We start from the raw sequence: 115,343 nt of genomic DNA on the forward strand, positions 1-115,343 counted from the left end.
TCGCCGCTTTCGTCGCCGGCACAATCCCGAACACGAGTCCTACCGCGACCGAGACGCCGAATGCGACGGCCACCGACATGGGCGACACGATCGTGTGGATCTTCGCGAGTCGCTCGATGCCGACCGCGGCGAGCCCGCCGCAGATGATGCCGGCGATTCCGCCCGCGAGGCTGATCATCACGGCTTCGCTCAGGAACTGCGCGCGAACGTCGCCCTGCGTCGCGCCCACCGCGCGACGTACGCCGATCTCTTTGATGCGCTCGAGGATCGACGCGAGCATGATGTTCATGATGCCGATGCCGCCGACGATGAGTGAGATCGACGCGATCGCGCCGAGCACCACGTTGAAGATCGTCTTCGTGCGCTGCTCCTGCTTGAGCAGCAGCTCGGGCACGGTGATCTCGAAATCGACGACGTCATTGTGGCGGCGCTTGAGCAGACGCTGAACGATCTCCGCGACGGGCGATACGGCGGCGGCGCGGTTCACCTGGACGACGACCTTGTCGAGCTGGTTGTAGTTGCGTTTCTCCGCGCGCTGATCGTCCGTCTCCGACGAATCCGGCAGACTGAACTCCCGCGCCGCAAGCTCCATCTCCTCCTGCGTCACCTCGCCGCGATTGCGGAATCGAAGCAGCATCGTCGGCAGCGGAACATAGACGTCCATGTTGACGTCGCGGATGCCTAACCGCTGCGATACGTCAGCGGAGACCTTTCGGTCTTCGAGCACGCCGACCACGGTCAACCACTGGTTGCCGACCTTGATCGTGCGGCCAACCGGTTCTTCGGTAGTGAAGAAGCGCGACTTCACACCTTGCCCGATGATCGCGACCGCCGACGCGGCGTCGTAGTGCGGGCGAGAGAAGAGGGTCCCCTGCACGAGGCCCATGTTCATGAGCCGAAAGTACGACGAATCGACGCCAACGACCTTGCCGGAGCGGTGCAGTCCCTCGCGCGTGAGCACGGTGTTCACGACGACCTCGCTGCTCGTCGCGTTGACGTCGGGAATCACCTCGGCGATGCTCTCGGCGTCGCGATAGGTGAGGCCAGGCGTGAAGCGCTTGGAGTCCTTCTTGTCGTCCTTGTCGACCTTGCCTTCCTTCTGCTCGACGAGCGGCGTGATGACGATGTTGTTGGCGCCGAGTAAGCGCATCTGCTCGAGGATCTCCTGCTCGGCGCCATTCCCGATGGCGAGCATCGCGATCACCGACGCGACGCCGAAGAGGATGCCTAACGACGTAAGCCCCGCGCGCAGCTTGTTGTGCCCGACCGCCTCGGCGGCGGTACGGGCACTGAAGGCAACGTGCGTCGCGATCTCGCGCGCTCGATCAGCGCGGTTTGGCATTCGCTCGCGGAGCAGGCGCCGAGAGCATGACACTCTTCGCGGTATCGGAACCGCCCGTCGCTGGCGCCACGGGCTTGAGCCCCGGAATGAGCGCGACCTTCAGGCTCGCGCGATCTGGCGGCGGCGCGAGGAGCACCTTGTCGCCTTTCTCGAGACCTCGCCGTACGACGATCTCGTTGTCGTTCATCACGCCCGGATCGATCTGCTGCTTGATGACGTGGCTCCCGTCGCGCTTGTACACAAAGGAAAGACCGCCATCGCTCGTCACCGCCTCGAGCGGCACCGATAGCACATGGTCGACCGATGCAGTCTCGATCGCGTTCGAGGTCGTCATGCCGGGACGGAGCGTTGTATCCGATGCGGCGATGTCGATCTTCACCTCGAAGACTTTCGAGTCCTGATTCGGCCGCTGCTCGCCGACATTGGCGACAGACGTCACCGTGCCGTGGAGCTTCTTCGTTGGATCGGCGTCCAGCGAGATGAGAACCTTCTGACCGGCGGCGATCTTGCGAACATCGACTTCGTTCACGTAGGTGTCGGATTCCATCTGCGAGAGATCAGGCAACGTCGCCACCGTTGGATCCCACGGACTCCACTGCGAGCCGACGCCCTTCTTCTTGCCATTCCATTCACGGACATAGATCACCATGCCCGACGACGGCGCCTTGATCGTGAAGCTCGACATCACGTCCTGAATGATCTTGAGCTGGTTCGCTTGACGATCACGATCGGCGCCGACCTCCGCCATCTTCGCCACGGCCTGCTTGAGTTTCGTCTGGTAGCTCACCTTCGACTGATCGAACGCTCGCTGCGCCTTCTCGAAATCGATCTCCGCTTGGCGCTTGATCGTCGGTGCCTCGTACTGCGCCTGCTCCTTGGCGAGCTTCTTCTCCTCGAGCGTGTATTCCGCGGTACGAATGTCCTCGCGCGCCGTGGCCAGGTTGAGCGCCGAGTCGAGCTGCGCACTCGTGTACTGTGCCTCGGCTTTCTGGAGGTTGAGCGTAACATCGGCGAGCTTCGCGGCAACGGGGCCCTTATCCAGCTCGGCGATCACGTCGTTTTCCTTTACGACCTGCCCCTCGGGCACGATCGACGCGATCTTGGTCTGGTAGACGTTGATCGCCTGGGCATTCCCAGGCCCCGTAACCTGGACGAACTTGCGCGCCCGCAACTCGCCGGTCGTGGTCACCGTCACGTGGAAGCTGCCTTCCTTTACAGTGGCGATGACGGCGGCTTCGTCTGCGGCGCTCGAAGGGCCAGACCACTTGTACCACGCGATCGGCCCGGCAACGAAGAGAGCGAGGACGAGCAACAGCACCCAGGGTTTGCGAAGCTGTTCCATATGGATTCGCCGGAGAAAAGAAGAACGTCGCGCCCGACTCGGGGCACGACCAGCATTTCCAGCCTAGCGTTGGGACGTCGTCACCGCAACCAGCCGAACATTAGAATTGGCTAATGAACACCGAGCCCGGCCTGCAGAGATCGTGCTCGTACCGCTCGACGGCCCCTATTGGACACGCCGTCCGGACAAATCGTTGACAGGCGATTGGTGGCCTCACCCATCGCCTCGCAAGGCCGTCGGGGGATCCGTGCGGGCGGCCTGGCGAGCGGGCAGGTACGTGGCAACCAGAGCCGCGCCTATCAGAACGAGCGAAACGGCGCCAAGCGTCAGCGGATCCGACGGTTGCACGCCGTACAGGAAGCTCGCCATCGATCGCGTCAGGAGCAACGCGCTTGCTACGCCGGCCGCCGCGCCGATGAGCGCAACGACCATTCCCTCCCGAACGACCATCCTCACCACGGCGCCAGGCGCGGCACCTAACGCGAGCCGGATGCCGATCTCGTGTGTACGTCTGGCAACGGCGTAGCTCATCACGCCGTAAATGCCCACGCCTGCGAGCAGCAGCGCGACACCTGCAAAGACGGCGAGAAGCACGAGCGTGAAACGCGGGCGTGCGTTCGCCATCTGCACGACTGCGTCCATCGTCCTGACTTCCGATACGGGAAGGTTGCGGTCGAACGACCAGACCGTATTTCGAATCTCAGGCACAAGCGGCGCCGCGTCACACGCGAGTGGCGCTCCGCACCGCGCGCGCACGACTAGCGTCATGTACCCGACGTGCGGTGCCATGTTTGTTAGAAAATTCTCCTCTTGCAGCCATGGCACGAAGATCTCCCCCTCCGGCGGCGCCGCCCAATCGGAGCGCACCATGTTCTTGACGATCCCGACCACCGTGAACCACGTCGAGTTCGCGCTGGGTCGGTCGAGCGTGATGCGCTTGCCAATCGGGTCGTCACCGGGCCAGAGGCGGCGCGCCATGAAATCGTTGATGATTACGACGGCTGGCATGCCAAGGCGATCGGTCGCGGCCACGTCGCGTCCGCGCAGAATTGGAACGCCCATCGTCGCGAAGTATCCTGGCAGCACGACTCGATAGGTGGCAGTCGGTGCGTCGCCCGGCTTCGGAACGCTTCGCCCCTCGACGAAGTATGGCATCCCCCAATTGTCACCGATGATCGGCACGTGATTGATCGCGCTCGCGTTGTCGACGCCCGGTAGCGATCGAACGCGCGCGAGCAACTGTTCGATGAAGGGCACACGACGTCCGGGCGATGCCTCGGCGGATCCAGTGAACGACACTACCATCGTGACGACGCCACGCGGATCGAACCCGGGATCAATGTTGTGGAGCGCAATGAAGCTGCGAATTGCCAGGCCCGCGCCGGTGAGGAGAATGAGGGCAAGCGCAAACTCCGACGCTACCAACAGATCGCGCAGACGGTGTTGTCGCTTCCCCGTCCCAGCTCGCCCACCTTCGCGCAGCGAATCGGTGAGTTGCGCGCGCGACGAGCGCAGTGCCGGAGCCATGCCGAAGAGGAGACCCGTGGCGAGCGACACGCCGAGGGTGAACACGACCACGCGCGCATTGAGGCCGATTTCGCCGGCGCGCGGCAGGCCGGCGCCACCTAACGCAACGAGTGCGTGAACGCCATAGGAAGCGAGCACGAGGCCGATGACTCCGCCGATACCGCCAAGCAGCAAGCTCTCGGTAAGCAATTGCCTGACGAGTCGGGTACGACCCGCGCCCAGCGCCGCGCGCACCGTAATTTCCCGCTCGCGCGCAGCGCCGCGAGCAAGCAGCATGTGCGCGACGTTCGCACACGAAAGCAGGAGGACAAATCCGACTGCGCCGAGAAGCACCAACAACGCGGGCCGGACGTCGCCGACGACGAGATCGCGCAACGGATAGACGTGGACATCGCGATTGGTCCCCGGATATGTCCGCTCGAGTCCGGCGGTGACCTTCGCGATTTCGGCGCGCGCAACCGCGAGCGAAACGCCCGTTCGGAGCTTGGCGAGCACGCGAAGCGAACTGCCTTCTCGGCTCGCCGATTGCGTGCCTAACGCGAGCGGCGCCCAGAGATGGACGTCGTGCGCCCAGAACATCGGAAAGTCGAAGCCGGGCGGCATCACACCAACCACCGTGTAGGCGTTGGCGTCGAGTGTGATCGTCCGGCCGAGGATGCTCCGATCGGCGCCGAAGCGCCGTTGCCAGAAGCCCCAGGACAGGACGGCCTCGTGTTCACGTCCCGGCTCGTCCTCGCCCGCGACGAAGAGCCGGCCAAGCGCGGGTTGTATGCCGGCGAGCTGCAGGGCGTCCGTCGTGAGACGGAGCGCCTGGACCTTCTCGGGATTGCCGCCGCCTGTCACGTTAGGTGTCCAGTACTCGGCGGCGCCGACACGCTCGAACGCGGTGCTCTGCCTCCGCCAGTCGAGAAAGTTCGCGGGGGCGACGGGATTGCTGCGATGGTGCAGGATCGCAACGAGCCGGTCCGGATCGCCTAACGGGAGCGGCCGAAGGAGCACGGCATCGACGACGCTGAAGATCGCGGTCGTCCCGCCAATTCCCAAGGCGAGCGCGACCAAGGCGGTGCTGGTGAAGGCGCGGGCGCGCATCAACGAACGCCAGCCAAAGCGCACGTCGCGCAGTATGGTCGATTCGATCATGCCACTGGGACACAAGCTGCGGACAAAGGGTTGGGCACGAGCGCCGGACTACCCCTCCCCGCGGGCTGATCGGAATGGGGGCTAGGGACATAGGGGCTAGCGGAAAGCGCGCACCGCGCACTATGCCCTAGCCCCTAGTCTCTAGCCCCTAATCTCTAGCCCCTAATCTCTAGCCCTAACCCCTCTTCATTCACCTGTCAGTCGCGGTCTTTGCGCTCCGGCCCGCGTCGAGATCATTCCAGTTGAGAATCGCGTTGAAGCCCATGGCGAACGTGCCCTGTGTCTGCCACCGCCAGAAGGGTCGAATCGCGAACATCACGACGTGGCCCTGACCGATCGACTCATCGACGAGTTGCGCGCGGTCGCTGAGTGTCGAGCCCCCCTCGAGGGTGCCGGACAGGAGCATGTCCTCGGCATTGGCCGGGAACTGGATAACGACACGCGTCTTGCTCGACGGATCAGCCGTTAGGCCAGCCACCGGACGCGCCGTCGTCGGACCGCCGAAGCCTCCGCCTCCTCCACTGCCGCGGCCAGCGCGGCCAGTCGCGGGGCCGGAATCGATCGCCGACGCGGGCAACACGCCGTATGCCTGGCCGGAGTGATCCGGATCCCACGCCGAGAGTTTGAGCTGCGTCGCCATCGGTGTGGTGTTCTGTCCCTGCGGACGCGCGGCACTGCGGCCGCCGGGCGCCGCGTTAGGCGCTGCCGAAGCGGCGGCCACCTCGACTGGCGGCGGAGCACCGGCGCCCGCATTCAGGACGGGACCCGAGTTGAAGTACACCGGGACTTCGCCATGATCGTAGCCGTACACGAGCGGGCTGTGGCGGTCGCTGATGATGCCACGAAGGATCGTCCCACGCGCGAAGAGCGTCGGTGGATTTTCGACCGTGACGCCAGGCACGAGCTTCATCTCGGGCAGGATCGCTGCCGTGCTGCCTTCGGTGATCAGCGTGCCGCCCTGTTGCACGAACTCGTACAACGCCTTGTAGCCTTCCGGTCCAACGCCGCCACGAATGTCGTCGGTCGAGTCGGGGTAGCCTAACGCCTGGAATTCCGCCGTGCGCTTGTAGGGGATCGGCACGTTAGGCGCCGGGCGACCGGAGTCAGCGGCGGCGCCGCCGCGACCACCGCCGAATGCCTGGCCAGGCAGCGGCCCGCCGATCGGCGTTCCACCATGCGGCCAGATGATGACGTCGTATTTGGCGCGGAGATTTCCTTCCTTGAGCTTCGGCTCGCCAAAATAGGCGTAGGGCACGCCGTAGTGATCGAGCGCGGCGCGGACCCAACCTTCGTCCTGCGTGCGCGTCCAGCTATGGACGTAGCCGATGCGCGGGATGTCGAGGTCGTGCGACTTCACCGCAGGGGCGGACGCCATCGCGTAGCCGGAGAGGCCGAGCTGCTCGAGCACCGGCTCGAGCTGCGCCCGATTCGCGTCGGCGATGACGAACGCGCCCGGCACGAAGTGATGCCCGTTCGCGTCGAACTCCTCCTCGGCCGCCTGCATTTTTACATTGGCAAGCTTGAAACGGAACGTGACGAGGTTGTTGTCGCTCGTGTTGTCGACGACGACGACGCTGCCCGTGCCGGTGATTCCGCCGGGTGCGGTGACATCGCCCGTCACCTTCTTCATCGGTTCGGCGAGCAAACTCTTATCGGTGACATCGAAGACCGTGAGGTTCCGCATCAGCGGGAACGTCCAGCCGGTGTCGTCATACGGCGCCGGGTTCGCCGGCGAGAAGTTCTGCAGCGCGAAGTACATGTCGGCGATCGTGCGATAGGGCTGATCGCCGCGAATAATGTAGTCACCCGGCTGAACATGGACCTTGCCGGCCGTGAAGGCGCTCGTCGCAACGTCGAACTCGAGGCCCTGGCGGCGCAAGTCGTTTACAGCCTCCGCCGCGTTCTCCTTTGCATGCTGATTCGCGGGGATGACCCAGCCGAACAGCGGGCCATCCTTGCCCTTCGCGACGGCACGCTTGTTCTTGATCCAGTAATTGTCGAGGTACATCGCCTTGTTCTTCGCGACATAATTGAGCGCGAAGAGAATCGCCGACTCCTGAATGTTCGTGTTGTTGCGTGCGCCCCACTTGATGTATGGAAGGGGCGGATTCGGCCGGAACCATTCTCGGCTCGTCGTCGTTGCGGGCGGGCGGACCTCGTAGTTGTCCGGCCCATAGCTCTGCACCTCGTAGAAGCGACCGACGGCGTTGTGGGTGTGGGCGATGAAGAACAAGTAGTTAGGCACCCACCCGTCGTAGAACCCGTACGTCCACACGCCAGGGACGCCACGCTTCGTCATCTCGTCGATGTCGTTCTTCGCGAGCATCCACCACTCGTCGATCGTGATCGGATCGATCTGCTCGTTGTACGGGCCGGTGCCTGTCGATGCATAGAGATAGGTCACGGCTTCGTGCAGGTCGTGGAGGATCGTCGGCGTCCAGTCGAGCGTGACCTTTGTGATGTTCTTGGTGAGGTCGAGATACTGACCCATTCCGTCGCGGTTGTTGTCGTGCTGTACGTACTTGCCCCAGTACATCAGCGGCAATGTGCCGACGGTCTGGCGGTATTTCTTGTTCCAGTAATACGTGTCGACCGCTTTCTCGCGCCCGTCGACTTCGACAACCGGAGTAATGAGGGTGATCACGTTGTTACGAATATTCTGAATCAGCGGCGTCTCTTCGACGACGAGCCGGTACGCGAGCTCCATCAGCATCTCCGGACCACCGAACTCCGGCGAGTGAATGCCGCTCGTGATGTAGTAGACCGGCTTGGCGGTGTGCAGAATGCGCTGAGCCTCCGCCTCGGTCGTCTTGCGAGGGTCGGTGAGGGCTTTGAGCATGCCCTTGTAGCGATCGAGCTGCTTGATGGTCTGCTCGTCGGCGATGGCGAGGAGCACCATGTCGCGGCCTTCCTCGGTCTTGCCGATCGTCCAGAACTTCGCGCGCGGCGATGCCTTGGCGATCGCCTCCATGTATCGATGGATGTCCCGGGCGTGGGTCAGCTCGCCTGGCGTCCCCACGATTTTGCCGAGGAACTTGAGCGGCGTCGGGACGGTGTTCGAGGCTGGGAGGTGGTCGACCAGTTCCGTCGTGATCCGAGGATCCTGGAGATACTCGTGGATTTTCGCGGTGTAGGCCGAATCCATCCGCTGGGGCGCGGCCTTGGTTGCCGTCTGGGCGCCGGCGAAGGAGGGAATGGCGAACGCGAGGAGGGGGAGAAGAAGGCCGATCCGAATCATCCTGCGAGACATGTCAGTTGTCCTTTCCGACAGTTGTGGGGTGGTCGGGAGAGTGGAGCACGTGGGCAGTACGCGCCAGGGTGGACTTTCGCTGATGTCACCATCGCCGGCGCGCATTCGAGCAGATGGCCGCCTGTTGTTGACCCATTGCCGGGGGTGACCCATTGCCGCCGATTCGTGCGTTGAGAAGAATTGTGGACATGACCGATCGCACCGCAACCGACCATCGCGAGATACTCCAGGCGCTACCCACGCGCGGGCTCGCCGACCTCCTCGGAATCGAAATCGTCGAGCTCACGCCGCAGCGCGTCGTCGCGACGATGCCCGTGGACGAGCGCACACGCCAGCCGTTCGGAATTCTCCACGGCGGCGCCTCTGTAGCACTGGCCGAGACCGTTGCGTCGTTAGGCGCGGCGATGAACGTCGACCTCGAGCGGCAGAGCGCCGTTGGGCTCGAGATCAACGCGAATCACATCCGGGCCAAGCGGGAGGGGCTCGTGCGAGCGACGGCGACGCCGTTTCACGTTGGGCGATCCACACAGGTGTGGGACGTCCGGATCGTGGACGAGCAGGACAAACCCGTCTGCATATCGCGCTGCACGCTCGCCGTTGTCCCACGCTGACCGCGTGTCCCGATTTCGTCTCCCTCCGCGTATTAGCTGACAGCGGAGCGAGGGACAACTCGGCGCCGTGGATCGGGGGGCGGTTGGCTCGGGAAAGCGTTATGATCCGTGCCCCCGACAGCCGGCCGAATCCCCGCTCCACGCGTCGCGCCTTTGCGCTTCGACACTGCAGTCCTCTTTGCACCACTGGAGGTAGGCTTATGGGTGTTGGAATCCAGATACTCAGCGGCGGCGAGGTCGTTTTGCCTGACGACGTCATCGAACGGCTGCGAACATCTCTTCACGGGCGGCTGATCACGCGCGACGTTCCTGATTTTGACGATGCGCGGACGATCTGGAATGCGATGGTCGATCGCCGGCCCGCGCTCATCGCGCAGTGCGCCGACGCGAACGACGTCGTCCAGGCGGTGCGCTTCGCGCGCGAGCACTCGCTCCTCACGTCAGTCCGCGGGGGCGGGCACAACATTGCCGGCAATGCAGTGGCCGACGATGGCTTCATGATCGATCTCTCGCCAATGCGGTCGGTGATCGTCGATCCCACGACGCGCACGGCTCGCGTCGGCGGCGGCGCCACGTTAGGCGCGATCGACAAGGCGACACTGGAGCACGGTCTCGCAACGCCGCTGGGCGTCAACTCGACCACGGGCGTCGCAGGCCTGACCCTCGGCGGCGGCTTCGGCTGGCTGAGTCGACGGCTTGGCTTGTCGAGTGATAACCTACGGGGAGCAGAGGTCATCACCGCCGATGGCGAGACCGTTCGCGCGAGTGCTACCGAGAACGCAGACCTCTTTTGGGGGCTTCGGGGCGGCGGCGGCAACTTCGGCATCGTGACGTCGTTCGAGTTCGCGTTGCACTCGGTCGGCCCAACGGTTCTTGCCGGCCTGATCGTGCATCCGCTCGAGGACGCGAAGGACGTGATGCGCTTCTATCGGTCGTTCGCGCCAGAAACGCCCGATGAATTGGCACTGTGGCTGGTCATGCGAAAGGCGCCTCCCCTTCCCTTTCTGCCTGCGGAATGGCATGGGAGAGACGTCCTCGTACTTGCGGCGTGCTATTCGGGAGATCTCGCCGATGGTGAGCGCATTCTCAAGCCGCTGCGCCAGTTCGGGCATCCGATCGCCGATGTCATCGGTCCGCAGCCCTTCGCGGCGTGGCAGCGGATCCTCGATCCACTTCTTACACCAGGGATGCGCAACTACTGGAAATCCCACGACTTCCTAAATCTCGACGACGGCTTGATCGAGGTGCTGACGGATTTCGCGCGGCGCATCCCCGATCCGAATAGCGAGATCCTCTTCGCGCAGCTTGGCGGCGCGATCAACCGCCTAACGAACGCCGACTCGGCGTACGCGCGGCGCGACGCGCAGTATCTCATGAACGTCCACGGACGCTGGGCCGATCGGTCGAGTGACGAGACGGGCATTGGTTGGGCACGAGCGCTCTTCAACGCCGCGGCCCCGTATTCGACTGGAAGCGTGTACGTGAACTTCCTCTCGGGCGACGACGAGAACCGAGTTCGCGCAGCATATGGCGCGAACTACGAGCGGCTGGTCGAGCTCAAGAAGCAATACGATCCGACGAACCTGTTCCGAGTCAATCAGAACATTCGTCCGGCGACGTTCTCGCTGCCGACGGCCGTGACGATGGAGCAGAGGCCGGCGACGTAGTGGCTGGTGGTTGGTGATTGGTCGTTGGTGAATCGGACTAGCCGGCGAGCTTGCTCGCCGGCATTCTTATGGACCACATCAGCAGCAGCCAACCACCAACCAACGATCACAATGCAGCGTCGCGAGTTATTGAAGGTCATCGGCGCGGCCGCCGCGCTGCCGTTCATCCCCTCGCCCGCCAGCGCCGCGGTTCGAATCGCCGAGTCGGTGCACAGACGCCTCGGTCCCGAACGTCCCGCACCGAACGCTGCGTTAAGAGTTCTCTCATCCGAACAGAACGAGCTCGTGACGACGATCGCCGAGATGATTCTCCCGGAGACCGACACGCCGGGTGCAACGACGGCCCGCGTCAACGAGTTCGTGGACCTCTTGCTCGCGGAATGGTCGAGCGATGCCGAGCGCGCGAAGTTCCTGGCGGGGCTGGACGCCATCGATCATGAAGCACGCGCATCCTATCGCCGTCGTTTCGTGGAGCTCGGGCCGCCGGAACGCACGTTGACGCTCGCCGCGCTCGACGGCGCGCGCGAGAGCAACGAGGGCGCTGGGTACGCCTTCGGCCACCTCAAGCGCTTAACGGTGTACGGCTACTTCACGTCGGAAATCGTGCAGAAGAACGTGTTGAAGACCGATATCTGGCCCGGCCGTTACGACGCATGCGCCAGCGTCGTGCTGCAAGGCACCAGCGGACCACGGGGAGACCGACAATGAGACGAGCGACGCAATACGACGCGATCGTCGTCGGCTCGGGAATGACTGGTGGCTGGGCCGCGAAAGAGCTGTGTGAGCATGGACTCAACACGCTCGTGCTCGAGGCGGGACGGCCGATCGATCCGAACAAGGATTACGTCGAGCACGTACCGGAGTATCAGGTCCATTTCCGCGGCTATGGAGACCGAAAGGCGCTCGAGCGCGATCAGCCGATGCAGAAGGACTGCTATGCGTGCGACGAATGGAGCGGCAAGTTCTTCGTGAACGATCGCGAGAATCCATACACGTTCCCCGACGACAAGCCGTTCCGCTGGATCCGCGGCCGACAGGTCGGCGGCCGCTCGATCATGTGGGGTCGCCAGGTGTACCGGTGGAGCGACCTCGATTTCGAGGCGAATGCGAAGGAAGCCATCGGCATCGAGTGGCCGATTCGTTATGCCGACATCGCGCCGTGGTACGATCACGTCGAGCGGTTCATCGGCGTCAGCGGCCAGGCCGAGGGACTGCCGCAGCTCCCCGATGGGCAATTTCTGCCGCCGATGGCGATGAGCTGCGTCGAGCAGAGGGCGCGTGAGAACATACTAAAGGCGTTCGGTGGCGAGCGCGTGATGACGATCGGGCGCGCCGCGATTTTGACTCAAAATCACAATGGCCGCGCCGCGTGTCATTATTGCGGGCACTGTGAGCGGGGATGTATCACGCTGTCTTACTTCAGCAGCATCAACGCCACGCTGCCCGCCGCGCAGAAAACGGGAAAGCTCACGCTGCGGCCGTTCAGCGTCGTCGAAAGCGTATTATACGATCCGAAGGGCGACCGCGCTCGCGGCGTTCGGGTCATCGACGCGAACACGAACGAGTCGCTCGAGTTCGAAGGACGCGTGGTGTTCTTATGCGCTTCGGCGATCGAATCGGCACGGCTGCTGCTGAACTCGAAGTCGGATCGGTTCCCGAACGGGATGGCGAACGACAGCGATCAGGTCGGCCGCAATGTCATGGATCATCCCTTCTTCGCCGGCGCGCACGGAGAGATGCCCGGTTTCCTCGACAAGACGACTTTCGGGAACCGGCCTAACGGGATTTATGTCGCGCGGTTTCGCAATGTGAAAACGAAACATCCAGACTTTGTTCGTGGCTACGGCTTTCAGGGCGGCGCGGGACGTTCGGGCTGGGATCGCGGCGAATGGACTCCCGGCTTCGGCGCGGATTTCAAGCGCTCGCTCATCTCGGATCTCGGTCCCTGGGGATTGGGAATCAACGCCTGGGGTGAGATGTTGCCGAATCCGGAGAATCGGGTGACGCTCGATTCCCAGGTGAAGGACAAGTGGGGGATTCCCGCCGCGCACATCGTCTGCTCGCTTGGCGAGAACGAGCTGGCGATGCACCGCGACATGCAGATCACCGCCGCCGAGCTACTCGCCGCAGCGGGAGCGAAGGATATTCAGACCTACACGTCGCCGATCCTGCCTGGCTTATGCATCCACGAGATGGGCACGGCGCGCATGGGACACGATCCGAAGACGTCGGTGCTGAATGCGCACAATCAGGCCCACAGCGTTAAGAACTTGTTCATCACTGACGGCGCCTGCATGGCGTCATCTGCGAATCAGAATCCGTCGATCACATACATGGCGTTGACGGCACGGGCGGCGAGTTACGCCGTCGAGCGGCTGAAGAAACGAGAGATCTGACAACCCCTCCGGAATTGTCGGAGTCGTATTAACGATCCGTGCCGCTCGGCAGATGCTCGATCGGTTCGCCGATGATCCGGGTCAGCTCATCTCGCTCGTCGTCGGTGAAGTGGTACACGCGCCGTGCAACCGCGAAGGCACGATCGAACGCCGCGCGATAGCGAATCGCCCGTCGGCGCTGCCGAAAAGCCGTCGCCCAGCCCACAACGCCGAGCACGGCAACGGTGACCAATCCAAAAGCGCACCAACCCATGTCTGTTCATGTCTCCAACGACAACTCGGGGCAGGAGAATGCCAAGAAACCGACCGGCCGACGCACAGTGCGAGCGTCCGCGGGTCTCGTGCAGTGACTCTCGCCACAAGTGTCGGTCGCTACTGTAACTGTTGTGAGCTATCGCTGGGCGGATCGTTGATCGTCAGGCCCTGCGGCAAGACGGGAAGATCCGGCAACGCCGACGTCGGCGGAACGAGTCGATCGGCGACGCGCGTCTCATCAACCGCCGACGGCCGAGCGACGCGCTTCACGGGTACTGGCGGCCAGCGCTTCTTACCCATTTCCGCAAATGCTTCGGCGGCGGCGCCCGGCGTCGGCTCTCCAACTGCCTGACGAGCGATCCAGCCGAATAACACGCCCACACCCGCAACTAAATAGTATAGAACATCCAGCGGGACACTCACGGCGGCAAATCCAAAGCCGCGCTCTCGGGCAAAGAACGCGAGCTGCGCGGCGTTGTTCACAAGCACCAGGCCGAGGCAAGAGAGCGCCGCAAGGGACAACCAAAGACTGTGTCCCGACCACGCCAGAATTCCGCAGATGGCGCCGATCCAACTGACGACGATGTTCACGTTCTTCGCGGCGCGCTTCCCATGTGGTCCACGACGATCACGAGTCAACTGACGCTGTACGAGCCGCATCCATGGAATCGTTCGATCAAAGATCTCGGTCGCGATCATCCGTCGTACGGTCCATTCTCTGAGATGTGCGGCGCGGATGTCGGTGTGCACGACGATGCGTTCACCCAAAGCGCGAATACGCTGGCCGAGCTCGAGATCCTCGATCTGGCGCCGTGAGAAATGCCACTCGTCATACCCGCCAGCTCGCTCGAACACGGAGCTGCGTATGATCCCGCAGGCCGACGAAAAAGTGAATGCGTTCTCCGCGTCTCGTCGATGGTAGTATCGCTGCACCAGGCTGCGGTACTCCGAAAGGATTCCCGTCGCCATCGGCGAGGCATCGCACGATCCGAAGACGGCGCCGACGCCCGGATGCTCCGTCAGGACCTTCGCGCCGTTGCGCAGCGTATCCGTCTCCACCATGACGTCGGCATTGATGAAGGCGATGCACTCTCCAAGCGTCAACTCGAAACCGCGATTTCGCGCGTAGCCCGGGCCGCGGGCCTCGGGTCGCAGCCTCAGGAGTTTATCCGCGTACTGCGCCGCGACCGTGGCAGTCTCGTCCGTACTCGCGTCATCGACAACGACGAGCTCCCAGGATTGACGCGGCAGATTGCTCAGTGCAAGTGCCTGCAACGCCAACGGAAATCTGGATCCACCGTTATGGACTGGCATAACAACGGAGAGATACGGATATGGCGACGACAGCTCGGCGCCGCAGGTCGGCGCGTTGATGACACGGCCGCCAGCGTCCGTCCAAGCCCGCCAGTTCCGACAGAGGCTCGCGGCCCATTCGTGTCGCTCGACCTCGCGATCCGCGAGAAACAGAACGATTTCTCGGCGGCTTCTCTCTAACCCGACGCGTCGGAGGAGCTCGCTCTCCGGCGTGCCCGAGTCAACGCCAACCCAGGTAATGATTGTGGCGCTTGCGAACTCTTGAGCGAGTGACGCGAGCTCGCCGCGCGCACTCGCGCGCACGACAATCACCTCCGCCTGGGCGTCCGCCCAACAGGACAAGAAGCGATCGAGGCAACGACGCAAGTGCATCGGATCGCCGCTCGATGTGAGTACGATGCCGATCCCTGGCAGCGGCCGCGCGTCTTTTGGAAGCATTGTGGGCCACATCGGCGGACCGAGCGCAGTCATGGCCACGGACCGAGTGCAAAGCCGGGACCGCTGGTCCTGCAGCGCGGCAAGTGCCGGTTGTGGCCGCTTCACGACTGGCGTACGGCGATGGCAGTTCGAGAGGCGATAGCAACGAAGGATTTTTCCCCTTAGCGTCTGGTCTTCCAAGCGCACTTGTTAGGCGTAATCATCGGCGTTGGACTAGGCATATCCTGCTTTCTTGCTTCACGCCGACTCTTGGCGCGCTTCTGGCACACGGCGTACCCAAAAATCGATCGGAATAACCCCTCGATGTGGAGGCGTTGCGCATGAAGACTCTCGATGCATCCGAAACCGCATCCGAAACCGGAGCGGCAGCCCTGGAGCATCCATGTGCACGCGCGCGACTCGTCGCGGCAACAGCCGCGGAGTACGCAGTCGAAGTTGACCGAGATGCGCGATTTCCATTCGAGACATTCGCCGCGGCGCGCCAGCATCGCCTCTTGAGCATGTTGGTGCCGGTGGAGCTGGGCGGCGACGGCGCGTCGGTCGCCGATGTCGTCGACATCTGCTACATGCTCGGTGCGTCCTGTAGCTCCTCGGCGATGATTTTCGCAATGCATCAGATCCAGGTCGTCATCCTCTTGCGTCACGCCCGCGAGAGTGCCTGGCACCAGCAGCTGCTGCGCCGGCTCTGTGATGAGCAGTTGCTCTTCGCATCGTCGACGACGGAGAATCAGATGGGAGGCGCCGTGCGCTCGAGCGCCTGCGCCGTCGAGCGGCAAGGGTCCCGCTTTTCATTAATAAAGAACGCAACCGTCATGTCCTACGGCGCTGAAGCAGACGGGGTGCTCGTCACCGCTCGGCGCGCACCGGACGCGCAGTCCTCCGATCAGGTGCTCGTGGCCTTGCTCAAGGGCGACTACGAGCTGGAGAAGATCAAGGAGTGGGACACGATGGGGATGCGCGGGACCTGCAGCACAGGCTTTACGCTGCGGGGTCGCGCCGACGTCGAGCAGATCGTGCCGGAATCCTATGAGAGAATCCATCCCCAGAGCATGGTGCCCATCGCGCACCTCACATGGAGTGGGGTGTGGGCTGGTACCGCCGCGGGTGCGGTGGCGCATGCAAGACGGTTCGTGCGAAAAGGCGCGGCTCAAGGGGGCAACGGCCAAGCCGCACCAGGGGCGTCGCATCTCACGCGCGCGATGATGTCGTTGCGTGCACTGCGGGGGACGATCGCGTCCGCGGTGACGAGCTACGAGAGCGCTGCGCGGGAGCCCGAGCGCCTCGAGGCGATGGACTTCCAGACGGGCATGAACCTGTTGAAGGTCAACTCATCGGAGATGTCGATCGGGACCGTCCTCAGCGCGCTGCAAGCTTGCGGGCTTTCCGGCTATCGCAACGATGGGGAGTTCAGCGTCGCGCGGCAGCTGCGCGACGTGCTGTCGTCATCGATCATGATCAACAACGAACGCATTCTCGCCAGCGCGGCCGGCTCGCTGTTGCTCTTCGACGTGCCCGCGCGAGTGAGGGATTGAGATGGCTGCGATGTCGACATCTCACGTCTCCGCGGAGCGCCTCGAGGCAATCACGTCGACGATTCTGCAGCCGACGGCGGCGAATGGCGTGCAGGGACGAACGGCGGTCTTCGAGAAGGTCATTGGTGGCCTAACGGGGCTGATCACACACCACCGCCCTGCCGGTGCCGAAGTGTTGCGCTTTCCACCGGTCATGAGCCGCGCGCTTCTCGAGAAGTCCGGTTACCTGAAGAGCTTTCCGCACCTGTTGGGGTGTGTGTGTTCTCTCACTGGAACAGAATCGAGCATTCGGGCACTGGTCGAGGGCCGAGCCCAGGGACAGGAGTGGGTGGACGGGCTGGCGGCGACGGATCTGGTCCTCACCCCAGCGGCTTGCTACCAGGTCTATCCAATCATTGCGGCGCGCGGCGACGTGCCGCAGAGCGGCGCTATCGTCGACGTCGAGTCGTATTGCTTTCGCCGTGAAGAGTCGTCTGAGCTCGGGCGAATGCAAGCGTTCCGGATGCGTGAGTACGTCTGCATCGGCGCGCCCGAGACCGCGCTCGCATTCCGCGAAAATTGGAAAGCCCGCGCGGAGCAACTCGCCACCGCGCTCGGTGTTCCGTTCAATCTGATGCCGGCAAGCGACCCATTCTTCGGCCGCGCCGGCAAGCTCATGGCCGTGAACCAGGTTGAGCAAGCACTCAAGTTCGAACTGCTCATCCCGGTGAACTCCGAAGAGGCGCCGACGGCGTGCATGAGCTTCAACTACCACCAGGATCATTTCGGCACCACGTGGGGCCTTCGCACCGATGACGGAGCGGTCGCGCACACCGCCTGCGCCGCGTTTGGCCTCGATCGCTTGACCATCGCGCTCTTCGCGACGCATGGTCTCGACGTCGACGCGTGGCCCCGGGACGTGCGCGAGGTACTCTGCATCTGATGCATCGCGAGACCATCGCGCTCCACTACGGCTACACCGCCGACGAATCCGCGCCCACGACCGCGGTCCCGATCTACCAGTCGGCTGCGTACGAATTCGAGAGCGCCGAGCATGCGGCGGCGCTCTTCAATCTCGAGGTCGATGGCTTTCGCTACTCGCGCATCAGCAATCCGACGACGAACGTGCTCGAGCGGCGCGTCGCCGCGATGGAGGGTGGCCTCGAAGCGCTCTGCGTGAGCTCCGGCCAGGCGGCGATGCATTTCGCCACGCTCAACGTGACGGCGCCCGGCACCAATATCGTGTCCGTGCCCCAGCTCTACGGAACCACGTACACGCTCTTCGCGCATCTGCTTCCGAAGATGGGTGTCACCGTGCGTTTCGCGGCCAACGACACGTCGGCCGCGATCGACGAACTCATCGACGACGACACCCGCGCCGTCTACTGCGAGAGCGTGGGCAATCCGGCGGGGAATGTTTGCGACATCGACGCACTCGCGAAGGTCGCGCATGCGCATGGCGTGCCGCTCATCGTCGACAACACCGTGCCGACGCCGATCCTGCTGCGGCCGATCGAGTTCGGTGCCGACATCGTCGTGCACTCGCTCACGAAGTTCATGGGGGGCCACGGCACGACGATGGGCGGGATCATCGTCGACAGCGGGCAATTCCCATGGGTGAAGCATGCGAGCCGCTTTCCGATGTTCACGGAGCCGGACGTGTCCTATCACGACCTCGTGTACACGGAGCAGTTCGGTGCGGTGGCATATATCGGCCGCTGCCGAAGTGTGTACCAGCGCACGCTCGGCTCCGTGCTCTCCCCGTTCAATGCATTCTTGCTGCTACAAGGGATCGAATCGGTCGCGCTACGCATGGAGCGGCACGTCGAGAATGCGCGGCGGGTGGCGGAGTTTCTTCGCGACGATGTGCGCGTCGAGTGGCTGAATTACGCCGGCTTCCCGGAGAGTCCGTACTATGCGCTCGCGCAGAGGTACCTCGGCGGCCGCGCCTCTAGCATCATGACCTTCGGCATTCGGGGCGGCCTGACGGCGGGCACACGCTTTTACAATGCGCTCGGCCTCATCAAGCGCGTTGTCAATCTCGGCGACTCGAAGTCGCTCGCCTGCCATCCGGCCTCGACGACACATCGGCAGATGACGCCCGCCGAGCAAGTCAAAGCGGGCGTCTCGCCGGAGATGATCCGGCTCAGCATCGGAATCGAGCACATCGACGACATTCTTGCGGATCTCGACCAGGCGCTCGAAGCTGCCGCCCCGATCCGACCGAGTGCGCAGCCGCCGACCACCGCGCCCAGTCGCGACTTTGTTTCGCAAGCATCCACACAATGAGCAACGCGCCCTTCGACTCGCCGGGTGAAGCGATGCAGACGCGTCGATGTGCGCGCGAGCCGATCGTGATTGGCCTCGTGAACAACATGCCCGACGCGGCGCTGCAGACGACGGAGGAGCAGTTCAGCGCCTTGCTCCGCGTCGCCGGTATCGACGACGACGTGCGACTCCGGCTGTTCTCGTTCCCCGAGCTCATTCGCGGTGAAATTGGCCGCGCGTACGTCGCTGAACACTACGAACCGATCGACGCGCTGTGGAGTGGTGAGTTCGACGGCCTGATTGTGACCGGCGCCGAGCCTCGGACAGCGAGTCTGCCTGACGAAGTCTATTGGCAGTCACTCACGCGTCTCGTCGACATCGCAAACGAGAGCCACACGCCGACGGTTTGGTCGTGCCTCGCCGCGCACGCCGCTGTGCGGTACCTCGACGGAATCGAGCGGCAACGACTTCCGAAAAAGATCTCCGGGCTCTTTCGCTGCACCAAAATTGCCGATCATCCGTTGGTCGCTGGTCTGCCGTTCAGTTGGCGGATTCCACACTCGCGGCTCAACACGCTCGATCCGGAGCAGCTTCGTGCGGCAGGATACGAGATCCTGTCGTTCTCGGATGAAGCAGGCGTCGACGCATTCATTCAGCGACGCCAGGCGTTGTTCCTGTTCTATCAAGGACATCCAGAGTACCACGCGGACACACTGCTCCGTGAGTATCGCCGCGACGTTGGGCGATTTCTCGACGGAACGATGACGAAATATCCAGAGATGCCGCGCGGTTACTTCGCGGCCGACAGGGCCCGCGAATTCGCCGGCTTTCGGGCGCGCGCGCAACGAAGTCGCACGCCCAGGCTCTTGGAGGAATTTCCGAGCATCGATGGCAGCGAAAAGACGCCGCACGTCTGGCGAGACATCGGCGTTCGGTTGTATGCCAATTGGCTCGCGGTTCTCGCCGAGCATCGGCACGCGGCGGCAGCGCACGCGCACGCTACCTCACGATAGTCGGCATGAGCGCGTCCGCCGTGAAGGACCCGATACCGCCTGTTGTGGCTCTTTTCCCGTCGTCCGACGAGCGCATGCGACTCGACGACTATCTCACGCGGGAGCTGCTGTGGGCAAACGAGCGCGTGGCGCGCGGCTCCGTGGTGCCAACCTTGGATATCGACGGGCTGCGCTCCGAGCTCGCACATTTCGATTTTCGGACACCGGTTGAGCTCGAGGAGCTGTTACCGTGGACGATTGCACAGCTCGAGAAAGGCGTCGTCCACCTGACGAATCCGCGCTACTTCGGCTTGTTCAACCCGTCGCCGAGTTTCCCGGCGCTCTGTGGTGATCGCCTAACGGGAGCGTTCAATCCGCAGCTCGCGACCGCTACGACGTCGCCGGCTGCCGTGGAGATCGAGTCACATGTGATTCGTGCGATCGCGCGACGCGCGGGACTGCCGCCGGCGTCGAGAGGTCACTTCACCTCGGGCGGATCCGAAGCGAATTACACCGCGGTCCTCTGCGCGTTGACACGTGCGAACGATCGGTTCGCTCTGGAGGGCGCGCGCTCCTTCAGCGGACAGCCGGTGTTCTACATCTCGCGCGAGAGTCACCTGGCTTGGGTCAAGATCGCGCACCAGGCAGGCATCGGCCGCCGCGGTGTTAGGCAGGTCCCGACGGACGGGCGCGGTCGCATGGATGCGAACGCGCTCGCCCGGATGTTGAACGACGATGCTGCGAGCGGCTGCGTACCTGTCCTGATCGTCGCCACCGCCGGCACGACCAACGCCGGAATGATCGATCCGATCGGCAAATGCGCGGACCTCGCGCGCGATCGCGGGCTCTGGCTGCACGTCGACGCGGCGTGGGGCGGCGCGGTACTCGCCTCCGAACGGTTGCGCGACGCGCTCTCGGGCATCGAGCGCGCGACCTCCATCACTATCGATGCGCACAAGTGGCTCGCGACGACGATGGGTTGCGGCATGTTCATCACGCGCGATCCCGAGATCTTGGCGTCGACCTTTCAGGTATCGACGGGGTTCATGCCGTCCAACACCGCCATGGTCGACCCGTACGTCACCACGGCGCAATGGTCGCGGCGATTCCTCGGCCTTCGGCTGTTCCTGTCGCTCGGCGCCGCGGGCTGGCCTGGCTACGCACAGCACGTGGAGCGGTCCGTCGACCTCATTGCGAGCCTCCGCGAGTCATTGAAGGCTCGACGGTGGCGTATCGCGAACGACTCGTCGCTCGCGGTGCTCTGCGTCGAGCCGCCGCTCGGCGCGCCCGACGCGCGCACGCTCGCGAAGCGTGTGCTGGCCTCCGGACGCGCCTGGGTGGCGGTCGCGACCTACGAGGGACGGGACGTGATCAGAATCTGCTTAACGCATGGCGAGGCAACGATAGCGGACATTCACGAGCTCGTCGCCGCGCTGACCGATGCATGTTCGGCGGTACCTAACGACGGAACCGCCACTGACGTGAACGTTGTTGCACCGCGCTTTCTCACTCCTAGCTCTCGAGGGCACGATGGCTGACAGCATCCGAACAACGATCGTTTCTCACTTCGAGCAGATCGCCACCGAGCAAAGGCACAAGCTGGCCGACCTCACGGACGATCGACCGCTCATGGAATCCGGTCTCGATTCGCTCGCCTTCGCGGTGCTCGTCGCTCGGCTCGAGGACGCACTCGGAGTCGACCCCTTTGGCGCCTCGCAAAGCGGCGAGTTTCCCGTCACGTTCGGCGACTTCGTACAGATGTACGAGAAACTGAACGAGAACGTCGCTACGTAGCACATCGTCCGATGGATACCGAGACTTTTCGTCGGCTTCTGAGTCGCTTCGCGTCCGGGATCGCCATCATTACTGCCCGCGCTGGTGAACGCGACGTCGGCATGACGGTGAGCGCTTTTTGCTCAGTGAGTCTATCGCCGCCACTCGTGCTGGTCTGCGTCGACCGCAACGCGTCCATGCATGATCTCCTGCTGCGTCATCCTCAAATGGGTATCAGCATTGTGGCGTGCGAGAACGAGCAGCATTGTCGGCGCTTTGCCGACAAGAACGAGACGCAGCGCTTCGAGGGCGTTCCTCTTAGGCGCGGCAAAAGCGCGGTCGCGCTGCTCGAGGATGCGATGGCGCACCTCGAGTGTCGGCTAGTGCATCACTGCGAGGCGGGCGACCACACGATCTTCATTGCCGAAGTTGAGGATGGTGCAATGCGAGACGGCCAGCCGCTGCTGTACTATCGAGGCCACTACGCTCAGCTCGCGACGTCGCGAGGGGAGCAGCACCGGCCAAGGCGAGGACTGCGTACGCTGTCGCCGCGTCGCTCATGAACTTGCCGACGTTACTCGCCGGGTTGCGCTCTTTGTTCAGTGATGAGGCATGCCACATTCCTGTTGCGGGATCCTGGTGCTGCGCGAGCCACGCCAGCGCCCGCGACAGGTGTGGCTCGCTCGGCGCACTTCCCGCGCGCTCCAGTGCGTAGGCGACGAGCCCTGTCGCCACTCCGTCTCCTGCCGAGTCGGAGGGCGCACTCGGCGCGGCACGCCAATGCCCGAGTGACGTCAACCGCCAGGCGCCATCGGGCTCCTGTGCCTGCCACAGCGCAGCGATAATCGAATGCTGCTCGTCCTTCGAGAGCAGGGATGGCAATTTCGCCGAGGCCCACAGCAACATCGCGCGGTTGAACAACCGTGGATCATCCCTTCGCAAGAGTCGACGCCAGACGGATTGGTCAACGTGCTCTCGAAGGTACGTCCGCAGCCGCTCCACGTTAGGCTGGATTTCACTGCTCTGGGCAAAGTTCTGCGGCTCCGTTCCGATCGCGAGGGCCGCGAGCGCAGCGCCGAAGTACACGGCGGTCTTCGACTCCCACGGTCGTAGCGCGAAATTCAACCATTGCCAGGCGCCGGCGTCTTCACCCGTCGTCTGCTGCAGGGCAAACATGTTTGCGAATGCTTCACGTGCCTCCGCGCTCACCACGCCCGAGCGCTCGTCTCGCGACGCAAGCACGAGCGCATTGAGCACGGATTCGGTGCCTCTCGACTCGATCGCTTTGATGCGACCGTTCGGCGTCGTGTCTCCGTAGTATGGCTTCATGTCACTCCACGAGCGGACGCGCGTCGTGACATCGGCAACAAGCTTTCGCTCCATCGGCGTGGGCTCATTGTCGTGCAGAATGCCGCTGAGCGCCGGCCTTGCCAGTGCGTACGGGAGCGCTGTGTGACAGGAGACGCACACCGTACCATGATCGCGAGCGGACTTCGGCCAGGTCTGCCACCAATTCACGCGCTGGTCGAGGTGTGCGGCAGCCGACTGCGGATTCCAGGTCGAAGGCGCAACGGGTAGCGCTGCCGCGCCAGGCCGCGATGCCGCCTCACCGCCAATCAGAATGGCCGAGGCCGCGGCGAGAGCAACCGCCGCGAATGCAATCGTCTTCGCTTTTCTCATGAAAGGCTCCTTCGCCTCTGGGAGTGCATTTGAAAACTTGGTAACGTGCCCTTGCGACGTCAACGATCCAACTCAGGATGGGCAGCGGCCCACGCCAGCATGTCGCGGCGCTTCCAGACAACGAGACCGATTGTGGGTTTGAAGCGGCCCTCGTCGAAGGCACGTTGTCGTTCAACACTCCGTGTGAACACGCCAGAATCAGGCGCCGCCCGACCCGTTGTCGCCATCACGGCACCATGGTCGGCGAATACTTTGTTCAACCACGCCAGATGCGGCGAGACCTCGAATGTCGCGGGTGAATGCAGCCACGCAGAGGCAATCAGACCTTTTACTTCAGGCTGCAATTCCATCGATCGCGCCATTCGGTAATACGATTTGAGCGCCTCGCCCTCGAAGAGCGCATGCACTGGATGGGTGACGGGCATGTGGACGAAAAAGGCCGGACCCAAGCCGCGCCATTGGAAAGCAACGACCGACAGCAGGCGGCCCAAAGCCGGTAGCGGACGAACTCGGTGAAACCATGAACGCGGGAAACCAGAGCGCTCCCAGTCGAACTGGCCCGCGGCAAACCGTCGCAGCGTCGCCATTTTGCAGAGCGATACAAATCGGCTGTCTGCTACGTTGAGCACCGTACGACTGTTGGCGAATCGCACCAGCCCCTCGCAGGTGATGCGCTTCACGGTGGGCGAAACGAGCGACGAACGGAGTTTGTCCCGGTAGGACAGCACCGCGTGGCCAAGAACAAATCGCTCGAAGGCGCCCGGCGCGACATCGGTTGCGGCGTGCACGACTTTCTGAATGGCCTCGAGGCGGCGCCGGGTTGGCGGCAGCTCGCTGATCGTCGCCGCTTCACGCACGCATTCGCCGACATCGATCGCCGCTGCCTCGAGAGCGCACGCGACCGCTCGCAGCTCCGGTGACGCGAGAACGCTCGACCACGTGTCCTGCACCGTCGCGAAATGGTCGACGCAGTCGGACATGGCGGCCACGTCAAACATGCAACCGTCCATAACTGCGCCGGCCCGGCAATAATGCGGCGGCGCCGCTGAGCCATCCGTCGAACTTCGCGTCCGACACGAGCTGAGTATCCACGAAGCGCGGCAAGAGCAGCCGCGAGCTTCGGGAGCTGACGAGGCCAGGATCGCAGGTGGTCGCGCTCTCCACCTGCTCGCTCTCGAGAGACGGCAGCAGCGCGCGGTCGTAGAGCCCGGATGGATAGCAGAAATGACGCGCCGGCTGATTCGTTAGGCGCTCGATTCGCACGCGGTTGTCGCGGATCTCGCGGCGGACCGACTCCGCGTCGTCAACGATCCGGTGACGATGCGTGTGTAACTGGAAGTCAACGCCCTGAGCCGCAAGCTCGGTGACTTCCTCGGTGTTCATCAGGTGCAGGATCCGCTTCGCGCGGAGCTCATCGTAGTCGACTCCGATGAGTTGCGCTAACCGGCCGGCCATCTCGTCTTTCTCGCGAGCGGTCATATGATCGCGCGCGGCCGCGTCGAGCATCGCCTGCACGACGGAATCTCGGCTGCCGGCACTTGCCAGCGGGAAAGAGCGGTCCGCACCAGTCAGAGCACGGACGTTCAGCGAACCGATATGCCGCGCCTTCCAGAGCATGTACGAGCAGGCTGGCCCGAACACCGGTCGGTTGTACTCGCAGTAATAGGTGGTGAGGTAGACAGTTGCCGGGAAGCCGTGCGCCTTCAACGCGGGAAAGACCCGGGCAGAGAAATCGAAGGAGCCGTCGTCGAAGGTCAAGGCAACACTGCGGGGAGGGAGACGAGACTGATCGAGCGCAACGAGTGCGTCGGCGAGCGGCAGCACGGTGTAGCTGCCCCGTTCGAGCGCAGCGAGCCGCGACTCGAACTTCGATGGCGACATGTAGAGCTCGGGATTCCATTGATGCTCGTCATCGAGGGATACACCGTGGTACGCGAGGATCAGGAGACGCTGCTGGCGCCAACGGCTGTCGCGGACGCGATCGAGCACGCCGGTGCGATGCACCGCACTAAGAAGGACCGATTTCGCCGCCCGGAGGACCTGACGCACTAGTGGCTTTTCCATCTCCGTCTCGCCGGACCAAGGTGCAAGCCCGGGACCGCAAGGCGTCATGTGCAAGAGCAGTGTGGCCCGATTGTCGCATCCGAGAGGGCTGCCCACGCGCTCCGCGGCGGGGCTTCGAGATCAATCCATGTCCGTCACCAACGTCGGTGATGCCTCGACTCCTCGAGCGCGTACGCAGGATAAAAAGCGCATCGTTACCCGAGCTACAGGTCCGATGCGCGCAAGCGGCCCGGGCTCGTCTCGAGCGAATCGGACTCTCTCCGGATAGTCGTCTCCCGAGTGACAAAGGGTTCGCACGGTTGTGCGATGGCGCTGGCGACGGGTTCGGACTATTGGAGCGTTTTCGCCAACGGGCTCGAGCCGCTGGAGATTTTCTTCCCGCTCTGATCGATCCGGAGCTCACGGCGCGTGAGTTCGAGCGCCGCTACCCCCACGCCGCTCTTTCCACGATCCGAGCCGCGGAGCGGATTGCCATTGGCCAGATCGACCTCGGCGATCACCTCGTTTCGATAGGTCCGCGTCCCGACTGGACGCTGGAACCGCTATCCGGTAAGCGCGCTCCGGCGGTCCACTGGAGCCGCATCGCCTTCCTCGACCCGCGCGTCGCCGGAGACTGCAAGCTGACATGGGAATTGAATCGGCATCAGTACTTCGTGACGCTCGGTCGCGCGTACCTGCTGACGCACGATGATCGTTTCGCATCGCTCATCGCCGAGCACGTCTCTTCGTGGATCGACGAGAATCCCCCGCAGGTCGGAATCAACTGGACGAGCAGTCTCGAATTGGCGTTTCGCGCCATTTCCTGGATCTGGGCGCTGTATCTGGTGCGGGACTCTCGACAGCTCGACGGCTCTCTTTTTCTTCACGTGTTGAAGTCCTTGTACCTCCACGCGCGACACATCGAGTGCAACCTCTCGACGTACTTCAGCCCCAACACCCACATCACCGGCGAGGCACTCGGGCTGCTGTACATCGGATCCGCCTTTCCCGAATTCACGCGCGCCGCTCACTGGCGCGCGTTAGGCAGGCAGATCCTCGCTGAGCAGCTCGACCGGCAGCTACTTGCCGACGGCGTGTATTTCGAGCAATCGACGTACTATCACCGCTATACGACCGACTTCTACCTCCACGCGCTGCTTCTGACGCCGTCGACCGAGCCGGCGCTGCACGCGAGCATTCGACCGAGGCTCGATCGAATGCTCGACTTTCTGCTCTACATCACCCGGCCCGATGGCACGTCACCGCTGATCGGGGATGACGATGGTGGGCGACTCGTTATGCTTGGCGAGCGAGCCGCCAACGATTTCAGAGACACGCTGGCGATCGGGGCTGCGATCCAACGGCGTGGTGACTGCGCCCACGTCGCAGGTCACTCGGTCCAGGAGCTACTATGGCTGCTCGGACCGAAGGGACTCCAGGCATACGACGAATTGACCGCGACGCCACCGTCGTCCGCTTCACGCGGCTTTGCGGAGAGCGGATACTTCGTGCTGCGTGAAAGTTGGGACCAGAGTGCGGATTGGGCTCTCGTGCGGTGCGGACCGCATGCCTCACAGACTGCCGCGCACGGACATGCCGATGCCCTGGCCATGGAGCTGAGCGTCGCGGGCAGTCCGGTGCTCATCGATTCCGGTACCTACGTCTACACTGCGTCACGAGAGGAGCGTGAGTATTTCCGCGGCACGGCGGCGCACAACACCATGACCGTCGACGACGTCGACTCGGCCGAGCCAGGTCATTCGGTGTTCAAGTGGAAATCGGCTCCGCGATCCCGCGCCACGGCATGGGTGACGAACAGTACATTCGACTTTTTTGACGGCGAGCACGATGGCTACCTCCGTCTAGCAGCGCCGGCGCTGCATTCGCGCGCCGCGTTCTTCGTGAAGGGCGAGTACTGGGTGATCTGCGATCGCGTTCGAAGCGACGGCGAACATCGCCTCGCGGTGTATTGGCATTGGGCGCCGGGCATCACGGTGTGCGAGGCAGGACGGAACGGCCTGACCGCCAACTTTCACGATCGAGACACACCGCCGGTGAGTGCGAGAGTGTTCGCCGGCCGCGGCCAACTCTCGTGCGAGCCTGGCTGGGTATCGCCGGCGTACGGCACACGCGCGCCCGCCACCGTTTCCGTGTTTCGTGTCGATGCTGACGGCACCGAGGAGATTGTCACGCTGCTCACCAAGTGTGATGCGAATGTGCGCGTCGATAAATGCGCATGGCGTCCAGGTACCGGTCGCGATGCTGGCGTCCTCACGATCGCCACGGCATCGGGCTCCGACACGATTCTCACCGGCCCGACTATGCACGCCGAGCATGACGAGATCATCTCGGATGGAGCGTGGACATGGGTGCGCCGGTCACATCGCGGCGAGGTCATTGCATTTGCGCTCATCCGCGGACGGACTCTGCGAATCGGTGAGCGACACGTATTTCATGCCGACAAGGTCGGTGATTGGATAGAAGAGCCATGTGTGGCATCTGTGGAATAGCGGTCTCCAGCCGGAGTGGGCGGCGAGTGGAGCGGCACCTCCTGGAGCGCATGGGCCACGTGCTGCGCCATCGCGGACCTGACGACCATGGGCTCTTTGTCGACGGGAACGTCGGCTTCGGCCACCGGCGGCTGAGCATCGTGGATGTCGCGGGCGGTCATCAGCCGATGCTCAACGAAGATGAGAATCTTTGCATCGTCTATAATGGCGAGGTCTACAATCACCCGCTGCTTCGTGCCGAGCTCGAGGCGCGCGGTTATCGCTATCGCACGCGGTGCGACACGGAGACGGTGCTCAATCTGTATGCGGCGCACGGGGTCGCGACACCGCAATACCTGCGCGGGATGTTCGCGTTCGCGATCTGGGATCGGACGCGCCGAGAGCTTTTTCTCGCTCGCGACCGCTTCGGCGTAAAGCCGTTGTACTACGTGCTCACTCGCGACGGCACCCTGTACTTCGCGTCCGAGATCAAGGCGCTGCTGGCCGCGGATGCCGTGTCACCGCAGCTGAACGTCGCGGCGCTGCCTGACTATCTCGCGAACCACGCACCTTCCGGAGACGAAACGCTCTTCGCTGGCGTGCACCGATTACCGCCTGGCTGCACGCTGCGCTGGCGCGACGGCGCCGTGGATATCGAGCGGTACTGGGATCTCGGCGGTGCATTCGATTCGGCCGGGGACGAGCGTGATGAGCGTGATCTCATCGTCGAATTCGGAAGCCGTTTCCGCGAAGCCGTGCGGCTGCGACTGATGGCCGACGTTCCGCTGGGCGTCTTTCTCTCTGGTGGGATCGACTCCGCGGCAATCACGGCCACGATGAGTGAGCTCGTTGATGCGCCCGTACGGACGTTCTCCGTCGCGTTTGCCGAGCGTGAAGCGAACGAGCTCGCCTATGCTCGATTGGTCGCCAGCCGATTCCGTACCGAGCATCACGAAGTCGTGGTATCACCGACCGACTTTTTCTCCGCTCTGGGTCCGCTGGTGTGGCAGGAGGACGAGCCAATCGCTCACCCCTCGAGCATCGCACTCTATTTCGTTTCCCGGCTCGCGGCGGAGCATGTGAAAGTCGTGCTCACCGGTGAGGGCAGCGACGAGATGCTCGCCGGCTACGGCCGGTACCGAACGACCATGTACAATCTGTCGCTCGGGCGCATGTACGAGCGAGTTGCGCCGCGACCACTCCGAGCCGCGATGCACGCGCTGATCGCGGCAGTGGCGAGTCATTCGGCGCTTGGCCGGAAGTTCACGCGAACCGCGCTCTTTCTGCCGGCGGACGTGACGTCTCTCTACTTCGACAACTTCGCCGTCTTCTCGCGGGCTTGGCAGAACGAGATCCTGCGTCCCGGGCTGCGCGATCGAATCGGTACCGCGCACCTGGATCCGTATGCGACTTCGGGCGCCTTCTTCGAAGCGATGGACCGGCACTCGCTGCTCGTTCGGCTGCTGTACGCCGACGTAAGGACCTACCTTCACGAGCTGCTGATGAAGCAGGACCAAATGAGCATGGCAGCCTCGATCGAGAGTCGCGTGCCATTTCTCGATCATCCGCTCGCGGAATTCGCGGCGTCATTGCCCGATCGATTGAAGCTGCGTGGGTGGACGACGAAGTACGTGCTCCGCGAAGCGATGCGCGGCACGCTGCCCGCGGCGATTCTCGAACGACGGAAGATGGGCTTTCCGGTGCCCGTTGGACGTTGGCTACGGGGGCCGCATCGCTGGTTGATCGACGAATTCGTGCTCGGCGACCGGGCGACGGCACGGCAGCTCTTCGAGCCGGCAGTCGTTAGGCGCCTCGTTGCGGCGCACCAGGGCGGCGAGGATCACAGCGAGCGGCTGTGGGCCTTGATCAATCTCGAGGTGTGGCAGCGCATCTTCTTCGACGGCGAGGACCCGCAGCACGCCGGCGGCGGACAGCGCGCTCGCTCGCCGCGGAGCGTGCGCGCCGAACTGCGCCACGCCCCCGTGGAGATCTCCTGACGTGCACATTCTCTGGCTGAAAACGGAGCTGCTCCATCCGCTCGACAAAGGCGGCCGGATCCGCACGTATCACATGCTGCGTCAGCTCGTTCGCGAGCATCGGATCACGTACCTGACGCTCGACGACGGGTGCTCGGCCGCGGATGCCATCGCACGCGCCAGCGAGTATTGCACCGATCTCGTGCGCGTTCCACTCCACACCGCACCAAAACGATCACTGCGCTTCTACGGAGAGCTCGCCCGTAATCTCGCCTCGTCGCTTCCCTACGCCGTCTCGAAATACCGCTCAGCAGCGATGGAGCGAGCGATCTCACGTGCGCTCGCGCAGCAACGCATCGATCTGGTCGTGTGCGATTTCCTCGCTCCCGCGGTGAACGTGCCAGACATGTTGTCGGTTCCCGCGGTGCTCTTCCAGCACAACGTGGAGGCGATGATTTGGCAGCGCCATGCCGCCGTCGCCCGGCGCCGGCTGGTGCGCGCCTATCTGCGGCGACAGCAGCGCCGGATGTATGCATTCGAGCGAGGGCAATGCCGCCGCTTCGATCATGTCGTCGCGGTGTCTTCCGAGGACGCTGCGTGGTTCTCCGGTGAGTACGACCTGCGCACGGTGTCGCACGTGCCAACCGGCGTCGACACCGACTACTTTCGGCCGAGCGCGACCGTCGTTCGCCCGGAGCGTAACGGATTGATTTTCACCGGCTCCATGGACTGGATGCCTAACGAAGATGCCGTCGCGTACTTTGCCGAGGCGATTCTGCCCGTCGTGCACGAGACGGTTAAGGACGTGACGTTCAGCATCGTCGGCCGCAACCCGACACCAGCTGTCCGCGCGCTCGGCCAGCAGCCACGCGTGCGCGTGACCGGGACGGTACCTGACGTGAGGCCACACCTCGAAAGCGCGCGCGTGTTTGTGGTACCGCTCAGAATCGGCGGCGGCACGCGACTCAAGATTTTCGAGGCCATGGCGATGGAGAAAGCCATCGTCAGCACCTCGATCGGGTCGGAAGGGCTCCCGGTGCGGAATGGTGAGCATCTACTCATCGCTGATACTGCCCCAGCGTTCGCCGCAGCTGTCGTTACGTTGCTTCAGAATCCCGAGTGCGCGGCGGCGCTCGGAGCTCGAGCGGCGGAGCTGGTTCGCTCCCAGTTTGGCTGGAACCGCGCGGCCGAGCAATTTGCCGACATCTGCATACGCACGGCTGCTCCCACAGAAACGACCGTTCGCACATTGGTGCACTCGTCATGACAACCGTCAGTGTATTCGGTTTGGGCTACGTCGGCTGCGTGTCGGCCGCCTGTCTCGCCAACGAAGGCTTCGACATCATCGGCGTCGACGTGAATCTGGCGAAAGTGAAGCTCGTCGCCGGCGGACACTCGACAGTCGTCGAGGAAGGTATCGAGCCGCTGATCTGTAGCATGGTCCAGGCGGGCCGCCTCAACACGACCGTCGATCCGGCAGAAGCGATCCGCCACAGCTCCATTTCTCTCATCTGCGTGGGCACGCCAAGTCACGCAAATGGCAGCCTCGACTTGTCGCATGTCCAGCGCGTAGCGATGCAGATCGGACGAGCGCTCCGTCAAACGAAGGAGCACCACATCGTCGCGTTGCGGAGCACCGTGCTCCCGGGTACGACGACGGGGATGCTCATTCCCACACTGGAAAAGGCGTCGGGGAAGCACGCGGGACGCGACTTCAGCGTTTGCATGAATCCGGAGTTCTTGCGCGAAGGGACGTCGCTGCATGACTTCTACCATCCGCCCTTCACCATCATTGGCGCGCAAACCGAGTTGGCGGGCAAGAGGCTCGCCGAACTGTACGCCGGGATCGACGCACCGCTGCACATCACGCCCGTCGGCGTTGCGGAAATGCTCAAGTACACCAGCAATTGCTTCCACGCCGTGAAGGTCACGTTCGCAAACGAGATCGGCAATCTGTGCAAGGCGCTCGGAACGGACAGCCACGAGGTCATGCGTCTCTTCTGCGAAGACAGGAAGTTGAACATCTCACCGGCATACCTGCGACCGGGCTTCGCCTTCGGCGGCTCCTGTCTTGGCAAAGATCTTCGGGCTCTGGTTCATCGCGCAAAAGAGCTCGATGTCGACGCACCCGTGCTGTCCGCTACGCTCGAGAGCAATCGGAAACAGGTCCTCAAGGCCTTCGATATGGTGCAGAGTTCCCGTCGACGGCGTGTCGGGATTCTCGGCCTGAGCTTCAAGGCCGGAACCGATGATTTGCGGGAGTCACCGATGGTGACCCTCGTCGAGATGTTGATCGGAAAGGGGCTCACGCTCTCCGTGTATGACCACTCTGTCTCGCGGGCGGGGCTTATCGGTGCAAATCGGGAATACATCGAGCGCGAGATTCCACACATCTGGTCGCTCATGCGCGGCAGCGTCGACGACGTCCTGGCATCCTCCGATGTGGTCATCATCGGCAACAGCGACCCCGAATTTCGGGAGGTTCAGTCTTCGCTAAAGGACGACCAGATCGTGATCGATCTTGTGCGCGCCTTCGAGCCCCGTGCAAGCGACGATGGGCACTATCGCGGCATCTGCTGGTAAAGGCGAAGGACCTCGCGAGGCGATCTCAGCTCTCCGTCTCTGCGAGGGAGGCAGACAAATCGCGTTCGGGCATTGGACCGATCGGCGCCGGCTCACTCGTCGCTTCGCTCGGTCGCATCGGAGCGAACCGCTTGAGCGAAAGAGCGGGCCTCTCGATCGCGAACCACGAGACGAGTGTGGGTAGGAGCGAGACCAGGAGCGACAGCGGGATCAACCACGCGCCTACATCCCGCAATGAGCGAGCGACGACCTCGATCACCGTCACGTGCCAGAGATAGAGACCGTAACTGACTTTGCCGATACCTCTCAGCCATGACAGTCGCAGGATACCGGGATCGTAGACAATTGCAATCGCAACCAGGCACGCCGCAGCCAGCGCGATGGCGGGATAGCCCCACATGACCATCGCCACGGACCAATAGTAAGAGCTCTCGAATCGGAGCATTACCGCGATGAGGAAGACCGATGCGCCGAGCAGGGCGGGCCAGAGCCCGCGGCGAATGATCGGGATTCCGTTTGGCAGCCGTACCAGAGCCGCGAGGACCGCACCCCACCCAAACAGATCGGCGCGGGTGGGCATCAACACGTACAGGGTGATCGCGTTCACGCCGCGCCGCGCGAGGACGACCCGTGCAACCGCGGCCAGCACGATGAGCACCAGGCCCAGCCGAAGAACACCACGCGTCGAGAGGCGCCTAACGACCGAGGGCCAGATGAGATAGAACTGTTCTTCGACCGCGAGGGACCAGAGGGGAGCAGTCTGTGGAATGACCGCCGCCCAGCCGTAGCCCGCGATGAGCACATTGGCGAGAAACGCCCAGTACCACGCCTGATGCCCGGTGAGAAGGCGGTGCGCCTCGGAAGTCTGGCCGGTATATGCCGGCAACAAGACCAGCGTGACCATGACGAGGGCGAACGCGGGCGCAATGCGGAGAGCGCGGCGTCCATAAAATCCACCGTAATAAAAGCGAGCCGACGATGCGCGAGCATCCAGGAGAATGCCGCTGATCAGGAAACCGGAAAGGACAAAGAACAGGTCGACGCCCATCCAGCCCCAACTGCCAGCCACTCTCCACGCGCCTTGCAGGCGAAGAGAGCAGTGGAACAGCAGTACCGCGAGTATGGCAAGGCCACGAACACCATCGAGTGCCGGAACACGGTCGCGTCGCACAGCGTCGTTCGACACCGCTTCCTCGTGAGGAAATGCCACTCCGTCACCGCACGATCCACGCCCCGTCGGTGAGCGACTGCTAAACAAAGTGAAGTCGAGCCGCTCCTGGCATTTGCATTGCAGAGATCGTCGCCGTGACGATCTCCCAACGCAGCCTCAGGGACGGACCGCACGTTCAGAAGCGTTCGTCGATGGCGGTCCCCACGGCCAAGGAGTTCTTTTTCTCGCCAACGACGCTCGACGCCGAGGCGTGTGCCGCGCGAGAGAAAGCATTCTTTGCCTCGATCCGACTGAAGAACGGTACGTACAAGACTACATATCCACATCGGCTCGACGACCTTAACGAGATCATCAATGCGCGGCTTCCGGCGCACCGGCCGCTCGAGATCATGGACGTGGCTGCGTCGTCCGGCGTTGCCACCCTCGAGTGGATGGATAGCCTCTCCGGTGCAGGCATCGATTTCAGAATGACGGCCGGTGATCTTTGCGTCCGCGCATTTCTGCTTTCCTTCGGTCGATTCCTGAACGTCCTCGTCGATGACACGGGGTATCCGCTCCAGTTCGACCTTTTTGGTCGGGCGATCGCATATCCGCCCGGTCCACGCCTGGCCGCGCGCTTTCCACCATTGTACGTCGGCATTCGCACCTTTCGCTGGGTGTTGCCGATGGCCTTCGCCGCTGTATCCAAGCAATTGGTTGGCGAGCCCGAAGGGGCTTCGGCGAGACGACTCGGTGTCAGTTGTCGTCGAGCTGCTTTGGTCAGCCCGCGATTATTCGACCGAAAGTCGCTGACGATTCTCGACGATAACCTTCTTCGCGCGGGGTCATTCGAGAATCGGTTTCACGTGATCCGCGCCGCGAACATCTTGAACAGGAGCTATTTCAGCAATGAGACGCTCCTCGTGATGGTCGCGAACCTGCGCACTCGCCTGAGACGACTGGGACTGTTGGTTGTCTGCAGAACGCACGACGACGGTATCAATCATGGCACTCTCTTTCGTCTGAACCCGGCGAACGAGTTCGAGGTCGTCTCGCGAATTGGCGACGGATCGGAGATCGAGCATCTCGTTACTGGTCTTCATGACGGCACCGGCGGGCCTGCGAAGAACTAACGTCGCATCGGTCTCGGCCGCGCCAGCTGTCTCAGTGGATCTGCATCGCGCCAGCCGCCTGTATAGCGAAAGCCAGGTGCTACGGACGACATCCCATGTGTACGCGCCGCATGTGGCGAACGCGGAGTCGGTCAATCGATCGGCAAGCGATTGATCTTCGAGAAGACGCAGCACCTGGCGCGCGACAGCTTCGTAATCTCCAACTGGACCGAGGAGCCCGTGCACTCCGTCGCTCAAAATCGTCGAGATACCACCGGCATCTGTCGACACGACCGGGAGTCCGCTGGCGAACGCCTCAAAGACCGAACACGGCACGTTGTCGATGTTGGGCGTCTGAACATAAATGTCCGCCTCTGCATAACGGCGCCAAATTTCGTCCGGCGCCACGGCTCCCTCGAACTTCACATTGCGTAGGTGTAACTCCGCCACACGCTCGCGGAGGCGCTGTTCCTCGGAGCCAGCGCCGACGAGCGTCAGCGACGCGTCAGAATACTGACTCTGTACGATGCTGAACGCCCGCAAAGTGCAATCGACGTTGTAGAGAGACTCGAGGTTGCGCGTCGAGACCAGACGCGGCCTGATCGGTCGCCGTCGCGCAAAACGAAAGCGCGTCAGGTCCACGACGTTGGGAATGAGCTCGGCGCGGAGACCGAATTTCGCAAAGACCGCAGCCAGAAAGCTCGACGGAACGACGTTCGTGTGGCTTCGCCGGAGGACGGCGCGCGCGATGCGCGAGCGCGCAAGATGATCCGGTGCTTCACCGCTGTGATAATTGATGAAAGCGGGTTTGCCGAGGAGTCGCGCCACGAGGAAAGCGGGCAGCGGCGAGAGGAGGAATGAGGAATAGGCCGCCGAAAAAACGTGGACAACGTCGGCGCGCCGCAGCTCGCGGAACAGCAACGGCCAGTAGAACAGTTGCGTGACGATTGTGCGGACGTACTTGAGCTGCGTCAGTCTGGCGAGGACCGGTGGCGGCAGTGGATTGATCGGAACGAGATAGGCCTCGATCTCAGGATCGGCACGCCATGCGCGCAGCAGGCGATCCGCCTGAACTGCCTGCCCCCCGAGGATGCGCAGCGATGGGGCGACGACGGCGACGCGAAGTCGTCTTGGCGGGGAGGCTGCTATCGGGCGTCTCGGCATCGGGACGTAGGGTCTGTGCTGAACGACGGCGTCGGTAAACGGGCAAATGCCAAGCCACGTCGGATTCGCAACGCGAGATCGCCGTCATCGAGCGGGTAGAGTCTTGCTCGGCATATCGGCCGTGGCCCGAATGTCGCAAGCGTGAGACCTGCCCAACGCGCTCCGCGGCGGGGCCTCGAGTTCCCACACAGTCCGTCACCAACGCCGGTGATGCCTCGAATCCGAGAGCGCTTGCGGAAACTGAACGGGAAATCGATCGACGAGGTGCGCGTCCGAACGGCGCAACCGGACGACGCCCCGACAGCGCCTAACCAGGGCCTGACAGCGAACAGCGATTCCCTCCTCGGCGGCCTAACGACGCGCCTCCGCGGGCTGGCTCACGGGGACAGCATTGCAGGGAAGCTGGCTCGCGGGGCACTGTGGGTGTTCTCGATCAATGTCGCGGGCACCCTGATCGCATTCCTCGTGCAGGTGTTGCTCGCGCGGATGCTCGGACCCGCGGACTACGGACTCTACCTCTACACGCTCGGCGTATTCAACGTGGTGCTGGTCGTCGCGAAAGCCGACTGGGACCACGTATCGCTTCGTTTCCTCAGCGCGTACGCGGCCCAGCAAAACCGCGCCCTGCTACGCGGGTTTCTGCGGCGCAGTGATGTCATCGTCGGCATTGCGTCGGGATTCGCCGCGGCACTGGCGGCATGCCTCGTCTGGATCTTCCGCCACCATCTGTCGCCCTCTCTCGCCGCCGCCTATCTGGTTGCCTGCGCGCTACTCCCCATCACCGCATTTTTGCAGGTCAAGGCACTATCGCTCCAGGGATTGAGACGAGTCGTTGCATCGCAGGCGCCACTCAACATCGTGCGCCCATCGCTTTTCGCTGCTGGCGTCGTATTGGCCGCATTCGTCTTTGATTTGCGGCTGACCGCCGCGTCCGCACTCCTCATCAATCTTGCGGCGACCGCCGTCGTCCTCCTCGTGAGCAGCGCGTACCTCCATCGCGCGACCGCGAAGGAGATATCTGGCGTCGAGCCGCAATACGCGACGCGCGAGTGGTTACGCGTCGCCTGGGGAATGCTCGTCGTCTCGGCCGCGCAATTCATACTGTCGCAGAGCTTCGACGTCGTCGTCGTCGGTTCGCTTCTCGGTACCACCGTGGCGGGCTACTACGGCGCGGCCTCTCAACTCGCTGGACTCTGCGGATTCGGAGTGAATGCCGTTCTCTTCATGGCGGCGCCGCTCATCTCGGAGCTGTTCGCGAGTGGGGAGAAAGCGAAGTTGCAGCGGCTGATCACGTTGACCGGACGATTGAACGTCGCCGTGTCGCTTCCCGTCGTGTTGGCGCTCGTCTTCGCCGGACGACTCATCCTTTCGTGGTACGGCCCGACATTCGTCGTTGGCTATCCCGTGCTCGTCGTGCTCGTCGCCGGCCAGTTCACAGGTGCCATGCTTGGCGCTCTCGCTGGATTCCTGATGACGATGACCGGTCATCACGACCGCGCCGCCGTGATCATCGGCGGCAGCGCGCTTCTCTATCTACTCTTGACCTTCGTGCTCACACACATGTTCGGTGCGGTGGGCACTGCCTTTTCCACCGTCATCGCATATCTCGCGCGCCACGTTGTACTCGAATTGGAAATTCGAAAGCGGCTCGGGATCGAGGCGTTCCCGTTTTTTCGGCCGGCGACGCAATCCTCGATTTAGTGAATTGGTACTTCGACGACGAAGAGATCGATGCGGCCGTTCGAATCGCCTTGATTCGTGGAGAACAAAACCACCTTCCCGTCGGCGCTCACCGTCGCGCGTGGAGTGTCCCAATAGCGGTTGGGCGAATGGCTATACGAGTGCGCCAGGAATCTCACGTCGCTGCCGTCCTGGCGCACAAACGCAATGCCATCGTGAACGGCGCCGGGCGCGCGCAGCTCTACCCGACCCGTTGGACTTCCACCGGCAGCCGCCCAGACATAGACCCGCGTGGCAGTGGCATCGTAATAGAAGCTCCCTTCTGTCATCGCGGCGATGCTCGCGGCACGCGTGAGCTGTCTCGCGACACGGGTCGGTGTTCCATCCACCAGCTGCCGAACCGACTGCACCCCGATCGTCGGCTTCGCGTATGCCGGGGCCCAATTTGGTGTCGTCCAATAAATCTGGCCGCTCGACAGCGTCCATCCGCCGTCAGTCACCACTCCGTCATTGTATCCGCTCCACAGATACCATTGCTTGACGAGACTCGCTCCCGGCAGTTGCGCTTCGGCTTGGATCCACTGACCGGACCGGTGCTGCAGGTCCGGCGAGAGCTGCGCCGCCGTCAGCGTCGTTACCTGACGAGCAGCGATCGGATCGTAGTAGTACTGTGGGCCAGACGAGATGTCGGGATTGTTTGCGACGAACGCCGATCGCAACGACTCGAGGTGCGTTTGCTTGCTGATGGGCGCGCCCATGGACTGCGTTTGCAAGTCGTATATCTGCCAGTCCGGCGCCGCCCCGCCGAGGAGGATCGCGACGTACCGGCCGTCACGATCCAGGTGTGGTTCATCGATTGACGTCGCGTGAATGATCTGAGTGGCATTCGTGACGCTATTCCATGCGATGACGAGGGATTGATCCTTCGGCATCATCACGAACCACTGGTCGTTCCGATCCTGCTGCAGCCACAGCAATGACGACGTCGTGACGGAGGCAAAACTCTTTGGGAAATTCCCGGAGTCGGCGACAGCATTGGTTCGCGTGTCGTACCGGTGCAGCGTGGTACCGGTGAGGTAATACGCAATCTGTGGCGTCGTCGGCACGAATGAGAACGTGAAGCAAAGGTCCGAATTGACCGTTGGAGTGCGCCGCCAATTGCTGAACCCAGCGCCACGCGTGAAGTCAACGAGATAGTGCGATCCGACGTTGACGAGAATCGTGTGCTGGTTTGTGCCCCAGTCGCGAGTCACCTGTAGGCCGCCTGACGAGTAGTCGTGGGTCGCCTGGGTGTTTGCGACTGGCACCGACGCACTCGTCGCTTTCCACACCCGAACGCCCGTCACAGGATCGTTGTACGACAGTCCGGCGGCGAGCGACGCTCCACCGTACGACTCGAATGGCGGGAGCTGCCGAGCGGCAACGGGGAGCAGGGTTGGATCGGCGACGGCACCTGCCGGCGGAGGGGGCGGGGGCGGAGGCGGCGAGACAATGATGGCCGCCGTTCCGCTGATTCCTTCGCTCGTCGCCGTAATCGTGGCTGCCCCCGTTGCGGCGCCCGCAACGAGTCCTGTGCTCGACACCGACGCGACCGCGGCATTGGAGCTCGCCCAGCTGACGACGCGACCCGTGAGCAGTTGTGAATTGGCGTCGTAGGTCGCGGCGCTAAGCTGCACCGCAGCGCCCGCTGCAATCGTCGAGGTTGGCGGCGTGATGAGGACCGAGGCCACCACGACGGCGGACCCACCCGTGAGTGTCGCGAGCTTCGAGCAAGCGGACAACAGGACGAGGGAAACAGTTCCAAGTATTCTAACACGTGGAACGCGCATATGTCCTCCGCGCGGGTCTTGCGTTCGGCGGCTCGACCGGCGTAGCGCGCGATGCGCACCGTAGCCTCGGAGCTTTGCGTCGCCGGCTTTCGCCGGGTTTGCCTTTGTCGCGACCCTCGAGGAGGGGATGCGATCCCGCCAGTTTACTGCCCGCAGCACGGTCGGAAGAAACGCCCTAACGCATCACCCCGGGCGTTGGCGAGGCCGACGAGGCCGGCGTCAGCGCCAAGCCACGTCTTCGCGTGCAACAAATCAATCGATTTTGTGCTCGTTTCCGCTGTGATGGAGCACACGCGGCCGCGCTACATCGAGTCCCGGAGCACGACGCCAGACGTTGCGTTCTCCAGGGCATCGAAGTCAGCGCCCAGGTCACGGCCGTCAGTGCCGGCGCCTCTGAAACGACTCGTTCGACTCAGTCGGTAGTTCCCGTGATCAAAATCCACGAAGCCAACTTCCGATGCGTGAGCGACGAACAAATTGCCCGCGGGATACTCGGCGTTCGACTTTCCAATCAGCAGGTTATGTGTGATCACCGCACCAGGCAAATAGAAATTGATTGCCGAATTTCCCTCGCCCTGGCCGGTGCCGGAGATACCGTACACACCTCGCGTAACGATGTTGTCGCGCACCACGACACGACTCTTCTGCCGAGTGTCGAGCATCAAGGCGGTCGTGTCGGCGAAGCCGGTGTTGTGCTCGATGTCGATCTCGAATGGATCCTCCACGAGCTGCCACAAGCGGCCGAGCCCTCCGAGCTGGGTGGTCCCGCGGCAATCGAAGAAGTTGTCGGCGATGAGAATCCGATTTGCTGGCTCGCGGATGTTGTTTCCCGTCGCCATGATGTCCACGCCGCCGGGAGAGTTTAGAAGTTTGTTATAGCGAATCGTGACATTGCGGGTGACGGACCATGGTGCTCCACCGCTCTGATTCTCTGACTTGAGTACCAATGCGAACCCCACCTGGGCGTCGAGCCAGTTGTTCTCGAACACGTTGCCTTCGACGAGAACACGCTGTGCATTCTTGAGCTCGAAGATGTTCTTGACGGTCCAGACACCCTTCCACGTTAGCGGCTTGAAAAAGTGATTGTGGCGGATCTCGATATCCGAGGGCACGAGTTCGCGGATTGCCGGCTCCCCTCCTCCGAACATGACATTCTCGCCCGCACCCTCGAGGTAGTTGTTCACGATCTTGTAAGGGCCCGGGCCGTTCCACCCGGCGATCGCCTGGCTATCGAATCCGCGGCCATGACAATCGGCGAGATATGAATCGACGATGGCCGTATAGGCGCTGTTCAGCGCAACGCACCGCTTGGTGTTGAGCAACGCATGTCCATGCACGAAGGATCGATCGATGATCAGATGGTGTGGAACCTCATCCATGCTCGTTTGATCGCGCCAGCCGCCGAGTTGGACGATCGCCCCATTTGATCGCACGTCGGAGCGCACGGTGATCTCGAGCGCGAGCAGGCGATAGTGGTGTGCGCCCGGAGCCGTGCTCAGCGCGGGTGAGTCCTCAGAACCGCTCACCAGCTTTGGTAAACGGGACGCAAACTTCGGCGTTAGCCGCTCACCCTCGGGTGGGAGCTCCGCATCCGGCGCCCCGCTGCGGATCGTAATCCATCCGTCTCCCCGCTTTCGTGGCAGGGTGAACGAGCCCACGAACTCGGCCCCGGGGGCGAGCAGGAGAACGTCACCCGGCAGCGCATCGTCGATCGCGCGCTGAAGATCGTCGCCGGCATTCACCGTGACGCGGCGTCCAGTCGGCGGCGCCAGGTGGCTGTCGATGAAGACGCGGGGGAGTTCGGGCGGGCCGGTGTCAGCGGCGGCGCGGCCCTGTCCCGTCGCTTCCATTTCTCCGTCAGCGTCGAAGTCACCCGAGGAATCCGCATGTGATCCCCGCGAGCAGGCCGCGATGAGCGACAGCACGACCGCCGCGGTCGCGAGCAACGACTGGATCGCGTTAGGCAGCCGTCGAGGATTGAGCATACGGATTAGATCGTCAGGTGTGTTGGGAGCGCAGAGCATCGCGAACGCCCGAGGCGTGCGCGAGCTGGCGCCTCGTGAGATCGGCCGTCACCCACATGAGCGCCAGGTGGATATACAGGAAGGCCACGTAGGCAAAGGAGCCAAAGATCCCGGCCGTGAAGTAGGCGAGCAGTCCCATCTCGAGGAAGAACAGGTGCATCGCGAGGCGTGGGGCGAGCCGCTTCGCCGCGCGGCGTGAGCGCTCGGCTCTGACGACGACGCTGATGACCAGGCCCACAAAAAAAATCGTCCCGGGCACACCGGTCTCGGCCTGGACATGCAGGATCGTGCTATGGGTGTCGCGTTCACCATTCGCGGTAGGGTTAAATTCCTCGCCCCGTGCGTACACGACATGCGCGAGCGGGTAAGCGGTGACGCCAACGCCGAACAGGGGATGCTCGGCGATGATCTTGCTCGCGACGCGCCAGATCTCCCAGCGCTGTCGTGCCGAGCCCTCGCTGTCGACCTCATTGAGCTGCTGCGTGCTCGTTAGGTACTTGAGACCGGCCACTCGTTGCCAGACACCGTTCGGCGCAAAGAAGGACACGGCGGCGATCACGGCCAGCGCGATGACGATGAGACGGGTCCGTTGGGCCGGATTGATCATTCTTAGCAGATATCGCCACTGGACACCGATGCAACACAGGCAAAAGAGCGTCAGCGCAATGAATCCGGCGCGCGACTGCGTCATCAGGATCAGCAGTGGTAGGAGAACGAGACCAACCTGCGCCGCGCGTCGTATCCACCAGCGCCGCTCGAGTGGAAGCAGCGCCGCGACCATCGCGAGTTGCAGCAGCGCAATTGCCGCAAGGTCGTTTGGATTCTCGAAGGCATGATTCCAGATAGCCCGACCAAAGGTCGTGTAGTTGAACAGCAAATAATTCTCGAATGCTCCTCGCAATGGAAAGAGCGCGAAGCAAGTGAGAAAGAAGACGGTGAAAAGCCGGATCTGCGCTCGCGAACGGAAAGCGTTCACGCCCACCAGCACGATCGCCCAGAGCTTCACGAGATCCATCAGCCCATCCCACGTCCTCTCCGGATACGGGCTGCGCACGTAGCCAACAGCGCACCAGAGAATGAACGCCCCGAACCATACGAGCATCCAGGGAAAGCGACGCGGCTCAGATTGCAGCGCCAAGCCGACGAGGCCGGCGATGATTCCCACGCTGCCGATCGGCAATCGGTACGTTGTGATTGCGAAGATGTAGGCAAGAAAGGCGACGAATGGGATCGTCCATTGGACGCCGGCAAGGAGACCACTACTGGACGTGCTCGGATCGGGCGAAGCGAGGCCGGCTTGGACCCGGGAGGCCCACCGATTCGCCGTTGGAGCCGACGTCGCAAGTGAATCGACGCTGGAGCGCGGCGTGCGCTCGCCGATCGCGTCAGACCCATGCTGCATCAGCGGGTGCGCGCCGCGAGGAGTCGATCGTACAGCGCTTCGAGCGACGGAAGCACCCGATTCGCGTGGAACTGTGTGCGTGCGCGTCGCGCCGCGGCCTCGCCCAACGCTCGCCGACGGATTGGGTCGACGAGCAGTTGCTCGATAGCCGCGGCGACCGCGGCCGGCCGCCCCGGCGGCACAAGAAAGCCCGTCTCCCCGTCGACGACCGCATCGACAACGCCTCCGACGCGGGTCGCGACGACGGGCGTGCCGGCCGCCATGGCTTCGACGATCGTGTTCGGAAATGCCTCGGTCACCGAGCAGAGGACGGAAATGTCGAACAGATGATGCAGATTGTGCTCGTTAGGTATGAAACCGGCAAAGTGCACGACCTCGGTGAGACCGAGCTGCCGCATGAGACGCTCCAATGAGCGCCGCGCCTCACCCTCCCCGACGAGCACGAGACGGAGCGACGGCCAGCGCGGCCGCAGAGTCGCCATCGCCGTGATCAAGGATTCATGGTCTTTCACCGGCCGCAAACCGGCGACACAACCCACCACGAGTGATCCGCCAGGCACGCCGAGGTTGGCGAGAAGACTGCCGGCACTGCTGTCCCGAGCAGGCGGCACGAATGCCGATTCGTCGACGAAATTCGAAACGACCGCGACGCGCTCGCTGTGAACGCGATCCTCGGTAACGACGAGGTCGGCGACCGTCTGGCTGTTGGCAATCACACAGTCGGCGAACCGGTACGCGTACTTGTTGACGACGCGGAGCGCGGTCCGCGGTACATCGTCCCACCACCGTCGGCTCGCGATGACAACCGGCGTGCGCGCGACACGCGCCCAGGCCGTCGCAAAGATGTTATTATAGACGTCGTGGCTGTGAACGATGTCGATGCGCTGCCTAACGAGATGACGCGCCAGGCGCGTCCCCTGCCGCAGCGCCGTGATCCCATGGAGTCGCCCAAGCGGAAGCGTGAGGACGGGAATACCCTGCTCCCGGTAGCGCGCGAGCAACGGCCCTTGACCCTGCAAGCACACGACGGACACATCGAAGCGCGATCGGTCGAGGCGTTCCGCCGTCCGGAGCGCGTTCAGCTCGGTACCGCCAATCCCCATGTTGTCGATGCAGAAGGCGACCCGAACGCGCCTCGGCATGCCCGCGTGCGGTGAACGACGCGACCCTTCGCCAACCTCGATCGCCGCACCGAGTGTCTCGGCGGCGCCGCTCACCAACCGCGCCGCTTGAACAAGACGGACGGCAGTGTCTTCACGATGATCTTGAGATCACGCGTGAGACTCTTCTGGCGCAGATACTCCAGGTCGTATCGCACCTTCTTGCGCACGTCATCGACGCATGAATCGTACTTCAGGTGGATCTGCGCCCAGCCTGTGATTCCCGGCTTCGTTCGCTGTCGCAACGGATAGTCCTCGATCTCCGCGGCGAGTCGCGCGAAGATGCTTGGACGCTCCGGTCGCGGACCGACGATGTTCATGTTCCCGCGGAGCACGTTGAACAACTGCGGCAGCTCGTCCAGCCGATATTTCCGAAGGAAGCAACCGATGCGCGTGCTGCGCGGATCGTCCTTCACCGCCCACACGGCGCCGGTGTTACACTCTGCGGCATCACACATCGTGCGAAACTTGTAAATCATGAAGACCTCTCCGCCGAGGTCCTGTGCGCGCAGGTCGTCGTGAAGCGCGAGAAATCGCGCCCACAAATGCCAACGCGAATCGGTGCGCCGCCGCGAGTGCAAACGTACGCCCCGTCGGTCGAGACCGATCCGCGGCTGCCGATAGAGCACTGGTCCTTTCGACGTCAGCTTGATCGCGAGCGCAATGACCAGCATCAGCGGCGCGGCGACTATCAGCGCAACTGCGGCGACGACGATGTTGACGAGACGCTCGAGGCGTTGATACCGTGCGAGCGCCTCGACGGCGAACGGAGGCGGCGGCGCCAGCGTGAACGGATCCGCCGCGAGCGGATCCGGTGCGAGCGGATCCGGTGTGAGCGGTGCGGCGATGTCGCCGCTGTCAGCCGGCGACGCGGCCGGCAGCGCCGCGGCATCCATCAAAAATAGAGTAGCAGAATCGGTCGGAGCGGGAGGTGCTGTTTCTGCTTGTTGCACGAGTTGCTCCTGCGCTTCGGCGTGCGGCCGCGTCGCCCCACTATCCACGGTTGACTCCCCCGGCGTTCCAGTGTCCGGTACTTTAGAAGGCTTTCAAAGAGTGAAGAGTCAGTAGTAGGCCCGTCGCCACTCCGGCAATTTGCGTGATGAGAATCCAGTTTCGTTGTCGCGTTGGCGTCAGAACAACCTCGTCGCCAGCGTCGATTCCCAGCGCGCCGAGTGGCAACCCGCGCACCATCGCGTCGCGGATTGTGTGCTCGTCGATGAGAGTACTTTGACCGCGGCGAACGCGAACTCGCGTCAAGTCCGCTTGTGGTGACGGACCGCCGGCGACCATGAGCAGATCGCCCAACGTGATTTGCAGCGGAACACGGTAGTAACCCGGATGTACGACCTCCCCAAGCACTCCGACCGGCACAAGCGGTGTCGCGCGCACGACCTCGCGCTTCACGTAGCGTCCGATCTGCTGACCCAGATACGACTGAACTTGTGACCGAAGCACGCCGTCGAGAGAAATCGGTGGCAGCTTCTGGAAGACCACTGTCCGGTCAGACTGCACGGTAACGGTGTCGACGCTTATCGAATCACCCCGCATCACGACGATGATGCGGTCGCCTGATTGGAAATCGCCATTGTGGAGAGGCAGCCGCCGCACATCGCCATCGGCCGTCCCCGCCCGCGCGCCTTGCTGTGCAATTGCACCCGTCGGCGCAACGACTGACCAGAGAATGACGCAGACGCGAACGACCGCGAGAAGCACTGATTCTCGCCAAGCGAATTGCGAAGCCTGCGTGTTGTTGTACATCTGCGTGATTATCCGGCGTCGGATGCAACCGCGTTAGACTACAAGCTGTGTGCCCTACATCACGTTGAACCGTCGAAAACCGAGAGTGGGCGACTCCGGCAGGCGTCGTTGTGGTCAGCGCTCGAGTGAAAGGAGCCCGGAGCGGCGAGCGAATTCATCGAGCTGGGTTTCCAGAGCGGGAAGCTTCGATTCTTCCTTCTGATCGGAGTACGAATACGAGTAGTATTGGAAGTCGCCGGCCATCCGGACGTCGTTCAGCACGACGCCGAGCAGCCGGATTGGCAGGCGCGTAATCAGCTTCAGCTTGGCTTCCGCCAGCTTCCGATTCGACTCACCAGCCCGCAATACGAGCAACATGTTGCCCGTTGCAGTGCCGAGGACAAACGGATCGATACCGGCACCTAACGGGGAGCAGTCGACAATCACCGCCTCGAAGCGCCGTTGCAGCTCCGTCATCAAGTCCGGGACGACTGGCGACATGAGGAGCTCCGGCCCACGCGCCTGTTGCGTTCCGCGCGTCATGATCCACAACTTTTCATTGGTCGTCGTTTGCAGCGTCTGCTCCAGGGTCGCCGCGCCCGTGACATAGTCGAGCAGTCCTGGCGACCGGGGAAGCTCGAAACGCTTGTCCAGTTCACCGCGGCGAATGTCGCCGTCGACGAGCAGCGTGCGATAGCCAGCGTCCGCGAATGAGTGCGCGAGATTGGCGGAGATCATGGACTTGCCGTCGCCCGCGTTTGGACTCGAGATCGTCACGAGCACGCGTCCCGACGGGTCCGCAGCTTGTGCCACGCTCAGCCGTACCGTGCGAAACGCCTCGACGAGTTGCATGGCGTCGGCCTCGGCGCGGAGTCCGTGCGTCTTGACGGCGGGAATTGCACCGACGATCTCGAGTCCCATTTCCTCGGTTGCTTGCTCCGGATATCGGAACCGCGGGTCGTACCGATCGAGGAGGAACGCGAGGCCGCCGGCAGCGATGATGCCAATGATGACGGCCAAGCCGATCACGAACGGCGCGCGATTACTCGTCGGCGTCTCGGGAACAACGGGAGCGTCGAGAACGGTCACGTCGGAGACGGCGCTCGCCTCCGCGAGATTGGCTTCTTCCGAGCGGCTTTTGAGAAGATTGTAGAGGTTCTCGCTCGTCGCGACATTGCGACGGAGACGCGCTTCCTCGATGGTGCGGGCCGGCACGCCGCGCAGCTCGCGTTCCGTGCTCTGCACCTGGTCCTGAAGATCACCCTCCTGCATCTTGAGCTGGGTAACCAACGCGTCGACGGCACGCGGAATCGTTTGCTCACGAAGCTCCTTCACGTCTGCGCTGAGGCCGCGGACTGTTGGATGCGCGTCGGTGAATTCCTTGCGGGCGTTGGTCAGCTTCGCTTCGTCGTCGGCGAGATTGCGTAACGCGGTTTGCAACTGCGGATCGCTTTTCGCGGCGGGCACGATGCTCAACGCGCTGGCATCGAGAGTCCCCGCTTGCACAGCCGACATCGTGCGCTCCAAGGTCAACCGTTCGCGACGCGCAGCTTCGTACGTGTTCTCGTCCGTGAAGAAGTTCTCGGACACGGGATCGCGTGTGCGGTCGTCACCAGCGGCCGCGGTGTGCGCGTCGGGACCGTCGGTGCCCTGAATCGGTCGCGCCGTGGCTCGCGTCTCGGATGGGAGCGTGATGGTGCGAACTCGAAATGCTTCCAGTGCGTTTTCGGCGTCGTGCAAGTCCTTCGCGGCAACGTCGAGCTGTTTGTTCAGCGTTCCCGCGACTTCGACGAGGTTGCGCTTCTTCAAATCAGCGGCGGCAGCGACGAATTCATCGACGAGCGTCTGCATGATGGCGGTGAGGTGTTGCGGGCTGGTACCCGTCAACGCGACGCGGAGAAGATTGCTCCCTTCGGGCAACGAGCTCGTTAGGTTCGTACGCATCGCCAGCGCCGCCGTGCGCGGCGTGACGAGTGTGAAGCGGACCGTGCGCCCGCGACTGAGCGCCGCTGCCGACGGCGCCCAAAGAAAACCGACCGGGCGACCCACGGAATCACCAACAACGCCGGTCTCTACGCGCGGTCCTTTTGCGAACGACAACGTGTAAACGCGACCAGTCGGATTCACCTTCAGCACATACTCGCCCGGCGTGAACTTCTCGCGCGTTCGAAAATCCCAGAACACCGCGGAATCCGGTGCCGACGACGGCGTGACATAAAGCGTCAGCCGCCGCGCAACCTTTTCCAGGATCGCAAAGCTGGTGAGCAGCTCGGGCCAGGCGGCAGCATGCATGACCTCATCACCACGAATGGGTGCGGCCCGGTCGTTCTGGCGGGAATCGGGAGTGATCCAGATTGTCGAATGAACGACGTAGGTGGGCTTGATGAAGCGCGAAGCAACGATGCCGCCGCCAATCGCGGCCGCAATCACCAGCGCGAGCAGCCATTTATAGCGGCGCAGTGCGGCGAGATACCGCGTCCACGAGATACGACTCGCCGATTTGTGGAGTTGATCCCAATCCCATCCCTGATGCGGCTTTTCCCGCACGGGGGCGATCGGCGACGTGACGCTGGGCGCCGAGATGGGTTCGCGCTTCCGAACCGTTCGTGATGTGGAAACAGGGTCCATGGCCTCTACACGCGGCACGACTGGTCGTCGTCGGGACTCGCACGAGGACAGCGGCCGGTGATGGCAAGATTGGCGCCGCTACCGACAATGTCAGTCGAATGACACGTGAGGGTCTTCGCCATGCGATTACGATAACGCCACTCACCACCAGCAGCAGCACGATCGGCTATCGGAGCGACCGATGACGAGGTCGGGTTTAGCGCATACTCATCGATAGTGCCGCAGAACGGCCAGCTCGAGCACCTTCACGCGACAATTGGGCCAGCACGCCAAGCGGCCAGCATGATCGGCGTCGCGTTGGGATTCGCCGGTAAGGATGACGGCGGCATGCGATCTGCAACCCCAGTCCGCCACGAACTTCCCTTCGGTCCGTGGACGCTCACGACCCCCAGTGCTCAGAATTCAACGCGTCAATCCGCTCGACGTTGCCGACTCGCTGAGGTCCTTCTTCGCCAACGAGAATCAGGCACTCGCCACCCTTGTCGACTCCGCATATCCGGAAGTGGCGCGCCGGGGTGGGGCGAGTTGGATAGGAGTCGACGACACGGGTCATGTGCAGCTGAACTGCACGCTCTGCCCTCACGATTTCCAATTTCGTGGACGAACAGTACGCGGTGGAATGCTCGCGAACACCGTGGCGTCGAAGAACTATCGCTGGTTCTTCCCCACGGTGTCGCTCGTGAAACAGCTCGTCCAGGACGTCACGCGGGAAGCGGAGCTGGACTTCCTATATACGGATCCCCAGCCATCGGCTGCCGTCGTGTCGAAGGCAGCGGGGCTCGAGCAGATCGGCGCATTGGACAGATTCGTCATTCCGCTGAGTGACAGCGCGCGTTCTCGTGCGATTGCGGCCCATGTGTACAGCGCCGCGCTTCGTCTTCGTCTTGGATTCGCCGCGCGCTGCGCGGCTATCGACTCGAGAATGTACGACGTGAGCCGGATCGCCGAGTCAATCGGAACGTCGAGTCGCCTGCAGCCACATCACTCGGACTCCTTATATAGACGTCGGCTGCACGGCTACCCAGGGTCGGATTACGTATGGTGCGAGTTTCGGCTACCGAGCCATCGCAAGGCGCGGGACCCGGACGCCGCCGTGCTGTTGCAAGGGCCCGATGAAAGAAAGGTCGTGCATGTCTGGGCGATTCGTCGTCGAGAGAACGTCGCGCTTCGACCTTTGATTCCGGGCTTGCTGAAGGTGGCGCGAGAACGCGGCGGGCACCGTCTTGAAGTGGAAGCGGTTCAGGAGTCCGACCTCGCCCACGAGCTACGGCGCACTGGCTTTCGCACACGCGACGATCTGGTTCCGGTCTTTGGTAAGGGCATCACACCAGCCGGCACCGACGTCGTCAACGCGATTCACGACTGGGAGATCACGGCGCTCGACATGGATCGTTAGGCGCTCCAGACGTCCCACCGCCGTCGCGCCGAATTCACGGCCGCGACGACGACGGCAGCTTGCAACATTGCGATCCAGACGAGACCGGAGCGAATGACACGTGCGGTTTTCGATCTCTGAATCGTGCTCAGGGCCGCCAGCATACAAAGCGGTACACCCGTGGCGATCGGATTCGATTCGATCCACCGGATGAGGAACACGCTGCCCCACGCGGCAAGACCGATGAGCCAGTACGGCGTCAGAAGTCGAAGAAGTTTGTGGAAGACGAATTGCGCCCAGATCGGATTGCGCGCGGGAACGAGGAGTTGCGGCAACCAGCAGCAGAGTTGGAGAACGCCAGTCAATGTCCGCACTTTGCGCCGATACTCTTGTCGCGGCGCGGAATGTCTGAGGTCGACCGCGCGCGCTTCGTCGACGAAGACGACTCGCTGCCCCGAGAGGACGACGCGCATCGGCGCATACACATCATCGAGTATCAATGACGGTGGGAGCGGCGTCCACAGCGAGCGACGAAGAGCCCAGATCGCGCCGGTGGCGCCGACGCACGAGTTGATCATCGCCTCGCAACGGCGCAGCCAGCGCTCGTACGACCAGTAACGCCCAACGGGTGAGCGCTGTGCCTTCTCGGAGAGCTCGAGCCGACCGGATGCGGCGCCGACGTGCTCATCAGCAAACGCGGCCACCAGGCAGCTCACGGCCCCGGCCTCGAATCGTTGTTGAGAGTCTGTGAATAGCAGAAGATCGCCCTGCGCGGCGCGGACGGCAGCGTTCAGTGTCGCCGCTTTTCCGCCCGGCATGTCCCCGCGAACGACGCGAACAGTGGGCGCGATCGCCAGTTCGTCCGTCGCAACCGGTGGCGCCGCATAGTCGAGTCCGACAATCACCTCGAGCCGATGGGCGTCGTGCGCGGCCGACAGACAATCGATGATGCGCTCGCGCACGACGACGGGGTCGTCGCGTGTCGCGATGATCACGGAGACCGACGGCGGAGCTTCGTTTCGAGACGAATGCGTTGCTTCGGGGCAACGGCACCGCTTGGCCAGGAGGCCGATGATCGCGGGGTAGACAATCCACACCAGCAGGATGCCGGCCGCACCCAACGCTGCGAACCATTCAACGACCCTCACTTCTGCACCGCCCGGCAACCACCCATCCCATCCATCCAGATGACCGTCGGGCGCTCACGGTTGGCAGAAGACGTACCAGGGGTGACTCGCCCACTCGATTACGCCGTGCGCTGCGCACGATACGCGGCCCGACCTCGGTATTGACGTCTTTCATCAGGCGCGCACGATGGCCTGGTGCGTTATGCAACACGCCATTCTCCACATGGCAACGTTGATAAACGCTCACGCTCCGTGCTGCCGTGGTGCGTCCTTTTTCGCTGCCGCGTAACGGTTTTTCGGAAATACTCAACGTCTTGGTCCCCGCCTTGCTCCTGTCCGATTTCCTGCGTGGAGGACGCCGATGGGTTATCGGGAATTCGTCGATTCGCTCGGCATTGTCTGGAAGGTTTGGAATAACGTGCCACTCGCAGGTGCGGCGCTGCGCGGCGAGATGAGGAACGGGTGGCTGACGTTCGAGTCGATGACCGGCTGTCTTCGTCGACTCGCTCCCGTCCCAGACCACTGGGAGCTGCTATCCGCCGAACAACTGGAACCCCTTTGCAGTCGCGCCTCCGAGGTGCGCCGGTCATCCGGCTCAGGCGACGCGCTGGACTCTGCGCCTAACGACTCAGTCACTCGGCGCCATGGCAAGCCCAACAATTAATCGGGAGCGACTGTGCGCTATCTAGTCACCGGCGGTGCGGGTTTCATCGGGTCGCATCTCGTCGAGTATCTGGCTGCCGAAGGACATACGATCGTCGTGCTCGACGACTTCTCGACAGGCAAGCGCGAGAATCTCGAAGGCATGCGGGGCGCGATCGAGATCATCGAAGGTAGCGTCACGGATACCGCGACCTGTGCACGTGCTTGCCGCGGCGTGGACTTCGTCCTGCACCAAGCCGCGCTCGCTTCGGTGCCGCGCTCGCTCCGCGACCCCGCCGCTACTCATAACGCGAATGCGACCGGAACGCTCAACGTACTCCTCGCCGCGAGGGACGCCGGCGTTAGGCGCGTGGTCTACGCGGCGTCGTCATCCGCCTACGGCAATACCACGGAGTTACCGAAGCACGAGTCGATGGTGCCGCGGCCACTGTCACCTTATGCGGTGAGTAAACTCGCCGGCGAGCAATATTGCCGAGCACTTCATGCATCCTTCGGAATAGAGACCGTTGCCCTGCGATACTTCAACATCTTCGGCCCGCGTCAGGATCCCGCGTCGCAGTATGCTGCCGTTGTGCCCAAGTTCATCGCCGCCGCACAGGCGAACGAAGGCCCCGTGATTTATGGGGATGGTGATCAGACGAGGGATTTCACCTATGTCGCGAACGCCGTCCATGCCAACATGGCGGCGTGCAGCGCGCCGGCAACGGCGTGCGGAGAGGTATTCAACGTCGGATGCGGGACGCGCATCTCCGTCAACGAGCTGTGGCGTCGGATCGCAGCCCTCTTCGAGTGCAGCACGCCGCCGCGCTACGTACCGGCACGCGCGGGTGACGTGCGTGATTCGCTGGCTTCGCTGGACCGCTCGCGGCAGTCGCTGGGCTATGCGCCGATCATGAGCATCGACGATGGACTGCGCCACACCGTCGAGTGGTACACGGTGCGCCAGGCGCCGGCCGAGGGGACGACGGAGCCGGAGGCTCTCACGGGCGGCGGATCGTCAGCCGGGGCGTCGCTGCCTAACGAACAACAAGCGATCGTATAGGGCTGTCGGGAAGCTCGTGGCCACCGGGGTTCTCGACGAGACCTCGGCGGCTTGCCCGCGTGGTCGAGTCATTCGGGTTCGCTCTTGCTGTCTCGCGCGGACGCAGGCAGTTTCCTCGGCGCTGCGTTTCCTGCGATCACCGGAGGCTAGAGCGATGCGTCGTCGCGAGCTGTTGCAGATCATGGGTGTGGCGGCAGTGATGCCGTCAATGCATGTCGATCTCGCGGCGCCCGGCACGGCACGCGCCGGTCGTCTCAAACAATCTGTTTCGCGCTGGCCCTACTCACGGATCCCGCTCGGCGAGTTCTCGAGCGCGTGCAAGGGCATGGGCATCGTCGCCATCGACTTGCTTCAGCCCGAGGACTGGGGCGTCGTGCGCGACGCGGGGCTCGCCTGCTCCATGGGCTACCCGACAAAGCGCCAGGACTTCATTCCGACGGGTTTCAACAACCCCGCCAATCATGCCATGCTTCTGCGGGAGTTGGAGACGACGATCCCGCTTGCGTCGAAGGCAGGCGTCCCGAACGTGATCGCAATGTTCGGCAATCGCTACGGCGCGAGTGACGCGCAAGCGATCGCCGCGTGCGTCGCCGGGTTGAACAAGATCACGGCGCTTGCCGAAGAGCAGAAGGTCACGATCTGTGTCGAGCTACTCAATAGCAAGGTAGATCACGCCGGATATCAGGGCGATCACACCGCCTTCGGCGCCGCAGTGATCGAAGGCGTCGCTTCCCCGCGCGTGAAGCTGCTCTACGACATCTACCACATGCAGATCATGGAAGGGGACATCATCCGCACGATCCGCACGCACGCCAGTCACATCGGGCACTTCCACACGGGGGGCGTGCCCGGCCGTCACGAGCTCGATGACACACAAGAGCTCAACTGGCACGCCGTCGCGCGGGCGATCGCCGACACGGGATTTGCCGGCTACATCGCGCACGAGTTCGTGCCGACGCGGGAGCCGCTCGTCTCGTTGAGCGAGGCAGTCAAGATTTGCACCGTGTGATTGTCTTCTCGCGATGCACCAGGCTCACGGTACCGCTGCAGTTCCCGGCGCCGTGGTCAGTGCCCGCGTGAGGCGCCAAAGGAATTCCTGCCCTTCATAGTACGACTGGATACGCATCCGCTCATCACGCCCGTGAGCGCGCGCGTCGACCGTTGGATCGCTGAATAGGCCCGACACGCCGTACGACGCAACGCCTAACGCTCGGAAGAAGCGCGAGTCGGTCGCGCCCGTCGACATTACCGGAATCACCGGTACCGCGCCCCACATCGCTCGCGTCACCCGACTGACGGCGTTGAAGAGCTCCGGCTGCAATGGAGAGGGCAGCGGCGGCTGGCGCGGGGATCCTTGCAGCACGACCTGCACCGTCGTGTCATTGACCAACTTCTCGATGTCGGCGCGAATGACCGCCGGCGTATCCGAGGGGAATACTCGACAATTGATCGTCGCCTCCGCGAGCTGCGGCAGCGCGTTCGTCGCGTGACCGCCGCTCAGCATCGTTGGCACACAGGTCGTCCGGAGCATGGAGTTGTAGCGCGGATCCGACGCGACCGTTGCCAGTGCCGCCGCGTCGTTGGGATTCGCCACGAGCGCCTTCATCGCGCGTCCTAACGTGGGCTCCTCGACGTCGGCCGTGTTGGCGAAGAAGGCACGCGTCACGTCGTTGAATCGAACGGGGAACTGATGGCGACCCACTTTCGAGAGCGCGTCCGCGAGCGCGACGATCGCGTTGTCCGGCCTCGGCACCGAGGAGTGTCCGCCACGATTCGTCGCGCGAAGCACGACGTTCGTCGACACCTTCTCCGTCGCCTGGACGGAATTGAAGAGCGGCTTCCCATTTCGCAGTGTGCCCCCGCCCCCTTCGTTGATCACGAGCGCCGCATCGACGAGCTGCGGGTGATTCTTGAGGAGCCAGTCGACGCCGTTGGATCCGCCACCTTCTTCGTCCGCGGTGAGTGCGATGATCACATCGCGATCGGGGACGACGTGCTCGCGTACCATGCGAATGGCATTCGCGACGAAGATCGACGCCATCGCCTTGTCGTCCGCAGTGCCGCGACCGTAGTAGTAGCCGTCGCGCTCAGTAAACACGAAGGGATCGAGGTCCGGCGACCAATCGGCTTTGAGTGCTTCGACGACGTCGATATGCGCGAGGAGGAGCAGCGGCTTACGGCCGCTCGCCCCGTTGCCGTGAATGCGCGCGACGACGTTGTACTTGTCGGGCTTGGGACCACCGACGAAGATGTCCGAATCGGCGATGCCGGCGCCGCGAAACCGTGTCGCCATGGCCTGCGCCGCGGGCGTGACGTTCCCGGTCTTCATGCCGGTGTTGATCTCGATCAGCTCTTTGTAGATGTCGTGCGCAAGCTGCTGATTCGCGGTGAGCTTACTGGGTGTGTAGGTCGGGCTCCGACTCTGGGCGGCTACCGGAAACGCGAGACAGGTCGAAAGCGTGACGATGATTTCTCGATGGGAGAGTCTCATTGCTCGTGGGGACGGCAGAGAAGAAAAACAGAGCGAGCGGAAGATGGCGAGGCGAAAAGTACGGGCCGAAAAGCATGAGCCGAAAGTAGCGACGCGAAAACGACGTGAAAACGTGGTCCAACCACCGCGGGGCTGAGAGGTGTCGAAACTCGAACGCGGCTCAACAGTATGGTGAAGTGGCCATTCCGCTCTCTTCGGTTGAATGGGATGGAAATCATGGTATCTCTTAGCCCGCCGGTCCCTCTCACGCATCGAGAACACTCATGGAATCCTTCGTTCGCGATCTGCGCTTTGTCGCCCGATCGATGGCGAGAACGCCGGGCTTCTTCATCACCGTCATCGCGACGCTGGGCCTCGGAATCGGTGCGACGACGGCGATCTTCAGTGTCGTTAACGGTGTGCTGCTTCGGCCGCTGCCGTATCCGGAGCCGGAGCGCATCGTCCGCGTCTGGCAAATCAACAAGAATGGCGGCGACGTCCAGTTCTCCGATCCGAACTTCAATGACGTTCGGGCGGAGAGCCGCTCCTTCGGCGCGATGGCGGAGTTCACCGACAACGGAACCGTTTCGGTGACTGCGTCGCACGACGCGGTGCGAGCGCACCTCGCGACGGCGTCGAGTGAATTCTTCTCCATTCTTGGCGTGCGCGCGCTCGTCGGTCGGACCTTCCTTCCCGAGGAGCAGCATGTGGGCGCGGCCGGCGGGGTCGTGGTGAGCCAGGGCTTCTGGCAGCGTGCGCTCGATGGCGCGCCGTCCGCGTTAGGCACGGTGCTGACGTTGGATGGCCAGGTGTACCGCGTCGTCGGCGTCATGCCGGGGACGGTGGATGTTCCGACGGGCGTCGACCTATGGATCCCGCGCGAGCTGAGCGGGCCCTCGCCGCATCGCACTGGTCACAACTATCAGGTGATTGCCCGGCTGCGTGACGGCGTGTCGCTGGAGCAGGCGCGCCGCGAGACGAGCGCAATCGCGAAGAGCCTCAAGCAGCAATACGGCGACGAGACGTGGATGGCTGATGCGCATCTCATCCCGCTGCGTGAGCAACGGGTCGGTGACGTGCGGCCCGCGTTGATGATCGTACTCGCCGCCTCCGGCGTTCTGCTGCTCATCGGTTGCGCCAACGTCGTGAATCTCCTCGTTGCTCGCATGGCGTCCCGTCAGGGCGAGCTCGCGCTTCGCCTCGCGCTCGGCGCTGGCCGCGGCCGACTCGTCAGGCAGTTCCTGGCGGAGTCGCTCGTTCTTTCGTTGTGCGGTGGAGTGCTCGGGGTCCTCATTGGCGCCGCGGGCGTGAAGGCATTGCTCGCGCTCGAACCAGGACGTCTGCCGCGGATCGGCGAAGTCGGGGTGCACTGGCCGGTGCTGCTCTTCGCGCTCGCGGTATCGGTGACGTGCGCAGTGGCGCTCGGGCTGCTCACAGCATGGCGAGCAACACGAGGCGATATCCGCGAGACGCTCGCGCAATCGCAACGCACGCAAGCCGGGGCCGGCGCGACACAGCGCATTCGCAGCGCGCTCGTCGTGGCCCAGGTCGCGCTCACGCTCGTCTTGCTCGTGGGTGCGGGCCTGTTGGCGCGCAGCTTCGAGCGACTCCTTGCCGTTTCGCCGGGATTCCACGCCAACAACGCCGTCGTGATGGACGTCGACTACTCGTCAGGGAGCGACTCGACCCCCCGACGCCAAATGGTACAGCTCTACGACGAGCTGATGCAGCGATTCGCGGCCATTCCCGGCGTGTCCGACGTCGGCAGCTCGAACTTCTTCCCCTTTGCTGGTGGCAGCATTGGAGACGGGGCGTTCATCGTGATGTCTCGGCCCGACGAGAAGATCGACTTCGCGCAACTCCCATCGCTGCTCAAGGACAAGTCCCGTTCGGGGTATGCCGAGTTCCGCCTCGCGAGTCCCGGCTTTTTCCACGCGTTGCACATTCCGCTCGTGAGCGGGCGCCTCTTCGACGACCGCGACGGACCGATCGCGCCGCCGGCCGCGGTGATCAACGATGCCCTGGCACGCAAGCAATGGCCTAACGACAGCCCCCTCGGCAAAATTATTCAATTCGGCAATATGGACGGCGATCTGCGTCCATTCACGGTGGTTGGCGTCGTCGGCGATATCCGCGAGGCGAGCCTCGCCGAGGCGCCGGAGCCAACGTTTTACGCCTACTACCGGCAGCGGCCGGGGCGCGCCGGCACCTTCTTCTTCGTGCTCGAGGGTGCAGGCGCGCCGGCTGGCATCATCGCGTCGGCGCGTCGCGTCATCCACGATCTGCGGCCCGATATTCCGCCACGCTTTCGTACGATCGACACGATTCTCGCCGACTCGCTTGCCGACCGCCGCTTCACGCTATTACTGCTCGGCGCGTTCGGTGCCGCGGCATTGCTGCTCGCGACGTTAGGCGTCTACAGCGTGATCTCGTTCCTGGTCACTCAGCGCCGACAGGAGATCGGCGTTCGCGTCGCCCTCGGCGCACGGAGCGAGGACGTGCTGCGACTGGTGTTGCGCCAGGGCGCGTCTTTGGCTCTCGTCGGCATTCTCATCGGCGCCATCGCGGCGCTAGGCCTAACGCGCCTGATCGCAGGACTGCTCTACGGCGTGAGTGCGACGGATCCGCTGTCCTTCGTCGCCGTGATGGCCTTGCTGACCATCGTCGCACTGATGGCGACCTTCATTCCGGCGCGCCGTGCGGCGAAGGTCGATCCGATGACGGTGCTACGCGGGTCCTGAGCGGCGAGTGAACAGAGTTGACGTTATTTCAATCGCGCATCAGTGCTTCTCGGCGCTTTCGTGCACTGCGGCCATGTCGTCGAGAAGCCGCGGCCACCGCGTCCGCCGCGGCCAGCGGCTGCCGGATTCGCTGGCGCTTGCTGCTGCGCCGCCTGCGCCAGCGCCGCGAGATCGACCCGCTCGCGCGTGATCATCGTCGGGTCTTCGGATGCGAGGTACGCGAGCATCGCCGTCAGCGTCGCATTCGACTTGAGATCGTCGAACACGACCTTGTCATAAGTATCGCGGTTCGTGTGCCAGGTGTACGCGCTGTAATCCCACGGGAGCGCGCCGAGGCCAAACGCCGGCAACCCGTAACAGGCGAAGGAGAAGTCGTCGCTCCCGCCGCCAGCTGGCCGGCCCGCACCCGCAAAATTGATCTGCGCCTTCCACTCGGTCGGAATCTTCTCGAGCCACCGCGCAATATGCTCGGCGGCGTTAGGCAGGCCGCCGCCGCCCATTCGGACGATGCGACCCGTCCCATTATCCTGATTGAACAACGCCTGCAGCCCCTTGAGCACGTCCGGATGATCTTCCGTGAACGCCTTCGAGCCGATCTCGCCCTCTTCCTCACCGCTCCAGTGGCCAACGAGAATGGTGCGCTTCGGGTGCGGATAGACCTTCTTGAGGATCCGCATCGCCTCGAGCATCGTTAGGGTTCCGGTACCGTTGTCCGTCGCTCCGGACGAGCCGTCCCACGAGTCGAAGTGCGCCGAGAGCATCACGTATTCCTCTGGCTTCTCCGTCCCCTTGATCATTGCGACGGTATTGTACACCGGCCGCTCGCCGAGGAGCTCGGCGTCGAGATTGAGGCGGAGCCTCGGATTCTCGTTGTTCTCGGTGAGACGATACACCAAGCCGTAATCCTCGCAGCTCAGCGCAATCGTCGGCGCACGCGTGTTATACGTCTCGAATACCTCGATCGTGCCCCAACCGCCGCTATTCCGCTGGAAGTCGAGCTTCGGACGGGACGTGATCACCCCGGCGACGCCGCCCTCCTCCAGACGCTTCCCCAACTCGCCGCCGCCTAACGCGAGGCTGTAGCCGGTGCCGCGGACGTTGCGTCCGCCCCACTCGCGCTGGATCCCGGCGGCGAGGCTGTCCATATGCTCCTTGGACTCCGGCGTCGCGTTCTTTTCCCAATCGTCGGGCGGCCGGCAAGTGGGCATCGGCGCCGAGACGAGCACGAGCTTGCCGCGCGCGCTCGGCAGCCATTTCACGAATTCCGTGCTGTCAGCGAAACGAGGGAGAATGATCGGTACTGCCGTGAGATCCTTTGCGTCTGTGCCCGGGCTGTAGCCGACCATCTGTCCCTCGAGGGATCGCACGCGCGGACTGATGAGATCGATGTGCGAGTAGCCGCGGCGCCAGCCGCGCCAGGTTCCGTATTGCTCATTCTTCGCATCGATGCCCCACGACTTGTACGTCCCAACAAGCCAATCGTTGCCGCGCTTCTGATCCGGGGATCCCGTTAGGCGTGGACCGATCGAATCGAAGAGTACCTGCGCGAGGTGCATCGTCTGGGAGCTATCCATGCCGACGGCCCAGATGCGCTTGATGATCGGATCGTCGGTGGGAAAGGTCTGCGCGCGCGAAGTAATAGGCGTCGACGCCAAAACCATCAGGGCAGGTACGAGAAGTTTTCGCATGGCTGGAAGCGGTGTAGTCTCAACGGTGTTTAACAAAATCCTGCGCTTTGTCTTATGCAAGGAGCATCGAATGCTTGGACGGTAGTCCTAGCTCTCAGCGCCCTAGCCGCACAGCAGCTCCCGGAAATCGTTCCGGCACACGCTCCGGGTGGAAAACGTGCGCGAGCACCTCGATCCCATCGAAGACGCGTGGGCCCGGCCGAGCAAAGTGGCTGCTCGCGTCGACGGCAAAAACATCGCCTGACTGCACGGCGGGGAGCGTCGACCAGAGTGGGTCGCGCAAGAATTGCCTTCCCTGCTCCACCGCCGATTCGAGGTGCGCGCCACAGGGCGAGATGACGATCACCTCCGGCGCCCATTGCAGCACGTCTTGCGATACGACCCGCACGGAGTCACCACCCTTCCGTCCGAGTGCGTCGAAGCCGCCGGCGAGCTCGATCATTTCGGGCACCCAGTGGCCACCGCAGAAGACGGGGTCGATCCACTCGATGAAGAACACGCGTCGACGCGCCGCGCCACGTAGCGCCTCGATCAGGCGCGCGACTCGCGCGTGGTTCGACGCGATGAGCGTTTCCGCAACTTGGTCTCGGCCCGTGGCCTCGCCGAGCGCTCGTACGCTATCGTTGATCTCCCGCAACGACCGAGGCGCCAGCGACAGCACCTTCGCCTTGCCGTCGAGCGCGGCGACAGCGCGCTCGCTCTCGTTCCCAGACGGCGCGCAGACCTCGCACAAATCCTGAGCAAGGATGAGGTCGGGCTCCAAGGCGCGCAGCAGATCCGTATCGACCGTGTAGATCGACCCGCCGACCCGCAGCTGCCTGCTCACCGCCGAATCGATCTCGGCGGGCGCGAGGTCGTCGAGCGGAATGGCACAATGCACGACCGCCGGCCGCATCTTTGCCTCGGGTGGATAGTCACATTCGTGGGAGACACCGACCAGGTCGTCACCCAGACCGAGCGCAAAGGCGAGCTCGGTCGCCGAAGGGAGAAATGAGACAATGCGCATGTCAGGTTTTTTTTCGCTGCTTGCACTGAGCGGTCGACGGCGCGAAAGTGAAGTATAGCCCTCCCTTCCCACGGGGGATCCATGCCGTCGTTCACCCTGCTCGTCAATGGTCGGCGCCGCACCGCCAACGTCGCCGCGGACACGCCGCTACTCTGGGTGCTCCGCGACCACCTCGACCTCACCGGCACCAAGTACGGCTGCGGCGCAGGCTTGTGTGGCGCCTGTACCGTACATCTCGACGGCGTGCCGGCGCGCTCCTGTAGCCTGCCCATCTCTGCCGTCGGTACCAAGAAGATCACGACGATCGAGGGCCTTGGCAGCGAGAAGACACTGCACGCAGTGCAAAAGGCGTGGATCGCAGAAGACGTCCCGCAGTGCGGTTACTGCCAATCGGGGCAGATCATGGCGGCCGCCGCGCTGCTCGCGAAGAACCGGCACCCAAGCGACGCCGAGATCGACGCCGCGATGACCAACATCTGCCGCTGCGGCACGTATCAGCGCATGCGGAAAGCGATCAAACGGGCGGCAGAGGAGGTCGGAACATGAGGGACACGACCGACACCACCGAGCTCTCGCGACGCACCTTCGTCGTCACGTCGGCGATTGCCGGCGCCGGGCTCCTGCTCGGCGTACGGATTCGTGACGATCGCGCGCGGTCGAACGGGTCTGCGCCATCGTTAGGCAGCGAGCCGTTCGCGCCGAACGCATGGATCAAGCTCGACGAGACGGGCGACGTCACGATTCTCGTCCACAAATCCGAGATGGGACAAGGCGTCTGGACGGCACTGCCGATGATCGTCGCGGAAGAGATGGACGCCGACTGGCGGCGCGTTCGCGCCGAGCGCGCGCCGACGCGTCCCGACCTCGACACGGCAACCGGTGGCAGCTCGAGCATCCGTGAGTCATGGCAGCCGCTGCGTCGTGCTGGCGCCACGGCGCGGGCAATGCTCGTCGCCGCCGCGGCGAAGCGGTGGGGCGTGCCAGAGAGGGAGTGCGCGACGAGCGTGGGCGAAGTTGTTCACACAAGAACGCGCCGCCGCCTCGGATATGGAGCGCTCGCGCGCGAGGCGGCAACGATGCCGCCGCCCGATGAGAAGTCTCTCACGCTGAAGGATCCACGCACCTTCCGCATCGTCGGGCGCGACACGCGTCGTCTCGATACCCCAGCCAAGGTGACCGGCAAGGCGAGCTTCGGTATCGACGTGAAGGTACCGGGCATGCTCGTCGCCGTCGTCGCACGATGTCCGACCTTCGCGGGCAAAGTCGCGAGCGTCGACGATAGCAGGGCACGGGCGGTCTCTGGCGTTAGGCATGTGCTCACGCTCGACCCGGTGCCGAAGCAACTCCCCGGACGCGTCGCCGTGCTCGCCGACGACACCTGGTCGGCGATGCAGGGGCGCAAGGCGCTCGACATCCAGTGGGACCTCGGCGAGCAGGCCGCTTTCTCCAGCGACGCCATGTGGCAGGAGGCGCGTCGTGCCGTCGACGAGGGCACGGACGCCAAGATCAATCGCGCACAGGGCGATACTACCGTTAGGCAGAGCGAGGGGACGCGAACCGTCGAGGCAACATACGAACTCCCCTTCCTCGCACACGCGTGTATGGAGCCGATGAACTGCACGGCCTCCGTCACGGCGGATAAGGTGGAGCTTTGGCTGCCAAGCCAGTTTCCCGAGCCAGCGCGTGGTGTGGCGGCGCGGCTTGCGAATGTTCCCCTCGACCACGTCGAAGCGCACGTGACGTTCATGGGCGGTGGCTTTGGCCGCCGCGCGTATCAGGATTTCGTGGTCGAAGCGGTTCAGCTATCGCAGCGCGCCGGGGCGCCGGTCAAGGTCGTCTGGACACGCGAAGACGACATTCAGCACGACATGTATCGTCCGGCGCAATTGCAGAGCTTCCGTGCCTCGCTCGACGCCAATGGACGCCTGATCACGCTCCAGAATCGCATCGTCGGCCCGTCCACCGAAGCATGGTGGAATCCCGCGACGACGACTCCGCAACGCCGCGAGGGAGGCGAGACGCCGCCCTACGATTATGTGAATACGCTCAACGACTTCGTCCGCGTTCCCGCACCTGTGCCACTCGGTGCATGGCGCGCCGTTCAGAACGGCCAGAATGGCTTCTGCTTCGAATCGTTCATCGACGAATGCGCGCACGCCATGCAAATCGACCCGGTCGCGTATCGACTGATGCTCCTCGGCCCGAATCGGCCTCGCCAGCAGGCGGTCGTTAGGCTCGCTGCGGAGAAGGCGCGCTGGGGCACGCCGCTGCCGCGCGGGCGTGGCCGTGGCATCGCCTTCTTCGACTACGACGGCACGTACGTCGCCGAAGTCGCCGAAGTCACGGTGACGAAACGTGACGGCGTCCACGTCGACCGCGTCGTCTGCGCCTTCGATTGCGGCACGATCGTGAATCCGGACACGGTGCGCGCGCAAGCCGAGAGCGCGGTGATCTGGGCGACGAGCGCGGCCCTGTTCGGCGAGATCACGATGAAGGACGGACGTACAGTCCAGAGCAACTTCCACGATTATCGCGTGCTACGCATGGCAGACTCGCCGGCGGTCGAGGTGCATCTCGTGCGCAATAACGAGATCCCGACGGGCGTGGGTGAGCCGGCCGTACCGCCGCTCGGGGCCGCGATCGCGAACGCGATCTTCGCTGCCACCGGTCAGCGTTTGCGAAAAACGCCCTTCCGCCTGGCGGACTTGAATATCGCGGCCATGTAAGGGCGTGCTAGGGCCCAGCACCTAACACTTTCCGCGTCATGCCGCATCTTTCGGCATGACCACGGCGATCGATAGTCCTTCTCTCGTAGATTCGCTGCCTGCGATCCTCGCGCTCTACGACGAGGGGCAGTGCCTCGACGCCTGGAAGCTCGCGCAGCGCTTCGGTCCTGTCGACCAGTGGCCGGGCATCGAACCGCGCATTCTCGCCGGACGCCTCGTGAGGCACCTGGGGGCTGGTCGGCTCTCGATGCTGATACACCTTCGCCTCTTTCGCGGCCATCCGCACCACGCCACCGCACAGTACTATCACCTCTATCGCGTCCACGAACGTCGCGGCGCGCTGGCCGCATGGCGAGAACGGCAGCGCTTTGGCGCGCCGCCGATCGATGATGCCGAAGTCGTCGCCGATTACCATGGACAGTGCGCACAGCTCCTCGGCTCGTTGAGAGACTTCGAACGTGCCGAGCATCACCTGGCACTCGCGCGCGAGGCGCGGGAATCGCGCCCATACTGGTACGTCGAGCGCACTGGGCTCTTCCTCAGCCAGGACAAATACCCGGAAGCGCTCGCGGCCACGCAGGAAGGACTCGCACGGTTCCGGCGATATCCCCCGCTCGTCACCTACACGGCCGACTGTCTCCAACTGCTCGGTCGCGCGGACGAAGCCCTCGACATACTTCGATCGGCCGCGCCAGATTCCCAGAGCAGCTACGTCGTCGGGCACCTCATCCGGTTCCTCATGCAACGCAGATTGCACGATGAGATCCCGGCGGCGCTCGCGCGTTTCGAGGGCTTGACACCGTTACGCGAGAAGGCGCTCGACATGTGGCTTACGAGTGCACGCGCCGACGTCGCCATGTATCGCGGCGACTACACGGCAGCGATGGAGTCCATCGAGCATCTCGAAGACCCCTATCACAAACGCATCGGTGAGAATCTTCGCGCGTTTTTCGTCGATCCTGCGCGCCACGCGCCGCGACGCGTCGAGATACCCGTGCCCTTCGTGCGCCAGCATCATCTGACCTGCGCGCCCGCAACACTCACTGCCGTCAGCCAATTCTGGAATCGCCCGGCCGAGCACCTCTCGGTCGCGGAGGAAATCTGCTACGATGGGACGCCCGATTACAGCGAGCGAAACTGGGCCAATGCGAACGGTTGGAAGACGAAGGAGTTCCGCGTCGACTGGTCGTCGGCTCGCGCCGTCATCGACCGGGGCATTCCGTTCACGCTCACGACGAGCGACGTGGCAGCGGGACATCTTCAGGCGGCGATGGGATACGACGAGCCGACCTGCGTTCTGCTCGTGCGCGATCCAACCGTACCACACACGATCGAGATCAACCTCCACGATTATCTCGCGTATCAGGCCAGCAGCGGTCCTCGTGGAATGGCGCTGGTTCCCACCGAACACGCATCGCTGCTCGACGATCTGCATCTGCCTGACGACGAACTCTACGACCTCTATCACGAGGTGCAGCTCGCACTCGACCGGCACGATCGTGCGCGGGCCCGCGAATCGTATCAGCGCCTGATCACGAGGGATCCGGCGCATCGCTTGACGCACACCGCGCGTCGCGCAATCGCCGTCTACGACGAGAATGTTCGCGAGGATCTCGCCGCAACTGACGCATTGCTCGCGCTATTCCCTAACGATCAGCGACTCGAGATCAATCGACTCAAGTGCCTGCGTCAGCTGTCCACGCGCGCCGATCGCCTGGCATGGCTCGAGACGGCGTGCGCCAACCCGAGATCCGATGCGCTTCTCTGGCTCGAGTACGCCATCGAGCTCAGGGCGGACCACCGTCGTCTTCCGGAAGCCCTGCATCAGATACGGCGCGTCCTGCGTCGCCGTCCCGACAACCCCGAAGCGATCCGCCTGCTCGCTGATCTCGAATGGCAGCAGGGGCACCACGCCGGCGCCGCGGAGCTATATCGATTCGCGTCGTGTCTCAGCCCGATGCGAGAGGATTTTGCGCAGGCATACTTCGCCGCCTGTCGGTGGCAACGGCAGATCGAAACCGGGCTCGCGTTTCTGCGCGCCCGCTACGAGAGGATGGGCACGCAGTCTGGGCAACCGGCAATGTCGGTGTTTTGCGCGCTCGAGGATGTCGACCGCGGAGACGACGCCTTCACTGCGCTCGAGGCGGCCATCGAGCGACGGCCCGACGATGGCGTGCTCCGGCTGTTCGCCGCCACGAAATACGCGCAATACGGACGCGGCGAGGCATCGCGCTTCCACCTCGATGCCTCGCGGGGCGGCGTGAAGCACGCGGCATGGCTCGCCGAGGCAGCGCGCGAAGCGAGACTGCGCGGCGAGCACGAAGAGGCGCTCGGCTACTGGAGAGAGATCCTCGAATCGAAGCCGCTCGACCTCGAGGCGCATCGTATGACGTCGCTCCTCCTCTCGGAGACGGCAACGCGCGACGCCGCCATTGAGCATCTGCAAAACTACTGTACCAAGTTCCCGCATCATACGGGACTGCATCGGCTCCTGTATCACTGGCGTGCGAGCGATCCCGCCACGGTGCGGGAGCCTGTCCTGCGCAAGCTGATCGAGATCGACCGGACCGATGCGTGGTCGATGCGTGAGCTCGCCCTCAACCTCAAGCAGCAGTCGCATTTCGAAGAGGCACTCGAGGCAGCGAACGAAGGGCTCGCGCTCGAGGCGAGTCATTCGTCGGGACAGTCCGTCAGAGGACACGTCCTCAAGGCCATGGGTCGCTTCACCGAAGCTGCGGTATGCTTCCGCGCGGCAATCACGCAACTGGCAGCGACCACCGAAGCAATCCAGGGCCTGCTGGACGTCTCCGGTGAAACGCTCGAGGCGCGGTCATCAGCATTGGGCTTCGTACAGTCGCAGCTCGAAACGCAGCCGGTCGTCGGCGACGGCGTGCTATCATTTCGAGCGGTCGCGCGCGCAATCCTCACGCCCGATGAGCTGCTCGCCGCGTTGCGTCGCTTGTACGAGCAACGACCTGACCTCTGGCAGGCCGGCACGGCACTCGTCAGGCATCTCACCGAGATGGGCGGCCTGCGTACCGAGGAAGCGCTCGCCCTCGCCCGTCGTTTGACCGAGCGATTCGCCACCATCGCCAGCGTCTGGTTGGAGCTCGCGTTCGTACATCGTGCCCGCCTCGAGCCGGAGGACGAGATCGCTGCACTCGCCCGCTGTCATGAGCTCAGCCCTGAATGGATAGATCCGGTTGCGAACATGGGCGATGCGCTCGAGCGCGCCCATCGTCTCGACGAGTCGCGAGAGGTTTTCGAGGCCGCGATCAAGCGTTCGCCGCTGTCGCCGGACCTCCGCGTCCGCCTCGCCCACCTCATATACCGCGCTGGCGAGAAACAGCGTGCCGTCCAGACGGTGCGTCACGCACTGCAGATCAACCCCGAGTCCGATTGGGGCTGGCAAGTGCTCGCCAACTGGTCGAACGAGGGTGGCGCGGCTGCTATTGAGGAAACACTCAACTCCGCCCGCGCCTTCGCGGAATCTCGCCCGCGCGAAGCGGCGGCGTGGATTCGGCTTGCCGAGCTTGCCCTGCGCGTCAAACGGCCCGAGGACGCCCTTGCCGCCGCGGACGGCGCCGTGGCCGTGAATCCGCAACACGTCGACGCGCACGACATGCGCGCGGTGGTACTCACCCACCTCCGTCGCTTCCGCGACGCCGAGGAGGCGTGCCGGCCTCCGGCTCTCGCCGAGCGTGCGCCAGATCATCTCGAAGGGCGCGCGGCCTGGATCGATGCCCAGCGTGGCAATATGTCGCGCGCGATCACCCGAATGCTGGCTGTCGTCGATCGCTCGCCCGGCTACACCTGGGGTTGGGCGCAGTTGGTCGAGTGGCACGCCTCGCGGAACGAGCTCGATGCCGCCGCCGAAGCCGCCAAGCACTGGGCATGGCTCGCCCCCACCTACATCGTACCCCTCGGCTGGCTCGGCGATCTCAAACAGCGCCTTGGTGACCGCGACGGAGCGAAGGAGGTGTTTCAGCGTGCGATGCGCCTCGAGCCGGACTATCTCTTCGCCGGAATGCGCTTCTTCGGCATTCAGCAGGAGGAGCACGACTTCGAGGGCGCTGCACGAACGCTCGAGATCCTTCGTCCGTACCTCAGTGCGGCGGATGTCGAGGTCTCGCGTATCGAGCTCGACGCCGCGCAGTCGAATTTCGACGCGGCCCTCGGCCGCATTCGGGATCTCTGCCGCGATCCTGCCGTGGACGCCAATGCGATCTCCAGGGCGATCGACGCCATCGTGCGGCCAGCCTGGTTGCTGAAACTCGAGCGCGCGATTATCGACGTCCTTCGCGAGCCGACGTGGAACTCAGCAATGCCTTGGCTCTGGGCTCGCGTGCGAATCAGGCGGCGTCGCCTGGCGAGTTGGAAGGAGTACCGTCGGCTCGCCGGCGCGGGCGATGCCGGCAAGCGCGCTATCCACGAGCTGCTGTCGGCAATCGCCGAGCGAGCAGGACAGACCGGCGGACGCACCGCCTTCGGGTGGTATCTCGACTGGCACATCGTCCTTATCGCTTTCACTTGCCGCCGATGGCGCGGCGACGATGAGCTTTGGGCGAAGGTCGGCTTCGTGCTGCTCAGTCGCAAACGGCCGTGGGTTGCCTCCCGCTGGATGAAGGATTGGCGCACGCGAGCACGTGTTGAATGGTGGATGCTGCAGAATTTCACGATCGCGCTGCTCGACTCTGGTCGGGACACGGAGGCTCGCGAGGTCCTTCGACATGTCATCGCGAAATTCAGTAGCAAGACGGACATCGGCTATCGGTTGAGGCTTTGGGGTGCGCTGGGCGCGGGACTCGACGGTGATCTCGACATCGCCGAGCGGTTGTTGCAAGAGACGCCACTGGAGACGGTGCTTCCTTTCGATCGTCCAGCGTACCATCTGGCTCAGGCATTGGTCGAGATCGAGCGAGCACCGCGCGGCGCCAGCCTAACGACGGACCAGCGCCGGGCGATCGTGGGCGCGGCACGGGTCCCGTCCGCGAGCCCGAGCGCGCGACTTTGCGCGCTGGTCCGCTACCGCATCGCGCGCGAACGCGGAGAGCTCTGGACGCGGCTCCGTGCGTGGCGGCAGATGAATCCGCGCAAGTCTCTCATGTTCTTCATCCTCGTCGGGTACGCGCTCGTTCGTCTCCTCACGACGGCGGGCTAGGCGCGCACACGTCGACGCGCGCCGCTGAGAGGCCGGCGCGCAACGCGCGCGCCATCGCGGCCGCATTGGGTCCGTCGCCGTGAATGCAGACCGTATCGGCGCGGATGGCGATGTCCTCGCCATCGACGTCGGCAACGACGCCGTCGCGCACCATGCGGAGGACGCGCCTGACGCCCTCGTTCGCATCGGACACGAGCGCGTCCGGCCGCTGGCGCGGGACGAGCGATCCATCGTGCAGGTAGTTCCGATCGGCGAACGCCTCGCTCGCTGCGGCAATGCCCGCGCGCTCCGCAGCCTTCAACATCACGCTTCCGGCGAGTCCGAAGAGGATGAGCCGTGAATCCACGTCGTGCACGGCACGCGCGATCGCGTCGGCGAGCGGTGGTTGCGCCACGGCCATATTGTACAGCGCCCCGTGCGGCTTGACGTGTCGAAGCGCGGCGCCAGCGGCGCGGACGAATCCCCACAAGGCGCCCACCTGGTAGATGACGAGATCATAAACCTCTTGCGGCGTCACCTGCATTGCGCGACGGCCGAAGCCGACCAAGTCGGGCAACCCCGGATGAGCCCCGATCGCAACGCCGTGCTCGAGCGCGTTCGCGACCGTCGTTCGCATCACCGAGGGATCGCCGGCGTGAAAGCCACAAGCGATGTTCGCCGACGTCACATGCTGCAGGACGTCGTCGTCGGCACCGATCTCGTACGCACCGAAACTTTCCCCCATGTCGCAGTTGATATCGACCTGCATCGCTCTCCTCAGTGGTGGTGCAGCGCGATCGCGGCGCGCGCTTGTCTGATGTTGCTTTCGCGCGCAAGGTACAGCCGCTGTGCCTCGTCGAGCGAGACCGGACGAAAACGGAGTCGATCGCCGGGCTTGAGCTGCGCCAGCAGCGGCAGGTCGACGGACGCGACTTCGCCAATGCGTGGATAGCCGCCCGTCGTCTGACGGTCAGCCATCAGCACGATCGGGTTGCCACCCGGCGGAAGTTGAACGGTACCGAAGACGACAGCCTCCGATAGCAACTCAGTCGGCTCCGAAAGCTCGATCGCAACACCCTCGAGTCGATAACCCATGCGATCCGACTGCGCACCGACGCGAAACTCCCCACTCCAGAAGCGGTCGCGTGATTCAGACGTGAGCAGACGCGCATGCTCGCCTTCGACCACCCGGATCACGGCCGACGAGGAGTAAAATGGAATCAGCGCGGCCGAAAGGCCCCATTTTGCGATTGGGACGCGATCATTCATGCGGCCCGCCTGCACCGCGGCCGCAATGCGGCGCGACAGCTCGCTCGACTTGCCGACCGGCAGCTCGTCACCGCGACGCAGCGCGCGGCCTTCCAAACCGCCTAACGCGGCGCGCACATATGTCGAACGGCTGCCGAGCACCGGGGGCACATCGAAGCCGCCGGCGACTGCGAGGTAGCCCCGGCAGCCGCGAACCGCCGACGTGGCGCTCACCGTCGTCCCCGCGGGCACGCAGACGGGACGCCAGAGCGGGAGTGGCGTGCCATGCGCCGAGATCCCGAGGTCGGCACCGGAGAGCGCGATGAGCGCATTCTCATCGAAGCGAACCGTCGGTCCAACGAGGGTGAGCTCGAGCGCGGCCGCGTCCTCGTCGTTGCCGACGAGGAGGTTCCCGACCCGAAGCGAGAGCTCGTCCATCGGGCCGGCCACCGGAATTCCCTCGCGCTGATGGCCGCGCCGGCCGCCGTCCTGCACGGTCGCGAACATTCCCGGATGCAGCACGCGACAGTTCACGCCCGCGTGCGCTCGTGGTACTCGTTAGGTGACACGCCGCGAAACGTCACGATGTCGCCGACCGAGAGCAGCGTCGGTGGCTCGCGGGTGGCGTCGAACAGCCGGACCGGCGTCCGGCCGATCAGCTGCCACCCGCCGGGCGACGTGAGTGGATAGATGCCCGTCTGGCTCCCGCCGATGCCGACGGACCCCGCGGGCACCGCCGTGCGGGGTTCGGCTCGCCTCGGCGTCGCGATCGCGTCGGGCAGTCCTCCGAGGTATGCGAAGCCCGGCGCAAAACCAAGCATGTAGACGCGATACCTCGCCCCGCTGTGCAACTGGACCACCTCGTCCGCCGTGAGAGCGTGTTGGCGGCCCACCTCCTCGAGGTCGGGACCATACTTACCGCCATAGCACACGGGGATCTCCACCGTGTGCGCGAGAGGAATGGCATCGAGAGCGAGATCGTGCAGGCTCTCCTCGACGGCGGCAGCGAATCGTCGGTACGGCGACGCCTCGGCATCACCGTTAGGCGCACGGCGCGGATCGTAATGAACGGCGACACTCGCGAAAGCCGGAACGAGTTCGACCAGGCCCTCGAGCTGCTCGGCCTCCAATCGCGCGCAGACGGCTCGCACCAGGCGATGTGTCTTCTCGTCGATCGTATCGCCAAGATGGATCAACAGCGCGCGGTCGCCGAGGGGAGAAAAGCGGACATGGTTCACGCGCTCAATTTGGCGCGCCCATTGGCGCTCCGTCACCCCTCGCTACGCCGGCGCGGACTCCGGCGCCGCGGCAGGAGCGGCGGCGCGTGCCCGTCTTCGCGAGAATCGTTGCTGCAGCTCATCCAGGTACGTGTAGAAGACCGGCGTCACGTACAGCGTCACGAGCTGCGAGAACGCGAGGCCGCCGACGACCGCCACGCCTAACGGGCGACGCGTCGATGCGCCGGCACCCCAACCCACGGCGATCGGAATCGCACCCATCAGCGCCGCCATCGTCGTCATCATGATCGGCCGGAAACGCACGCTCGCGGCTTCGAGAATCGCGTCCGCCGGCGACCGATTCCCCGCGCGCTGCGCCTCGATCGCGAAGTCGATCATCATGATCGCGTTCTTCTCGACTATACCGATCAACATGATGATCCCGACGAAACCATAGATGTCCAGATCCAGGCCACAGATGATCAAGGTGACGAGCGCGCCGAAGGCAGCGAACGGCAGACCCGACAAAATGGTCACTGGATGAATGAAGCTCTCGTACAGCACGCCAAGAATCACATAGATCACGAATACCGCAAGGATCATCAGCATGATGAGGCCCTGCTGTGTCGTCACGAATGCTTCGGCGAGTCCGGAGAATCCGGCGGCAACGGTTGCGGGCAGCGCCTGCGACGCTTCGCGCGTCACGGTCTGGAGGCCGGTACCTAACGAGACACCGTTTGCCAGATTGAACGAGATCGTCACCGAGGGCAGCTGGCCGGAGTGGTTCACGGTCACGGGCCCAACGCTGTTCACGAACTTGGCGACGGTGCTGAGCGGGACGAGCGGGCCACGGCTCGAACGCACCCAGAGCTTCCCCAACGACGGAATGTCGCTCTGGAACTGTGGCAAGAGCTCCATCACCACCCAGTATTCGTTCGTCGAAGTGTAGATCGTCGACACCTGCCGTTGGCCGAAGGCGTCGTACAGCGTGTTCTCGATCTCCATCGCCGACACCCCGAGCTGGCCGGCCGTCTCACGATCGATGTCGACGGTAACCTGCGGATTCTCGATCAGGAGGTCGCTCGTGACATCGGTGAGCGCCGGCTGCTGGCGGAGTCGCGACTCCAGCTCGCGCGCCGCCGTATTGAGGGTGTTGATGTCGCCACTCTGCAGCGTGTACTGGTAGAGACTCTTCGACGCCAAGCCGCCGATCGAGATCGCCGGCGGATTCTGGATGAACACGGAAATGTCGGGCACGCTCTGGACGAGCTTCGTGAGGTCGCGTGCGATCTCGTCGGCGCTGCGATTGCGCTGGTCGATCGGCTTGAGATCGATCGTGAGCTGCCCCTGATTCGCCGCCGCCGTCGTGCCGACCGACGAGGTCACCGAATGCACGTCGGGGTCGCGCGCGATCACCGTCGCCACGTCGCGCTGATGGTCGACAAGTGCGTCATACGAGACGCCTTCCGCGGCCTCCGTCGTCGCGAGCAACTGCCCCGTGTCGTCCGTCGGAAAGAGCCCTTTTGGCATCGACAAGAAGAGCCAGCCGGTCGCGACGAGAATGATCAGCGAGAAGACGAGTGTCGCCGGCCGGCGCGCCATCACCCAGGCGAGGCTCCGCTCGTATACGCCTAACGTGCGGTCGTAGAATCGCTCGGTGGCCGCATACATCCGACCATGCGTGCGCTCGTGCTCCGAGCGCAGGAACCGGCTCGACAACATCGGTGTCAACGTCAGCGAAACGAAGCCGGACACGAGGATCGCGACGCCGATCGTCACCGCAAACTCATGAAACAGCTTGCCGATGATGCCGCCCATGAACAGGAACGGGATGAAGACGGCTGCCAACGACAACGTCATCGACAGAATCGTGAAGCCGACCTCGGCCGCTCCATCGATCGCCGCCTGCATCCTTGCCTTTCCCATCTCGAGATGCCTAACGATGTTCTCGAGCATGACGATCGCGTCATCGACCACGAAGCCGACGGCGAGCGTCAGAGCCATGAGCGAGAGGTTGTCGAGACTGTAGTTCAGCAGATACATCACCGAGAAGGTCCCGATGATCGACATCGGCAGTGCGAGGCTGGGGATCACCGTCGCCGAGATGTTCCGGAGGAACAGGAAGATGACGAGGACGACGAGCAGCAACGTCAGCTCGAGCGTGAACGTGACGTCTTTCACGGAGGCTTCGATCGTGGCCGACCGATCGTAGAGCGTCGAGACTTTGACTGACGGCGGGATCTCGGTTTGCAGTTTCGTGAGAGCTGCCTTCACGCGATTGGCGACATCGACGGTGTTGGTTCCAGGCTGTCGCTGAATCGCCAACACGATCGACCGCGCGCCATCGTACCAGCTCGCCGTCTTGTTGTTCTGCACGTCGTCGGTGATCCGTCCCAGCTCGCTCAGGTGCACAGGTGCGCCATTGCGATACGCGACGATCATGTCTTTGAACGCGAGGGCGTTGTCGAGCTGGCCCGTCGCCTGAATCGTGAGTGCCGTCTTGGGTCCCCAGAGCACGCCCGTCGGCATGTTGACGTTCTGGTTCGTCACGGCCGTGGCGACGTCCTCGAGCGCAATGCCGCGCGTCGCGAGCTGTGACGGATCCAGCTGGATCCGAACCGCGTACTTCTGCGCGCCATAGACGAGCACCTGCGCCACGCCGCCAACCATCGAGAGCCGCTGCGCGAGTGTCGTCTCACCGAACTCGTCGAGCGTGGATAACGGCACCTCGTTCGACGTCAGCGCCAAAGTAAGAATTGGCGCATCTGCGGGATTAGTCTTTTGATAAGAAGGCGGGATGATGCCCTGCGGCAATTGTCTGATAGTCTGCGCGATTGCCGCCTGCACGTCCTGCGCAGCCGCGTCGATGTTCCGATCGAGAGCGAACTGAATGACGATTTGCGATTGTCCGAGGCTCGACGTCGACGTCATGTTGTCGATGCCGGCGATCGTCGAGAATTCCTTCTCGAGCGGCGTCGCGACCGTGGCCGCCATCGTCTGCGGGCTCGTCCCCGGAAGCGTGGCGCTCACCGTGATCGTGGGGAAGTCCACGTTCGGCAGATCGCTCACCGCCAGCTGCCGGTAGGCAACGATGCCGAAGACCAGAATCGCGATCATGACGAGCGTCGTCATGACCGGGCGTTTAATGAAGACAGTCGTGAGATTCATATCACCGAAACTGTCATCCTGAGCGAACCGAGAGCCCTCCTGTCACCCTGAAGGAGCGTCAGCGACGAAGGTTCTAGTTTCCTTTACCCGGAGCCGGCTCCTATCACGAGACAGAGATCCTTCGCTCCGCTCAGGATGACATAGTTAAAGTCAATCCGCACCAACCGGCGCGAGCTCGCCCGTCGCGGCGCGCCGGCGCAGGGTTTTACCAGCCCACGCCTGCAGTTCGTCGAGATAGGTGTAGAACACCGGCGTCACGTACAGTGTCACGATCTGCGAGAACGCCAATCCACCAACAACCGCGATGCCTAACGGCCGCCGCGACGCCGCGCTCGCGCCGACGCCGATCGCGATCGGCAGCGTACCCGCGATCGCCGAGACTGTCGTCATCATGATCGGCCGGAACCGCACGCTCGCCGCCTCGACGATCGCCTTGGCCGGCGACACTCGCTCCGCGCGCTCTCGCGCAATCGCGAAATCGATCATCATGATCGCGTTCTTCTTCACGATCCCGATCAGCATCACGATCCCGACGTACCCGTACACACCGAGCTCGAGGTGCGCGACCCACAGGGCGAACAACGCGCCGAAGGCCGCGAAGGGTAGACCTGTAAGGATGGTTATCGGATGAATAAAGCTCTCGTACAGGATCCCGAGGATGATGTAGATCACGAACACCGTGATCAGGAGCAGCAGCCCCAGTCCTTTCTGTGACGCCTCGAACGCCTGCGCCTGGCCAGAGAAGCCCGTCGTGATCGTCGCCGGCAGATTCTGCCGCGCGAGGCGGTTCACGCCATCGACCGCCGCGCCGAGCGACACGTTAGGCGCCAGATTGAACGAGAGCGTCACCGACGCCATCTGCCCCGAATGGGCAACGCTCAAGGGTCCCGTCGTGTGCTCGAAGTAGGCCACGTCCGTGAGCGGTACCTGCTTGCCCCCGGCCGCCGGGACAAAGAACTGTTCCAGCGAGTGCGCGTCGAGCTGCGCGCTCGGCACCGTCTCCATCACGACCCAGTATTCGTTCGTCGGTGTATAGATCGTCGAGATCTGCTGCTGGTTGAAGGCGTTCGCCAGTGCCTGTTCGATCGCCTGCGGCGTTACACCTAACGACAGCGCCCGCGCCCGATCGATGTGCACCTTCAACAGCGGACTCCGGTTGAGGAGGTCCGATGTCACTCCGGTCAGCATCGGCTCGCGCTCGAGTAGCGTCATGAACCGCGACGCTTGCCGATACAGCTCGTCGATGTCCGGACCCCGCAAGGTGAACTGATACTGACTCTTCGCGGACCGACCGCCGATGCGGATCGCCGGGGGATTCTGCACATAAAACGCCAGTCCGGGAATGCCGGACATGCGCCGCATCAACTCGTTCACCATCATGTCCGCGCTCGGCCGCTGACCCTCGGGCTTCAATGTCAGGTTGAACTGTGCCTGATTACTGGAGCCCATCCCGCCACCGACGTTCACGGTGAACGACGCGATGTCGGTGTCGCGGTCGAGCCGCCGCATCGCGATCTGCACGAGGCGAAGCATCTCCGGATAGGAAGTCCCCTGTGACGCCTCTGCTGTCGCGTTCAGCTGGCCCGTGTCATCCGGTGGGAAAAGGCCTTTCGGGATCACGACCCACAACACGACCGTGAACACCAGGACTGCCGCGGAAAACACAAGCGCCACCGGCCGGTGCGTCATGATCCAACTGAGACTTCGCTCATACGCGCCCAGCGAGGCGTCGAACAACCGTTCGGTCGCGAGAAAGAGACGTCCGTGCTGCTGTGCGCCGTGCGGTTTGAGCAACCGACTGCACAGCATCGGCGTGAGCGTGAGTGATACCAAGCCCGAGACGAGGATCGCGACGGCGATCGTGATCGCAAATTCCTTGAACAGTTGGCCGATGATGCCGCCCATGAACATGAGCGGGATGAAGACCGCCGCGAGCGACAGCGTCATCGAGAGAATCGTGAACCCAACCTCCTGCGCTCCCTCGAGAGCAGCCTCCATCGGCTGACGTCCCATCTCGACGTGCCGCACGATGTTCTCCAGCATCACGATCGCATCGTCGACGACAAATCCCACAGCGAGCGTGAGCGCCATCAGCGACAGGTTGTCGATACTGAAACCCAAGACCTTCATCACCGAGAAGGTGCCGATGATCGACATCGGCAGCGTCAGCGTCGGGATGAGAGTTGCGACCACGTTGCGCAGGAAGAGGAAGATCACGAGTATGACGAGCGCCAGGGCGACGAGCAGCGATAGCTTCACATCGCTGACCGACTGCTCGATCGACACCGAGCGATCGTACTGCACGCGAAGCTTTAGCGTTGGTGGCAACCCCTTCTCGATCTCGGCCAGGGCCGCCTTAGCCGCAGTCGCCACCGCGACGGTATTCGTGCCCGGTTGGCGATCTACCGCCAAGCCGATCGAGCGCTCGCCGCCAACCCAGCTCGCCGTCTTGTTGTTCTGAATGTCGTCCTGAACCGTCCCGAGGTCGCCAAGCCGCACCGCAGCGCCATTCTTGTACGTCACGATCAGACGCCGGAACTGATCAGCGTTGCTCATCTGACCAGTGGCCTGGACAGTCAGGGTCTTGTCCGGTCCATACAGCACTCCCGTCGGCAGCATCACATTGTTCTGTCGGATCGCGTTGGCGACCTGCGACACGCCTATTCCACGCGACGCGAGCTGCTGCGGGTCGAGTTGCACGCGCACTGCGTACTTCGCCGAGCCCCAGACGCCGACCTGCGCCACCCCCTCGACCATCGACAGCCGTTGCGCGATCGTCGTCTCAGCATACTCGTCGAGCTGCGTCAGCGGCAGCACGTTCGACGTGAGCGCGAGAAAGAGAATCGGCGCCGATGACGGATTGTGCTTGTGTGCCGACGGCGGAAGCATGTTCGACGGCAGATACGGCATCGTCTTCGAGATCGCCGCGTTCACGTCCTGCGACGCGCTCTCGAGGTCGCGATCGAGCGAGAACTGCAACGTGATGTTCGTCGAGCCGAGGCTCGAGTTCGACGTGATCTCGTCGATTCCGGCGATCGCGGAGAACGCCTTCTCGAGCGGCGTCGCGACGGTAGCCGCCATCGTCTCCGGGCTCGCGCCCGGTGAGTTCGCGCCGACGCCGATCGTCGGATAATCCACCGTTGGCAGGTCGCTCACCGGCAGCTGCCGGTAGGAGACGATCCCGAACACCAGAATCCCGATCATGAGCAACGTCGTCATGACGGGTCGCTTGATGAAGAGATTCGTTAGGCTCAATGGGTCCTCGAATTGGTGCTTGGTGCTGGTACCTGGTTGCTGGTTGTTGGTTGCCGATCGACTTCACCGACCACCAATCACCAACCACCAATCACCAACTTCATCCCTTCGCGCGCCGCCGGCCGCCGCGGCCGCCCACCTGTCCCGCCGCCGCGCCACCACCTGCCGAGTCGTTAGGCGAGCGAATGAGCACGCGGGCGCCCGGCGTCAGTCGCGACTGCCCGTCCGTCACGACGCGCGCGCCGTCGGTGAGTCCACTGGCGACGATCGCGATGCCGCCGGCCGTCCGCTCGATCGACACCGGCCGCTGCCTCGCCGTATCGCCGTCGACGACGTACACGTAGGTGCCGCGCTGACCCGTGACCACTGCCTGTGTCGGCACGACCAGCGCGTTCTGCTCGACGAACAGCCGTAGCGTCGTCGACGCAAATTGCCCCGCCCAGAGCGAGCCGTCGGTGTTCGCGAACGTCGCTTTGAGCGTCACCGTGCCAGTCGTCGTGTCGACGGCGTTGTCGATGAAGCTCAACGTACCCTGCGACGGTGCCGCCACAATCGGCCCCACGCTCGGCGGCGGATCGTCGCTCGCCCCACCCTGCAGCTTCGTCCCCGATCCACCGGCCGGCGTGAGCTGCGCCGGCGCATCGACCGGCGTCCCAGTTGACGAGTCAGCCGAGTTCGAGTTCGCCGCACCGCCAGGAATCGCGGTCACCGGAAGACCGCCACGTGCGCCATATTGCAGAATCAACGGGAGCTGAGCCGCTGGGACCGCAAACCGGACCATGATCGGCCGCACCTGATTGATCGTGACCAGCGCCGTCGCGCCGTTGGCGTGCACCAGATTCCCGACACGCACCAGGAGACTCCCCGTCTTGCCCGAGATCGGCGCCCGGACGGTGGCGTTCTCGAGGTTGAACCTGGCGTTCGCGACCGCCGCGCGGTCCGCACGCACCGTGGCATCGGACGCGGCTGACGTCGCCTCGAGCTGATCCCCCTCCTCCTTCGTGACGTAGCGTTGCTCGACCAACCGCGCGTACCGCGCGACCTCCTTCCTCGCGTTAGCCGCCGTGGCGCTATCGCGTGCCAAGGTCGCGAGTGCTTGTTCATACGCGTTCACGTACGGGCGCTCGTCGACCTGAAAAAGCGGCTGGCCGCGCGAAACCTCCTGCCCTTCGTTGAAAAAGACTTTAGTTATGATCCCATCGACCTGCGAAGCTACCGCTGCCGACTGAATCGGCGTCACGATGCCATTCGCGTCGAGGTTGTACGGGACGGGTGCGCGACGCGCCGAAGTGACGGCGACCGCAACCGCCGGTCGCTGAGGGCGATTCTGGGGCTTCGAGCAGGCCGACGCAGTGCATGCGGCCGCATATAGAATCGCGCGCGCGTCGCGCGCGTGAAAGCGCAAGTAAGTCATTGATTCACGAGAAGGTCACAAGTACCGGAAGTTCGTCCGGAGCGTGTGTGCGTATAACGCATTGCTCGCGGCCGCCGTTCGGAGCCCCGGACGTAAAGAATTCTTCACCCCTGTGTAGGATTACGAGCCGTCGACCCGAAGCGCTGGCGCCGTCGATGTGCGCGCTGTCACGGATCGTTCTTTTCGGAACGAATCCGCACAACGGTACCCCACGGGTCCGCTGCAAGCCAGTCGCCCCGATCACTTCGGACATTGCTTCGAGCGGCTGTTAGGCTCCGGGCCGCCGCGTCGGCGTCGGCCACACTCGGCACCAACACCTCCCATTCCAGCAACCGCGCATCCTCCGCCCCGGCCGGTGGCGCCCCAGCTGCCCACGTATTCGTACCGAGATGATGGTGATACCCACCAGCCGAAAGAAAGAGCGCGCCTGGATAATTCCACACTGTTTTGTCGAGTCCGAGTGCGCCATGATAAAACTCGGCTGCACTCTCCAGGTCGCCCACGTGGAGATGCACATGACCGATCACGGTACCGTGCGGCATGCCCTTCCACGCGGCGCCGTCCGCGCTCTCCGCTGCCGCGTGCAATACGCTCGCAACGTCGAGCGGAACCGTCGTCATCACCAGTTGCCCGTCGTGATTCTTCCACGCCGAGCGTGGCCGGTCAGCGTAGACCTCGATCCCGAGTCCGTCCGGATCGGTCAGATAGATGGCCTCGCTCACGAAATGATCGGACATACCGGCGTACGCGCCGAGTTCTTCCAGATGGGCGAGGAAGCGACCGAGCGACGGACGATCGGGGAGAAGGATCGCAAAGTGATACAGGCCGATGCGGCCTCTCCGCGGCACCGGCTTCGCCCCGCGTAATTCTTTGAGCTCGACGAGCGGCCGGTCGTCCCCGTGGGCACCGAGCACGACATGCCCATCGCTCTTCTCGATCACCCGCAAGCCGAGAACGCGCTCGTAGTAGGCGAGCGAGCGCGCGAGATCGCTCACCTGGAGCCGCACCCGGCCGAGGTGCGTCTCGTTAGGCAAACGATAACCTGGGGGATGGATGCCGTATTCGGCCATTCGCTTCGCTCAGGATGACCCGCTGGTCACACGCCGCGTCCCATGAACCGACTCTCCACCGCGTACTCGCCCGGTCCGCCGATCGCCAACGCGATGTTCGCAGTCAACAGCGTCAGTGCGTACTCGAAGCCGTTCGGCAGAAAGAAGCCATTCTTCCCGTGCACGAACAGAATCGCACCGCACATGTCGATCGCGAGCAGAATCGCCGCGACGCGGGTGAAGATGCCGAGAATCAACGCGATCCCGCCGAGCAATTCGACGAACGTCACCACCGGGCCCGCAATCATCGGGAGCGGAATACCCATCTGCGAGAAGAAGCCGGTGATGCCGCCGATTCCGAACACGAACAGCTTCTGCGATCCATGAACCAGAAAGACGATGCCGACGATGAGGCGAATGAGAGTGAGCGCAAGAGCGATCCGTCGTGGTGCAACCGCGGTGGTGCCGTTCATGGCCGGTACCTCATGGAAGGGGGAGCCAGCACGTGACGTTCGAGGATACTAAACGGAAGAGCCGAGCAACTTGTCCAGCGTGATCGGCAAGTCACGGACGCGCACACCCGTAGCGTGGTACACGGCATTGGCGATCGCCGCCGCCACGCCGGTCATTCCGATCTCGCCAATCCCCTTCGCACCGATCGGGCCGACGTGTTCGTCTCGCTCGTCGACAAACAGGATCTCCATCGGCGGGACGTCGGCGTGGACGGGGATATGGTACTCCGCAATGTCGGCATTCACGTAACGTCCACTCCGAAAATCGGTGACAGTGTGCTCCAGCAGCGCCATGCCAATTCCGTAAGTAATCCCCCCGATCAACTGGCTGCGCGCGGTCTTCGGGTTCAGCACCCGGCCAACACCGTACGCGCCGACCACTTTCGACACCCGGATCGTCCCGAGATCAGGGTCGACGCGCACTTCGACGAATACAGCGCCGAACGAGTGCATTGCGTATCGTTGCCTTTCGTCGCCTGGCTTCGCCTCGGCCTTGCCCTGGATCGGGTGGCCGTCATGTCGCGCCAGCAGCATCCGCATCGACTCGCCGCACTCGTTGTCGCGTGCCGTTAGGCACCCCTCCTCGATGAGGACCTCTTCGTGCCGCGCGCCGTGCAGTGGCGATTCCGGATCCCTCACGGCGAGCTGCACGAGCTGGTCGCGCGCGGCCATCGCCGCGAGGTGTACCGCCGAGCCCGTACTCGCGACCGTCATCGAGCCCGCCGAGATCGGATTCTGAGGGAGATTCGTGTCGCCCAGCTCGACGGTCACACACTCGAGTGGGACGCCGATGGCGTCGGCAGCGAGCTGCGTGAGAACCGTGTAGGTCCCCGTTCCCAGATCGTGCGACGCCGCCCTCACGACGACGCGACCGTCGGCGGAGATGCACACTTCCGCGGACGCGGGCATGCGTTGCGCCGGATACGTCGCCGTCGCCATACCCATCCCCACCAGCCAGTGGCCCTCCCGCATCGAGTGCGGCATGGGCTGCCGACGCGACCAGCCAAAGCGCTCCGCGCCTAACGTGTAACACGCCTCGAGCGACTTGCTCGACCATGGCTTGCCACTCTCTGGATCGGTATCGGCGTGGTTCTTCAACCGGAGCGCGATGGGATCCATGTCGAGTGCGTAGGCCAGCTCGTCGATCGCGGACTCCAGCGCGAACAGTCCCGGCGCCTCACCAGGCGCTCGCATGAACGTCGGCGTCCCGACGTTGAGCTTCACCAGGTGGTGATTCGTCTCCACATTCGGGCATTCGTAGAGAATGCGCGTGGCGAGCCCCGCGGATTCCAGCCAATCCTCGATCATCGACGTGCTGGCCTTGGTGTCGTGTCGTATCGCCGTGAACGTCCCGTCACGAGTTGCACCAAGGGTCACGTACTGGACGGTGTAGGGTCGTCCCCCGACGGGACCGAACATCTGACGCCGCGTCAGGGCAAGCTTCACGGGCCGACCAACCTGCCGCGCGGCCATCGCCGCGAGCAGGACGTGTGACCACGCCGATCCTTTCCCGCCGAAAGCGCCGCCGATGAAGTGCGATATGACGCGGACATGGTCTGGCGCGATGCCTAACGCGTTTGCGGCCACGCCGCGAACGCCGTATACATTTTGCGTCGAATCCCAGAGCGTGAGCCTGTCGCCATCCCACGCCGCGATCGTCGCATGCATCTCCATCGGGTTGTGCGTCTCCATCGGCGTCGTGTACACCTGATCGATGCGCACCTGGGCCACGGCGAGTCCCGCCTGGATGTCGCCGCGCAGCGATTTCGGCGGAAAGCGGCCGAAGATCTTCTGCGTATGCGGATACGCCGACGGCAGCGCCATTGCCATGTCGACGACCGGGGTGTCGGCGTGGTATGTCGCGCGAATCAGCGATGCGGCGTGCATCGCGACCTCGACGCTCTCGGCGATCACCAGCGCGATTGGCTGCCCATTGTAGTGAACAAGATTGTCTTGCAACAGCGAGAGCGACCGGCCTGTTGGCGGGGTTCCCGTCCCTCCTTCACGCGCGAACTTCGCGAGACTCTCGAGGCTGGGCGTGTTGTCCGGCGTCATCACGGCGAGCACGCCGGCAAGCTGTTCGGCCGCGCTGGTGTCCAGGCGCTCGATCGTGCCGCGTGCGATCTCGCTTTGCACGATCACGGCATAGGTGATGTCGCTGAGCGGAAACTCCGTCGCATATCGCGCCGTGCCGGTGACCTTGAGCCGGCCATCGACGCGATTGATCGGCGTGCCGACCACGCCGCGCTGTTCGGCGTTGGGCGTCGTCATCGGCCCTCCAGTCGCAGGAGTGCGCGCACGAGCGTTCGGCGCGCGAGCTCGATTTTGAACGCGTTGTGTGTTCGCGGGAGCGCGCCGGCGAGTGCAGCGTCTGCCGCGCAACGATATGACGTCACGTTCGCCGGCTGTCCGCGCAGCGCCTGTTCCGCCTCGGGCGAGCGCCACGGCCGCGTACCGACGCCACCTAACGCGACGCGGGCCTCGCGCACGGTGCCTTCCACCACGTCGAGCGCCACGGCGGCGGAGGCGAGCGCGAAGGCAAAGGACGCGCGATCGCGCACCTTCAAGTACAACGAGTGTGACGCGAACCGGAGCGGCGGGATCTCGACCGCCATGATCAGATCTCCTGCCTCGAGCGTGGTCTCGCGCTCTGGATGCTGACCCGGAAGCCGATACAACTCACTGAGGCGCATGATGCGTTCGCCCCCTGGTCCGAGGATGCGCACGCGCGCGTCGAGCGCAACGAGCGCCACTGCCATGTCGGAGGGATGCGTGGCAATGCACGAATCGCTCGTCCCGAGCACCGCATGCATGCGATTGTAGCCGCCGATCGCCGAGCAACCCGAGCCCGCATCGCGCTTGTTGCACGGCGTTGCGGTGTCGCGGAAATAGGAACAGCGCGTGCGTTGCAGCAGATTCCCGGCGGTGGTCGCCATGTTGCGCACCTGTCCGGATGCGCCAGCCAGGACCGCTTGCGAGAGCACGGGATACCGTGTGCGCACGGCCTCGTTATGCGCAAGGTCGGAATTCCGCACCATCGCGCCGATCCGGACGCCGCCGTCGCCCAGAATCGCCAACTCGGCGAGCGGCAACTTCGAAATATCGATGAGCTGGGTCGGCTGCTCGACGTCGAGCTTCATCAGATCCACCAGCGTCGTGCCGCCGGCCAGATAGCGCGAGCGCGGATCCTCGAGCGCCAAACGCGATGCCGCTCGCACGTCTCCCGCCACGCTGTAGGAAAAAGGCTGCATGACCGGCCTATCGCGAGTCACCGCGCACGGACTGAATCGCGGCGATGATGTTCGGATACGCGCCGCAGCGGCAGAGATTGCCGCTCATCGATTCGCGTACGTCGTCGTCGTTAGGCCCGCAGCGCTCGCCGAGCAGCGCGACCGCGGACATGATCTGGCCAGGCGTGCAGTAGCCGCACTGGAAGCCGTCCTGATCGACGAAGGCCTGCTGCATCGGATGCAACTGCTCGCCCTTGGCGAGTCCCTCGATCGTGGTGATGGCCCTGCCCTGCGCCGAGATGGCGAGCGTCAGGCACGAGAGCACGCGTCGTCCGTCGATGTGGACCGTGCATGCACCGCACTGACCATGATCGCAGCCTTTCTTCGAGCCGGTGAGACCGAGGTGTTCGCGTAACGCGTCGAGCAGCGTCGTGCGTGGATCGATGGTCAGCTGCCTGGACGTCGAGTTGATGCGCAACTCGACGTCGACCGTTGCAACATGCGACATTAGTGTGGCCATGCTATCCTCAGGAGATGACGGCGCGACTCTGGCAAAACTAATGCGCTTGGGGATCGCCCTGCTCGCCGTTGCCGTTCCGTTGGCTGCTCAGCAGCCGACCGCGACCGGCCGCTCGACCGCGGAAAACGCGTGCGCGATGGCCGAGGCCAACGAGCCAATCGCGCTCGTGCTCTCCGGCGGTGGCGCGCACGGCATCGCGCACATCGGCGTCCTCGAGGTGCTCGACAGCCTCGGCATCCGCCCCAGCCTCGTCGTCGGGACGAGCATCGGCGCGCTCATCGGCGCGCTCTACGCCAGCGGCATGTCGGGCAAGCAGATCGATTCACTCGTGAGGCGGATTCCCCTCGACGAGCTCTTTCGGCGGTATCCGCCGACGGCGTTCATCACGGCCGGTGATCCCTCGACGCCGATCGTGACCCAATCGCCGGCCTTCGTCATCGAGCAATACGGCGCCAGCGTCCGCTTGCAGAGCCCGGCCGCTCGGGAGCGACAGGTCAACGCGCTCTTCGACGAGATTCTGTTGCGCGGGAACATGGCCGCCGGCGGCGAGTTCGGTCGCCTTCCCATCCCTTTCATCGCGGTGGCCACCGACATGCAGAGCCGCACGCCGGTCGTGCTGCGTCGTGGCGATCTCGCGCAGGCCGTGCGTGCCAGCGCGGCGATCCCGATCGTCTTCGCGCCGGTCGTCGTCGATGAGCATATGCTCATTGACGGTGGACTCTCCGCCAACGTCCCCGTTGGCGTCGCGCGCGAAGCGCGGCCCGGACGCGTCATCGTCTCGGACGTCGGGACGCTCGCCGGCCGCACGCTCGACGCGCAGTCGACGGCTGGCATGCTCAGCTATCTGCTCGATTTTCTCTTCACGCAGCGGCCGTACACCCTCGAGGCGGGGGACGTCAATATCAAGCCGTCTGTCGACGCCTTCGGTCTCCTCAACTTCTCCCGCGAGGCGATCGAGCCGCTCCGCGCCAACGGCTACAAGGCAGCTCGCGAGATCTTCGCCGGCTGTTCCCCGCACGGCCAGGCAGGGCGGCGCAGTAGCGCGCCGTCGAGCGACGAACGGCGCGTCGCCGACCGGCTTACCCGCCTCATGAACGAAGCCGTTTACGAAAGCGTCTGGCTCAATCCCCGCCGACTCCTGTCGGGTCCCGACTCGCTGAGTGACTTATCGACTGGCGTCGGCCGGCTGACTTTCGCGCCGGTTGCGACGATCGCGCCTGGTCGCATTGCTGGCGTCGGCCTCGCATACGACAGCCACGATGGACTCATCGCGTCGCTCGGCTCGACGAACAGCGCGCTTGCCGAAGGCCGTTTCGCGATCAGCGGCGCGATGAGTGTGAGCGAGTGGCGTCAGGAGCTGTTCCTGGTCGCAACGGCGCTACGACGCCATCCGCTGCGCGCCGAAAATCCGGCACGCCCCGGTAGTCTCACCGAACTGCTGCCCGATCCTCGCTTCGACGAGCCGCCCTGGTCGATGCTGACGCGGGACCTCATGCGCCCGGTGCTTAGCGTGACCGGCATCCGGCAGACGATTCGCCTGTATGACACGGACGGTCACGAGATCTCGAGTCCGGCGACGCGGGATCTCTTCGCGTTCCTCGGGGGCACCGCCACATTCAGCGGCGGCTGGCAGACCGCCGTCGGACCCGTCGAGCATGTGTGGTTCGACAACGAAGGCCAGCCCAACATGGTCTCTGACAACGCGACAGGTGGACTCCTGCGCGCCGCCAGACTCTTCGCCGCGCGCACGAGTGGTCCGGATCAGAGCTCCATTCCTGCGATTGCCGGTGAGCTGCTCGTCACGAATCGCTATCGCCGCGGCCTCCTATCCGTAGACCTCATCAGCGAGCGCGCGGGCTTCTACGTGCGGACGCGTGGCGCGTTAGGCGGCGGAAACGATCTGCCGCTCTCGGCGGAGCCCGTCCTCGGCGGTGTCGGCGGATTCCCAGGCCTGATGACCGGCGAGCGCCGCGGTGACCGCATGGCCTTCGCGAGCGTAGCGCTCTCTCACGATTTCATCGGTTCGCTCTATTGGCGTTTCGACGCCGGCCGCGGCTGGACGCAACTCGTCGCGGAGCCCACGACATCGCCGGAAACCGCACAAGCAGAAGGCTGGGTCAGTGGGGCCGACATCGGCATCGCCGCCGATACGCCGCTGGGGCCCTTGACGATCTCGTATGGTGTGTCGACCGGCGGTCGAGGAGTTTTCAAGCTCAGGATCGGGAGTTGAACGGCGGAAACCGCTTCAGACGCGATTGCCGCCGTTCGCGGCTTTCTCCGTCTCCTCATCCAGCATGGCCCGCAACCTAACGATTACCGGATGATCGGACGTGAACACCCGTCCATAGCCAAGATTGAAGCGATAATCGAAGTCCGGCGGATTGGCCCCTTGGGTGTGCTGCAGGATGGTCTCGAGCTTGTCGAGCGCCTTCGCGACGCGCGCTTCGAGTGTGCTCGCGGCCTCGTACTCGTCCCAGAGCGCGGTAACCTTGGCGCGCACCGAGTCAGGAAGCGGTGCCAGCAGTGTGAGGAGATCCTCACGTTCCTGCGCCGACTTGTGTGCCGTCGGATCGCTCGCGAGACGCGCCGCCTGCACTGGCGCTGGTACGTCGCCACGGATGGCCTCGCCGAGGTCGTGCACGACGCACATCGCGAGCAACCGCGCCAGATCGACGCCAGGGAACTCGTCCCCGAGCACGAGCGCCATCAGGCAAACGCGCCACGTGTGCTCGGCGACACTCTCCGATTTTCCCTCGGACGTGTACGCACTTCGCGTCCTGACCTTGAGCTGTTCGGCAGCGCGTAGGAAATCCAGAATGCCGTCCAGATGCTCGAGCTTCGCCTCGTCGCTCACCGTCAGTGCGGCGTCGTCACTCGCCCGCTCGACGTGCTCTTTTGTCCTTCTGGCAGCTGCGCGCGCTCGGACAAGAGTTTGGTCACGAAGCGCTGGCCTTCACCCATCCGCTCCATCTCGAGCGCGATCGTATCGACCGCCTCTTCGATCCTCGCCAGACGCGCCTCGAGCGCAGGATTGCTCGGCGCCGCTCCCGTGAGTGTCGCCATTTTCTCTTTGTGCTTGAACCACATCCGTGCGAAAATCACCAACGCCGGAAGTGCAAACACAACCGGAACGATTATGACTTCGGAATCGACCATGGGATGGACCGGCAAGAAGGCTGCAGCGTGAGACGACGAAGAGCGGCATCGACTGTACGACGCCCGAACTGCGTCGGTTCCAGGATGTCGAACGCTGTGTCTTTCCAGTCCCGCTGTCCAGATGCAGGAGTCCCCGTCAGGGCGTTCCGCGCGAGCGGGCGTCGATCCCCTTGAGCAGCACCTGGGTTCTCTGCTGTACCGATGCTTCGGGCGGCCGCCCCGCATCGATGTCCCGCTCCACCGCGGCGCGGAGCGATGCAAAGTCGTCCGCGGGCGCGCGGCGCGCCACCAATGAATCGATTGCCGCTGCGGCGGCGGGCGCGGGGACGCGCCGCGTCAATAGATCCGCGAGCGCCACGAGCGGCGTTGCGAACGACGTCCGGCGTCCGCCGGACGCACGATACGTCTCCTCGAGCCGCGTCAGCATCACCGTCGTCGCGCCAACGTGCAACGCGCTTGCCGCCGCGACGAGATCGGCGTCCTCGATGCTTGGACCCAACGCGGCTCGCGCTTCACCCAGCTCGCGCGCGAGCCTACGCACCGCGGCGATGATTCGCGCGTCCTCCGCGCCCTTGAGCACACCTTCGAGTGCTTTCGCGTACACCGGCTCGTCAGGCAGATGCGCCGCGCGCAACGAATCACCGAGTCGTGCGATGGCCTGACGAGTAGCCGGCGCAAGCTGCGCCGGCAGATCCGCGGCCGTCAGCGGAGTCACCGTCGGTCGCTGCGCCCGAACGACTGGCGCAAGAGTGCCGAGAACGACCAACGCGCCTAACGACCATCGCGATCCCGTCATGTCTTTGCCCCTCCCGCCGCGACAAGTACGACCGAGCTGGGCACCCCGAAGTCGTCGTCGCCAGCGCGCGGCGCCCCCGGATCAGGCGCCAGATCCCCATCCACGATGAAAGAGTACACGTGCCGTCCTGGTGCGAGCGGCACGTCGAGCATCCACGACCGGCCGTCGCCAGAACGGTGCATGGGCATCGCCGACGGGTTCCAGCCGTTGAAGTCCCCCACGAGCGAGACGCGTGTCGCGTAGGGCGCGACGAAGAAGAATCGGACGGTCGAATAGGCGCCGGCTACCCCCGCGCGCTCAGCCGGAACGGGCATCGTCGCCGGGAGATTCACGAGTTGATCGCTCACGTCGCGACGCACACGACCGCCGAGGAGGAGCGCCGTGGCGGCAGCGCCGGCGAGCGCACACACAAGCCCGGCGGCGATCGCTGTCAGTGGACGCAACCGCCATTGCTTAACGGCGCGCGGGGCTTCCGCGGCTTCGCCCGGCGATGGAAGCATCGCGACGCCGCGAAGCACGCCGGCACGCCACTCCATGCGCACCGGCACTGGCGTTCGCAGCTCGGCTACAACCCGGTCGAGCGACGCGGTCACTTCGTCCGCGGTTTCGGACTCGGCTTCATGATGTGACATCGTTGACCTCGCCTAACAATTCCTGGAGCCGCTCGCACGCGCGCTTCACGCGCATCTTCAGCGCCGACACGCCAGCGCCCGTCACGGCTGCCATTTCCTCATACCCAAGTTGCTCCACATGCTTGAGAAGAAACGCCTCACGTTGATCGGGATCGAGTTGCGCCAGCGCCCGTTCGATCTCGATGCGCAGCTCCGTCGCCGCGGCATGGTCGCCGCTCACCGCCCCTGCCATCGCGTCCTCGTCGGTCACGACGCGCCGAACATATCGACTCCGCTGAAGCAACGACGTCCGGCAACGATTCACCAGAATCGCGAATAACCACGTTCGGAAGCTGCTGGCGGGATTGTACGTCGCCAATGCGCGATAGGCTCGGAGCAGCGCTTCCTGAGTAACGTCCTCCGCATCATGACGGCCGCCGAGCATGCGCGTCGCGAAGCGCAGGCACGGCTGCAAATGCCGGTCGACGAGCAGGGTGAAGGCCCGTGCATCTCCGTCGAGCACGCGGCGCACGAGCGTAGCATCGGTCATGCTATCACCGTCTACCCTCGCGACCGCGAGCGCCGTCACTTCCTCGCGCCCTCCGGCTCGTGCAGCGGCTCGACCACGAGCACGCCAACCTCACCGGCGAAATCGTCGCTTATGGTCGTTAGGCCGGGCGGCGCGATCCAGCCCCCACCGTCGACGCGCGCATTCAGGCGATGTGCGCCCGCGGTGAGCGGCAGTGTGACCGTCCAACCTCCGTCCGCTGCACCCTCGAGCGGCACTGGCTTCCAGCCGGTGAAGTCGCCAGACACTTCGACGCGGTGCGCGCGCCGCGCCGTGAGGGTGATGCGATAGCGTCCGCCTCCGAGCGCGTCAACCGCGAACGCACTCAGCGCAGCCGCTGGCGTCATCGGCCGCGTGGTGATGATCGAGCTCGTTAGGTACGGCGAGATCCGCAAGCCAAGCGTCACGAAGCGGTGCTCGGCGTCGAGCGCGAACTGCCCGCCAGTGGAGCTGCCCGCGCCAATAACGAGCGCGAGGGGTGCCGACAGCCGGACGGCGATGTTCCCCGAAGCCCAGACTCCAGTCGGCACGTTGTGACTGGCGAGGCGCCCGCCCATCGCTATCTCTGCGGAGGCGCGCCGGCCTTCCCAGGCGACCGTCGCCTGGGTTTCCGCCCATCGCTCGGAACGACGCGCGCTGTCGCCGACCGTGCGCTCGACGCGCGTCGTGTCCCAATGGCCGGTGCTGCTATCGTAGTAGGTGTTGTAGCCGGTCACGCTTCGGCTGAAGTAGCCGGACATCGCGGCGCTTCGGCGCACGGCGGAGATCGTGACCACGAGGTTGCCGACGCGGCGCCATCCGCCAGTCTCGATGCGCGGCTGCTCGACAATATCCTTGAAGCCGTTCCGATGCACCGCTGTCATCCCCACCCACCATCCCATTGGCGCTGCGACTGACGCGAGGCGCACCCCGCCGAATGCGTCATATTGGAATGCCGCTGGCGCGGCGACGCGGTCCAACGCACCGGCGAAGAGCGTCCGAAAAGACCCTAACGACGCAGCCTGCATCTCACCGCTCAGTCCGACGCGCGGCTGCCAGCCGAACGCCGATCCACCGGTACCAGCACCGGCGTCGAGTCGTGAGGCACCTTGCGCAGCCGCGGGCGCGGTGGCCAGCAGCAACAGCCACGGGACGAGACGGCACTCAGAGAATGTCATCGTATCTCCAACACGAAACACGCGGGACAAAGGGGACAGAAAGGCCCTGTCGTTCTACCCACGCATCCGGTTGCGGCGTCACATCCACTTCGCGGCAGGTTTGCAACGGGGATCGAGTCAGACCGACGGCGCCACGTCTCCCATCCTCTTCTGCCGAACGGTGACGCCAGAAGGTTCGTCACAGGTATCACCTTCGAGAGCGGCTCCAGTGCGAGCTCTCGACGGTGTTCCGACACGACGATCATACGGAGGCTTCATGCGCTTCAGACTTCTCTCAGCGACTTGCGCCGTGGTTATGCTCGCCGGCTGCAGCGGTTCCTTCGATCCCGCGCCGTCCACCGACTTGGGTAGTGGCGGCTCGACCAGCGGGAACGACACGACGATCACGACCGGACCTCAGACGCCCTCGCAATTGCCGCCGGTCGTCTCGAGCTTCAACCTGTCCGGCACCGTGTTTGGAATGGATGGGGGCACCGACACGACTCGCCAAACGCCGTTGCCCAACGTGAGCGTCAAGCTCGTCAAGACGATGTCGGTGCAGGGCGACACGCTCGTCCCGAGCGTCACTGTCGCCGCGGCAATCACCGACGCGCAGGGCACCTATCGAGTGGAGAATCTCTCGCCCGCCTACTACCGGATCGAGTTCGGCGCACCGGTCGGCTCGCCATTCATGGACGGCTCGTCGGCGATCGGCCCAGCGCGTGAGACCGAGATCAAGATGAGCGTCGCGCTCCCTCGCAAGCCCTAACGAGCGGAGTGCATCTCGTGACGGCGCGCCGACGCCGTCACGAGGACAACGGGCGTACGACCCGCAAGTAGGCCGCCCACGGTCCTACCGCGTCCCGGTACTGCGCGGCCATGACGCGTACGATCTGCGAGAGATGCGTCAAGTCGTGCGCAACCCAGGTCGCCAGATGCTCCGCTAGCGTGACGCGGCCGAATTCCGGATGTCGTCCTTCTCGCGCCAGGTCCTTTGCTGTCAGCTCGAGCGCGGCGAGCGTATCGAGACTCACGCGTCGCGAATCCGCGAAGTCCTCGAGGAGCGTGTCGATCGGCAGTTCGCGACGCTCGGCAAAGCCAGCGGTGCGATCGAACGGCGGAAAGGGACTGTCGGCGCCGAACGCCAGAATGTGCCGCGCGCGCGGAATCCAGTCCGTCTGCTCGCCATTCGTGAGGTGCACGAGGATTTCCCGAATCGTCCATGTGTCCGGGCCCTCACTCCCACGCATCCACTCGTGATGCAGCCCACTTAGGAGCTCGCGCAGCACGGCCGGCGTGCGGGCAAGTACTGGGACGGCGGAATCCAGATCGAAGTTCATGTTTTTCTCCGTGAACCGCGGTGACCGCGTGAACAGCGGCGACCGTCGTAAGCGCAGTTTGGGCCTTTTACGCACTTCGCGGAATTCATGAACGAAATCCATACATTTGCGTACCCGAATGCATTGGACTCACACGTCGCCGCTCCACAGATTGAGAAACGCGGCCTTTTCATGAAGCGGCCGCAATGGTCCGACACTGCGAGCGACCCCAATGCGCCTCGAGATCCGCGACTTCCGCCTCGTTGTCGCCATCACGGAGCTCGGCACGCTCACCCGCGCCGGGCATCAACTGAACCTCACGCAGTCCGCGCTCAGTCACCAACTGGCCGACCTCGAGCGTCGACTCGGCGCCTCGCTCTTCGAGCGCTCTGGCCGCCGCATGATTCCGAATCGGCTCGGAGCGCGTTTGGCCAGTCATGGCAAAGAGCTGTTGCAACGGCTCGGCGATGTCGAACGCGACGTCTTCGACGCCGCCGCGCGCCGAGAGGCCGTACTCCGCATCGCCACCGAATGCTACACGTGCTATCACTGGCTGCCGCCGGTGTTGCACGAGTTTCGCCAGCAGCACCCGGCCGTCGAGGTGGAGGTCGTGCCTTCTGCCACGGCGCGGCCGCTCGCGGCACTCGTCGCCGGCAGGCTCGATCTCTCGATCGTGAGCACCGTCTCGCGTGATCGGCGCATCGCCTTCACACCGCTCTTCGAGGATGAGCTTTTGCTCATCACGTCACCCGAGCACCGATTCGCCGGCCGGAAGTCGGTGGACCCCGCGGAACTTCGCCGCGAGCGCGTATTGCTCTACTCGAAGCCCGACGAGAGTCATGTGTATCGCCGGGTACTCGCGCCGGCGGGCGTGAGTCCACGGCAAATCACGCCGATTCAGCTCACCGAAGCGATGATCGAGCTGGTGAGGTCGTCGATGGGCGTGGGCATCCTCGCGCGCTGGGCGGTGCAACGGGAGCTCGACGCTGGTGGTATCTGCGCCGCCTCCCTCGGCGCCGATGGCGTTAGGCGTCGCTGGCGCGCCGCGACGCGCGCCGCCGGCGCGACGCCGGACTACTTGGTCGCGTTCGTCGAATTCCTCCGCCGCGTCATCGCGCACCCACCGCGGACGTCACCGCAGTTCACGGTGCTTCGGTGCGCAACGCGGCAGGGCAAGGCTGCGGTCGCGGCGGGAGCGTAACGTCCCTCGTGGATGCCTCACTCCGTGCGCATCGCAATCAACGGATCCACCGACACGGCTCTCCGCATCGGGACGAGGCACGCCAGCATCGCTGTCGCGAAAAGCAACAGCGCGCCCGCCGCGAAGGAGTATGGATCGCTCCGCGGCACGCCGTAGAGCATCTTGTCGATGAACTTCGTCGCCCAGAATGCGCCGCCGAGGCCCACCGCGATGCCCATGATGGCGAGAAACGCGCCCTGCGTCAGGATTGCTCGGCCAATTGTGCGCCGCGTGGCGCCTAACGCGATGCGAATACCAATCTCCCGTGTTCGCTGCGCCACGGCGTACGCCAGGACGCCATAGAGTCCCACGGCAGCGAGCACGAGGGCGAGGATCGTGAACGCCGCGAGCAACATCATCGTAAACCGTGGCGTGGCGATGCTCTGCTGCATCGCCTCCTCGACGTTAGTGACGTTAGGCAGAGGCAGATGGCGATCGATCGCCGGGATGAGCTTGCGCACGCTGGCGATCGGGTTCGTGCCCGGTTTCGCGCGCACGAGGATGGCGGGGTGATATCGCCCCTGGAACGGCACATAGAGTAGCGGATCGCTCGCATCCAGCGTCAACCCGCTCGTAAACGCATTGCCGACGACGCCGACGATGGTCATCCAGTCGCCGCTCCCGTTGAAAACCACACGGACGCGGTGGCCGAGCGCGCTCCTGCCGGCGAAGTACTTCTTCACGAACCCCGCGTTGACCATCACCTGATTGGATTTGTCGGACGTGTCCGAAAAGGTCGTTCCTTCGATGAGGCGAATGCCCATCGCGCGGAAGTAATTCGGCTGCACGCCGTTGTAGTCCACGAACGCCGTCGTCCCCAATGGCGGCGCCGGCTCTCCGTCGATTTGAAGCGCGCCGATGAGAAAGCCCTCGGAGGCCGGTGCTTCCTCCGCCATCATCGCGCTCTCGACGCCGCCGATGCTCCGCGCTCGCACCGTGAGCTCCGCGTAGAACGCTCGCCGCGCCGCGGGCGTCGCATACGCCTTCTCCGGCAAGATGATCGTGATTCCGTACATTCCGCGCGCATCGAATCCCGCATCCATCATCTGGAGACGAACGACGCTGCGCACGAGGAGAGACGCGCCGACAAGCAGCGCCGTCGACAGCGCGATCTCGCTCACAACGAGGAGGCCGCGAAGCCGGCTCTGCCGCCGGGAATGCGAAGTGCTGAGCGCGCCCGCCTTAAGTGACTCGTGCGTCGAGTGACGCGCCGATTGCATCGCCCCAACGATTCCGAACAGGAGTCCGGTAAGTGCCGAGACGCCGATCGTCACCACTAGCGTCGTGAGATCGATGCGAGCGCCATCGAGCTCGGTAAGCGTTCCTGGTCGCAACGCGACGAGCGCCTCGAGGCCCAGCCATCCGACGAGCATTCCACCAACGCAGCCTGCCGCAGCGAGGACGAAGCTCTCCGTGAAGAGCTGCCGCACCAGCCGGCCTCTGCCCGCGCCTAACGCGGCTCGAATCGCGAGCTCGCGTTGACGCGACGCCGCGCGCGCCAGGAACAGGTGCGCGACGTTGGCGCACGCAATGAGCAGCACGAGGGCGACCGCGCCGCTGAGCAGGAGCAGAGACTCGCCGAAGCCCACCATCTGCCGCGGCGGTATCAACTTGCTGTGGAACTGCATCTTCGACTTCTCGGCGGCATCGATGCGCGTCGAGATCGAGTCCAGATCACGCTCCGCGACGGCGTACGTCATCCCTGGGCGCAGGCGTGCCATGGTTGAGTAGCCGACGTGCTCGTTATGCAGGTCGAGCGGTAGCCAGACCTCGATCGCGGAGAACGCCCGGGGCAGACGCACGCGAGAGGGCATCACGCCGATGATCGTGTACATCGAGCCGTCGAGCGTGAGCGTCTGGCCAATGATCGTGGACTCTCCGCCGTATCGCGACCGCCACATTCCCTCGCTCACCATTGCCACGTGCCCGTTCGGCAGATCGCTTTCGGTGAAGGCACGGCCGAACAATGGATGTTCACCGGCGAAACGCAGGAAACTCGGCAAGATCGACGCGGTCGTCACCGACACCGCGTCACCGCGCGGCGGCACGAGCGTCATCGATGCGGACGTATACGGCTCGATATCCTCGAGTGCACGCGACGACTCACGCCAGGCGCGGATCACGGAGGCACGCGCCGTGACCGTCACCATCATACCAGTCGTGTTGCCCTGTGTGGGCTCCTGATACAAGAACGCGACGCGATCGGCGTGTGGGTACGGCAGCGGATGGAGCAGCAAGCTACTGACGACGCTGAATACCGCGGTATTCGCGCCGATGCCTAACGCCAGTGTCAGGATCGCCACCGCCGTCCAGCCTTTCTGTCGGCCGAGCGTGCGGACGGCGAAGCTCACGTCCTGTCCAAGGGCATCGACGAGCTGGGCGCGGGTCATGCGGCGTTGCCTCCTTGTGGTGATCGTCAGGCACTCGGCACGATCGTTCGAGAGATCGCCGAGGCGTTTCACGGTCGCCGCGCGCGCCTGCGCCTCAGACATCCCCCGCTCCATGTAGTCGCGGACTCGCATCTCGATGTGAAAGCGCAGCTCGTCGTCGACGTCCGCTTCAGCGCGCGGCCCCCAGAAACGGAGATACCGGCGCCACGTCGCCGCGCGGTGTGCGTGCGGGGCGTGCTCGTCGCTCACGTCACCGGCCCGCCGGCGCCGTGCGGAGCACCTTGAAGACGGCGTCCGAGAATCGCGCCCAGGTGTCATGCGACGCCGCGAGCTGCTTCTTACCGAGCACCGTTAGGCGATAGAACTTGGCCCGACGGTTATGCTCGCTGATTCCCCACTCCGCGGCGATCAGTCCCTTCTCCTCGAGCTTGTGGAGCGCCGGGTAAAGCGACCCTTCTTCCACCTGCAAGACGTCGCTCGTGCACTGCTCGATCCAGCGGGCGATGCCGTATCCGTGCGTCGGTCCCCAGGACAAGGTCTTGAGGACCATGAGGTCGAGCGTGCCTTTCAGGAAATCGACGGAGGAATCCATGTGTTGAGCGCTGAGTGCTGGGCGCGAGCGAGCCGCAAAACGGGGCGTACCCTAGGAGTCCGAGGTATATACATCGGAGTCCTAGGGTACGCAAGTCGTCTGCGCGCTGCGCCCTAATGCGGCGTGATTGCCTTGGCGCGCGACATGTCCGCTGGATTCTGATGTCCCTTCTCGACCAACAGCTTGGTCGTGAACCGCTGCCCTTCGCTGATCCGCTCGACCTCGACCGACGTCGCGTCGACCGCCTGCTCGATCCGAGCGAGTCGCTGTGCCATCTCCTCCAATGTCGTGAGGGCACTTTCCTTCAGTACGGGCTTCCGACGATTCATCGCCGTGAGGATGATCCGCGTTATGCACCCCAGCGTCGCCATCAGGCCGGCGAAGACAAACACCTCATCGAGAATCCATCTATCCATGGTTCGCTCCGGTGTGCGCTCGACCCCTACGCCGGCCCCAGCGACCGGGTTTCTGAAAGTTGAGACGAACGAGACGATAGTCCAGACGCCGAGATCACGCCGCCGGCGTGAACCAGAGCGGGCGACGATACCGAATGCAGATCTCCTCACCCACCGCGATCGAGCGGAGCGCAACGAGGGTCACCGTCAGCTCCGCCTCATGGCAGACGACTTCGGCGTTTGGGCTTTCGGCGTGGTTGCACAACGAGATGACGCCGAGCACGATGCACGCGCGGTCCTGTCGCTCACCGAAGCGAAAATTGTAATCGCCGAGTCGGGTCTTCGAGATGCGCCCCGCGTCCTCGTCATCGTACACGATGACGGGGCAAGTGACAATCGCTGCGCCCGCGGCGATCGCTTGCGTCGCCACGATGCCGCGTCCCTTGCGCTTGAGTTGGCGAATGGCGAACACGGAGTTGACGGTTCCCGGTGATGGATTTCGCTACCGATTTGACGCCGATACGGACCCCTGGTCACGCACTCGTGACACCGGCGTGGTCGCGAGGTGGCGAGCGATCACGTAGTTTCGGCGCATGATCGCGATTCTTCTTCCTCTCGCGTTACTCCAGGCGACCCCGCAGCCGCCGGAACCTCGGCGCCAGATTCCCGACCCTGGCGTGATTGCCAGTTTGCAGAAGGTCACGCCCGCCGGTGTGCAATCCGTCTTCAACGGCCGCGTCACCGGCGTGCGCTTCGCGCCGAACTCGGGCGAGCTCTGGGTGGCCGTCGTTGGCTCGGCGTATCACCTCGCGTGGGCGGACAATCGCGTGCTGGGCCGGGGCGCATTCAACGGCCCGACCGGTGTTCAAGCCGTGACAATCGATCCGGTGAAAGGACGCGCCCTCGTGACGAGCATCGGCCACTTGCCGATCACGGCTACTGAAGCGCAGATGCCGGGTACGCTCCCGCGCCTCGAATCACGCCCGGGCGTGCAGCTGAGCTTCTTCGACGACACCGCGCGCGGCGCGAAGATCTCTCCGCGCTTCACGACAGGCGCTCTCGGAGAATACATCGTCGGCGCCCCCGCGATCGCGAGCAGGCCCAACGCGACCGGGCATCGCGTCGCCGTCGTCCCGCTCACGGTCGAAGATCGCCTAACGATTGTAGATGCCGATAACGGCGCCTCACTCGCCGCGGTTCCCCTCGGCGTCGCTCCGATTGCCTCTGCGCTCTCCGCTGACGGGTCGGTCGCGTACGTGACGAATCTCGGCGGCGACAAGCCGCGGTCTGGTGAGCGCACGGCAACGCAGTGCTGTCATCCGCGCGGGGAACCAGTACGCATCGACGCGCGCGGGATCGCGGAGCGCGGAAGCGTCATGCGCGTCGACGTGCTCGCTCACAAGGTCACGGAGTCGATCAAGGTCGGCCGGCATCCGACCGCTCTGGTCTGGGACACGCTGCGCAACCGACTCTACGTCGCCGATGGAAACGACGACGACGTGAGCGTCATCGATGTTCCGAGCAATCGCGTCATCAGCAAGTACGAGACCCCTTTCCGAGAGCGTCAGATCGGGGCGGCGCCGACTGCACTCGCGCTCACGCCCGACGGCCGCCAACTCTTCGTCGCGTTCGGCGGCCTGAATGCCGTCGCCGTGTACGACATCTCGGCCGGCGTTGCACAGGCGCGTTTTGCCGGCCTGATACCCACCGCGTGGTATCCGTCGAGTCTGGATGTCAGCCGCGACGGCCGCTACCTGGCGATCGGAGCGCTCTTCGGCGTTGGCTCCGGGGAGGGTCGGACCGGCGGCTCACCCGGCAAGAAAGGGAGATATGTATTTGCTGAACGCGGGTCCGTGAACGTCGTCGAGATTCCCACGGCGACGCAACTCGCCGCGTACACTGCGGCAGTCATCGCGAACGATCACGTTTCGCTTTCCGGCGGCCGTCCGCGTGATTCGACTCGCCTGGCCGCCACGCCGCGCGCCGTCCCCGAGTTGCCCGGCGATTCCTCCCTCATCAAGCACGTCGTCTACGTCATCAAGGAGAATCGAACGTACGATCAGATACTGGGCGATCTCGGTCGCGGCGACAGCGATAGCTCGCTCGTCATCTACGGCCGCGACGTAACGCCCAATCAGCACGCCCTCGCCGAGCAATTCGTCGTGCTCGACCGCATGTTCGCTAGCGGCGGGAACTCGGCCGACGGACACAACTGGCTGACGCAGGCCAACGAGACCGAGTACGCGATGTGGCCGCTCTATCTCGGACGGAGCTATCCGTCGGAGGGAACGGACCCCCTGGTGTACTCGTCAGGCGGATTTCTCTGGGAATCGGCACAGTCAAAGGGGAAGACCGTGAGCGTCTTTGGCGAGTACGCACCGTCGGCCTCGGACTCGATTCCAGCCGTGCGCTCGTCGCTGATGGCAGAGTATCAGGCCAATCAGCAGCGAGGCAGCGGCTACTTCCGCGATCTGTTGCGCAAGCGGTACGACACGCACTCGGACATCCCCTCGCTCGACAAAATCCTGGTGCGCGAGTATCCAGGCTGGACGCAGGAGGTGCCGGACGTCGTCAAGGCCGAGGTGATTCTCGATCATCTGCGCGAGTGGGAAAGCGAGCGCACGATGCCGGATCTCGTGATGGTGATCCTGCCGAGCGATCACACCGTCGGTACGTCGCCGGGATGGTGCGTGCCGCGCGCGTGCGTCGCCGACAACGATCTCGCGTTAGGCAAGATCGTCGACGGATTGACGCATTCGTCTTTCTGGAAGGACATGGCGATTCTCGTGATCGAGGACGACGCGCAGAACGGGGTCGATCACGTCGACGGACACCGAACGACCGCGTTCGCCATCTCCCCGTACGTCCGTCGCGGCTCGGTCGATCACACTTTCTATAATCAGCCGAGCATGGTGAAGACGATCGAGCTGATGCTGGGTCTACCGGCGTTGAGCTTGTTCGATCTCGTCGCGACCGACATGCGAGCGAGCTTCATCCGCCCAGGCGAGCAGCCTAACTACGCGCCGTTCACGGCCGTGCCGGCGAGTCAGGCGCTCGATCAGGTCAACGCGCGGGTGAGCGGTATTCGTGGCGCCGACGCCGCCGCGCGACGTGGTGCGGCGCTCGCGTCGCTGCGCATGCGCTTCGACGGTCCGGACGAGGCACCCTCGGACGCGCTCAACCGCATTCTGTGGCACGACGCGCGTGGCTGGAACGCGCCGTATCCAGCCGTGCGACAGTCGTTGTTCTTCCCGATGTCGCGCGATATCGCGGATGACGATCGCGAGGAGTCACGCGGGCAGACGGTGAAGCGCGATCGTTAGGTGGCGAGTGTGTCGTACGTCACATTGCACCGATACGCGCAGCGTGTGCGCGTTGCGGGCTTTGCCCGCGAAGTGCCGGCGACTACGTTGCTATCGTCCCAAACGGACTGATCGACAATGAGAAGACTCTCTCCGGTAGTCGCTGTTCTTGTTTTCTGCGCGGCCTTTCCGCTTGGCGCGCAGAGCATCAATGCCGTCGTTGCGTACGGCGCGCTAATCACGACGCCAGCCGGTGCGTTACCGCCCGTTCTGTCGAGCGCAATGCTGTATCGCCCGATGACGCAGCCCGACATCGCGATGCGATATGGACACATTTCTGACAACGGGACCAGCCTCAACACCTTTGACGCGAGAGTCGGCTTCCCACTCGGCACGAAGGCGATGGTGGGCGTCAACGCCGGCTATCAGGACGCAAGTTGCAGCCTCGGAAACTGTGACAGCCACTTCATTGCTGGCGCGAATGCCGAGGGTCGTCTCGCGAGTACGATGCTCGGCACCGGCACCGAGGCGGCGCAGTTGACGGTCGGCTTGAACGGCGACGCCGGATTCGGCAGGAATGCCGGCGCGACCGTGTTTGGGTTCACGGGAGGTTTGCCAATCGCTCTGGTCTCGCGCACGTCGAAGGCACTGATCGCGCCGTTTCTGACTCCGGCTTTTGGCTGGGGACGCGCGTCCGACAACGGCCTGTCTGAGAACGGCACGCGTTTCCTCCTCGGCGGCGGCGTCACCGTGCAGAGCTTGACCAGCCCAATCGGCGCGAATTTCGGATTTCAGAAAGTTTTCATCGACGGTGGCGAGACGGTGTTCGGCATATCGCTCGTGGTTGGAAGGCGGTGAGTGCTGGTGGTTGGTGATTGCTGATCGGTGATTGGTGAATTCGGAGTCCCGCGAGCGACGCTCGCGGGACATTCCTTGTCTACCAACGACCAGCTGCCAACGACCAGCTACCGATCAGCCGCCGTCGCCTTTCGCACGACCGTGAGCTTCACCGTGCTCGGATACTGCTTCGAGTGGTGAACGCTGTTGTGTGCCACGAGCCCCTGCGTTTCGTCGTAGTTCTTCCCGCCCGTGTTCATGTTCCGGTCGAAGCGCGGGAAGTTGCTGCTCGTGACCTCGATGCGAATGCGATGTCCGGTGTCGAAGTAATTGCTCGTCGTCATCGGGCCTAACGTGACCTTGTACGTCTTGCCCTGCTGCATCCACACCTGCTTGTCGTAGCCCTCGCGATAGCGCACACGCTGGATCGTCTCGTCGAGATTGTACGCGCGCCCATCAGGATAGACGTCGAGCACCTTCACGGTGAAGTCCGTATCCTTGCGATCCGACGATACGTACAGGGTCACCTCGATCGGACCGCTCACCTCCGTGCCCTCCTTGAGGGGTTCCGATGAGTAAACGAGAATATCCGGCCGCGCCTCCATTTTGCGCTGATCGAATGCGCCGCCGGTCACGGCGTTCCCGGTGCAGCACACGTTGCCGCCATACGACGGCACGGGGTTCATCGGATCATACGCGAAGCCATCCGGCTTGTCCGACGCGGGCGGCGTGGTCGTCAGGCCGCCGTCGCCGTCGAGGGTATTCGCCTTGCCGCCGCTCGACAGATAATAGGTGAGGGTCTGCGCGCCGCGCGGCGGCCACGTGTCCGACGACTGCCACTTGTTCAGGCCCATCGTGTAGTAGCGGACCCTGGGCAGCGTGTCGAGCAGGTGATTGTTCTCACCCTTGAGGAACATGTCGAACCAGCCCCAGGTGAGCGCGTCGTAGTCGAGTCGCGCGTCGCCGACGCTGCGCTCGCCGACGACGGTATTCTCCGTCGCTCGCTTGTACGAGCAGTGGAGCGTCGGCGCGATGACGGCGTACTGCTGGTTCGCAACATCGGGCCGCGCCGTTTTCCGCACGTGGTTGTACGTGGCGAGGTTCGGCCCCACCGACACGTCGTACCATGACATGAACCAGAGGCCGGGCACGTTGATGTGCATGTCGTCGTGGAACAGGCCGCCGCGATACCACGCTGAATCGTTAGGCGTGCGCTCGATCATCGCGCCGCCGGTCGCGATGCCGGGCATGCTGTCCGCAAAGATGCCGGGCGGTCCGTCGACCGCCCTGACGATGTCCTTCTCCGGCAAATGTCGTAACGCCTGCGACCAGTCCACAGGCGGCGCTTGCTGAGCGAGATCGAAGTACTTGGATTCGCGAACCAGATCGGCCTGGGATGTCCCCGGCGGGAACATCGGCCGCACCTGATTCTGTTCGCCGCTGAGCCACGCGATGAACAGCATCTGCACCGCCCCACCTCGATACCAGTTCCCTTGCTCATAGTACGGCGCTACACGTCCGACACCGGCGCCGAAGCCCTGCGGAATGATTGCGCTCAAGCCCGGCGGCGCTTGTGCGGCGACCGCCATCTGCCACTCCGCCGTCGACGAGCAACCGATCAGACCGACCTTTCCATTCGCCCATGGTTGCGACGACATCCATTTGATCGCGTCGTAGCCATCGGTGAGCGGCGGCCCGAGGATGTCGTAATTGCCCTCGGAGAAGAAGTGGCCGCGCTCGTTCATCTCGACATACGCGTAACCGCGTTTCACTGCGTCGAGCTCCGCCGTCATGTCACGCGGTGCGCCGTTGCGCACGTCCCAGTAGTTGAAGTTGTACGGCGTGCGCACGAAGACGATCGGGACCTCGCCAGTCGCATTCTTCGGCCGATAGACGTCGGCCGCCATGCGCAATCCGTCGCGCATCGGCACCATCACTTTACGATCGATGACGGCCAGTGACTCGAGCTCCTTCTCCTTGTCCCAGCGCTGTTGCACCAGCTGAGGATTGGGTTGTCCGCGACCCTGCGCGGACACGCGCGGCGCGACCGCGGCGATTGCCGCGACCAGCACGAGAAAACGAAGTCGTGGGGGCATATAGGACCACTGATCGGGGATGAGGCGCCGAACATGGCGCCGGATCGAACAGACAGCAATGACTCCTGCCGCGCTCGGATTCGCGGCCGATCGCCAGCGATTGGCGCGCGCATCGTTGTTCGCCGATCGCATAACGAGTCGGATGCAGCCGCGCGCGGAAAGATGGAGCCGTAGAGGACCCTGTCAGATCATGGGAGCGTTCATGCTCGCCTGCGTTGTTGCGGTCACTTCGACCGCAATGGTCCTTTGGTACCGGCGCCGCTTCTTCAGCTCTGTCGAGCAGCTCGCTACTCGTATAGAGGTGCAAGCCGGCACGTGCATTGCCCCGGGCGGATAGTTCGATGGCGTGGCTGGTGGTCGATGGCTGGTGGTTGGTGATGGATAGTTGGCTCGCCATCCGCACAACCACCAGCAACCACAACCACAACCAACAACCAGCAACCAGCAACCAGAGACGCGCGATGACTAAGGGAGATCAGAAAGGGCCGCAGGGCCATGGCGAAGGGCAGCACGGCGACAAGACGCATTCCCGAATTCAGGAGCAGCTCCAGGACGCGCCTCCCGACGAGTCGCTCGAGGATCGTCTCGCCCGCGAGCAGAGCGAAGGCGCGGCAAAGGGTCGGCGACGGCTCGTCGAGGATCGACAGCAGCATGATGAAGCCGAGCGAAACAGCGAGCACCCCAAATCCTGATCCCATGCCATCCGCACCGAAGAAAACGCCACCGCGAGACGATGCCGAGGAGCAGCCGGAGAGTGGTTATCGCGACGGACGCCTCAGCACGAAGCCGAGCGCCGAGCCGTCCAAGGCCGACGAGACACGTCGTAGGCAGTCGGGGAGCGAGTCGGAATTCGACAGCGGGAAACCGCCGTCGTAGGTTTTGCGTTGGAAGTCAGGGATGGTCCGGACTGAGACAATCCTTCTGAAGGATTGCTGTGTCTAACGGACAAACGCGTCGCGCCGCGTCCCGAGGCCGCGTTGTGGTGAAGGAAGCTGCGCTGAACACCGCGCACGGCCCGGCTGTCCTTTTGTCGCGGCGTGACACGTTGAGTGTCCTCGTAATGCAACGCTCGTGAACGAGCGCGCCGATGCGCTCGTGATGCCATATAGTGCGCGTCGCAACGACGAGTGAGAGAGCGATGCGAAAGATCATTCACGAAAATGATTACACGTTGGCATCCGTTCTGCGGCTCTTCATCGCCAGACTCCAGCGGTTGGACAAAATGACTCGGACGCGCTCACTTCTCTTGGTCGGCGCCGCCGCCTTCGCTGCCCTGCCCATACCGACACTCCTGTCGGCGCAGGGACCGATGATGTTCGAAGGCTTCGCGGCGCGAAAACAGCAAACCGTCGATCCAGTCTTCGGCGGCGCCGGATTCACCGGCTACACTGGCATTTTCGGGCTAAGACTTAGCGGTGGCATGAATCTGGGCCGCGGCGAAGGCTCGGACGAAACAGCGACTTATCAGTACACGCAGTGCAGTGCCGGCCCGTGCCAGACCAAGACGATTAGCGGCAGCTATCGGAGCGAACCCGGTCTGCACCTCAACGCCTGGACAGCCGATGCCGACGTGCTCGTCGAGCCGTTCCGTCGCGTTCCCGTCATCAAGTCGCTGCTGCTCGGCTTCTCGCCATACGGATTCTTCGGCGTCGGCGGGTACGGCTTCCGTCCCAACGGTGGGGCTGACACTTCGATCGCGACCCTCAACTACGGTGTTGGCGCACACCACAACCTGCTCGGTTGGCTCGGCGTTGGCGTCGAAGCGCGCTATCGCCGGCCGTTCCACAGCGATTCGGCGCTCACGTTCGGTACGCCGCGCAACTGGGAATACCGCCTTGGCCTAACGGCGAGCTTTGGCGGCGGCCAGCCATTCCACCGTACGTTCCGACCGGAACCGCCGCGCCCCGTCGTCGAACGCATCTACATCGCACCCGAAGCGCCGCCGCGGCGCTACATCGTCGAGTCGAAGTCGCTGGATTCGCGGTTTGCGTCGCGCATTCTCTCGACCGCCGATGAATACGTCGGAACGAAGTTCCGCAGCGGCGGCACGAGCCCGCACAGTGGATTCGACGGCGCCGGCTTCGTGAATTGGGTGTACTGGCGCGAAGGCGTGCGTCTGCCGCGGACGGCGCGTCGGATGGCCGAACTTGGCGATCCGGTGTCGACGCGAGCTGGAGCGCTACGTCCAGGTGACCTGCTGTTCTTCGCCAATGACGGATACAACATCAACCACGTAGGCATTTACGTGGGCGGCGATCGCTTCGTTCACTCGTCGTCGACGGGAAATGGCGTCCGCTACGATGTGCTCGGCGATGGTGATCGCGGCCGCTGGTTCGCCGGGCATCTCGTGCAAGCACGACGCATCACCGGGAACGAGCGCTTCTCCGACTCGTATTACGACGACGATCCCAGCGCGCCGGATCGTGCACCGCGCGCGAATCGCTGGCCCTGGTAAGAGGAGGGGCTAGGGGCGAGGGGAATGGGGGCTAGGGTTTCCACACTCTAGCCCTATTCTCTGGCCCTTAGCCCCTCATTTCGTCAGGCGGCCAGTAATCGCGTCGGCTGCGGCTCGGGCGTCGAAGCCGTTGCTGTTCGTGAGGATGATGACCACCGCCTTGCGATCGGGAATGCGCACGAACGCATTGCGATGACCATTGGTCGTGCCGTACTCCGTAAAACGATTCACGCCATGATAGCTCTCCGCATTCCAGCCGGCGCCGCGTAGCGAAGGCTGCTGCCTAACGTCGGTCGAGCCGTCCGTCGCCGCGGTGCTGTCGACGCCGAATTCGCGATTGTGCTCGAGTGCCAACTCCCACCGATAGAGCTCGTCGACATTCGATTCCATCGGACCGTCGGGCGACACGACGGTCTTGTGCGCCCCGATCGGCGTGAAGATCCGGCGGGTCACGAGCTGATTGTACGGCGTCCCGCCCTGCTTCGATACGAGCTCGGCGAGCTGCTTTCCGCTATCGGCCCACGGGGCTTCCGCCTCGAGATACTCTCGTAAGGTCACCGAGCTGGTCGGCGTCATCGTCTGCTCGAGCGAGAACTTGCCGTCGCGAGCAAGAAGGAGCGCGGCCGTCGCGCCGAATCCGGCGGAGAGTCCACCGAGCGCGAAGTTCGGCACCGTCGTCGTCGGCATGTACTTGGCTTGTGGCGGAATGCCGTACGATCGGTCGACGAGCACCCTGCCGTTCTGGGCGACGAGGACCGTGGCGGCAGTTCCGCTGCCGATGCTCGAGAATACCGAATCGATAAAGGCGCTGCTGAATGGCGCCTCTTCGCTGGCGCGGTGCAGCACGTGCCGGTCGCCGAGGTCGTAGCGATCGCCGGGAAATAGCGTCAGGAACGGCTTGCCAGCGTCCTTAGGGTCACGGCCGCCATACACGAATGCCTTGTTGCGCCCGATGATTTCCGCGGTATCGCCGCGGACGAGCCAAGCCGTACCCTCGTCCTCGGAGATGCCAAGGAGCTCAGAATGCTTGGGCATGAGCGAATCGGCGAGATCGGCGAGTCGCTCACGCGCGACGACGTGCTGATCGATGGCGACGCCGCGCAGAAAGCCGAAGCCCTGCTCATAGCCGGGCGCCATGATGATCGTGTTGCCTTCACGCGCACCGCGGAGCAGATAGCTGGCGAGAATCGACGCGCCAGCCGACGAACCGCCGACCACGCCACCACGCGCGAGCACATCGTGGAACGCCTTCTCGGTTTTCGTGCCGGCGTACGAGTCGACGAGATGCCACTGCCGGCCGCCCTCGAACCAAACGCCTCCCGCGTGAGCAATGACCGCCGCGAAGCTGTCCGTGTCGGCGAGCCTCTTGTCGACGGTGTGCAGGACGACGACGTGCTTGGCGCCAGCCGCCTTGAGCGAGCGAGTGCCCTGCCAGTCGGGAGGATACACGCTGTCGCCACCGGCGGTGGGCACGTCGATGATGAGTGCATCTGGGCCACCGGCAAGCTCGATGAACTTGCCGAGGACTTCGGGCCCTAACGAGCCACCGCCGACGACGAGCACGGAGCCATGTGCGGGGCCAACTCTCGGGGCCTGGGCGGATGCGCAGAGCGCGAACGCCAAGGGCAGGCATGCGCCAAAAATGCGAACGCACTTCATTGATCGTTGGACAGAAGGTTGGTGTGATCGCGGAGCTTCTTGATTTGCCAAGAATCGAGAAAACTTATGTCGGGAATCGCCCGCTCGAGCGCGCGCGTCATCACGTAGAAATCTTCGTCGACCACCAGCGTTCCCTCGCGTCTCGCGCCAGCCACTCGCGTGGTGCGCCAGATCTCCGTCGGACGAAGCCACTGCCTAACGCCACCGATGGCCACGCGCACCGGCATCGCGAAACCGGGGACGACATTCGTCCAGCGATAGCGGACGATCGAATCGGCGACGACGTACTCGAGCGTTGGGATCTGCGTCGTCATGAGATACTGCGCGAACACGGGATTGAAATCGATGCCGGCACGCCGGTTGATGTATGCCCGCACCTCGGCCCCGGTGACCGTCCGATGGTAGAACGTGCTGTTGAGGCCCCGTAGTATATCGCGCCACTTCGCGTCATCGTTGACGATCTGTCGCATCATGTGCAGCATGCTGCCGGTCTTGTAGTACATGTCGCTCGAGCCTTCCTGCTCGACGCCAAACGGCGCCACGATCGGGCGATCATTTCTGATATTCCGGCGGCTGCCGATGATGTACTTCGCGCCAGCCTCCTTCCCCGACTGGCACTCCGTGTAGAGACCCTCGGCGTAGTTGGTAAAGCCCTCCTGCACCCACATGTCCGCGGGATCCTGCGCGGTGATGTTGTTACCAAACCACTCGTGGCCGCTCTCATGGACGATGATGAAGTCCCACTTCAGTCCAAGCCCCGTCGCGGAGAGATCGCGACCCGCGTAGCCGTTCTTGTAATGATTGCCGTAGGCGATGGCGCTCTGATGCTCCATCCCGAGATGCGGCGTCTCGACAAGCTTGTAGCCATCCTGATACCACGGATATGGGCCGAACCAGTGCTCGAAACAGGAGAGCATCGGCTTCACCTGCTCGAACTGCTTCCGCGCCGTGTCCGCGTGATACGCGAGCGGCCAGAAATCGAGCGTGAGTCTCCCCTTCTCTCCCTGAAATGTGTCGGTGAGGTGTTCGTACACGCCGGCATTTACGGCAACGTCATAATTGTTGATCGGATTCACGACGAACCATTCGTAGGTTGTGGTGCCATCGGCATTCTTCGTCGTACTCCTCAGGCGGCCGTTCGAGACGTCGACGATCGAACTTGGCACTGTGATCGCGATGCGCTGGCTGTCGGGCTCATCGGCCCGGAAATCCTTATTCGGCCACCAGACGCTCGCCCCGATGCCTTCATTCGCCGTCGCGATCCACGGCCGGCCAAGGCTGTCATGCGTCCAGACGAAGCCGCCGTCCCAGGGCGCGCGCCGGGCAACGCGCGGCTTGCCGTGATAGTACACGCTAATCGTATCGTGAAAGCCGACGCGAGGCACTTCCGGCATCGTCACGAAGACCGCATCGCCGTCCCGACGATAGGACAGCGAACGACCGCGCCGGATGATGCTGTCCACGTACAGCGGCAGCCGGAGGTCGACCTGCATTTCGCTGCCAGGGGCGAGCACGCGATAAACGATCGCGTTGTATCCGCGAATGCTGCTATCCGCCGGATCGACGCGCACGTGGAGATCGTAGAAGGCGGCGTCCCACCACGCGCGGTCCGCCCCATTACTCCCACGCAGCGAATCGGCGTGCGTGAATCCGGTCGAATCCTGCGCGAGGCCGACGCAGAATGGCAACAACACGGCTGCGGCCGCCAGTCGTTTGAGATGACGCATGCGCGAAAACTAATTACGCTCAGCGGCGCGATCCTATGATCTCGCGCACGTGTCCGACGACGGAGGCGATCTCCTCTTCGGTATTGTAATAGTGGGGCGAGATCCGGAGTGCGGACGTGGTCCCTTTTCTGGCGAAGTCGATCAACCCGTACCAGCGGAGGCTGGCCGTCGTGTTGATCCCGCGACCCGCCAGTTCACCGACGAGATCGTCCGCATCCCAGTCGCGCACGTCGATTGTCACGATCGCACACCGATCCCGGCCGCGGTCGAGGACTCGAACGTCCTCGATGGTGGCCAGTTCGCTCCGCAGGGTTGCCGCGAGGGCGGCAGCACGCCGGCCAGCGGTTCCGACACCGACGCCGCGTGCATAACGAGCAGCAGCACCGAGGCCGAGGACGAGCGCCCGCGGAAACTCCCAGTCCTCGAAGCGCTGAGCACCGTCGACGAGCTCGTATCGATCGACATCGACCCATTTGGCGCCGCGCATGTCGACGAACAACGGATGATCGCCGCGTGCGAGTGCTCCGTCCGAGACGTACATGAAACCGATGCCGCGCGGTCCGCGCAGGAATTTTCGCGCGGTAACGGAGAGATAGTCGCAACGAATCGCCGCGACGTCGATCTCCAATTGGCCGATCGCCTGACATGCATCGACCAGATAGGGTACCCCAGCCTCTTCGCATACGGCGCCCACCGCAGCGACATCCTGCACGAGCCCGGAGTTGGTCGGTATCCAGGAGACGTGCACGAGGCGCACGCGCTCCCGACGCAGCATCTCGCGCACCGCAGCGGCGTCGATGCCGCCTTCGGGCAGGTCGGGCGCGTGCCGGATCTCGATGCCCAGCCGCTCCACGAGCGACAGGAAGGTGATCTGGTACGAGACGTAGTCACAGTTGCTCGTGAGGATCACATCGCCGCGGCGGAAATCGAAGGCACTCATCGATTGAACGAAGCCTGCAGTGGCGTTCGCGACGATTGCCATGTTGCGCGCGGGCGCGCGAACGAGCGCTCCGATCTCCTCGTACACTTCGGCGCTGGCATCCTCACGAGCCTCCTCGGCTTCGTACCCGCCGATTTCGCTCTCGAGGCGGATGTGGTCATCGATGGCCCGGATCACCGGCGTCGGCATGAGAGCCGCGCCAGCATTGTTGAGATGATTGCGGTGCGCACAACCCGGCGTGTCGGTGCGCCAACGTGTGAGCTCCGCGCTCGCGACTGCAAGATGGGAAATCGCCATCGGCAAAAACTCTCCTCAACGCGCGGGACAACTGCGCGAAACTGGTGCTGAAGACCTAACGGCTGCTACGGACGGTGGGAGAGGCGCGCAAGCTCCTCGAGCTGTGTCCGGAGGGGAGTCTCGTTCCCGACGGCAAGCGCGTGAAGCGCCTCCTCGAAGACGAGTCGCTTCACTTTCCCAGTCTTGCACACGATCAACGCGACCGGAGGCCGCACGAGCTTGTAGTCCGGACCCCATTCCAGATACACACGCCACTCGAGCGGCAGCGCGCGACGCCCCGGATACGGATCGGGGAAGCCGTCGAGAACGAGCGTCCGCTCCGTCGCCGAGGGAAGCCAGGACTCGCGGAGCACTCTCGTCCACGTCGGTCCTTCGAGGCGAACAATTACGTGCGGCCGGTCGCCCCAGGAGCGACGCACCTCGAGTGTCAACAGGCGCCGGCGCCACCACAAGTATGCCCACACGGGGAACGACACCACCGCGAGCGGGGCGAGGAGCACAACGCCGAGCGCGTCGCGCGAGAGACGTATCCACAGCGGATCCTTCCGCGTAGGGGTCACGATCGAAACAATGGTTCGAGCACCTCCACGGCGCGCGCGACTACCGCGGCTTGATCGGTGTCGAGCCGGTTGAGCAAATCCTCGAGCGCAGCCAGGCGATTCGCGCGCGCGACGTCGAGCGTCTTCCGTCCGGCCGCGGTCGCGCGCAACAGTACGACGCGATTATCCGTCTGCAGAACACTCTTCTCAACGAGACCGGCGCGCACGAGCGCCTGCACGAGCCGGGTCATCGTCGGCGCGGTCACCCCTTCGGCTTTCGCGAGCTCGGTGAGACTGATCGGACCGCGATAGATGATCACCGAGAGCGCCGACAGACGCGGCGCACTCAGCCCCGACTCGTCGTCACCGCGCCGAATACGACGCAGCAGATGAATCGCAAGCGAATGCAACCGATCGGCGAGCGCGTCGCGTTCCATCTCGAGACGGCTCACGGCACCGGATGCGAGCCCCATCGTTCGCCGATTCCCGTCAGCAAGGCGGCGTACGTCTCGATCCCATCCCACAGGTTTTGAACTCTCAGATTCTCGTTCGCGGCGTGCTGATTGTCATCGTAGTTCGCGATGGGCAGTGAGACCATCGGTGCGTGTAGCACTTGCTCGAACAGGTATGCAGGCCCGCTGCCCCCAGAGGTCGGAAGGGCGAGCAATGGCTGGGGCGCGCCGTCGTTCAGCGTGGCGAGGACCGCGCGCCCGAACGGACCGTCGAGTGGCGCCCGCTGTGGCGGGTAACCGCTCTCCCACTCCAGGCGCGCGATCTTTGGATGCGCCAGCCGCAGGCCGAGTGTCGCGCTGTCGTGAATGACGAAGTACCCTTGACGCCGAATGTGATCTTCGACGAGTCGCTGCACGCGCTCTGGTGTCTGGTTAGGCACGAGTCGCAGATCGAACGAGGCGTACGCCTCGGTTGCGATCGTATTCGAGCCAGTCTCACGCACGCCGCCCACGCGGATCCCACGCACGTTGAGCGCCGGCAGCATCGTGCGCTCGGCGAGATTCGCATTGTTCGCCTCGGTGCGGGCAAGTCCGAGCACGTGTCGAAGTGTGTCGTCATATGATGGAAGCGCGGCGATCGCCTTTCGTTCCGCCGGCGTGATGGGACGCACGTCGTCGTAGTACCCCGCGATCTTGATGTGCCCGTCGTCGTCGCGCATGCTCGCGATCAAGTTCGCGATGAGCGCACCGGGATTCGGTGCCCAATTGCCATAGTGGCCGCTGTGCAGCGCGTGGGTCGGTCCGTACACGGTGAGCTCGAGACCGGTGACGCCGCGCTGGCCGAACACGAGCTCCGCGCGACCGCTCGGATGCACGGGGCCGTCACAGAAAAGCCAGGCGTCACCGCTGAGAGTCGGCGCGTAGGTCTCGAGGATTTGACGAAGGTGTCCCGAGCCGGCCTCCTCTTCACCCTCGAAAAAGAGTTTCACATTTACTGATTGCTCGAGGTGTTGCGCCCGCATCGCGTCGAAAGCCGTCAGCATCGCGATGATCGACGCTTTGTCGTCACCCGCAGAGCGCGCGTAGAGACGCGACTCCGGATCGACACGCGTCCCGGACGCTGGCGATGGGAAAGGAATCTCCTTTCCACCATCGTTGAGCGGCCGGTCGCGTAGCACCGGCGACCACGGTGGCGCGGCCCACTGCTTTGGATCGAGAGGTTGACCATCGTAGTGCGCGTACAGCACGAGCGTGCGCGTCGCTCCAGGTGACGGCAGCTCGCCGAACACCGCTGGCGGCCCGCCGGGCACCGTGAGAAGCCGCGTGTTGCGAAAGCCGCGCGTGTTCAACATGCGAATCAACAAGTCGGCGTTGCGGCGAATATTGACAGAGTCACTCGCCAGATTTGGAATGGCGAGCAGCGTTGCGAACTCGCCCAGAATGGCCGACTCGTTATGCTCACGGTAGGCCCGAGCCGCGGCGCGCACGTTCGCGCCGCTCGGGGCACTCTGAGCGACGGCATGGCCCGGCCAGGCCATGATTCCGATGGCGAAAGCCTGGAGCTGCCATTGCGAGAAGCAGAGTCTCGAGCGCATGAATAGCGTGATGGATTGGTGTGGAGCGCGACGAGCACGCTCTTTCTTGCGCGAAGATAAGGCACCGTCGGCGGTGGCGCATGGCTTGCTCGTGTATTCACCACCAACTTCGCATCCAGTGTCTCGCACGAAGCAATCGGCGGCCCCAAAAACGGAAAGCGCGCGCAGCCCTTCTCACGACGGTAAGGAGCAGGGCGAGACTCGTGAGCCCGCAAAGCCGTCGGACTGGATACGTGCGGGCCTGCCGATCGCCGCGCTCGCGGTGTTCATCATCATCGCCTGGCGCCACGGGTATTTCGATCTCAAGAACCCGCAGAAGCTGGGCGCGGCCGCCGAGAGCGTGCAGGACATTCCGTGGCTGGGCCCGATCTTCGTATCCGTGTATGCCGGTCTGGCGATGCTTGCCGCGCCGGTCTCGCCGCTCGCGTATGGCGCCGGCGCTGTATTTGGCGTTATCCGTGGTACGTTATTCGTTTGGATTGCGTCGCTCATCGGCGCCAGCGCGGGATACTATCTCGCACGATCGGCCTGGTCCGGCGTCGCACGACGCCTCCTCGGCCGCTTCCACGGTAAGCTCCGGGACCTACGCCACGGCAGCGTCTTCCTCACGACTCTGCGCATGCAGCTCCTCCCGATCATGCCGTTCGGGATCTTCAATTACGGAGCGGGCGTTGGGCACCTGCCCTTTCTGCCGTTCATCTGCGGCACGGCGGTGGGCATCCTGCCAGGGACGGTCGCCGCCGTGTATGTCGGCGAGCGCGTGATGGCGGGCATCACGGGGAGCGATCGGCGCGCATTCGTCGTCGCCGGGCTCGTCGTCGCGGCGATGTTCGCGCTGTCATTCGCGCCGTCGCTCATCAAGAGGCTGCGCGGCGCGAACGACGACGAAAACGATTAGCGAACGCTAATTTACATCTCCTTCTTCTTCGCAGTTGGCGGGAGCAGGTTGTTGAGACGAAGGTAGATCGCGGACTGACTGTAGTGGTCTGCCCAATCCCCCGTCGTCAGCGTCATGATCGCGGCTCGGGTCCAGGGCTTGCCACCGAAGAAGGGGATCTGCTCGTTGAGCTTGGAGTCGTCGAGCGAAGCGAGCGACTGATCACAGAACTGGAATGTCTCCTTGAGCCGAGCGAGGAGCGCATCCTTTCCCGCGGTCGCGTCGATCTTCGTGCGAGTTGGCGCCTTGGTGCCGCTGATCGCGCCGCAGAGGTAATCGTTGCCCTGCGCGAGATGCACGACGACATCGGCGAAGCTCATCTGGGCCGGTGTCGGCTTGAAGGAGTATTTGTCCGCCGGCATCTCCTCGGCGGCAGCGATAAGGTTCTTGCCTACGTTCTGGGCGTTCTGCTTGAACGCCTCGGCGACAGGCGCCGTTTGCGCGGCGGCGACGCATGGAAGCACTGAGACTGCGAGGGCGGTCAAAACTCGGCGCATGGTCGGATCACCGGGTGGAGGTTGGATTGACGTTGAACCGGCTCGCCCTTGCTGTCTAGTGCCCGATACAAATCGCTGACTTGTACGGCGCGCGACACGGTAACCCAACGTCACGATTCCCGCCGCACAACCGTGGCGGATTTAAATCTTGAGAATCTTGCCGCGGCGATAGAGCGGCAGCAGTAGAAAATACCAGAGCGTGACAAAGAGAAGCGAGTACACGAGCGACGCCACTCTCGCATCCATGAACGGCGCGAGCAAACGCTGGTACGCGAGCTCGTGCAGCGAGCGGAGGTGGCCATCGAAGCGCAGCTTGATCGTCGAGTCCAAGAGGACCGCCGTGAACTCGGCGCCGACGTACGCCGTAATTGGATTCGTTCCAAACACCGCGAAGCCCTGAGTCCATCGGGTCCAGCACTTCACGTCTACAACCCAGGTGATCGCGCCGAGCAGTGCGAGTGCAACACCGGCGGTGAAGAGGACGAAGGAGCTCGTCCAGAGATTCTTGTTGATCGGAAAGAAAACGCCCCACACGAGCCCCGCGACCGTCAGCACAACTCCCGCGACGACGAGTCCATACACACGCGCCATGAGCGCACGAAGAGTGCCTAACCAGCGACCGGCCAGAACGCCGATCAGCGTCGTTGCAATCGCCGGAATCGTCGAAAGGAGACCTTCCGGATCAAAAACGGCACTGTCCTGCCAGATGTGATTGCCCAGCCCAAATCTCGACCAATCCAGCGTGACGCGATCCATCCACGCCGCGAGTGTGCGCCCTGGGTCGTCGAGCAATCGCGCTCCGATCGCTCCATCGCCAGGCACCGGCAAGAGCGTGAGCGCGAGCCAGTAGCCAACGAGCAGCGTGACGATGATGCCGACCATGCGCTTCGTCGGCGCTCGTAAAGTGAGCAATGCAGCGGCGACATACGCGAGTCCGATCCGCTGCAGGACGCCGAGGAAGCGCAATTCCGTCAGGCGTCCAACGACGTGATCAATAAACGTGGGCGATGGATGCCCGGGAATGGCGCCGTACTGGTAGAAGGGAAACCAATTCAGCAGCACTCCGATCCCAAATATGACGGCGCCTCTCCTGAGAATCTGCCGGCGCAACTCGCGACTGCTGTCACCGCGTTCTTGACGTGACCGTAGCGAAAGGTGCGTCGTGATCCCGACGACGAACAGAAAAAAGGGAAAGATCAAATCTGCGATCGTCCATCCATTCCACGCGCTGTGGCGAAGCTCCGAGAAGCCGGTGCGCGCATCCCCGGGATCGTTCACGAGCAGCATCCCGATGATCGTCAGCCCGCGAAAAACGTCGAGCGAGCGAAGACGCGCCCATGAAACGACGTGACGGGGGTCCTCCGCAGCTGATCCGGACGGCAATCGATGAATCGCTCGTCTCGTGGGAGTCGCAAGGCCGTCGTGACGTTCTTCAGCTGCCCCGGTCATCGGGTGGCGTTGCTCATCGGGTGGCTGCATCCGCCAGTGGCGCGGCTCGTTCCCCCAGTTGGCGCCAAACGAGTGCGACCCGGCCGCAAATGAAAATTGATCTAGCTCGCCGCGGAGAAGTCTACTACAATACGCCGGTCCGTTGCCGAGTTCCTGACGAGCCCTCGAGCGATCGGTCACCCCGCACGCCACCGCTCTCCAATCCGCGCCGCTGCGCCTTGGGAGTCAATGACATTGTTTGGCCGCCATCACAGTCGCGCGCAACTTCGCCTGGCCGTTGGCAC

Annotated in this window: 87 protein-coding genes and 1 riboswitch; of the genes, 33 read left to right on the forward strand and 54 right to left on the reverse strand. The window is 63.9% G+C overall.

Features of this window, described 5'->3' with window-relative positions; genetic code table 11:
• From VGH98_12105 to VGH98_12120, 4 genes are all read right to left on the reverse strand, one after another.
• Window positions 1-1,342, reverse strand: a 1,342-nt coding sequence (locus VGH98_12105; GenBank protein ID HEY2376710.1) for an ABC transporter permease, incomplete at its 3' end; no start/stop codon positions are given.
• The gene (locus tag VGH98_12110) at window positions 1,326-2,684 is read right to left on the reverse strand and encodes an efflux RND transporter periplasmic adaptor subunit (protein ID HEY2376711.1); all 1,359 of its coding nucleotides are present in this window, start codon (window positions 2,682-2,684) and stop codon (window positions 1,326-1,328) included. The genes VGH98_12105 and VGH98_12110, both read right to left, overlap by 17 nt.
• Before the next feature lie 213 nt (window positions 2,685-2,897).
• A complete protein-coding gene (locus VGH98_12115; protein ID HEY2376712.1) occupies window positions 2,898-5,351 on the reverse strand; it encodes an ABC transporter permease in 2,454 nt (817 codons plus the stop codon).
• Between the two features lie 190 nt (window positions 5,352-5,541).
• Window positions 5,542-8,601 (reverse strand): M14 family zinc carboxypeptidase, encoded by a 3,060-nt coding sequence (locus VGH98_12120; GenBank protein HEY2376713.1) that lies wholly within the window; start codon window positions 8,599-8,601, stop codon window positions 5,542-5,544.
• 188 nt (window positions 8,602-8,789) lie between these two features.
• Between VGH98_12120 and VGH98_12125 the strand changes: the two genes are divergently transcribed.
• The 4 genes from VGH98_12125 to VGH98_12140 all read left to right on the forward strand — a co-directional run bounded on the left by VGH98_12125 (window position 8,790) and on the right by VGH98_12140 (window position 13,275).
• On the forward strand, window positions 8,790-9,212 hold the full coding sequence (locus VGH98_12125; protein ID HEY2376714.1) for a hotdog fold thioesterase: 423 nt from the start codon (window positions 8,790-8,792) through the stop codon (window positions 9,210-9,212).
• A 200-nt stretch (window positions 9,213-9,412) separates the two neighbouring features.
• On the forward strand, window positions 9,413-10,879 hold the full coding sequence (locus VGH98_12130; GenBank protein ID HEY2376715.1) for an FAD-binding oxidoreductase: 1,467 nt from the start codon (window positions 9,413-9,415) through the stop codon (window positions 10,877-10,879).
• A 111-nt stretch (window positions 10,880-10,990) separates the two neighbouring features.
• On the forward strand, window positions 10,991-11,587 hold the full coding sequence (locus VGH98_12135; protein ID HEY2376716.1) for a gluconate 2-dehydrogenase subunit 3 family protein: 597 nt from the start codon (window positions 10,991-10,993) through the stop codon (window positions 11,585-11,587).
• Window positions 11,584-13,275 (forward strand): GMC family oxidoreductase, encoded by a 1,692-nt coding sequence (locus VGH98_12140; protein ID HEY2376717.1) that lies wholly within the window; start codon window positions 11,584-11,586, stop codon window positions 13,273-13,275. Before VGH98_12135 ends, VGH98_12140 begins: the two co-directional genes overlap by 4 nt.
• Before the next feature lie 28 nt (window positions 13,276-13,303).
• Here the strand turns inward: VGH98_12140 and VGH98_12145 are convergent, their stop codons facing one another.
• Window positions 13,304-13,528 carry a hypothetical protein gene (locus VGH98_12145; GenBank protein ID HEY2376718.1) on the reverse strand — a complete coding sequence of 75 codons (225 nt, stop codon included), beginning with the start codon at window positions 13,526-13,528 and terminating at the stop codon, window positions 13,304-13,306.
• 119 nt (window positions 13,529-13,647) lie between these two features.
• Window positions 13,648-15,282 carry a glycosyltransferase family A protein gene (locus VGH98_12150; protein ID HEY2376719.1) on the reverse strand — a complete coding sequence of 545 codons (1,635 nt, stop codon included), beginning with the start codon at window positions 15,280-15,282 and terminating at the stop codon, window positions 13,648-13,650.
• Window positions 15,283-15,602: 320 nt separating this feature from the next.
• Between VGH98_12150 and VGH98_12155 the strand changes: the two genes are divergently transcribed.
• From VGH98_12155 to VGH98_12180, 6 genes are read left to right on the forward strand one after another with little or no spacing between them, the layout of a single operon-like run.
• Window positions 15,603-16,814, forward strand: a complete 1,212-nt coding sequence (locus VGH98_12155; GenBank protein HEY2376720.1) for an acyl-CoA dehydrogenase family protein — start codon at window positions 15,603-15,605, stop codon at window positions 16,812-16,814.
• A gap of 10 nt (window positions 16,815-16,824) precedes the next feature.
• Window positions 16,825-17,736, forward strand: a complete 912-nt coding sequence (locus VGH98_12160) for an amino acid--[acyl-carrier-protein] ligase (GenBank protein ID HEY2376721.1) — start codon at window positions 16,825-16,827, stop codon at window positions 17,734-17,736.
• Window positions 17,736-19,082 carry an O-acetylhomoserine aminocarboxypropyltransferase/cysteine synthase family protein gene (locus VGH98_12165; GenBank protein HEY2376722.1) on the forward strand — a complete coding sequence of 449 codons (1,347 nt, stop codon included), beginning with the start codon at window positions 17,736-17,738 and terminating at the stop codon, window positions 19,080-19,082. Before VGH98_12160 ends, VGH98_12165 begins: the two co-directional genes overlap by 1 nt.
• Window positions 19,079-20,074, forward strand: coding sequence for a homoserine O-succinyltransferase (locus VGH98_12170; protein ID HEY2376723.1), 996 nt, complete (start codon window positions 19,079-19,081; stop codon window positions 20,072-20,074). Before VGH98_12165 ends, VGH98_12170 begins: the two co-directional genes overlap by 4 nt.
• Before the next feature lie 5 nt (window positions 20,075-20,079).
• The gene (locus VGH98_12175) at window positions 20,080-21,591 is read left to right on the forward strand and encodes a pyridoxal-dependent decarboxylase (GenBank protein ID HEY2376724.1); all 1,512 of its coding nucleotides are present in this window, start codon (window positions 20,080-20,082) and stop codon (window positions 21,589-21,591) included.
• A complete protein-coding gene (locus tag VGH98_12180; protein HEY2376725.1) occupies window positions 21,584-21,847 on the forward strand; it encodes an acyl carrier protein in 264 nt (87 codons plus the stop codon). Before VGH98_12175 ends, VGH98_12180 begins: the two co-directional genes overlap by 8 nt.
• Before the next feature lie 131 nt (window positions 21,848-21,978).
• Here VGH98_12180 and VGH98_12185 read toward each other — a convergent pair whose 3' ends face one another.
• From VGH98_12185 to VGH98_12200, 4 genes are read right to left on the reverse strand one after another with little or no spacing between them, the layout of a single operon-like run.
• Complete coding sequence (locus VGH98_12185; GenBank protein HEY2376726.1) at window positions 21,979-22,194, reverse strand: hypothetical protein; 216 nt, start codon at window positions 22,192-22,194, stop codon at window positions 21,979-21,981.
• A gap of 49 nt (window positions 22,195-22,243) precedes the next feature.
• The gene (locus VGH98_12190) at window positions 22,244-23,506 is read right to left on the reverse strand and encodes a hypothetical protein (GenBank protein HEY2376727.1); all 1,263 of its coding nucleotides are present in this window, start codon (window positions 23,504-23,506) and stop codon (window positions 22,244-22,246) included.
• Window positions 23,507-23,565: 59 nt separating this feature from the next.
• Window positions 23,566-24,486, reverse strand: a complete 921-nt coding sequence (locus VGH98_12195) for a hypothetical protein (protein ID HEY2376728.1) — start codon at window positions 24,484-24,486, stop codon at window positions 23,566-23,568.
• A gap of 10 nt (window positions 24,487-24,496) precedes the next feature.
• Window positions 24,497-25,570 (reverse strand): polysaccharide deacetylase family protein, encoded by a 1,074-nt coding sequence (locus tag VGH98_12200; protein HEY2376729.1) that lies wholly within the window; start codon window positions 25,568-25,570, stop codon window positions 24,497-24,499.
• 149 nt (window positions 25,571-25,719) lie between these two features.
• Between VGH98_12200 and VGH98_12205 the strand changes: the two genes are divergently transcribed.
• Genes VGH98_12205 through VGH98_12220 form a run of 4 tightly spaced genes read left to right on the forward strand, consistent with a single transcriptional unit; the run spans window position 25,720 to window position 32,597 of the window.
• A complete protein-coding gene (locus VGH98_12205) occupies window positions 25,720-28,059 on the forward strand; it encodes an alginate lyase family protein (GenBank protein HEY2376730.1) in 2,340 nt (779 codons plus the stop codon).
• A 26-nt stretch (window positions 28,060-28,085) separates the two neighbouring features.
• Window positions 28,086-30,035: an asparagine synthase (glutamine-hydrolyzing) gene (gene asnB, locus VGH98_12210; GenBank protein ID HEY2376731.1), complete on the forward strand. Its 1,950-nt coding sequence runs from the start codon at window positions 28,086-28,088 to the stop codon at window positions 30,033-30,035.
• Window position 30,036: 1 nt separating this feature from the next.
• A complete protein-coding gene (locus VGH98_12215; protein ID HEY2376732.1) occupies window positions 30,037-31,281 on the forward strand; it encodes a glycosyltransferase in 1,245 nt (414 codons plus the stop codon).
• Window positions 31,278-32,597, forward strand: coding sequence for a UDP-glucose/GDP-mannose dehydrogenase family protein (locus tag VGH98_12220; protein HEY2376733.1), 1,320 nt, complete (start codon window positions 31,278-31,280; stop codon window positions 32,595-32,597). Before VGH98_12215 ends, VGH98_12220 begins: the two co-directional genes overlap by 4 nt.
• 25 nt (window positions 32,598-32,622) lie before the next feature.
• Here the strand turns inward: VGH98_12220 and VGH98_12225 are convergent, their stop codons facing one another.
• Window positions 32,623-33,783, reverse strand: a complete 1,161-nt coding sequence (locus tag VGH98_12225; protein HEY2376734.1) for an acyltransferase — start codon at window positions 33,781-33,783, stop codon at window positions 32,623-32,625.
• A gap of 809 nt (window positions 33,784-34,592) precedes the next feature.
• Window positions 34,593-36,023 carry a glycosyltransferase family 4 protein gene (locus VGH98_12230; protein ID HEY2376735.1) on the reverse strand — a complete coding sequence of 477 codons (1,431 nt, stop codon included), beginning with the start codon at window positions 36,021-36,023 and terminating at the stop codon, window positions 34,593-34,595.
• Window positions 36,024-36,233: 210 nt separating this feature from the next.
• Between VGH98_12230 and VGH98_12235 the strand changes: the two genes are divergently transcribed.
• Entirely contained in the window at window positions 36,234-37,724 is a 1,491-nt protein-coding gene (locus tag VGH98_12235) for an oligosaccharide flippase family protein (protein ID HEY2376736.1), read from the forward strand.
• Here VGH98_12235 and VGH98_12240 read toward each other — a convergent pair.
• The 7 genes from VGH98_12240 to VGH98_12270 form a co-directional block, all read right to left on the reverse strand.
• Window positions 37,721-39,532: an Ig-like domain-containing protein gene (locus VGH98_12240; GenBank protein HEY2376737.1), complete on the reverse strand. Its 1,812-nt coding sequence runs from the start codon at window positions 39,530-39,532 to the stop codon at window positions 37,721-37,723. The genes VGH98_12235 and VGH98_12240 overlap by 4 nt on opposite strands.
• A gap of 23 nt (window positions 39,533-39,555) precedes the next feature.
• A riboswitch (cyclic di-GMP riboswitch) is annotated at window positions 39,556-39,645 on the reverse strand.
• 189 nt (window positions 39,646-39,834) lie between these two features.
• Window positions 39,835-41,517 (reverse strand): hypothetical protein, encoded by a 1,683-nt coding sequence (locus VGH98_12245; GenBank protein ID HEY2376738.1) that lies wholly within the window; start codon window positions 41,515-41,517, stop codon window positions 39,835-39,837.
• A 13-nt stretch (window positions 41,518-41,530) separates the two neighbouring features.
• On the reverse strand, window positions 41,531-42,958 hold the full coding sequence (locus VGH98_12250) for an O-antigen ligase family protein (protein HEY2376739.1): 1,428 nt from the start codon (window positions 42,956-42,958) through the stop codon (window positions 41,531-41,533).
• On the reverse strand, window positions 42,958-44,175 hold the full coding sequence (locus VGH98_12255; GenBank protein ID HEY2376740.1) for a glycosyltransferase: 1,218 nt from the start codon (window positions 44,173-44,175) through the stop codon (window positions 42,958-42,960). Before VGH98_12255 ends, VGH98_12250 begins: the two co-directional genes overlap by 1 nt.
• Complete coding sequence (locus VGH98_12260; protein HEY2376741.1) at window positions 44,172-45,014, reverse strand: sugar transferase; 843 nt, start codon at window positions 45,012-45,014, stop codon at window positions 44,172-44,174. Before VGH98_12260 ends, VGH98_12255 begins: the two co-directional genes overlap by 4 nt.
• A gap of 139 nt (window positions 45,015-45,153) precedes the next feature.
• The gene (locus VGH98_12265) at window positions 45,154-45,831 is read right to left on the reverse strand and encodes an SLBB domain-containing protein (GenBank protein HEY2376742.1); all 678 of its coding nucleotides are present in this window, start codon (window positions 45,829-45,831) and stop codon (window positions 45,154-45,156) included.
• Between the two features lie 159 nt (window positions 45,832-45,990).
• The gene (locus VGH98_12270) at window positions 45,991-48,483 is read right to left on the reverse strand and encodes a polysaccharide biosynthesis tyrosine autokinase (protein ID HEY2376743.1); all 2,493 of its coding nucleotides are present in this window, start codon (window positions 48,481-48,483) and stop codon (window positions 45,991-45,993) included.
• A gap of 391 nt (window positions 48,484-48,874) precedes the next feature.
• On the opposite strand from VGH98_12270, the gene VGH98_12275 reads away from it, so the two are divergent.
• Window positions 48,875-49,879 carry a hypothetical protein gene (locus VGH98_12275; protein ID HEY2376744.1) on the forward strand — a complete coding sequence of 335 codons (1,005 nt, stop codon included), beginning with the start codon at window positions 48,875-48,877 and terminating at the stop codon, window positions 49,877-49,879.
• On the opposite strand, the gene VGH98_12280 is transcribed toward VGH98_12275, so the two are convergent.
• On the reverse strand, window positions 49,876-51,006 hold the full coding sequence (locus VGH98_12280; GenBank protein ID HEY2376745.1) for a glycosyltransferase: 1,131 nt from the start codon (window positions 51,004-51,006) through the stop codon (window positions 49,876-49,878). The genes VGH98_12275 and VGH98_12280 overlap by 4 nt on opposite strands.
• Before the next feature lie 340 nt (window positions 51,007-51,346).
• Here VGH98_12280 and VGH98_12285 point away from each other — a divergent pair, with 340 nt between their 5' ends.
• The 3 genes from VGH98_12285 (at window position 51,347) to VGH98_12295 (ending at window position 53,699) form a co-directional block, all read left to right on the forward strand.
• Window positions 51,347-51,649: a hypothetical protein gene (locus VGH98_12285; protein ID HEY2376746.1), complete on the forward strand. Its 303-nt coding sequence runs from the start codon at window positions 51,347-51,349 to the stop codon at window positions 51,647-51,649.
• A 12-nt stretch (window positions 51,650-51,661) separates the two neighbouring features.
• A complete protein-coding gene (locus VGH98_12290; protein HEY2376747.1) occupies window positions 51,662-52,690 on the forward strand; it encodes an SDR family oxidoreductase in 1,029 nt (342 codons plus the stop codon).
• 154 nt (window positions 52,691-52,844) lie between these two features.
• On the forward strand, window positions 52,845-53,699 hold the full coding sequence (locus VGH98_12295; GenBank protein HEY2376748.1) for a TIM barrel protein: 855 nt from the start codon (window positions 52,845-52,847) through the stop codon (window positions 53,697-53,699).
• 24 nt (window positions 53,700-53,723) lie between these two features.
• On the opposite strand, the gene VGH98_12300 is transcribed toward VGH98_12295, so the two are convergent.
• Window positions 53,724-55,181 carry a M20/M25/M40 family metallo-hydrolase gene (locus tag VGH98_12300; protein ID HEY2376749.1) on the reverse strand — a complete coding sequence of 486 codons (1,458 nt, stop codon included), beginning with the start codon at window positions 55,179-55,181 and terminating at the stop codon, window positions 53,724-53,726.
• A 263-nt stretch (window positions 55,182-55,444) separates the two neighbouring features.
• Here VGH98_12300 and VGH98_12305 point away from each other — a divergent pair, with 263 nt between their 5' ends.
• Window positions 55,445-57,901 (forward strand): ABC transporter permease, encoded by a 2,457-nt coding sequence (locus VGH98_12305; GenBank protein HEY2376750.1) that lies wholly within the window; start codon window positions 55,445-55,447, stop codon window positions 57,899-57,901.
• Between the two features lie 23 nt (window positions 57,902-57,924).
• On the opposite strand, the gene VGH98_12310 is transcribed toward VGH98_12305, so the two are convergent.
• A complete protein-coding gene (locus VGH98_12310) occupies window positions 57,925-59,589 on the reverse strand; it encodes a M20/M25/M40 family metallo-hydrolase (protein ID HEY2376751.1) in 1,665 nt (554 codons plus the stop codon).
• A gap of 94 nt (window positions 59,590-59,683) precedes the next feature.
• Window positions 59,684-60,595 carry a cobalamin-binding protein gene (locus tag VGH98_12315; GenBank protein HEY2376752.1) on the reverse strand — a complete coding sequence of 304 codons (912 nt, stop codon included), beginning with the start codon at window positions 60,593-60,595 and terminating at the stop codon, window positions 59,684-59,686.
• A gap of 81 nt (window positions 60,596-60,676) precedes the next feature.
• On the opposite strand from VGH98_12315, the gene VGH98_12320 reads away from it, so the two are divergent.
• Genes VGH98_12320 through VGH98_12330 form a run of 3 tightly spaced genes read left to right on the forward strand, consistent with a single transcriptional unit; the run spans window position 60,677 to window position 68,482 of the window.
• Entirely contained in the window at window positions 60,677-61,141 is a 465-nt protein-coding gene (locus tag VGH98_12320) for a (2Fe-2S)-binding protein (protein HEY2376753.1), read from the forward strand.
• The gene (locus tag VGH98_12325; protein HEY2376754.1) at window positions 61,138-63,321 is read left to right on the forward strand and encodes a molybdopterin cofactor-binding domain-containing protein; all 2,184 of its coding nucleotides are present in this window, start codon (window positions 61,138-61,140) and stop codon (window positions 63,319-63,321) included. The genes VGH98_12320 and VGH98_12325 overlap by 4 nt, the downstream gene beginning before the upstream one ends.
• Window positions 63,322-63,376: 55 nt before the next feature.
• Window positions 63,377-68,482: a tetratricopeptide repeat protein gene (locus VGH98_12330; protein ID HEY2376755.1), complete on the forward strand. Its 5,106-nt coding sequence runs from the start codon at window positions 63,377-63,379 to the stop codon at window positions 68,480-68,482.
• On the opposite strand, the gene VGH98_12335 is transcribed toward VGH98_12330, so the two are convergent.
• From VGH98_12335 to VGH98_12385, 11 genes are all read right to left on the reverse strand, one after another.
• On the reverse strand, window positions 68,466-69,230 hold the full coding sequence (locus VGH98_12335) for a 5-oxoprolinase subunit PxpA (protein ID HEY2376756.1): 765 nt from the start codon (window positions 69,228-69,230) through the stop codon (window positions 68,466-68,468). The two genes, VGH98_12330 and VGH98_12335, sit on opposite strands and share 17 nt — an antisense overlap.
• An 8-nt stretch (window positions 69,231-69,238) precedes the next feature.
• Complete coding sequence (locus VGH98_12340) at window positions 69,239-70,243, reverse strand: biotin-dependent carboxyltransferase family protein (protein ID HEY2376757.1); 1,005 nt, start codon at window positions 70,241-70,243, stop codon at window positions 69,239-69,241.
• Window positions 70,240-70,947, reverse strand: coding sequence for a 5-oxoprolinase subunit PxpB (gene pxpB, locus VGH98_12345; protein HEY2376758.1), 708 nt, complete (start codon window positions 70,945-70,947; stop codon window positions 70,240-70,242). The genes VGH98_12340 and pxpB overlap by 4 nt, the downstream gene beginning before the upstream one ends.
• Before the next feature lie 42 nt (window positions 70,948-70,989).
• Window positions 70,990-74,094: an efflux RND transporter permease subunit gene (locus VGH98_12350; protein HEY2376759.1), complete on the reverse strand. Its 3,105-nt coding sequence runs from the start codon at window positions 74,092-74,094 to the stop codon at window positions 70,990-70,992.
• A gap of 150 nt (window positions 74,095-74,244) precedes the next feature.
• Window positions 74,245-77,349 (reverse strand): efflux RND transporter permease subunit, encoded by a 3,105-nt coding sequence (locus VGH98_12355; GenBank protein ID HEY2376760.1) that lies wholly within the window; start codon window positions 77,347-77,349, stop codon window positions 74,245-74,247.
• 100 nt (window positions 77,350-77,449) lie between these two features.
• Window positions 77,450-78,763, reverse strand: a complete 1,314-nt coding sequence (locus VGH98_12360; GenBank protein HEY2376761.1) for an efflux RND transporter periplasmic adaptor subunit — start codon at window positions 78,761-78,763, stop codon at window positions 77,450-77,452.
• A 167-nt stretch (window positions 78,764-78,930) separates the two neighbouring features.
• A complete protein-coding gene (locus VGH98_12365; GenBank protein ID HEY2376762.1) occupies window positions 78,931-79,833 on the reverse strand; it encodes a VOC family protein in 903 nt (300 codons plus the stop codon).
• A gap of 26 nt (window positions 79,834-79,859) precedes the next feature.
• Window positions 79,860-80,285, reverse strand: a complete 426-nt coding sequence (locus VGH98_12370) for a DoxX family protein (GenBank protein ID HEY2376763.1) — start codon at window positions 80,283-80,285, stop codon at window positions 79,860-79,862.
• Window positions 80,286-80,333: 48 nt separating this feature from the next.
• Window positions 80,334-82,595, reverse strand: a complete 2,262-nt coding sequence (locus tag VGH98_12375; protein ID HEY2376764.1) for a xanthine dehydrogenase family protein molybdopterin-binding subunit — start codon at window positions 82,593-82,595, stop codon at window positions 80,334-80,336.
• Window positions 82,592-83,575, reverse strand: coding sequence for a xanthine dehydrogenase family protein subunit M (locus tag VGH98_12380; GenBank protein ID HEY2376765.1), 984 nt, complete (start codon window positions 83,573-83,575; stop codon window positions 82,592-82,594). Before VGH98_12380 ends, VGH98_12375 begins: the two co-directional genes overlap by 4 nt.
• A gap of 7 nt (window positions 83,576-83,582) precedes the next feature.
• Window positions 83,583-84,074, reverse strand: a complete 492-nt coding sequence (locus VGH98_12385; GenBank protein ID HEY2376766.1) for a (2Fe-2S)-binding protein — start codon at window positions 84,072-84,074, stop codon at window positions 83,583-83,585.
• A 40-nt stretch (window positions 84,075-84,114) separates the two neighbouring features.
• On the opposite strand from VGH98_12385, the gene VGH98_12390 reads away from it, so the two are divergent.
• Window positions 84,115-86,304, forward strand: coding sequence for a patatin-like phospholipase family protein (locus VGH98_12390; GenBank protein ID HEY2376767.1), 2,190 nt, complete (start codon window positions 84,115-84,117; stop codon window positions 86,302-86,304).
• Between the two features lie 15 nt (window positions 86,305-86,319).
• Here VGH98_12390 and VGH98_12395 read toward each other — a convergent pair whose 3' ends face one another.
• The 6 genes from VGH98_12395 to VGH98_12420 all read right to left on the reverse strand — a co-directional run bounded on the left by VGH98_12395 (window position 86,320) and on the right by VGH98_12420 (window position 90,362).
• On the reverse strand, window positions 86,320-86,928 hold the full coding sequence (locus VGH98_12395; GenBank protein ID HEY2376768.1) for an HD domain-containing protein: 609 nt from the start codon (window positions 86,926-86,928) through the stop codon (window positions 86,320-86,322).
• Between the two features lie 2 nt (window positions 86,929-86,930).
• Window positions 86,931-87,230 carry a hypothetical protein gene (locus VGH98_12400; GenBank protein HEY2376769.1) on the reverse strand — a complete coding sequence of 100 codons (300 nt, stop codon included), beginning with the start codon at window positions 87,228-87,230 and terminating at the stop codon, window positions 86,931-86,933.
• Window positions 87,231-87,366: 136 nt separating this feature from the next.
• Entirely contained in the window at window positions 87,367-88,026 is a 660-nt protein-coding gene (locus VGH98_12405; GenBank protein HEY2376770.1) for a hypothetical protein, read from the reverse strand.
• Window positions 88,023-88,658, reverse strand: coding sequence for a hypothetical protein (locus VGH98_12410; GenBank protein HEY2376771.1), 636 nt, complete (start codon window positions 88,656-88,658; stop codon window positions 88,023-88,025). Before VGH98_12410 ends, VGH98_12405 begins: the two co-directional genes overlap by 4 nt.
• Window positions 88,645-89,187 (reverse strand): RNA polymerase sigma factor, encoded by a 543-nt coding sequence (locus VGH98_12415; protein ID HEY2376772.1) that lies wholly within the window; start codon window positions 89,185-89,187, stop codon window positions 88,645-88,647. The genes VGH98_12410 and VGH98_12415 overlap by 14 nt, the downstream gene beginning before the upstream one ends.
• Before the next feature lie 35 nt (window positions 89,188-89,222).
• On the reverse strand, window positions 89,223-90,362 hold the full coding sequence (locus VGH98_12420) for a glycogen-binding domain-containing protein (GenBank protein HEY2376773.1): 1,140 nt from the start codon (window positions 90,360-90,362) through the stop codon (window positions 89,223-89,225).
• 256 nt (window positions 90,363-90,618) lie between these two features.
• On the opposite strand from VGH98_12420, the gene VGH98_12425 reads away from it, so the two are divergent.
• Entirely contained in the window at window positions 90,619-91,110 is a 492-nt protein-coding gene (locus VGH98_12425) for a carboxypeptidase-like regulatory domain-containing protein (protein ID HEY2376774.1), read from the forward strand.
• Window positions 91,111-91,147: 37 nt separating this feature from the next.
• Here the strand turns inward: VGH98_12425 and VGH98_12430 are convergent, their stop codons facing one another.
• Complete coding sequence (locus VGH98_12430; GenBank protein HEY2376775.1) at window positions 91,148-91,681, reverse strand: DinB family protein; 534 nt, start codon at window positions 91,679-91,681, stop codon at window positions 91,148-91,150.
• A gap of 211 nt (window positions 91,682-91,892) precedes the next feature.
• On the opposite strand from VGH98_12430, the gene VGH98_12435 reads away from it, so the two are divergent.
• Window positions 91,893-92,861 carry a LysR family transcriptional regulator gene (locus VGH98_12435; GenBank protein ID HEY2376776.1) on the forward strand — a complete coding sequence of 323 codons (969 nt, stop codon included), beginning with the start codon at window positions 91,893-91,895 and terminating at the stop codon, window positions 92,859-92,861.
• Window positions 92,862-92,878: 17 nt separating this feature from the next.
• Here VGH98_12435 and VGH98_12440 read toward each other — a convergent pair whose 3' ends face one another.
• The 4 genes from VGH98_12440 to VGH98_12455 all read right to left on the reverse strand — a co-directional run bounded on the left by VGH98_12440 (window position 92,879) and on the right by VGH98_12455 (window position 96,749).
• Window positions 92,879-95,539 (reverse strand): ABC transporter permease, encoded by a 2,661-nt coding sequence (locus VGH98_12440; GenBank protein ID HEY2376777.1) that lies wholly within the window; start codon window positions 95,537-95,539, stop codon window positions 92,879-92,881.
• A gap of 1 nt (window position 95,540) precedes the next feature.
• Window positions 95,541-95,882, reverse strand: coding sequence for a PadR family transcriptional regulator (locus tag VGH98_12445; GenBank protein HEY2376778.1), 342 nt, complete (start codon window positions 95,880-95,882; stop codon window positions 95,541-95,543).
• 113 nt (window positions 95,883-95,995) lie between these two features.
• Window positions 95,996-96,298: a hypothetical protein gene (locus VGH98_12450; protein ID HEY2376779.1), complete on the reverse strand. Its 303-nt coding sequence runs from the start codon at window positions 96,296-96,298 to the stop codon at window positions 95,996-95,998.
• A 94-nt stretch (window positions 96,299-96,392) separates the two neighbouring features.
• Window positions 96,393-96,749 carry an SET domain-containing protein-lysine N-methyltransferase gene (locus VGH98_12455; GenBank protein ID HEY2376780.1) on the reverse strand — a complete coding sequence of 119 codons (357 nt, stop codon included), beginning with the start codon at window positions 96,747-96,749 and terminating at the stop codon, window positions 96,393-96,395.
• A 121-nt stretch (window positions 96,750-96,870) separates the two neighbouring features.
• Here VGH98_12455 and VGH98_12460 point away from each other — a divergent pair, with 121 nt between their 5' ends.
• On the forward strand, window positions 96,871-99,600 hold the full coding sequence (locus tag VGH98_12460; protein HEY2376781.1) for an alkaline phosphatase family protein: 2,730 nt from the start codon (window positions 96,871-96,873) through the stop codon (window positions 99,598-99,600).
• Window positions 99,601-99,717: 117 nt separating this feature from the next.
• Window positions 99,718-100,437, forward strand: coding sequence for a hypothetical protein (locus VGH98_12465; GenBank protein ID HEY2376782.1), 720 nt, complete (start codon window positions 99,718-99,720; stop codon window positions 100,435-100,437).
• A 107-nt stretch (window positions 100,438-100,544) separates the two neighbouring features.
• Here the strand turns inward: VGH98_12465 and VGH98_12470 are convergent, their stop codons facing one another.
• Window positions 100,545-102,512 (reverse strand): CocE/NonD family hydrolase, encoded by a 1,968-nt coding sequence (locus VGH98_12470; GenBank protein ID HEY2376783.1) that lies wholly within the window; start codon window positions 102,510-102,512, stop codon window positions 100,545-100,547.
• A gap of 58 nt (window positions 102,513-102,570) precedes the next feature.
• On the opposite strand from VGH98_12470, the gene VGH98_12475 reads away from it, so the two are divergent.
• The 4 genes from VGH98_12475 (at window position 102,571) to VGH98_12490 (ending at window position 104,967) form a co-directional block, all read left to right on the forward strand.
• Entirely contained in the window at window positions 102,571-102,849 is a 279-nt protein-coding gene (locus VGH98_12475; protein HEY2376784.1) for a hypothetical protein, read from the forward strand.
• Between the two features lie 124 nt (window positions 102,850-102,973).
• Window positions 102,974-103,204, forward strand: a complete 231-nt coding sequence (locus VGH98_12480) for a hypothetical protein (GenBank protein HEY2376785.1) — start codon at window positions 102,974-102,976, stop codon at window positions 103,202-103,204.
• 4 nt (window positions 103,205-103,208) lie between these two features.
• Entirely contained in the window at window positions 103,209-103,388 is a 180-nt protein-coding gene (locus tag VGH98_12485; GenBank protein ID HEY2376786.1) for a hypothetical protein, read from the forward strand.
• A gap of 262 nt (window positions 103,389-103,650) precedes the next feature.
• Window positions 103,651-104,967, forward strand: coding sequence for a C40 family peptidase (locus VGH98_12490; protein ID HEY2376787.1), 1,317 nt, complete (start codon window positions 103,651-103,653; stop codon window positions 104,965-104,967).
• Window positions 104,968-105,042: 75 nt separating this feature from the next.
• Here the strand turns inward: VGH98_12490 and VGH98_12495 are convergent, their stop codons facing one another.
• The 6 genes from VGH98_12495 to VGH98_12520 form a co-directional block, all read right to left on the reverse strand.
• Window positions 105,043-106,626 carry a Type 1 glutamine amidotransferase-like domain-containing protein gene (locus tag VGH98_12495; GenBank protein ID HEY2376788.1) on the reverse strand — a complete coding sequence of 528 codons (1,584 nt, stop codon included), beginning with the start codon at window positions 106,624-106,626 and terminating at the stop codon, window positions 105,043-105,045.
• A complete protein-coding gene (locus VGH98_12500) occupies window positions 106,623-108,353 on the reverse strand; it encodes a M1 family metallopeptidase (protein ID HEY2376789.1) in 1,731 nt (576 codons plus the stop codon). The genes VGH98_12495 and VGH98_12500 overlap by 4 nt, the downstream gene beginning before the upstream one ends.
• 19 nt (window positions 108,354-108,372) lie before the next feature.
• Window positions 108,373-109,590, reverse strand: coding sequence for an aminotransferase class V-fold PLP-dependent enzyme (locus tag VGH98_12505; GenBank protein ID HEY2376790.1), 1,218 nt, complete (start codon window positions 109,588-109,590; stop codon window positions 108,373-108,375).
• A 65-nt stretch (window positions 109,591-109,655) separates the two neighbouring features.
• Window positions 109,656-110,150: a hypothetical protein gene (locus VGH98_12510; protein HEY2376791.1), complete on the reverse strand. Its 495-nt coding sequence runs from the start codon at window positions 110,148-110,150 to the stop codon at window positions 109,656-109,658.
• Window positions 110,147-110,602, reverse strand: a complete 456-nt coding sequence (locus tag VGH98_12515) for an SMC-Scp complex subunit ScpB (GenBank protein ID HEY2376792.1) — start codon at window positions 110,600-110,602, stop codon at window positions 110,147-110,149. The genes VGH98_12510 and VGH98_12515 overlap by 4 nt, the downstream gene beginning before the upstream one ends.
• Window positions 110,578-112,176 carry a M20/M25/M40 family metallo-hydrolase gene (locus VGH98_12520; GenBank protein ID HEY2376793.1) on the reverse strand — a complete coding sequence of 533 codons (1,599 nt, stop codon included), beginning with the start codon at window positions 112,174-112,176 and terminating at the stop codon, window positions 110,578-110,580. The genes VGH98_12515 and VGH98_12520 overlap by 25 nt, the downstream gene beginning before the upstream one ends.
• A 118-nt stretch (window positions 112,177-112,294) precedes the next feature.
• Between VGH98_12520 and VGH98_12525 the strand changes: the two genes are divergently transcribed.
• A complete protein-coding gene (locus VGH98_12525; protein ID HEY2376794.1) occupies window positions 112,295-113,074 on the forward strand; it encodes a VTT domain-containing protein in 780 nt (259 codons plus the stop codon).
• Between the two features lie 11 nt (window positions 113,075-113,085).
• On the opposite strand, the gene VGH98_12530 is transcribed toward VGH98_12525, so the two are convergent.
• Window positions 113,086-113,610 carry a DinB family protein gene (locus VGH98_12530; protein HEY2376795.1) on the reverse strand — a complete coding sequence of 175 codons (525 nt, stop codon included), beginning with the start codon at window positions 113,608-113,610 and terminating at the stop codon, window positions 113,086-113,088.
• Window positions 113,611-113,751: 141 nt separating this feature from the next.
• Window positions 113,752-114,993, reverse strand: a complete 1,242-nt coding sequence (locus VGH98_12535) for a heparan-alpha-glucosaminide N-acetyltransferase domain-containing protein (GenBank protein ID HEY2376796.1) — start codon at window positions 114,991-114,993, stop codon at window positions 113,752-113,754.
• Between the last annotated feature and the right edge of the window lie 350 nt (window positions 114,994-115,343).

Source organism: Gemmatimonadaceae bacterium, from assembly GCA_036496605.1.
Lineage (GTDB): Bacteria > Gemmatimonadota > Gemmatimonadetes > Gemmatimonadales > Gemmatimonadaceae > AG2.

Coding starts and splice junctions, on each gene's coding strand:
- VGH98_12110 (HEY2376711.1), bottom strand. CDS start 2,684: ATGGAACAGCTTCGCAAACCCTGGGTGCTGTTGCTCGTCCTCGCTCTC.
- VGH98_12115 (HEY2376712.1), bottom strand. CDS start 5,351: ATGATCGAATCGACCATACTGCGCGACGTGCGCTTTGGCTGGCGTTCG.
- VGH98_12120 (HEY2376713.1), bottom strand. CDS start 8,601: ATGTCTCGCAGGATGATTCGGATCGGCCTTCTTCTCCCCCTCCTCGCG.
- VGH98_12125 (HEY2376714.1), top strand. CDS start 8,790: ATGACCGATCGCACCGCAACCGACCATCGCGAGATACTCCAGGCGCTA.
- VGH98_12130 (HEY2376715.1), top strand. CDS start 9,413: ATGGGTGTTGGAATCCAGATACTCAGCGGCGGCGAGGTCGTTTTGCCT.
- VGH98_12135 (HEY2376716.1), top strand. CDS start 10,991: ATGCAGCGTCGCGAGTTATTGAAGGTCATCGGCGCGGCCGCCGCGCTG.
- VGH98_12140 (HEY2376717.1), top strand. CDS start 11,584: ATGAGACGAGCGACGCAATACGACGCGATCGTCGTCGGCTCGGGAATG.
- VGH98_12145 (HEY2376718.1), bottom strand. CDS start 13,528: ATGGGTTGGTGCGCTTTTGGATTGGTCACCGTTGCCGTGCTCGGCGTT.
- VGH98_12150 (HEY2376719.1), bottom strand. CDS start 15,282: ATGCTTCCAAAAGACGCGCGGCCGCTGCCAGGGATCGGCATCGTACTC.
- VGH98_12155 (HEY2376720.1), top strand. CDS start 15,603: ATGAAGACTCTCGATGCATCCGAAACCGCATCCGAAACCGGAGCGGCA.
- VGH98_12160 (HEY2376721.1), top strand. CDS start 16,825: ATGTCGACATCTCACGTCTCCGCGGAGCGCCTCGAGGCAATCACGTCG.
- VGH98_12165 (HEY2376722.1), top strand. CDS start 17,736: ATGCATCGCGAGACCATCGCGCTCCACTACGGCTACACCGCCGACGAA.
- VGH98_12170 (HEY2376723.1), top strand. CDS start 19,079: ATGAGCAACGCGCCCTTCGACTCGCCGGGTGAAGCGATGCAGACGCGT.
- VGH98_12175 (HEY2376724.1), top strand. CDS start 20,080: ATGAGCGCGTCCGCCGTGAAGGACCCGATACCGCCTGTTGTGGCTCTT.
- VGH98_12180 (HEY2376725.1), top strand. CDS start 21,584: ATGGCTGACAGCATCCGAACAACGATCGTTTCTCACTTCGAGCAGATC.
- VGH98_12190 (HEY2376727.1), bottom strand. CDS start 23,506: ATGAGAAAAGCGAAGACGATTGCATTCGCGGCGGTTGCTCTCGCCGCG.
- VGH98_12195 (HEY2376728.1), bottom strand. CDS start 24,486: ATGTCCGACTGCGTCGACCATTTCGCGACGGTGCAGGACACGTGGTCG.
- VGH98_12200 (HEY2376729.1), bottom strand. CDS start 25,570: ATGGAAAAGCCACTAGTGCGTCAGGTCCTCCGGGCGGCGAAATCGGTC.
- VGH98_12205 (HEY2376730.1), top strand. CDS start 25,720: ATGCCTCGACTCCTCGAGCGCGTACGCAGGATAAAAAGCGCATCGTTA.
- VGH98_12220 (HEY2376733.1), top strand. CDS start 31,278: ATGACAACCGTCAGTGTATTCGGTTTGGGCTACGTCGGCTGCGTGTCG.
- VGH98_12230 (HEY2376735.1), bottom strand. CDS start 36,023: ATGCCGAGACGCCCGATAGCAGCCTCCCCGCCAAGACGACTTCGCGTC.
- VGH98_12235 (HEY2376736.1), top strand. CDS start 36,234: ATGCCTCGAATCCGAGAGCGCTTGCGGAAACTGAACGGGAAATCGATC.
- VGH98_12240 (HEY2376737.1), bottom strand. CDS start 39,532: ATGCGCGTTCCACGTGTTAGAATACTTGGAACTGTTTCCCTCGTCCTG.
- VGH98_12245 (HEY2376738.1), bottom strand. CDS start 41,517: ATGCTCAATCCTCGACGGCTGCCTAACGCGATCCAGTCGTTGCTCGCG.
- VGH98_12250 (HEY2376739.1), bottom strand. CDS start 42,958: ATGCAGCATGGGTCTGACGCGATCGGCGAGCGCACGCCGCGCTCCAGC.
- VGH98_12260 (HEY2376741.1), bottom strand. CDS start 45,014: ATGGATGCCGCGGCGCTGCCGGCCGCGTCGCCGGCTGACAGCGGCGAC.
- VGH98_12270 (HEY2376743.1), bottom strand. CDS start 48,483: ATGGACCCTGTTTCCACATCACGAACGGTTCGGAAGCGCGAACCCATC.
- VGH98_12285 (HEY2376746.1), top strand. CDS start 51,347: ATGGGTTATCGGGAATTCGTCGATTCGCTCGGCATTGTCTGGAAGGTT.
- VGH98_12295 (HEY2376748.1), top strand. CDS start 52,845: ATGCGTCGTCGCGAGCTGTTGCAGATCATGGGTGTGGCGGCAGTGATG.
- VGH98_12300 (HEY2376749.1), bottom strand. CDS start 55,181: ATGAGACTCTCCCATCGAGAAATCATCGTCACGCTTTCGACCTGTCTC.
- VGH98_12305 (HEY2376750.1), top strand. CDS start 55,445: ATGGAATCCTTCGTTCGCGATCTGCGCTTTGTCGCCCGATCGATGGCG.
- VGH98_12310 (HEY2376751.1), bottom strand. CDS start 59,589: ATGCGAAAACTTCTCGTACCTGCCCTGATGGTTTTGGCGTCGACGCCT.
- VGH98_12315 (HEY2376752.1), bottom strand. CDS start 60,595: ATGCGCATTGTCTCATTTCTCCCTTCGGCGACCGAGCTCGCCTTTGCG.
- VGH98_12320 (HEY2376753.1), top strand. CDS start 60,677: ATGCCGTCGTTCACCCTGCTCGTCAATGGTCGGCGCCGCACCGCCAAC.
- VGH98_12325 (HEY2376754.1), top strand. CDS start 61,138: ATGAGGGACACGACCGACACCACCGAGCTCTCGCGACGCACCTTCGTC.
- VGH98_12330 (HEY2376755.1), top strand. CDS start 63,377: ATGACCACGGCGATCGATAGTCCTTCTCTCGTAGATTCGCTGCCTGCG.
- VGH98_12335 (HEY2376756.1), bottom strand. CDS start 69,230: ATGCAGGTCGATATCAACTGCGACATGGGGGAAAGTTTCGGTGCGTAC.
- VGH98_12350 (HEY2376759.1), bottom strand. CDS start 74,094: ATGAATCTCACGACTGTCTTCATTAAACGCCCGGTCATGACGACGCTC.
- VGH98_12360 (HEY2376761.1), bottom strand. CDS start 78,763: ATGACTTACTTGCGCTTTCACGCGCGCGACGCGCGCGCGATTCTATAT.
- VGH98_12365 (HEY2376762.1), bottom strand. CDS start 79,833: ATGGCCGAATACGGCATCCATCCCCCAGGTTATCGTTTGCCTAACGAG.
- VGH98_12370 (HEY2376763.1), bottom strand. CDS start 80,285: ATGAACGGCACCACCGCGGTTGCACCACGACGGATCGCTCTTGCGCTC.
- VGH98_12375 (HEY2376764.1), bottom strand. CDS start 82,595: ATGACGACGCCCAACGCCGAACAGCGCGGCGTGGTCGGCACGCCGATC.
- VGH98_12380 (HEY2376765.1), bottom strand. CDS start 83,575: ATGCAGCCTTTTTCCTACAGCGTGGCGGGAGACGTGCGAGCGGCATCG.
- VGH98_12385 (HEY2376766.1), bottom strand. CDS start 84,074: ATGGCCACACTAATGTCGCATGTTGCAACGGTCGACGTCGAGTTGCGC.
- VGH98_12390 (HEY2376767.1), top strand. CDS start 84,115: ATGCGCTTGGGGATCGCCCTGCTCGCCGTTGCCGTTCCGTTGGCTGCT.
- VGH98_12400 (HEY2376769.1), bottom strand. CDS start 87,230: ATGGTCGATTCCGAAGTCATAATCGTTCCGGTTGTGTTTGCACTTCCG.
- VGH98_12405 (HEY2376770.1), bottom strand. CDS start 88,026: ATGACGGGATCGCGATGGTCGTTAGGCGCGTTGGTCGTTCTCGGCACT.
- VGH98_12410 (HEY2376771.1), bottom strand. CDS start 88,658: ATGTCACATCATGAAGCCGAGTCCGAAACCGCGGACGAAGTGACCGCG.
- VGH98_12415 (HEY2376772.1), bottom strand. CDS start 89,187: ATGACCGATGCTACGCTCGTGCGCCGCGTGCTCGACGGAGATGCACGG.
- VGH98_12420 (HEY2376773.1), bottom strand. CDS start 90,362: ATGACATTCTCTGAGTGCCGTCTCGTCCCGTGGCTGTTGCTGCTGGCC.
- VGH98_12425 (HEY2376774.1), top strand. CDS start 90,619: ATGCGCTTCAGACTTCTCTCAGCGACTTGCGCCGTGGTTATGCTCGCC.
- VGH98_12430 (HEY2376775.1), bottom strand. CDS start 91,681: ATGAACTTCGATCTGGATTCCGCCGTCCCAGTACTTGCCCGCACGCCG.
- VGH98_12435 (HEY2376776.1), top strand. CDS start 91,893: ATGCGCCTCGAGATCCGCGACTTCCGCCTCGTTGTCGCCATCACGGAG.
- VGH98_12445 (HEY2376778.1), bottom strand. CDS start 95,882: ATGGATTCCTCCGTCGATTTCCTGAAAGGCACGCTCGACCTCATGGTC.
- VGH98_12450 (HEY2376779.1), bottom strand. CDS start 96,298: ATGGATAGATGGATTCTCGATGAGGTGTTTGTCTTCGCCGGCCTGATG.
- VGH98_12460 (HEY2376781.1), top strand. CDS start 96,871: ATGATCGCGATTCTTCTTCCTCTCGCGTTACTCCAGGCGACCCCGCAG.
- VGH98_12465 (HEY2376782.1), top strand. CDS start 99,718: ATGAGAAGACTCTCTCCGGTAGTCGCTGTTCTTGTTTTCTGCGCGGCC.
- VGH98_12470 (HEY2376783.1), bottom strand. CDS start 102,512: ATGCCCCCACGACTTCGTTTTCTCGTGCTGGTCGCGGCAATCGCCGCG.
- VGH98_12475 (HEY2376784.1), top strand. CDS start 102,571: ATGACTCCTGCCGCGCTCGGATTCGCGGCCGATCGCCAGCGATTGGCG.
- VGH98_12480 (HEY2376785.1), top strand. CDS start 102,974: ATGACTAAGGGAGATCAGAAAGGGCCGCAGGGCCATGGCGAAGGGCAG.
- VGH98_12485 (HEY2376786.1), top strand. CDS start 103,209: ATGCCATCCGCACCGAAGAAAACGCCACCGCGAGACGATGCCGAGGAG.
- VGH98_12490 (HEY2376787.1), top strand. CDS start 103,651: ATGCGAAAGATCATTCACGAAAATGATTACACGTTGGCATCCGTTCTG.
- VGH98_12495 (HEY2376788.1), bottom strand. CDS start 106,626: ATGAAGTGCGTTCGCATTTTTGGCGCATGCCTGCCCTTGGCGTTCGCG.
- VGH98_12500 (HEY2376789.1), bottom strand. CDS start 108,353: ATGCGTCATCTCAAACGACTGGCGGCCGCAGCCGTGTTGTTGCCATTC.
- VGH98_12505 (HEY2376790.1), bottom strand. CDS start 109,590: ATGGCGATTTCCCATCTTGCAGTCGCGAGCGCGGAGCTCACACGTTGG.
- VGH98_12515 (HEY2376792.1), bottom strand. CDS start 110,602: ATGGGGCTCGCATCCGGTGCCGTGAGCCGTCTCGAGATGGAACGCGAC.
- VGH98_12520 (HEY2376793.1), bottom strand. CDS start 112,176: ATGCGCTCGAGACTCTGCTTCTCGCAATGGCAGCTCCAGGCTTTCGCC.
- VGH98_12530 (HEY2376795.1), bottom strand. CDS start 113,610: ATGCGCCGAGTTTTGACCGCCCTCGCAGTCTCAGTGCTTCCATGCGTC.